Source organism: Microcoleus sp. AS-A8 (assembly GCA_039962225.1).
In the GTDB taxonomy this organism is placed as follows: domain Bacteria; phylum Cyanobacteriota; class Cyanobacteriia; order Cyanobacteriales; family Coleofasciculaceae; genus Allocoleopsis.
Window position 1 is genome coordinate 114,878 of sequence record JAMPKV010000008.1, and the last position, 115,343, is coordinate 230,220.

Annotated in this window: 96 protein-coding genes, 1 tRNA gene and 1 pseudogene (2 of these 98 running past the window's edge); 73 read left to right on the forward strand and 25 right to left on the reverse strand. The window is 47.0% G+C overall.

The window, feature by feature from the left end; translation table 11 throughout:
• Both gcvT and NDI48_14560 read left to right on the forward strand, forming a co-directional pair.
• On the forward strand, positions 1-984 hold the 3' portion of the coding sequence (gene gcvT / locus NDI48_14555; protein MEP0832393.1) for a glycine cleavage system aminomethyltransferase GcvT. Its footprint begins 168 nt before the window's first position; only the last 984 of its 1,152 coding nucleotides appear in the window; its start codon lies off the left edge, out of view; its stop codon occupies positions 982-984.
• A 92-nt stretch (positions 985-1,076) separates the two neighbouring features.
• A complete protein-coding gene (locus NDI48_14560; GenBank protein ID MEP0832394.1) occupies positions 1,077-1,427 on the forward strand; it encodes a cupin domain-containing protein in 351 nt (116 codons plus the stop codon).
• Positions 1,428-1,479: 52 nt separating this feature from the next.
• Here the strand turns inward: NDI48_14560 and NDI48_14565 are convergent, their stop codons facing one another.
• Positions 1,480-1,623: a hypothetical protein gene (locus NDI48_14565; protein ID MEP0832395.1), complete on the reverse strand. Its 144-nt coding sequence runs from the start codon at positions 1,621-1,623 to the stop codon at positions 1,480-1,482.
• A 220-nt stretch (positions 1,624-1,843) separates the two neighbouring features.
• On the opposite strand from NDI48_14565, the gene NDI48_14570 reads away from it, so the two are divergent.
• Positions 1,844-2,695 (forward strand): Mut7-C ubiquitin/RNAse domain-containing protein, encoded by an 852-nt coding sequence (locus NDI48_14570; protein MEP0832396.1) that lies wholly within the window; start codon positions 1,844-1,846, stop codon positions 2,693-2,695.
• Here NDI48_14570 and NDI48_14575 read toward each other — a convergent pair whose 3' ends face one another.
• Both NDI48_14575 and NDI48_14580 read right to left on the reverse strand, forming a co-directional pair.
• Positions 2,696-3,301, reverse strand: coding sequence for a hypothetical protein (locus NDI48_14575; GenBank protein ID MEP0832397.1), 606 nt, complete (start codon positions 3,299-3,301; stop codon positions 2,696-2,698). It lies immediately after the preceding gene.
• A gap of 75 nt (positions 3,302-3,376) precedes the next feature.
• A complete protein-coding gene (locus tag NDI48_14580) occupies positions 3,377-3,553 on the reverse strand; it encodes a hypothetical protein (GenBank protein ID MEP0832398.1) in 177 nt (58 codons plus the stop codon).
• 88 nt (positions 3,554-3,641) lie between these two features.
• Between NDI48_14580 and NDI48_14585 the strand changes: the two are divergent.
• Positions 3,642-4,391, forward strand: a pseudogene (locus NDI48_14585) (PilT/PilU family type 4a pilus ATPase).
• A 72-nt stretch (positions 4,392-4,463) separates the two neighbouring features.
• Here NDI48_14585 and NDI48_14590 read toward each other — a convergent pair.
• Both NDI48_14590 and NDI48_14595 read right to left on the reverse strand, forming a co-directional pair.
• Positions 4,464-7,328, reverse strand: a complete 2,865-nt coding sequence (locus NDI48_14590; GenBank protein MEP0832399.1) for a PAS domain S-box protein — start codon at positions 7,326-7,328, stop codon at positions 4,464-4,466.
• A 197-nt stretch (positions 7,329-7,525) separates the two neighbouring features.
• Entirely contained in the window at positions 7,526-8,359 is an 834-nt protein-coding gene (locus NDI48_14595) for an alpha/beta hydrolase (GenBank protein ID MEP0832400.1), read from the reverse strand.
• 232 nt (positions 8,360-8,591) lie between these two features.
• Between NDI48_14595 and gcvH the strand changes: the two genes are divergently transcribed.
• Positions 8,592-8,984: a glycine cleavage system protein GcvH gene (gcvH, locus tag NDI48_14600; protein ID MEP0832401.1), complete on the forward strand. Its 393-nt coding sequence runs from the start codon at positions 8,592-8,594 to the stop codon at positions 8,982-8,984.
• A 220-nt stretch (positions 8,985-9,204) separates the two neighbouring features.
• On the opposite strand, the gene NDI48_14605 is transcribed toward gcvH, so the two are convergent.
• A tRNA-Leu gene (locus NDI48_14605) sits at positions 9,205-9,285 on the reverse strand.
• A gap of 299 nt (positions 9,286-9,584) precedes the next feature.
• Between NDI48_14605 and accC the strand changes: the two genes are divergently transcribed.
• Positions 9,585-10,940, forward strand: a complete 1,356-nt coding sequence (gene accC, locus NDI48_14610) for an acetyl-CoA carboxylase biotin carboxylase subunit (protein MEP0832402.1) — start codon at positions 9,585-9,587, stop codon at positions 10,938-10,940.
• 141 nt (positions 10,941-11,081) lie between these two features.
• On the opposite strand, the gene NDI48_14615 is transcribed toward accC, so the two are convergent.
• Positions 11,082-11,363, reverse strand: coding sequence for a YggT family protein (locus tag NDI48_14615; GenBank protein MEP0832403.1), 282 nt, complete (start codon positions 11,361-11,363; stop codon positions 11,082-11,084).
• Between the two features lie 334 nt (positions 11,364-11,697).
• On the opposite strand from NDI48_14615, the gene NDI48_14620 reads away from it, so the two are divergent.
• From NDI48_14620 to NDI48_14640, 5 genes are all read left to right on the forward strand, one after another.
• Entirely contained in the window at positions 11,698-11,817 is a 120-nt protein-coding gene (locus tag NDI48_14620; protein ID MEP0832404.1) for a photosystem II reaction center X protein, read from the forward strand.
• Between the two features lie 358 nt (positions 11,818-12,175).
• A complete protein-coding gene (locus tag NDI48_14625) occupies positions 12,176-13,000 on the forward strand; it encodes a Ycf66 family protein (GenBank protein MEP0832405.1) in 825 nt (274 codons plus the stop codon).
• A 4-nt stretch (positions 13,001-13,004) separates the two neighbouring features.
• Entirely contained in the window at positions 13,005-13,562 is a 558-nt protein-coding gene (locus NDI48_14630) for a PD40 domain-containing protein (GenBank protein MEP0832406.1), read from the forward strand.
• A gap of 115 nt (positions 13,563-13,677) precedes the next feature.
• A complete protein-coding gene (locus NDI48_14635) occupies positions 13,678-14,202 on the forward strand; it encodes a PD40 domain-containing protein (protein MEP0832407.1) in 525 nt (174 codons plus the stop codon).
• Positions 14,203-14,547: 345 nt separating this feature from the next.
• Positions 14,548-15,996 carry a trypsin-like peptidase domain-containing protein gene (locus tag NDI48_14640; protein MEP0832408.1) on the forward strand — a complete coding sequence of 483 codons (1,449 nt, stop codon included), beginning with the start codon at positions 14,548-14,550 and terminating at the stop codon, positions 15,994-15,996.
• A gap of 164 nt (positions 15,997-16,160) precedes the next feature.
• On the opposite strand, the gene NDI48_14645 is transcribed toward NDI48_14640, so the two are convergent.
• On the reverse strand, positions 16,161-16,352 hold the full coding sequence (locus tag NDI48_14645) for a chlorophyll a/b-binding protein (protein ID MEP0832409.1): 192 nt from the start codon (positions 16,350-16,352) through the stop codon (positions 16,161-16,163).
• A complete protein-coding gene (locus NDI48_14650; protein ID MEP0832410.1) occupies positions 16,349-17,365 on the reverse strand; it encodes a succinate dehydrogenase/fumarate reductase iron-sulfur subunit in 1,017 nt (338 codons plus the stop codon). The genes NDI48_14645 and NDI48_14650 overlap by 4 nt, the downstream gene beginning before the upstream one ends.
• Positions 17,366-17,769: 404 nt before the next feature.
• On the opposite strand from NDI48_14650, the gene NDI48_14655 reads away from it, so the two are divergent.
• From NDI48_14655 to NDI48_14665, 3 genes are all read left to right on the forward strand, one after another.
• A complete protein-coding gene (locus NDI48_14655) occupies positions 17,770-18,183 on the forward strand; it encodes an AbrB family transcriptional regulator (protein MEP0832411.1) in 414 nt (137 codons plus the stop codon).
• Positions 18,184-18,271: 88 nt separating this feature from the next.
• Positions 18,272-19,171 carry a CPBP family intramembrane metalloprotease gene (locus tag NDI48_14660; protein ID MEP0832412.1) on the forward strand — a complete coding sequence of 300 codons (900 nt, stop codon included), beginning with the start codon at positions 18,272-18,274 and terminating at the stop codon, positions 19,169-19,171.
• 62 nt (positions 19,172-19,233) lie between these two features.
• On the forward strand, positions 19,234-19,764 hold the full coding sequence (locus tag NDI48_14665; GenBank protein ID MEP0832413.1) for a hypothetical protein: 531 nt from the start codon (positions 19,234-19,236) through the stop codon (positions 19,762-19,764).
• Between the two features lie 235 nt (positions 19,765-19,999).
• Here NDI48_14665 and NDI48_14670 read toward each other — a convergent pair whose 3' ends face one another.
• Complete coding sequence (locus NDI48_14670) at positions 20,000-22,144, reverse strand: serine/threonine protein kinase (GenBank protein ID MEP0832414.1); 2,145 nt, start codon at positions 22,142-22,144, stop codon at positions 20,000-20,002.
• 325 nt (positions 22,145-22,469) lie between these two features.
• On the opposite strand from NDI48_14670, the gene NDI48_14675 reads away from it, so the two are divergent.
• The gene (locus tag NDI48_14675) at positions 22,470-23,048 is read left to right on the forward strand and encodes a Uma2 family endonuclease (protein MEP0832415.1); all 579 of its coding nucleotides are present in this window, start codon (positions 22,470-22,472) and stop codon (positions 23,046-23,048) included.
• A gap of 111 nt (positions 23,049-23,159) precedes the next feature.
• Here NDI48_14675 and cbiE read toward each other — a convergent pair whose 3' ends face one another.
• From cbiE to NDI48_14690, 3 genes are all read right to left on the reverse strand, one after another.
• Complete coding sequence (gene cbiE, locus NDI48_14680) at positions 23,160-24,422, reverse strand: precorrin-6y C5,15-methyltransferase (decarboxylating) subunit CbiE (GenBank protein ID MEP0832416.1); 1,263 nt, start codon at positions 24,420-24,422, stop codon at positions 23,160-23,162.
• Positions 24,423-24,477: 55 nt separating this feature from the next.
• Positions 24,478-25,098 (reverse strand): cobalt-precorrin-8X methylmutase, encoded by a 621-nt coding sequence (locus NDI48_14685; protein MEP0832417.1) that lies wholly within the window; start codon positions 25,096-25,098, stop codon positions 24,478-24,480.
• Positions 25,099-25,544: 446 nt separating this feature from the next.
• On the reverse strand, positions 25,545-26,333 hold the full coding sequence (locus tag NDI48_14690) for a DUF1868 domain-containing protein (protein MEP0832418.1): 789 nt from the start codon (positions 26,331-26,333) through the stop codon (positions 25,545-25,547).
• 33 nt (positions 26,334-26,366) lie between these two features.
• On the opposite strand from NDI48_14690, the gene holA reads away from it, so the two are divergent.
• From holA to ureG, 15 genes are all read left to right on the forward strand, one after another.
• On the forward strand, positions 26,367-27,350 hold the full coding sequence (gene holA, locus NDI48_14695) for a DNA polymerase III subunit delta (GenBank protein MEP0832419.1): 984 nt from the start codon (positions 26,367-26,369) through the stop codon (positions 27,348-27,350).
• A 166-nt stretch (positions 27,351-27,516) separates the two neighbouring features.
• Positions 27,517-28,032, forward strand: coding sequence for a DUF4168 domain-containing protein (locus NDI48_14700; protein MEP0832420.1), 516 nt, complete (start codon positions 27,517-27,519; stop codon positions 28,030-28,032).
• A gap of 151 nt (positions 28,033-28,183) precedes the next feature.
• Entirely contained in the window at positions 28,184-28,690 is a 507-nt protein-coding gene (locus NDI48_14705; protein ID MEP0832421.1) for a DUF4168 domain-containing protein, read from the forward strand.
• A 28-nt stretch (positions 28,691-28,718) separates the two neighbouring features.
• Positions 28,719-29,159 carry an urease accessory protein UreE gene (gene ureE, locus NDI48_14710; protein MEP0832422.1) on the forward strand — a complete coding sequence of 147 codons (441 nt, stop codon included), beginning with the start codon at positions 28,719-28,721 and terminating at the stop codon, positions 29,157-29,159.
• 82 nt (positions 29,160-29,241) lie between these two features.
• Positions 29,242-29,952: an urease accessory protein UreF gene (locus NDI48_14715; GenBank protein MEP0832423.1), complete on the forward strand. Its 711-nt coding sequence runs from the start codon at positions 29,242-29,244 to the stop codon at positions 29,950-29,952.
• A 1,239-nt stretch (positions 29,953-31,191) separates the two neighbouring features.
• On the forward strand, positions 31,192-32,499 hold the full coding sequence (locus tag NDI48_14720; GenBank protein MEP0832424.1) for a response regulator: 1,308 nt from the start codon (positions 31,192-31,194) through the stop codon (positions 32,497-32,499).
• Positions 32,500-32,869: 370 nt separating this feature from the next.
• Positions 32,870-33,235 (forward strand): response regulator, encoded by a 366-nt coding sequence (locus tag NDI48_14725; protein MEP0832425.1) that lies wholly within the window; start codon positions 32,870-32,872, stop codon positions 33,233-33,235.
• Between the two features lie 174 nt (positions 33,236-33,409).
• The gene (locus NDI48_14730; GenBank protein ID MEP0832426.1) at positions 33,410-33,949 is read left to right on the forward strand and encodes a chemotaxis protein CheW; all 540 of its coding nucleotides are present in this window, start codon (positions 33,410-33,412) and stop codon (positions 33,947-33,949) included.
• Positions 33,919-40,188 carry a GAF domain-containing protein gene (locus NDI48_14735; protein ID MEP0832427.1) on the forward strand — a complete coding sequence of 2,090 codons (6,270 nt, stop codon included), beginning with the start codon at positions 33,919-33,921 and terminating at the stop codon, positions 40,186-40,188. The genes NDI48_14730 and NDI48_14735 overlap by 31 nt, the downstream gene beginning before the upstream one ends.
• Positions 40,189-40,300: 112 nt before the next feature.
• Positions 40,301-43,723 carry a hybrid sensor histidine kinase/response regulator gene (locus NDI48_14740; GenBank protein MEP0832428.1) on the forward strand — a complete coding sequence of 1,141 codons (3,423 nt, stop codon included), beginning with the start codon at positions 40,301-40,303 and terminating at the stop codon, positions 43,721-43,723.
• 17 nt (positions 43,724-43,740) lie between these two features.
• Positions 43,741-44,187: a chemotaxis protein CheW gene (locus tag NDI48_14745; GenBank protein MEP0832429.1), complete on the forward strand. Its 447-nt coding sequence runs from the start codon at positions 43,741-43,743 to the stop codon at positions 44,185-44,187.
• Between the two features lie 130 nt (positions 44,188-44,317).
• The gene (locus NDI48_14750; GenBank protein MEP0832430.1) at positions 44,318-44,959 is read left to right on the forward strand and encodes a hypothetical protein; all 642 of its coding nucleotides are present in this window, start codon (positions 44,318-44,320) and stop codon (positions 44,957-44,959) included.
• Between the two features lie 57 nt (positions 44,960-45,016).
• Positions 45,017-45,310 (forward strand): methyl-accepting chemotaxis protein, encoded by a 294-nt coding sequence (locus tag NDI48_14755; GenBank protein MEP0832431.1) that lies wholly within the window; start codon positions 45,017-45,019, stop codon positions 45,308-45,310.
• Positions 45,276-45,518, forward strand: coding sequence for a hypothetical protein (locus NDI48_14760; GenBank protein MEP0832432.1), 243 nt, complete (start codon positions 45,276-45,278; stop codon positions 45,516-45,518). Before NDI48_14755 ends, NDI48_14760 begins: the two co-directional genes overlap by 35 nt.
• Before the next feature lie 339 nt (positions 45,519-45,857).
• Positions 45,858-46,454 carry an urease accessory protein UreG gene (gene ureG, locus NDI48_14765; protein MEP0832433.1) on the forward strand — a complete coding sequence of 199 codons (597 nt, stop codon included), beginning with the start codon at positions 45,858-45,860 and terminating at the stop codon, positions 46,452-46,454.
• A 231-nt stretch (positions 46,455-46,685) separates the two neighbouring features.
• On the opposite strand, the gene NDI48_14770 is transcribed toward ureG, so the two are convergent.
• Positions 46,686-47,045 carry a hypothetical protein gene (locus tag NDI48_14770; protein ID MEP0832434.1) on the reverse strand — a complete coding sequence of 120 codons (360 nt, stop codon included), beginning with the start codon at positions 47,043-47,045 and terminating at the stop codon, positions 46,686-46,688.
• Between the two features lie 587 nt (positions 47,046-47,632).
• On the opposite strand from NDI48_14770, the gene NDI48_14775 reads away from it, so the two are divergent.
• The 12 genes from NDI48_14775 to NDI48_14830 all read left to right on the forward strand — a co-directional run bounded on the left by NDI48_14775 (position 47,633) and on the right by NDI48_14830 (position 66,727).
• Positions 47,633-49,288 (forward strand): AarF/ABC1/UbiB kinase family protein, encoded by a 1,656-nt coding sequence (locus tag NDI48_14775; protein MEP0832435.1) that lies wholly within the window; start codon positions 47,633-47,635, stop codon positions 49,286-49,288.
• A 178-nt stretch (positions 49,289-49,466) separates the two neighbouring features.
• A complete protein-coding gene (locus NDI48_14780; protein ID MEP0832436.1) occupies positions 49,467-49,706 on the forward strand; it encodes a helix-turn-helix domain-containing protein in 240 nt (79 codons plus the stop codon).
• A gap of 5 nt (positions 49,707-49,711) precedes the next feature.
• Positions 49,712-54,304 (forward strand): ATP-binding protein, encoded by a 4,593-nt coding sequence (locus NDI48_14785; protein MEP0832437.1) that lies wholly within the window; start codon positions 49,712-49,714, stop codon positions 54,302-54,304.
• 242 nt (positions 54,305-54,546) lie between these two features.
• Positions 54,547-56,046, forward strand: coding sequence for a hypothetical protein (locus NDI48_14790; GenBank protein ID MEP0832438.1), 1,500 nt, complete (start codon positions 54,547-54,549; stop codon positions 56,044-56,046).
• A 15-nt stretch (positions 56,047-56,061) separates the two neighbouring features.
• Entirely contained in the window at positions 56,062-57,444 is a 1,383-nt protein-coding gene (locus NDI48_14795) for a DUF1822 family protein (protein MEP0832439.1), read from the forward strand.
• Between the two features lie 194 nt (positions 57,445-57,638).
• Positions 57,639-60,149, forward strand: a complete 2,511-nt coding sequence (locus NDI48_14800; GenBank protein ID MEP0832440.1) for an ABC transporter substrate-binding protein — start codon at positions 57,639-57,641, stop codon at positions 60,147-60,149.
• 76 nt (positions 60,150-60,225) lie between these two features.
• Positions 60,226-61,680: a serine/threonine protein kinase gene (locus tag NDI48_14805; protein MEP0832441.1), complete on the forward strand. Its 1,455-nt coding sequence runs from the start codon at positions 60,226-60,228 to the stop codon at positions 61,678-61,680.
• Positions 61,681-61,832: 152 nt separating this feature from the next.
• On the forward strand, positions 61,833-63,275 hold the full coding sequence (locus NDI48_14810) for a hypothetical protein (GenBank protein ID MEP0832442.1): 1,443 nt from the start codon (positions 61,833-61,835) through the stop codon (positions 63,273-63,275).
• Positions 63,276-63,407: 132 nt separating this feature from the next.
• On the forward strand, positions 63,408-64,145 hold the full coding sequence (locus NDI48_14815) for a PspA/IM30 family protein (GenBank protein ID MEP0832443.1): 738 nt from the start codon (positions 63,408-63,410) through the stop codon (positions 64,143-64,145).
• Positions 64,146-64,322: 177 nt separating this feature from the next.
• Complete coding sequence (locus NDI48_14820) at positions 64,323-65,684, forward strand: ABC transporter substrate-binding protein (GenBank protein ID MEP0832444.1); 1,362 nt, start codon at positions 64,323-64,325, stop codon at positions 65,682-65,684.
• A gap of 168 nt (positions 65,685-65,852) precedes the next feature.
• Positions 65,853-66,416, forward strand: a complete 564-nt coding sequence (locus NDI48_14825; GenBank protein MEP0832445.1) for a glycine-rich domain-containing protein-like — start codon at positions 65,853-65,855, stop codon at positions 66,414-66,416.
• 26 nt (positions 66,417-66,442) lie between these two features.
• Complete coding sequence (locus tag NDI48_14830; protein MEP0832446.1) at positions 66,443-66,727, forward strand: hypothetical protein; 285 nt, start codon at positions 66,443-66,445, stop codon at positions 66,725-66,727.
• 71 nt (positions 66,728-66,798) lie between these two features.
• Here NDI48_14830 and NDI48_14835 read toward each other — a convergent pair whose 3' ends face one another.
• Positions 66,799-67,347, reverse strand: coding sequence for a hypothetical protein (locus tag NDI48_14835; GenBank protein ID MEP0832447.1), 549 nt, complete (start codon positions 67,345-67,347; stop codon positions 66,799-66,801).
• Between the two features lie 330 nt (positions 67,348-67,677).
• Between NDI48_14835 and NDI48_14840 the strand changes: the two genes are divergently transcribed.
• The 11 genes from NDI48_14840 (at position 67,678) to NDI48_14890 (ending at position 79,452) form a co-directional block, all read left to right on the forward strand.
• Entirely contained in the window at positions 67,678-67,920 is a 243-nt protein-coding gene (locus NDI48_14840) for a helix-turn-helix domain-containing protein (GenBank protein MEP0832448.1), read from the forward strand.
• A 27-nt stretch (positions 67,921-67,947) separates the two neighbouring features.
• Positions 67,948-68,190 carry a helix-turn-helix domain-containing protein gene (locus tag NDI48_14845; protein ID MEP0832449.1) on the forward strand — a complete coding sequence of 81 codons (243 nt, stop codon included), beginning with the start codon at positions 67,948-67,950 and terminating at the stop codon, positions 68,188-68,190.
• 204 nt (positions 68,191-68,394) lie between these two features.
• Positions 68,395-70,098 carry a DUF262 domain-containing HNH endonuclease family protein gene (locus NDI48_14850; GenBank protein ID MEP0832450.1) on the forward strand — a complete coding sequence of 568 codons (1,704 nt, stop codon included), beginning with the start codon at positions 68,395-68,397 and terminating at the stop codon, positions 70,096-70,098.
• A gap of 327 nt (positions 70,099-70,425) precedes the next feature.
• On the forward strand, positions 70,426-70,788 hold the full coding sequence (locus NDI48_14855; protein MEP0832451.1) for a hypothetical protein: 363 nt from the start codon (positions 70,426-70,428) through the stop codon (positions 70,786-70,788).
• Positions 70,785-71,186 carry an HNH endonuclease gene (locus NDI48_14860; GenBank protein MEP0832452.1) on the forward strand — a complete coding sequence of 134 codons (402 nt, stop codon included), beginning with the start codon at positions 70,785-70,787 and terminating at the stop codon, positions 71,184-71,186. The genes NDI48_14855 and NDI48_14860 overlap by 4 nt, the downstream gene beginning before the upstream one ends.
• A gap of 427 nt (positions 71,187-71,613) precedes the next feature.
• A complete protein-coding gene (gene urtA, locus NDI48_14865; protein MEP0832453.1) occupies positions 71,614-72,933 on the forward strand; it encodes an urea ABC transporter substrate-binding protein in 1,320 nt (439 codons plus the stop codon).
• Between the two features lie 89 nt (positions 72,934-73,022).
• Complete coding sequence (urtB, locus tag NDI48_14870; protein MEP0832454.1) at positions 73,023-74,204, forward strand: urea ABC transporter permease subunit UrtB; 1,182 nt, start codon at positions 73,023-73,025, stop codon at positions 74,202-74,204.
• A gap of 99 nt (positions 74,205-74,303) precedes the next feature.
• Positions 74,304-75,479 (forward strand): urea ABC transporter permease subunit UrtC, encoded by a 1,176-nt coding sequence (gene urtC / locus NDI48_14875; GenBank protein ID MEP0832455.1) that lies wholly within the window; start codon positions 74,304-74,306, stop codon positions 75,477-75,479.
• Between the two features lie 99 nt (positions 75,480-75,578).
• Positions 75,579-76,343: an urea ABC transporter ATP-binding protein UrtD gene (urtD, locus tag NDI48_14880; GenBank protein MEP0832456.1), complete on the forward strand. Its 765-nt coding sequence runs from the start codon at positions 75,579-75,581 to the stop codon at positions 76,341-76,343.
• A 120-nt stretch (positions 76,344-76,463) separates the two neighbouring features.
• Positions 76,464-77,165, forward strand: a complete 702-nt coding sequence (urtE, locus tag NDI48_14885; protein MEP0832457.1) for an urea ABC transporter ATP-binding subunit UrtE — start codon at positions 76,464-76,466, stop codon at positions 77,163-77,165.
• 421 nt (positions 77,166-77,586) lie between these two features.
• Positions 77,587-79,452 (forward strand): ATP-binding protein, encoded by a 1,866-nt coding sequence (locus NDI48_14890; GenBank protein MEP0832458.1) that lies wholly within the window; start codon positions 77,587-77,589, stop codon positions 79,450-79,452.
• A 193-nt stretch (positions 79,453-79,645) separates the two neighbouring features.
• Here the strand turns inward: NDI48_14890 and NDI48_14895 are convergent, their stop codons facing one another.
• On the reverse strand, positions 79,646-80,038 hold the full coding sequence (locus tag NDI48_14895; GenBank protein MEP0832459.1) for a hypothetical protein: 393 nt from the start codon (positions 80,036-80,038) through the stop codon (positions 79,646-79,648).
• Positions 80,039-80,271: 233 nt separating this feature from the next.
• Between NDI48_14895 and NDI48_14900 the strand changes: the two genes are divergently transcribed.
• From NDI48_14900 to ureA, 6 genes are all read left to right on the forward strand, one after another.
• Positions 80,272-80,544 (forward strand): hypothetical protein, encoded by a 273-nt coding sequence (locus NDI48_14900; protein ID MEP0832460.1) that lies wholly within the window; start codon positions 80,272-80,274, stop codon positions 80,542-80,544.
• Between the two features lie 162 nt (positions 80,545-80,706).
• A complete protein-coding gene (locus NDI48_14905) occupies positions 80,707-82,782 on the forward strand; it encodes an NAD-binding protein (protein MEP0832461.1) in 2,076 nt (691 codons plus the stop codon).
• A gap of 216 nt (positions 82,783-82,998) precedes the next feature.
• Entirely contained in the window at positions 82,999-83,883 is an 885-nt protein-coding gene (locus NDI48_14910; GenBank protein ID MEP0832462.1) for a hypothetical protein, read from the forward strand.
• Between the two features lie 114 nt (positions 83,884-83,997).
• Entirely contained in the window at positions 83,998-84,501 is a 504-nt protein-coding gene (locus NDI48_14915) for a pentapeptide repeat-containing protein (protein ID MEP0832463.1), read from the forward strand.
• A 16-nt stretch (positions 84,502-84,517) separates the two neighbouring features.
• Positions 84,518-85,396 carry an urease accessory protein UreD gene (locus tag NDI48_14920; protein ID MEP0832464.1) on the forward strand — a complete coding sequence of 293 codons (879 nt, stop codon included), beginning with the start codon at positions 84,518-84,520 and terminating at the stop codon, positions 85,394-85,396.
• Between the two features lie 43 nt (positions 85,397-85,439).
• Positions 85,440-85,742: an urease subunit gamma gene (gene ureA, locus NDI48_14925; protein MEP0832465.1), complete on the forward strand. Its 303-nt coding sequence runs from the start codon at positions 85,440-85,442 to the stop codon at positions 85,740-85,742.
• A gap of 3 nt (positions 85,743-85,745) precedes the next feature.
• Here ureA and NDI48_14930 read toward each other — a convergent pair whose 3' ends face one another.
• Positions 85,746-86,099: a hypothetical protein gene (locus NDI48_14930; GenBank protein ID MEP0832466.1), complete on the reverse strand. Its 354-nt coding sequence runs from the start codon at positions 86,097-86,099 to the stop codon at positions 85,746-85,748.
• Positions 86,100-86,350: 251 nt separating this feature from the next.
• Between NDI48_14930 and NDI48_14935 the strand changes: the two genes are divergently transcribed.
• Complete coding sequence (locus NDI48_14935; protein MEP0832467.1) at positions 86,351-86,662, forward strand: urease subunit beta; 312 nt, start codon at positions 86,351-86,353, stop codon at positions 86,660-86,662.
• 14 nt (positions 86,663-86,676) lie between these two features.
• On the opposite strand, the gene NDI48_14940 is transcribed toward NDI48_14935, so the two are convergent.
• On the reverse strand, positions 86,677-87,369 hold the full coding sequence (locus NDI48_14940) for a lecithin retinol acyltransferase family protein (GenBank protein MEP0832468.1): 693 nt from the start codon (positions 87,367-87,369) through the stop codon (positions 86,677-86,679).
• A 200-nt stretch (positions 87,370-87,569) separates the two neighbouring features.
• Here NDI48_14940 and NDI48_14945 point away from each other — a divergent pair, with 200 nt between their 5' ends.
• From NDI48_14945 to NDI48_14975, 7 genes are all read left to right on the forward strand, one after another.
• Positions 87,570-87,941, forward strand: coding sequence for a DUF1349 domain-containing protein (locus tag NDI48_14945; GenBank protein MEP0832469.1), 372 nt, complete (start codon positions 87,570-87,572; stop codon positions 87,939-87,941).
• A 95-nt stretch (positions 87,942-88,036) separates the two neighbouring features.
• Positions 88,037-89,779, forward strand: a complete 1,743-nt coding sequence (gene ureC, locus NDI48_14950) for an urease subunit alpha (protein MEP0832470.1) — start codon at positions 88,037-88,039, stop codon at positions 89,777-89,779.
• Positions 89,780-90,173: 394 nt separating this feature from the next.
• Positions 90,174-90,842 carry a hypothetical protein gene (locus tag NDI48_14955; GenBank protein ID MEP0832471.1) on the forward strand — a complete coding sequence of 223 codons (669 nt, stop codon included), beginning with the start codon at positions 90,174-90,176 and terminating at the stop codon, positions 90,840-90,842.
• Between the two features lie 700 nt (positions 90,843-91,542).
• Positions 91,543-92,811 carry an ABC transporter substrate-binding protein gene (locus NDI48_14960; GenBank protein ID MEP0832472.1) on the forward strand — a complete coding sequence of 423 codons (1,269 nt, stop codon included), beginning with the start codon at positions 91,543-91,545 and terminating at the stop codon, positions 92,809-92,811.
• A gap of 31 nt (positions 92,812-92,842) precedes the next feature.
• Positions 92,843-93,733 carry a sugar ABC transporter permease gene (locus NDI48_14965; protein MEP0832473.1) on the forward strand — a complete coding sequence of 297 codons (891 nt, stop codon included), beginning with the start codon at positions 92,843-92,845 and terminating at the stop codon, positions 93,731-93,733.
• 18 nt (positions 93,734-93,751) lie between these two features.
• On the forward strand, positions 93,752-94,579 hold the full coding sequence (locus NDI48_14970; protein MEP0832474.1) for a carbohydrate ABC transporter permease: 828 nt from the start codon (positions 93,752-93,754) through the stop codon (positions 94,577-94,579).
• Positions 94,580-95,034: 455 nt separating this feature from the next.
• Positions 95,035-96,726 carry a mechanosensitive ion channel gene (locus tag NDI48_14975; GenBank protein ID MEP0832475.1) on the forward strand — a complete coding sequence of 564 codons (1,692 nt, stop codon included), beginning with the start codon at positions 95,035-95,037 and terminating at the stop codon, positions 96,724-96,726.
• A gap of 122 nt (positions 96,727-96,848) precedes the next feature.
• Here NDI48_14975 and NDI48_14980 read toward each other — a convergent pair whose 3' ends face one another.
• The gene (locus NDI48_14980; GenBank protein ID MEP0832476.1) at positions 96,849-97,901 is read right to left on the reverse strand and encodes an LCP family protein; all 1,053 of its coding nucleotides are present in this window, start codon (positions 97,899-97,901) and stop codon (positions 96,849-96,851) included.
• 519 nt (positions 97,902-98,420) lie between these two features.
• Between NDI48_14980 and NDI48_14985 the strand changes: the two genes are divergently transcribed.
• Positions 98,421-98,684 carry a hypothetical protein gene (locus NDI48_14985; GenBank protein ID MEP0832477.1) on the forward strand — a complete coding sequence of 88 codons (264 nt, stop codon included), beginning with the start codon at positions 98,421-98,423 and terminating at the stop codon, positions 98,682-98,684.
• Between the two features lie 117 nt (positions 98,685-98,801).
• Here NDI48_14985 and thrB read toward each other — a convergent pair whose 3' ends face one another.
• Entirely contained in the window at positions 98,802-99,752 is a 951-nt protein-coding gene (gene thrB, locus NDI48_14990; GenBank protein ID MEP0832478.1) for a homoserine kinase, read from the reverse strand.
• Positions 99,753-99,810: 58 nt separating this feature from the next.
• Positions 99,811-101,073 carry a sodium:proton antiporter gene (locus NDI48_14995; GenBank protein MEP0832479.1) on the reverse strand — a complete coding sequence of 421 codons (1,263 nt, stop codon included), beginning with the start codon at positions 101,071-101,073 and terminating at the stop codon, positions 99,811-99,813.
• 270 nt (positions 101,074-101,343) lie between these two features.
• Between NDI48_14995 and NDI48_15000 the strand changes: the two genes are divergently transcribed.
• Positions 101,344-101,712 (forward strand): hypothetical protein, encoded by a 369-nt coding sequence (locus tag NDI48_15000; GenBank protein ID MEP0832480.1) that lies wholly within the window; start codon positions 101,344-101,346, stop codon positions 101,710-101,712.
• Positions 101,713-101,813: 101 nt separating this feature from the next.
• Here NDI48_15000 and NDI48_15005 read toward each other — a convergent pair whose 3' ends face one another.
• Together NDI48_15005 and NDI48_15010 are read right to left on the reverse strand one after the other, a co-directional pair.
• Positions 101,814-102,149, reverse strand: a complete 336-nt coding sequence (locus NDI48_15005; protein ID MEP0832481.1) for a DUF2973 domain-containing protein — start codon at positions 102,147-102,149, stop codon at positions 101,814-101,816.
• Positions 102,150-102,280: 131 nt separating this feature from the next.
• Positions 102,281-102,634: a DUF2605 domain-containing protein gene (locus NDI48_15010; protein ID MEP0832482.1), complete on the reverse strand. Its 354-nt coding sequence runs from the start codon at positions 102,632-102,634 to the stop codon at positions 102,281-102,283.
• Between the two features lie 168 nt (positions 102,635-102,802).
• Between NDI48_15010 and thrS the strand changes: the two genes are divergently transcribed.
• The gene (thrS, locus tag NDI48_15015) at positions 102,803-104,632 is read left to right on the forward strand and encodes a threonine--tRNA ligase (protein MEP0832483.1); all 1,830 of its coding nucleotides are present in this window, start codon (positions 102,803-102,805) and stop codon (positions 104,630-104,632) included.
• A 519-nt stretch (positions 104,633-105,151) separates the two neighbouring features.
• Positions 105,152-110,908 carry a PAS domain S-box protein gene (locus NDI48_15020; protein MEP0832484.1) on the forward strand — a complete coding sequence of 1,919 codons (5,757 nt, stop codon included), beginning with the start codon at positions 105,152-105,154 and terminating at the stop codon, positions 110,906-110,908.
• 54 nt (positions 110,909-110,962) lie between these two features.
• On the opposite strand, the gene NDI48_15025 is transcribed toward NDI48_15020, so the two are convergent.
• Complete coding sequence (locus tag NDI48_15025) at positions 110,963-112,084, reverse strand: aminotransferase class V-fold PLP-dependent enzyme (protein MEP0832485.1); 1,122 nt, start codon at positions 112,082-112,084, stop codon at positions 110,963-110,965.
• A 251-nt stretch (positions 112,085-112,335) separates the two neighbouring features.
• The gene (locus NDI48_15030; GenBank protein ID MEP0832486.1) at positions 112,336-113,349 is read right to left on the reverse strand and encodes an AraC family transcriptional regulator; all 1,014 of its coding nucleotides are present in this window, start codon (positions 113,347-113,349) and stop codon (positions 112,336-112,338) included.
• Between the two features lie 436 nt (positions 113,350-113,785).
• Here NDI48_15030 and NDI48_15035 point away from each other — a divergent pair, with 436 nt between their 5' ends.
• Positions 113,786-115,015, forward strand: a complete 1,230-nt coding sequence (locus NDI48_15035) for an ABC exporter membrane fusion protein (GenBank protein MEP0832487.1) — start codon at positions 113,786-113,788, stop codon at positions 115,013-115,015.
• Positions 115,015-115,343, forward strand: the beginning of a protein-coding gene (devC, locus tag NDI48_15040; protein ID MEP0832488.1) for an ABC transporter permease DevC. 829 nt of this gene lie beyond the right edge of the window; the window shows 329 of its 1,158 coding nt (coding positions 1-329); its start codon is at positions 115,015-115,017; the stop codon falls past the right edge of the window. Before NDI48_15035 ends, devC begins: the two co-directional genes overlap by 1 nt.

Sequence of the window (115,343 nt, forward strand, 5' to 3'; positions counted from 1 at the left end):
GCGGGGATGTTCGATATCTCGCATATGGGGAAATTTGCCTTTAAGGGTAGGCAAGTGCTGGAATATTTGCAGCCTTTCGTCCCTTCCGACCTAAAACGGTTGCAAGCCGGTGAAGCTCAGTATACGGCTTTGTTGAATCCCCAAGCTGGCATCATTGATGACATCATCGTTTATTACCAAGGTGAAAATGAAGCGGGTGAGCAACGAGGCATCATCATTGTTAACGCCGCAACCCGGACAAGAGACAAAGCATGGTTAGTCGCCAATCTTGAAGAGACTCCCGTGAGTTTAGAAGACCTCTCCAAACAAAAAGTCTTGATTGCTGTGCAGGGGCCGCAAGCTAATTCACATCTTCAGAAATTTGTCAAGGAAGACTTAACCCCCATCAAAGCCTTTGGACATATCGAAGGAACAGTCTTGGGTCAGCCTGCTTTTCTCGCTAGAACAGGCTACACCGGCGAGGATGGCTTTGAAGTGATGGTAGACCCAGAAGTTGGGGTAGAACTGTGGCGCAGCCTCCTGAGTGCCGGTGTCACGCCGTGTGGTTTAGGGGCGAGAGATACTCTACGCTTGGAAGCGGCGATGGCACTCTACGGGCAAGATATTACCGAAACCACTACTCCCTTAGAAGCTGGCTTAGGTTGGGTTGTTCACCTGGATACAAAAGGCGATTTTATCGGACGTTCGGTACTAGAGCAACAAAAAACAAATGGAGTCGAAAAACGCTTAGTCGGGATCGAGATGCAAGGGCGTCACATTGCGCGTCATGGTTACCCGGTCAAGCATGAAGGGCAAGTGGTGGGGGAAGTGACGAGTGGGACGCTATCACCCACAATAGGAAAAGCGATCGCACTGGCTTATGTTCCCACTTCCTTATCGAAGATGGGTCAACCACTCGAAGTCGAAATTCGGGGTAAAACCTATCCCGCCTTAGTCGTCAAAAAACCCTTCTATCGCTCCCAAAATCGTCCCTCCAGCAAATAGAGAAAACCCGTCTTAGTCGCTTCTCCAGTATTGCTCAATACAGTTCGCCAGGGTGAATCTGCTAATGGTTAGTTATGCATCAAAGGTGAGTGATGAATGAAAGAATTTTTGCTCTTGAAGCCTACGCCTGTTTCTCCGATGAAAAAGCAGTCGTCACTGAAGTGGTGATTACCGAAAACTCTAGTATTGCCGTTTGGGCTGTGCGTCCGGGACAAGAGGTTGAAGCTCATTATCATCCCAATGGGCAAGATACATGGTTTATGCTGCGAGGCACACTCACTTACTACTTAGGCAGCAGTCAACGCAAAACGTTGAGTGCGGGTCAATTTGCGATTGCAGACCAAAATCAAGTTCACGGTGCGGTTAATGAAGGGACACAAGACTCTGTCTTTGTTTCTATTTACTCTGCACCTAAGATTGGTTATGCCAAAGCTTCAGCTTAAATGACTCTCTTTTAACTAAGCCAGGTTACCCCTAACCCGACTTAGTTCTACTTTAAATCAGCCGATGGAATTTGCCATTGAGACTTAGCTGCTTCGACCCTTGTTGAGCCTCAGTGTTAGAAGTAGTCTTGAGTTGACGAGCCTCTTGTTTGGCAGCCGTTTCCGCGATCGAGATAAAGCTTTGAACTAATTGCATATCTTTCAACCTCAACTCTTTATACTCCGACGATAGAAAATTCTCATCCGGAAAAAAACGCCACTATGCAACTCCCTCAAGTGACAGTCACTCTTGAGCCGATCTGAGTCAATTTTTAGGGGTTGCCGCCGTCTGAGGATGGACAGTTGCTCAACTGGCTTCCATCATGACCCCAAGAATAATCCTGAAAAAGCTTTCTCTAAATTCTGGAGTGTCGGGAGTGCCTGTTTTTGTAGTTGACGGCTACGGGGGGATAGAAGTTCCTGATGAGTCGCCCAGTCACGTTAAAGTTGATGCAGAGTTTGGTTTAACACTCCCTATGGCTAAAGTAGTGTTTCGCTTTAACGCAGAACTCAACGACTTTTTGCCACCTAGCCAGCGACAGGTCAGCTTTACCCATGTTTTTAAAGAGCGATGCTCGATTAAGGACATAATCGAAGCCTTGGGTGTTCCCCATACGGAAGTGGACTGTATCTTGGTCAACACCGAAGCGGTGGACTTCTCCTATATTGTTCAAGATAGCGATTGCATTGATGTCCACCCGATTTCTACTGCCAAGAACATCACGCCTGTCGTCTCCCTCCGACCTCCACTGCCCAGTATCCTGCGCTTCGTTCTAGATGTCCATTTAGGGAAATTAGCCTCCTCCCTGCGCTTACTGGGCTTCGACACGTTATACCGCAACGACTACGATGACGAAGAATTAGCTGAAATTTCTGCCTCCCAACAACGGGTGCTGTTCACTCGTGACAAAGGTTTATTGATGCGAAGTCGAGTAACCTATGGATACTATGTTAGGGCGACTAACCCAGAGCAACAGATCATCGAGGTAGTACGACGCTTCGACTTGTTTGGGAAAATCCTACCGTTTCAAAGATGTATACGCTGCAATGGGTTGTTAGAACCTGTATCAAAAGAATCGATCCTCGACCAACTCCCCCACCAAACCCGCTTAGAGATTGATGAATTTCATCGCTGCGGAGCATGTAGCCAAATTTATTGGAGAGGTTCGCACTACGAACGGATGCAACAATTTATTGAGGGAGTGCTTGACGCACAAGAGTCTGCTTAATTAAGAAGGCTGGAGCGGATAAAATAAGCCATCGTTGGGATCGTACTCCCACGGTATACCCTGCGGGTCACGCGCCTCTGACCAAAACGGAAAATTCACGCGATCCTTCTGACGACTGATAGCACTTGGGGAGTAAGGATATCCGGTTTTGGGATTAATCAAGCGTTGAGCTAAATCCGAGGGATGGAGTGGCTCAATCAGCAGTTCGGATGACCTCTTTTTCGGGGCAGGTAATCGACCGGATGCCCGGAGAATCTGAAAATACTTGTCTAAGCGCTGCTCAAATTTATCGAAACGCCCACGCGCTTGGAGCAGTTCTGCTTGCATCTGTTGGTGAACGGCCTCGTCAACGAGTCTGTCTACGGCTTCCAGGCGTTCGTTAATCGTTTCATCGATAAAGATTTTGACAGACTTGACTTGTTCTCTTAACTCATTGACTTGAGTTAAGAGACTTGTGAGTTTGTCCGATGGAATGTCTTGGGTTCCTAATAGCTGCCGGATGACTCGTTGAGCAGTCAGACTCGCGTTCTCCTCGGAGCTAGCATACTGCATCAGCAGAGCGACCTCTTCATCTTTGAGACGGAATGAGATTAACTGAGTGCCCATCTGTGTGCGACCACTTGTAGATTGCTGTAGTTTTTTCTTAGTCTAAACTCCAGTTCTGAGCACTCACCTGAAATTTTAGTTACAACAACGGCATAGAGCGCTGGTTTCAATTCTAACCACGCACAAGAGCGATCGCTCTTGTGCTGCCCCAAAGGGGAAATCGCGTAAGAGCATTGCCCAAAAGGCAATTGTCGAGAATGAGTGCGATAGGATATCTCGCCAGACAGATGAGGATGTTAGCAGAAAGTGCATATCCTCCTCAGTCTCCAGAGATACATCACTGTATGTGCCTTCACAAGCAGGTTTCAAAACCCATGATTAAAGTTACTCAAGCTCCAACATGACAATGGAGGATTTGAAATTACCGAAAGTATTCAAAACAATATGCAAATACCACAACGGCTTAATCTTAGTCACAGGGCCAACGGGTTCTGGAAAATCGACAACGTTGGCAGCAATGGTTGATTACCTTAATGAGATGCCAAAGCATATTATTACCATTGAAGACCCCATTGAGTTTGTGCATGAAAGTCGCAAGGCAGTGATTGATCAGCGGGAAGTGGGTCTTCACACGCTGAAATTTGATACAGCGCTTAAAGCATCTTTACGGGAAGACCCGGATGTGATATTAATTGGGGAAATGCGCGACAAGGAAACGGTTAATACCGCCCTGAAAGCAGCGCAAACTGGGCACTTAGTTTTTGGTACGTTGCATACCAATAGTGCCGTCAAAACAATAGAACGAATTCTCAATCTTTATAACCCAGATGAGCAGGCTCCGATGCGAATCCAGGTAGCTGAATCTTTAGTTGGTGTCATTGCTCAAACTTTGGTGCGAACCACGGATGAGAAACGTGCTGCTGCTCATGAAATTATGATCAATACTGAGGCGCTCAAAGACTACATTAAACGCGGTGAAGTCGATGAAATTGAGGCGCTCATTCCCAAATGTGCGATCGATGGTATGTGTACCATGAATCAGTCACTCTATCAGCTTTACAGACATGGTCGCATTACTGAGCAGACAGCGCTTGACGCATCACCGAACCGTGCTGAAATGACTAAAATGCTTAAACAGGTAACAACGTGAAGAAGGCACAGGGCAGGAAGCAAATGGCTCCAGAAAACTCATGCAAATGGCACATCCTTACCCCATCCGTTGTTAAAGTTTCCTGCCCTTAAGCAAATACGTGAGCATATCTCCCTTACCTTTGACAGGAACGACTCCCCGTTCCTCAAAGATAAACTTTTCCTTGCATCGATGGTAAGTGGTAGCTGTAACCTGAATACAACCAGGCAATCCGTGGGATTCCATGCGGCTGGCTGTATTTACCGTGTCTCCCCACAAGTCATAAATAAACTTTTTAATCCCAATCACTCCCGCAACAACGGGACCGGTATTGATGCCAATGCGAAGCTGAACGGGTACACTCAACTGGATGGCTTGGTGAGCAATTTCCCGTTGCATATCGAGCGCCATCTGAGCCACTGCCTCGGCGTGATCCAGGCGAATCATGGGTAAACCCCCGGCTAACATGTAAGCATCCCCGATCGTTTTAATCTTCTCTAAACCGTGTTGCTCTGCTAGCTGGTCAAAAGTAGAAAAGATTTCATTGAGCAAATTGACCAATTTTTCTGGCGAAGTGTGAGCCGATATAGGGGTAAAGCCAACAATGTCGGCAAACAGAACGGTTGCCTCATCGAAGCGTTCAGCTAAAGAACCCGGATTTTGCTTAAGCTGGTCTGCGATCGCCTTGGGTAAAATATTGAGCAATAACTGCTCTGACTTTTCTTGTTCTATCCTGAGTGCCTCTTCTGTAAGCTTGCGCTTTGTAATATCTTCAACAATCCCTTCGTAGTAAAGCAGCTTCCCTTTTTCATCGCGCACCACACGAGCGTTTTCACTAATCCAGATGATGCTGCCATCGGAGCGATACACCTGAGATTCAAAATCAGAAACCTCTTTATGGTGATCTAAAGCCGCAAGAAACTCGGCTCTCCGGTTGGGGTTGACATAAAGTTGTCGTCCAATATTCGTAAGTCGGGCGATGAGTTCTTCCGGGGATTTGTAGCCATACATTCGGGCCAGTGCTGGATTAGCACTCAGGTAGCAGCCATCGGCTGTCGTCTGGAAAATGCCCTCAATCGCGTTCTCAAAGATACTGCGATATTTCTCTTCAGCTTCTCGCAAGGCTGACTCGGCTCGTTTGCGTTCCGTAATATTCCGCGCTACAAAAATTACCTGATCCGTCATGAAGGGTGAAGCCGTCGCAAACAACCATTCTCGTTTGCCGTTAATGGGCAGACTATACTCGACTCGGATTGTAGCTTGAGTAAATAAAGCCCGTTGGATGCCATCGAAAACCAAATCCGCCGCTTGCCTGGGCAGCACCTCATGGACAGTTTTACCAATCCGTTGAGCCGTTGGTTTGTAAACCAAGGCTGGATTCCATTGAATGAACTTTAAATAGCGCCCTTGGGCATCGAAGACCATCACTGTATCACTCATGGCTTCTAAGAGGGCACGGAGTTCAGCCTCTGAGGCTTGGATTTGGCTGTAGAGTTGGGATTGGGTCATGGCGATCGCCAAGGAATCGGTGACACACTGTAACAGTTCCCGCTCTGCGTCATTCCAAAACGAACGGGTAGCCGGGGTGCAAATCAGATAGCCTAGGGTGACACTATCTTGTCGGACGGGTTGAACTAAATAGCTGTGTGGTTCTAATTGTAAGGGTGAGGTATTGAGGCAAGGCGTTGCTCGCTTGCAGAACATCAGTTCACCCTGTTGTAGGCGAGATTCAAACTCCGTCAATGTTGACCCATCAAATGGTGTCAGTTGCGCTATTGTGCCTGGTTTGCAGTATTCCCGCCGAATCTTCAAAGTTTGCTGTTGGGAGTCCACCGTAACGTAAATGACTCGTTCTAGTTGCAACAGAGTGCCTAATTCCTCCACCGTGGTTTGCAAAATTTGGTCGAGGTCGAGAGACGCACGAATCCGCTCAGTCAGTCGATTTAGGAGGGCTTCTCGTTCAGCCAGAGCACGAGTTTGCTCTAAAGAGAAGACTTGCCATAACGCTGTAATAGTAGCAATGGCTAAGAGTCCCCCCAAGACTGACGCTAATAGATTGAGTGCCCGTAACTTGGATTCTATAATCTCGTGCGGAATCACCAATGCGATCGACCAGTCAGCTTGGTGTAGGGGGAAGTAGGCAACATAGACCCATTTTCCCTCCATTTTTACCCGCGAAATCCCGCTATGCTTATATACCATCTGGCGGGCGACTTTTGCCAAGTCAGGGTCTTTTGCCTGTAGAAAACTGGGTGTTGGTTGATCGAGATTGCCCTCTAAACTCTTATTAGGATGGACAATTGGCATTCCTTCAGAACTAAGAGCAAAGGCATAACTCCCAGAGCCATATTTCAGATTCTCCACCACGCGAGTCACTCGCTCTAAACGAATATTGGCATTGATTAGCCCAATGGGCTGTTTGGCAGTGGCATTTGACCGGATGGGGGCAACAATCGGAATGACAACGTGCCTAAGGCTGCGAGAAATGACGGGATCGCCCACATATACTTGCCCAGCCATTCCCTTTTGAAAGTATTTGCGGTCTTTTACATTCACTGTTGCTCGACCCACTTTGGTGGTGTAAAACGAACCATCAGGGTTGACGAGGGAAAAATTGTAGAAGTCCAAGGCATGTTCTACTTCGGATTTTAAATAGGGTTGTACCACCGACCAATTTTTTGTCTGTGCCGTGGGAGTATTGGCGATCGCTTCTACCCTAACCTTCTGGATGGCTAGCCATTCATCGATTTCATCACTCCTTCGCTGAACCTTCAACAGAGCATTTTGCTTTAAATTGTCTAGAATCAGTCCACGCACAACAGAGTAGCTGATTAGGGCAGTTGCGCTCACCACAACAGTTGTTGTGCTGATCACGAGCAGCATAACGAATTTGCGAGGTTGCCATTGTTGCCGAACGCCAAGCCTTCCTAAACGAGTCAACTCCTGCCACTTTGACATCGTCAAGCTCCTTCTGGGCTAAGATTTTGTTGAGCATCAAAGATGTCACACCCGACTTATTTCCTGCACCTATTTGACGGCAATTCTGATATGTGTTAAACCTTTCAACACTCATGCCGTAGCTAAAAGCAAGCCGGACTATATAAAGTCTCTTCTTACTAAAGTAATCGGTTTAAGCGATATAGGGTGAGCAGGGGTTAGGGCTGAGGATGCGACTGTCCAACCAATTGAGCAAATTTCCGCAAGGCTGCTGCATATTGATCACCCGCCACCCACATCAAATCATTGTGACTGGCTTCATCGACCCACAATGAGAATTTAGGTTCATTCGCCGCCGCCAACAGTTTTTGTCCATGCTGGAAGGGAATAATTTCGTCGGCTTTTCCATGCATAATCAGTACCGGACATTTCACTTTTTTGATTTTGTTGAGGTTAGAGAATTTATCAAAAGGCAGGAGGGGAAACGGGATCACCACTCGAAACGCTGAGGTAAAGCTGCTTTCCATAATTAACCCTGCCAATGGTTGGCGTGACGCTAAATCAACCGCTGAGCCACCTCCGACGGAACGTCCAAATGCAATAATCTTTTGTGCGGGTACGCCCAGTTGCTGAATCAAATAATTGTAGACGGTTTCAATATCTCGATAGGCATGGCGTTCTGAGGGCTTACCCTCGCTGGTACCATACCCCCGATAATCGTAAGCAAACACACTAAACCCTATTTTTTGCAGGGATTGCAACACAGGCTGGATATCTCCTAAGTCTTCAGCATTCCCGTGAATATACACAATGGTGTATTGAGATGCCGGATTCGGAAGATAAACTGCTGAAAGCTGGATCTGATCGTGAGTCGTCACCTTGAGAATGTCGCTGGTGTCGGAATAGCTGGAGGGTTGAGGCAAAAAGATCTTGCCGTCGGCAAAGAAAAAGACATAAAGGCAAAAAAACGTGTAAATGAAGATGAGGGAGCGTATCAGTCGTTTGAAGGTAAATTCACCCCATAGCAATCGTTGGAGGGTTTGTTTATCCATAGGTAGGCAGGACGATAGATCACAAGTAAGCGGTCAGTATAACCGGAAGCTTAACCAGGGGGTTGGGGTACTTGCCTCTCGACGGACTAGTTTATGGGGGAAATCTGCAAGCTTTAGCGTATTGCCAATAACGGCTTGGGTTTGTCACAATCCGTTAGCTTAGTTTTGAACTCCCACGGGTGAGAAGTTGTAAACTTAGCTCTGCTGTTCTGCTGTGTAGTGAGGATGTGAGATGACATTGGAATATCCTGAAGATTTGAAATATTTAGAGACTCACGAGTATGTCAGGCTCGATGGGGAAATTGCCACCCTTGGCATTAGTGCTTTTGCCGTTGACCAGTTGGGGGATATCGTGTTTCTGGAACTTCCAGAAATCGGTGATGCGTTAGAAAAAGGCGAAAGCTTTGGCAGTATTGAATCAGTGAAGGCGGTTGAGGATTTGAATGCTCCGATCTCCGGAACGGTGATTGAGCGCAACGAAGCGATGATTGAGTCTCCTGAATTGATCGCAGAAGACCCTTATGGTGAAGGTTGGTTAGTCAAGCTACGCATCAATGATGCGGATGAATTAATCGATTCGTTGTCCGTGAATGAGTATCGCGAACAGGTAGAAGGAGAAGAATAGGACGCTCTATCTGCCAATTCAGCGTATAGGTTCAGGCAACAGGGAAGGAGGAGAGGTTCCCGACTTGGAGTGAGCCACCAAGGCCGATGGGACAAACATCAGTACCGACTATCCCTGCCGCCTTAAGGCTTGGATACCATGTGTTTAACCATAAGCTGTCCCGTAGATCAACTTATGGGTAAAGTCGCAGAATATCCAAGTTTTGCAGAACTAGTTATTATGCGGATGGCGAGACTCGAACTCGCAAGGCAAAGCCACACGCCCCTCAAACGTGCGCGTATACCAATTCCGCCACATCCGCGTATTGCTGATTATAGCAAAAAGAAAGAAATTTTACTGAAAATATTTTTTTCCTGATTAGTACACCACTAAAGGAGTTAAAGAACATCAATGTAGGCGTTCGGCTGACCTCCCGCTTGGGGATGGATGAATGCTTCGTGAAAAAAAGTGAATATCCCAGCGTCAGGGTCTACGGGTAAACGACCTGACTCACTCATGAGGCTTCGCAACCCTAGCCACAACACAACTTTTCACAAAAAGTACAAATAGGGTGCGCGATCGCCTCTATCCTATCTGATACGGGTATAGCAGCGCTGTTCTATGCATTTTTCAAAAATTTTGATTGCCAATCGTGGGGAGATTGCCCTGCGGATTCTCCGAACCTGTGAAGAAATGGGGATTGCCACTGTTGCCGTCCACTCCACCATTGACCGACACGCCCTTCATGTCCAACTCGCCGATGAAGCCGTTTGCATTGGTGATTCCCCCAGTAGCAAAAGTTATCTCAATATTCCCAACATTATTGCCGCCGCCCTGACACGTAACGCCACGGCGATTCATCCCGGTTATGGCTTTTTGGCAGAAAATGCTCGCTTTGCCGAAATTTGTGCCGATCATCAAATTTCCTTCATTGGCCCCACCCCAGACGCCATTCGAGCCATGGGCGATAAATCCACCGCCAAAGAAACGATGATTCGTGCGGGTGTTCCCACCGTGCCAGGAAGTGAGGGACTTCTGATGAGCGAACGAGAAGCCCATGCGATCGCCCAGAAAATTGGCCTGCCCGTGATGATCAAAGCCACGGCGGGAGGAGGGGGACGGGGAATGCGCCTCGTTAGGGAAGAGTGCGACTTAACCAAACTCTTCCTTGCCGCCCAGGGAGAAGCTGAAGCCGCCTTTGGCAATCCCGGCGTCTATCTCGAAAAATTTGTCGAACGTCCCCGCCACATCGAATTTCAAATCTTAGCTGACAGCTACGGTAACGTAATCCATCTCGGTGAGCGCGACTGCTCCATCCAACGGCGACATCAAAAACTCTTAGAAGAAGCGCCCAGTCCAGCCCTCACCCCGGAACTGCGGGAAAAGATGGGGATGGCAGCCGTCATGGCGGCAAAGTCGATCAACTATGTGGGTGCGGGTACCGTCGAGTTTCTCTTAGATGCCTCAGGTGCCTTCTACTTCATGGAAATGAACACCCGCATCCAAGTTGAGCATCCCGTTACCGAGATGATCACTGGTTTAGACTTGATTGCCGAACAAATTCGCATCGCCCAAGGCGAGAGATTACAACTGACCCAAGACCAAGTTGTTCTCAAAGGTCATGCCATTGAATGTCGGATTAATGCCGAAGACCCCGATCATAACTTCCGTCCCCAACCCGGACGCATTAGCGGTTACCTGCCACCGGGAGGCCCTGGCGTTCGCATGGATTCCCACGTTTACACCGATTACGAAATCCCGCCCTACTACGACTCGTTAATTGGCAAGTTAATTGTTTGGGGACCCAACCGTGAGGCAGCCATTCGACGGATGAAACGAGCGCTGCGGGAGTGTGCGGTTACGGGAGTGCCAACCACGATTGGTTTCCATCAAAAAATCTTAGAAACACCCGCATTTCTTAAAGGGGAAGTTTATACCAATTTTGTCGAGCAAATGATGAACGCTGCCAAGGGTTAAGGGTTAGGGGTAGCCACGGGGAAAGAATGAAGGACGAAGTATAAAGTATTGCCACTGCATCTGGGGCGACGCCTTGCTGTGCGGGGAATGGGCATGGTGCGCTCACGCTAACATCCTTTATACTTCTATACTTCAAACTTTTTAATGCATCATCAGTAGTCCTTGCTGACCCAGCAGAATTTCCCTAAGTAAACTTAAAATTCCTACCCATATAATGGGCGTAATGTCAACCCCCCCAATGGGAGGTACCATTTTACGCATGGGTACCAAGAAAGGCTCCGTGGGCCAAGCGACTAAATTAAACGGAAAGCGATTCAGGTCGAGCTGAGGATACCAGGTGAGAATAATCCGAAAGATAAACAAAAAGATCATCAGTCCCAGTAAGAGACCCAGTATCCAAGGAGCCAGCGTAGAAACAGTCATGAGTTGTTCAATCCCAAGGTCAAGTCTTCACCCAAACGCAGGCTTACAAACGTTTTGAAGCCATTTATTTTAATTTTACTCGGTATAACTACATGAATGTTAACGAGGTTTTAAGCGATCTAGAGATTGATAGGGCGAGTTCAGCCGAGCGGGTTTGGGCAGGATTGAGTCACCTAAACACAGGTCTTATATAAGCCTTTTTCAGCTACCCAGGCACAATTACTTCCTAGATACAGGCCAACATCCTTGTCATACTCGTGCCGCATTTGACTTCTCAAGCGGCAAACAGACTATTAGAATTAATATGAAGAATATCAAAAAGGGTTGAAATTCTATGACGCCTTCGTTAGCAAACTTTTTGTGGAGTCTCGTTTTGGGTGCTGTGATTGTTGTGATTCCTATAACAATTGGCCTAGTCTTTATCAGCCAGAGGGATAAAATCCAGCGTTCCTAAGCAGGAGCCGTCCGTTCTAAAAAATTTGACTGAAGGGCAGGGCAGCAAAAGACTTCGCTGCCCTATTTTGCTCTACTCAATTCTTGTCTGCGGCCTAAGGATTTAGCGCCCACTGTGGCAAAAAGTGAGGGAAGCTTGAGCAAATATCACATTCGCCCACAACAGAGCAAGCTAAACTCAAAAGTCTAGCTAAACTAGGAGCTTAGGTTTTATTTAGGTCTTATTGAAAAGAACAAGACTTCTAATCATAAAATGCGTTAACCCTACGATTCATCCCCTGTGTGGAAGTACATGGGATAGATTGCTAGCTTGGTGTAAGGATAACTCGCTACCATAGGACTGACTTAGGAGAGCAGCAATGGTAAATTTTGGGCTGAATTCAGCCAGCATTTTGGGGATTTTTCTGGCCGTTGCAGGAGCAGCGCTCTACTTCATGCGTTCGGTACGTCCAGAGCTATCACGAGACCAGGATATATTTTTTGCGGCAGTGGGACTCTTGTGCGGCTTTATTCTCTTATTCCAGGGATGGCGACTCGATCCAATTCTGCAATTTGGTCAGTTTCTCTTGACCGGTACAACCATCTTTTTCGCCTATGAAGCGATTCGTTTACGGGGCGTTGCGACAAAAGTGGTGAAGGAGAGAACGCCCATTGTGGATGATGATCGACCCGTGAGTAAAGCCTATCGATATGAGCCGGAGACGGACTACTACGATCAACTCGAACCGGAGGAAGAGCGATATGTGAAGCGTCGTCTGAGAGGAACGGAAACGGAAGATTCTTATGGGGGTCGAACCGAAGAAGCCCGTCGTGTAAAAACTCGGACGGACTCGGAAAAAATGGGGCCTACAGATCGTTCGCGCTCACGTCGTCCTCGTCCTAGTGACCGTCCTTCAGAACCCCCTGTAGAGAGATGGGATGCCCAATTAGATTCGAGAGAAAGTAGTGACTGGGAAGACTCGTCGTCTCGCTCACGTCGTCCTCGTTCCACGAACCGCCCGGAAAACCGGGACTCGGAGACGGGTGCTAAACCGAGGAGGCGTCGTCCTCCCCAAGACCGGGGATCGGGTTCACCCTCTAGAGAGGTAGAATCCTCAGCCAAAGGCGAATATGTCGATTATCAACCCATAGATTCTTCCTCAGAAGAAAGCGATAATTCGGGTTCAGGGCGTTTCGACTATTAAGCAGATGAGAAGCTTAGCGACTGGACTCACCCTCCGCCAGTGGCTGAGTTGGGGTATGGGGTTCAGCGTTGCGGGTATAGTGGCAGCCTGTAGCCCAACCAACAGCTACCAGGAACCTGCTGTTCTCAACAGCCGTTATACAAATGAGCAACCCGCGTTGAGCGGGAATGGTCAATTTGTGGCGTTTGTTTCTAACCGGGATGGCGATCGCAAAATTGTAATGTACGACTTGCAAAAACGTTTGTTCGTGGATTTGCCGCGCCTGAATCGACCGGATGCGATCGCAGAAAATCCCAGTCTGAGCCGTACTGGTCGCTATATGGCCTACATTGCTAGCGACCAAGGCCGCCCAGAAATTGAACTGTATGACCGAGCAACCAAACGCATAGAAACCCTCACAATTGGCTATCGTGGCTGGGTGCGAAATCCGAGTATTAGCCCTGATGGTCGCTATGTCGTATTTGAAACCAGTCGTCGGGGTCAGTGGGATGTTGAAGTCTTGGATCGGGGGCCAAATATTGAATTAGATATCGCCGAGGGCAGCCGCTCATCCCGACGATAAAGGTTAAAACCTGAAGGATGTATGATTTGTGATCCAAGCCGGAGTTTCAGATGCACCCTTCATACCACCCAGAAGGCGTTCAGTCTTTTCATACTTCACACTTCATACGTTTTTGGTGAATCGTTATTTTTGGCTATCCGTAACCGCCCTGACGAGCTTGTTAACCAGTTGCACAAGTGCCTCGCGTCTGTTAGATTTTCCGTTCGATCCCGGAGGGCGTAGTTTAAATAGTTTGGCCTCAGAATTAAATCCCCAAGTGTCAGGGCGATACATCGTTTGTGTCTCGGATCGACGCGGCAGTCCGGATGTTTATCTCTACGATGCGAATACCCAAAGTTTAATCGAACTACCCGGACTCAATGCCCTGGATGCGATCGCCTCTCACCCTAGTGTGACTGAAGACGGCAATACCATTGTGTTTGCTGCCATTCGTCAGGGACGTTCCGGAATCTACATTTATAACCGAGCTACACTTCAGTTACGGAATCTTACAGAAAATCTTCGAGCCGAAGTGCGTAATCCAACGATCAGTGCTGACGGCAGTACCATTGCTTTTGAATCGAGCCAGAATGGTCGCTGGGAAATTATGGTGTATGACCGTTCTGGGAAACCCCTGAATTTGCCAACACCCACTCTATAGGTTGATTGATCATCCCACGGGTTTGTGCTAAAGGTTCATTGCTCACTGAACGAAGAGTTCTAATACTCAATCAAGTTGGCTACCTCTTTTTTGGAACAAACCACTCCAGACATAGAGATCGTACACAAAAAAACCAGAAAAATTAAAAGAGCACAGGGGTTATAGATCGGGCTTTGGGGTGAATTCTAGCGATTACCAATTAGGGTTTGAGAAACTAACCTTGGACTCCTAGTGTCTTCTTCTCACAAGAAGCTGGGAGAGATCAACGAATTAACTCACGATTCGCTCATCTCTTCCCGGCTCAATATGCTACAAAAGTTCCACAAGGTTCACCCACATCCACCCATGAGTACCCGACGCCTGCGTATCGCCACACCAGGAATGATTGCTGCCGCAGCGGCTATCGGTGCTACGACCCTAACTGTAATCGCTCCTGTTGACTTCCTCAGTCTATCCTTACAGTCAAACCGTGCCTTTGCTCAAGATGTTGACGAGCAAATCAATATTCGAGTGTATCAAAGGGCAAGCCCAGCCGTCGTTTCCATCGATACCGATGACGGTGCAGGAAGTGGCAGTATTATTAGCCCAGATGGGTTAGTTTTAACCAATGCCCACGTTGTGGACAATGCACCTACTGTCGAGGTGACGTTAACCGACGGTCGAAAGTTTTTAGCTGATGTTGTTGGTTTTGGCGCGAATGGTCTTGACCTGGCTGTTGTGAAAATTCGAGGAGCGAACAATTTACCAACGATTACCTTGGCTGGTAGCGCCGTACAAGTGGGTCAGAGGGCATTTGCGATTGGTAATCCCTTTGGTCGATTTCAGGGAACCTTCACGACGGGGATTGTTAGTCGTATCGATCAAGAACGTGGCTTGATTCAAACCGATGCCGCCATTAATCCCGGTAATTCTGGAGGACCCCTTCTGAATAGCCAGGGTGAATTGATAGGTGTGAATACGGCAATTTTTACTGATAGTCGTAGGGGTGGCAATATTGGGATTGGTTTTGCGATCGCTCTTGAGAGAGTACAACCTTTCCTAGCGGCGGTGCGCTCCGGAAGTGCTCCCCGGACAACTCAACGCCAAGGGCCAGACCCTGGTAGGAATGCTCCTCAACCCCTAGCTCTTAATGGCTCTGTGACTACAGGCTCTCTGGGGCGGGGCAGCAGTGTGTTGCCCGTGGATAATAGCTTCTTTGACCTCTATACCTTTGAAGGGAATGCTGGTCAGCGTATCCAACTTGACATGGCCAGCGAAGAAATCGACTCTTATTTAATTTTGATTGATCCCAATGGGAATGAGGTGGCTCAAGACGATGATAGTGGGGGTGGGTCGAATGCTCGCATCGTCGCCACCTTACCCGTTGATGGTACCTACCTCTTGATGGCAAACTCTTTTGAGGCAGGACAAGCGGGGGCTTATCAATTACGCGCTCAGGGGGCGACTGTCTGGAGTCCCAATGCCGCTAGTCAGGAACGTTTCGTCTTACGGCAACAAGGTATTCTTGGCCCTGGTTCGTTTGTGTTGCCTTCAGATGGCAGTTTGTTCAAAGTCCACACCTTTGAAGGCCGTGCGGGTCAGTCAGTGACAATTAACTTAGCGAGTCCAGATTTTAAAACGTATTTGGCACTGCTTGATCCCAGGGGTGAGTCCATTGGCGAAAATGATCAGGTCAACCAGAACGATAATAATTCCAGGCTGACAGTTACCTTGCCCCAGACTGGCATTTATCGGGTGATTGTTAATGCTTATGACAAGAGGGGGAGCGGTCGCTACCTTTTGACAATCAGGTAGGTGGGAAGGCTGGAGGTTGAAGGTTGAACGTTGAAGGTTCTCTCCGAGTCTTCTAACCTTCAACCTGTTAACGTGCTCTCTTCGAAGCTCTCTTCGAAGCTCTTGAGCGTCACCTTCAACCCTCCCAATAACTTTTAACGTGTTAAGCGAGTAATATTCAACCCTCAATCAAGCAGACCTAACCAAGTCAGTAGACCTTGACCTGTGAGCAATTCCAGTATCAATAAACCGACAAAGGCAATCATGGCAAACCGACCATTGATTTGCTCAGCGTAGGGTGTCCAACCAAAAGCGGGTTCAGGTTGGTTCAAAGATTCTTTTGAAGATTCGGGAGTAGGGGTTATTTCAGAAGTCATGATTTGGATGCCGCTTCCTCCTTAGATGTTTCTGCCTCAAAATTCTGTACCGATTCAATCAGGGATCGCACTTGTTCTGTTCCCTCGGAGCGATCGAACCCTAAGGGGAATTTCCTGCGTGCGATCATCCGTACTCCCAAGGGTCCTAAACTCAGTAAACCCTGAATATCTCGGAACGAATTGCCAACGACTTGAATGCCAAACATCCGCTCATCGACCCAACCTCCTCGTTTCACTAAATCTATTAGTGTCTTACGGTGACGGATCTGGCGGCTAGCTTGGTCGTCTTTACGTTCTAGGATTTCCTGTTTAATTTTACCGATTTGATCCATCGGAGCCACCTCCATCGGGCAAACCGCATTACACATTAAACAGCGGGTGCAACCCCACACCCCTTTAGTTCCTTCGTTGTATTTTTCCAGGCGACTTTCTTTTTGGGCGTCGCGAGAATCTGCCACCATTCGCTGTGCTTTAGCTAAGGCATGAGGCCCAACAAAATCTGAGTTAACTTCGCGGGCATTGCATTCCGAATAACAGGCACCACATAGGATACAGTTGCCCATCTGATCTAAGCGCGATCGCTCTTCAGGGGTCTGCAAAAACTCTCGTTCAGGAATTGCCCTAGCTCCCGTGCTGACGTAGGGATCAACGGCTTCCAAGTTATCCCAGAAGCTACGCATATCTACGACTAAATCCTTAACCACCGGCATATTACCCATGGGAGCAATCGTAATTTCCGGTATCTCAGATGAGCCGTTTGTTGGTAACCTCTTTAGTTCAGCGCCTACATTTTCTTTACAAGCCAAAGCCGAGCGACCATTGATTCGCATACTGCAACTGCCACAAATTGTATTGCGACAATTCTTGCGAAAAGCAAGGCTTCCATCTTGTTCCCACTTGATACGATTCAGACAATCGAGAATCGTATTTCCTTCCTCCACATCCAAGGTATAAGTCTGGAATTCTGGGGAGGAGTTTTGGGTCTGTCGAAGTATTTTAAAACAAACTTGCATATTGACAAGCTCTAGATGCTCGAAAAAGCTACAGAACAACTCGGCTGTTCACGAGCCATGACAACACGACTCGCAATTATCCGATCTGTCCATCCTTATAATAGCTGGAGATTTTTCGAGCGCTGTCTACAGTTTATGGCATAAGTGGCAACCTCTCATACTAAAATGCTTCTATTTTGATCGAACGACCCTAAAAATTGCCCTAGAGAGAATTTTACTCATAGAAGCGTTAATGAGTTGTAGAAAAATCTGCAATTGCTAAAATGCATGAAGATTAGAAGAAATGATCGAAAAACACTTGTCAATGGAGAGAGATTTAACGATATATTTTTTATAGAGCTTTCATAGCTTGACTGGGAAATGACCAATACCATCCTGAAATTTGAAGGATATCTTGCAAAAGTATGACAGAAACCCAAACTGCTCCACTTACAGGGAAAGCCTTGCTTCAAAAAGTAAAAGAGCTTTCTCACTTGCCCCGGCGAGAAACAGCAAAACGCTGTGGCTATTACACCGTAACTAAAAACGACCAAACCCGCGTCAATTTAACAGATTTTTATGATGCGGTGCTTGCGGCTAAGGGTGTTCCTCTTGATCCAGAGGGAACAAAAGATGGTCGTGGTCGGGAGCCGACCTATCGGGTGAGCGTCCATAAAAACGGTCAAATTGTGATTGGTGCCACCTATACTCAGGCAATGGGATTAAAGCCGGGTGATGAGTTTGAAATTAAACTGGGCTACAAGCATATCCATCTAAAACAGGTGGATGGTGATACAAGCCGGGTTGATGATCAAGAACTGGCAACCGCCGATGTGTAATGGGTAACCCTTAAGGATGGGTTGTGGATTTATCCATCCTTGTGTACGCTTTCGATCTGTAGCTCCTCACAATTTGCCGATCTCGCCAATGGCTATATTTGAGCAGGCAGCTAATCACGGGTTGATGTCTCTGGTAACATCATCAGCTCTGGTAAAAGTAGCGGCTTTTTTCATCGCTTGGGTCGCTTTGTGGCTGCCTTTGGCAATTCCTATCGCTACACTCCTAAAATGGCATCCTCTTAAGCCTTTGGCAGCAGAGCAAAAGCTGCCATTACTCGCTGCACTTTACCTAATTGCCCCCCCTCTTTTATGGGGGGCCTGTTGGGTAGAGGGGGTGTCTTTTTCTAATTATGGCTTGGACTGGAAATTAGCTGTTTTAAGTTCACTAGGGAAAGGATTAGGCTTAGCGATTCTAAGCTTAATCATTGTTTTTATGGGGCAGTGGTTACTCGGTTGGATCGAGTGGCATCACCAAAATTGGCAGCGCTTAGGAAAGGTTTTACTACCAATACTGTTTTTGGGATTGTGGATTGGGGTTACAGAAGAGTTAGTCTTTCGTGGCTTGTTACTCAATGAACTACAACAGGATTACTCCATCTGGGTAGCCGCTGCAATTTCTAGCGTAATTTTTGCCTTATTACACCTAATTTGGGAACAGCAAAATACATTGCCTCAACTACCGGGACTGTGGTTTATGGGAATGGTATTAGTACTAGCTCGTTCGGTAGATGGCGGTAGTTTAGGCTTAGCATGGGGGCTTCATGCTGGGTGGATTTGGGGCTTAACATGCCTGGATTCTGCTGAATTAATTTCTTACACAGGTAAAGGCCCAATCTGGATGACCGGTTTGGGGGAAAACCCCTTAGCTGGGGTCGCTGGTTTTCTTTGTTTACTGGGAGTAGGTACCTTACTATTATTTCTCTTGCCTGACGCCTCATGGAATTTTAGATTTTGGATGAGAAATCTCAGCTTGTTAAGCCTAATGTGACGGTTTTTCATGATACAACTATTTCGCCTATTATTCTTCGCTTTTTAGCGTCATGACGACCCATGACTGTCTCCCCGACTGAGCTGAACCTCTTATGGGAAAATCTCATATTCTTGGTACTTGTCACATCTTTTCTCTTATGGGTGGGTTGGGTGTGGCGGGAATCAAAGCCTTTCAGTCTTCCTCAACCCCTTCCAAGTTGGTTTAAGGCTTGGTTGTTAATTGTATTGACGGTAGGGGTGTTGCTTCCCCTGATTGCTTTGGCTTGGTGGGGCTTTGGGTTGGGGAAAACAGGGGTAATGGTTGTGTTCGCACCCTACTTTCTCATGCTAGGATTTCAGATTTTATCCGAAACTGTAACGATTAATCGCTTTCAATCTTGCGTGTGGGTGATGATTCCTTGTTTATACCTGCCTTACCGAATCTGGCAGTTACACAGTGGACTCACACTTTTAAGTAGTGAGAGCGAATTGATGTGGGTACGATATTTGTTGCGGTTAGAGATTGGGCTTTGGATTTTCAACTACGGCGTACACCTGTCACAGTTACCTCGGCTTTTGCGTTGGGATGTACAGGTGGGTGATAAGGAGTAGAGAAGTAAGCTGGAAACTGAGTAGGCGATCGCATTTCCTTGGTAGTCTGTGCAATAGCCAGCGCCCTCTCTAATACATCAGGATTGTATTTTAGTACTCATGTCACAATTGAGAAATTTCGCGAACAGTTGAGAGATTCTCCCGACGCTTTATCTGCGTTTGATGTCATTGAGGAGTGCGAGGGGGATTTATATAACGGTGTAAGCTGCCCAGTCGTAAAAAGTTATTGCCTCAACTAGTTAACACTCCTGCCTTTATTCAAATTAGGTCGATACATCCGCCAAATCTTGATAGTGTTGTCACCACTCCCACTCACCAGAGTTTGTCCATCCGGCGTTATGGCGAGGGAGAAAACCCAGTCAAAATGCCCCGTGAGGGTAGTTTTCAACTCACCCGTTTGCAGATTCCAAATCTTGATAGTGTTGTCACGACTCCCACTCACCAGAGTTCGTCCATCCGGCGTTATGGCTAGGGAACTAACCACGTAGGAATACCCGGTGAGGGTAGTTTTCAACTCACCCGTTTGCAGATTCCAAATCTTGATAGTTGTGTCACCACTCCCACTTACCAGAGTTTGTCCATCTGGCGTTATGGCTAGGGATTCAACTCCGTTGGAATGCCCGGTGAGGGTAGTTTTCAACTCACCCGTTTGCAGATTCCAAATCTTGATAGTGTTGTCACCACTCCCACTCACCAGAGTCCGTCCATCCGGACTAATGGCTAGGGATTCAACTCCGTTGGAATGCCCGGTGAGGGTAGTTTTCAACTCACCCGTTTGCAGATTCCACATCTTGATAGTGCTGTCACGACTCCCACTCACCAGAGTCTGTCCATCCGGCGTTATGGCTAGGGATTCAACCCCATAGGAATGCCCGGTGAGGGTAGTTTTCAACTCACCCGTTTGCAGATTCCACATCTTGATAGTTTTGTCCCGGCTCCCACTCACCAGAGTTTGTCCATCCGGACTAATGGCTAGGCAATTAACGTCGCTGGAATGCCCGGTGAGGGTAGTTTTCAACTCACCCGTTTGCAGATTCCAAATGTTGATAATCTGGCCCCAACCCCCACTCACCAGAGTCTGTCCATCCGGCGTTATGGCTAGGGAACCAACCCAGTTGGGATGCCCAGCGAGGGTTTTGTCTAGCGCCAGGTTCTCATAAGCGAGAGCTTTGGTTGGGTTAGTAGTCGGCTGACTGGAGTCAGGGGAAACACCAATTTTACGAGGGTGAGATTGCCAATACCCATATCCTCCCAACCCCAACAACAGGATAACGCCACCTACTAGCAATGGTTTTTTGACGTTGGCTTGCTGTTTCGTTGAAGCTACAGGCGCTGGTGAGGGTTGACGAGGTGAAACCACTGTGGGAGCTACGGCAGGCGGTGGTGGCGAGGGTTGACGAGGTGAAACCACTGTGGGAGCTACGGGAAGCGGTGGCTGAGGATTCAAGTCTTGTAAAACTTCCTCGGCTGACGGATAACGCTGCTGGTAGTCTTCTTGCAGCAGCTTATCCAGAATACGCCCTAACTCTTGACTCACAGGTTGCCCCAAATGCTGCCGCCAGTTGTTAATCCAGCCGTATCCTTGTTTCTTCCAAAGTTCCCAAGGTTCAATGCCAGTCAGAAGATGAAAGCAAGTTGCACCCAGACTGTATAAGTCACTCGCCGGATACGCCTCACGATCCTCCATCTGTTCCGGCGGCGCATACCCAAACGTGCCGATTTTTGTTCCGGGTTTAGCCGTAACGGTTGCACTCAACTGCTTAGACGCACCAAAATCAATTAACACCCACTGCCCTCCCCTTGCCCCCCCTTGGTAAAGGGAAGATTGAGAGGAATTTGCCCTGCTTTGTAAGGGGAGTTGGGGGGATCGACGAATAATATTGTCTGGCTTGATATCTCGGTGAATCACATTCTGCTGATGGACAGCTTTGAGGATGCCCAACACATCGAGTAACAATTCCCGAATCTTTTGTTCGCTGAATGCTCTCTGCTGTTGTAATTCATCCCGTAAATTTTGCCCCTCGATATACTCCTGCACCAGATACAAGCAATTATCTTGCTCAAAGTAAGCCAACAGTGTCGGAATCTGTGGATGTTGCCCCAGTTGTTGCAGTCGCCTTGCCTCTTGCTCAAATAGTTCCGTTGCCTTCTGGAGTACCCAACTGCCCTGGACATTTGGTGCAAATTGCTTGATGACACCTAGCTCATTAAACTTATCTACATCTTCAGCGAGATAGGTGGTACTAAATCCCCCGCTCCCCAGTCGCCGGAGCGGGCGATAGTGTCCTAGCAGCAGCAGTGGGGTTCCGCAGTTAGAGCAAAACTTTGTGCCATTAGGAGAGGGAGGATTTTGGCAAGCAGGATTGAGGCAGCAGATCATAATCTGAGTGATGCACAAATTGAGGGAAGACTTACTTATAAAGTTCCTGACAATCCAGACAAAGTAACAGTGACTTGGAGGAAGCGTTTTCGTTCATATTCCTTTATCCAGGTAAACGGTTTCACTCATTGGCGATCGCACTTCTAGCTCGATTATGACTCAACCCAAAAAATAGGCGATCGCGAAATACCCGTATTATTGCTCAACCCCAAAAATGAGCGATCGCACTTCTATGCCAACTACCTAAAAACTCAACTACACTTTCCCCTCTGCCCACCTATGACACCATAAAGAAAGTAATCGCTTGTGTGCGAGGCTGCATAGTATGCTCAACCCCACCATTGCCATTCCCCAAACCTTCAAAGTAACTCATGAGCAGTTCCAGCAAATTGCCGCCGTTAACCCTGACTTAAGGCTCGAAAGAACGGCTACAGGAGAATTAATCGTCATGCCCCCGACTGGAAGCGAAACAGGCAAACATAATCAAGACTTATCAGGACAACTCTGGCTATGGAACCGCCAAACTAAGCTAGGGGCAGTATTTGACTCTTCTACCGGATTTCATCTACCCAATGGTGCTGACCGCTCTCCGGATGCCTCCTGGGTTAAATTAGAACGATGGCAAGCTCTCACACCCAAAGAACGAGAAGGGTTTGCTCCCCTATGTCCAGATTTTGTTGTAGAACTTCGTTCCCAGTCTGACAACATGGAACCCTTGCGGGACAAAATGCGGGAATACATGGCAAATGGAGCCAGTTTAGGCTGGTTAATTGACAGAAAGAATCGGAAAGTTGAGATATATAGACTTGGTCTGGATGTGGAAATATTAGATAATCCCACCACCTTATCAGGGGAAGATGTGTTACCGGGATTTGTCTTAGATTTGACCGAAGTTTGGCAGTGATATCATTTCTGCTTAATAACGCATAATATAAAATCCATAGCTGCGCTTTAGCGCGAAAGCTCAACTACGAACCAACAAAAACCAACAAAAATTTTATCACCGGACATGATATCACTCTTCAAGTGGACGAGTTGCTGTCAGAATTGTCACCGGGTTAAGCGGATTAAAACGAGTCAACTCTCCCACCGGTACTGATCGCGATATCTGTACTTGTAATAATCGATACTGCCAGTGACGAGAGTTGAACCAGTCGAGAGCGGTGTTGAGATGTTCCAAGGTGGCTAAAGCGAGTACCACAATGCCGCCGGGAACCAACCGGACGTTACAGGTATCGAGAATGGCAGTTAAGTTGCCGCCACTACCGCCAATAAAAACGCGCTGGGGTGCTGGAAGATGCTGAAAAATCCCCGGTGCATTGCCGTGAATTGAGGTAACATTTTTCACCTGGAGGCGTTGGCAGTTCTGTTCAATTAAAGTACTTCCGATCGCCGTTTTCTCAATCGCATATATCTGAGATGTCCCCGACAAGCGAGCCATCTCAATCGAAACCGAACCCGTACCTGCACCAATATCCCAGATGGTTAACCCTGGTTTTAGTGCCATTTCTCCCAAAATGAGCAGCCGTACTTCACGCTTCGTGATCAAACCGGGGCGATCGCTAAAACTCAGAAATATCTCGTCCGGTAATCCCATCACCGGCAGGGAGTTTACATCGAGGAGTTGTTCCCCTGGCTCTGACTTACGCAGTAATACAACCACATTGAGCGGTGCGAACGTCTTGTGTGATAAATCATCCACCGATAGACACTGAACCCGCTCATCACTACCTTCCAGGTTTTCACACACCCAGAACTCGTAGCGGTTGGATAAATCTAAAGCCACTAACAAACGCGCGATCGCATTAGGCGTATTTGTCCCATCAGTCAGTATGGCAATTTTGTCAACCCCCTGCTGTAGCGCCACCGTCAACGGCTCCATCGAACGTCCGTGAATACTAATGGCACGGGCATCCTGCCAAGGCACTTTAATTCGATTGAAGGCGAGTTGAACTGAACTGGTATGGGGATGAAACGTGAGTTGCTCTCGTGGCAGTTCTTCTAATAACAGTCGTCCTAAGCCAAAAAAAAGTGGATCTCCCGTCGCGAGGATGACAATACAACTGTTGGTGTCAGCTACCGCTAGTTGGGCGCGTATCTCTCGAATCGTCTGGATAAAATCTCCCAGTACCAGGCGTGAAGCGGGGTGGCTGGGGAAATAGCTTAAAAGGCGATCGCTCCCCACTAATAAAGTTGCCTGTTCCACAACCTGCCGCACGGTATCCGTCAATCCCGCTGCCCCATCCAAACCAATACCAACAACGTGTACTTCTGTCATGTTGGATTTTGGCTTTCAGATTTTGGATTCCTATCCAGTCGCGATTTGTCGCACATCACATCTCATCTTTCTGTTCCCAAGCCAAAACCATTAAAGCATTAAGGATGGCAGCCGCAACGGGTGAACCGCCTTTACGTCCCTCAACACGAATCTGAGGCACTGATGTTTGTGCTAAAGCTTCCTTGGATTCGATAACCGAGATGAAGCCAACGGGTACACCAATTACTAAAGCCGGTTGAATCGGTGAACTGGGAAGCTGAGCACACAAGGCGAGGAGGGCAGTAGGGGCATTGCCAATCACATAAATCGCGCCTGGATATTGCTCAAAGCATTGGATTAATCCGGTTTCTGTGCGAGTCTTTCCCGGTAGTGCTTCTGATACCTGTTCCACGGCGGCAATCAGGGGGTTGCCAAAGGTTTTCGCTATCATTCCGGCGACGCCCTGTTTCACCATGCCGACATCGGTGATAATCGGTGTTTGCTGTGGGATAGCCTGGATGGCAGATGCGATCGCACCCTCACTAAATTGAATCAATTGGGCAAATTCAAAATCAGCCGTACTGTGAATAATTCGCCTGACAATGGCATACTCAGCAGGGTTAAAGTTGTGTTTGCCAATTTCTCGGTCAATGACGGCAAAACTTTGCTCCATTATCGGATGGATGGGCAAGTTCATAAATAACTATCCTTAGGGTGTTGCAGATAGTCATTAACAATCGCCATAGCCATCATTGAGTAATCATATGTCGTCTTTTTTGTCACGAAATTGTTGCTTTTTGCTGAGTTGCAAAGACTTAGTTCTTGGGCTGCCCGTACATCAAAAGCAGCCCAAAAACTTTTAGCGAAGGTGTAGTAACTGTCGTTCAACAGTCCTCTGTTTGTATTGGTTCCTGGCTCCAACCCAACGGCAATAGAGCGGCTTAAGAGCTACGGTTTCGTGAAAAACCGATCCTTGAGTGATATGCGTCGTGGTGGGAGCACAGTAGCCAATCAGCGCATCACGCTCTATGGCATGGCGAATTTTACACTCGGATGAAACAATAAGTCATTGAAAAATTGCAACTTTGAAAGATACATCTCATCGATTGTGAATAAATCCCTAATATCTGACGGCTGGCAACTTTAGAACTCTAAAATCGGCCAGTCAGGTTTACGATAGTAGCGCACCATATCGTCAAATTTCCGCAATTCTACCCGCCGAGCACACAGGGGTGCTGATTGCTCTTCAAGCGCTTCCTGACTTAATTTTGATAGCTTATCAGCCAGGCGATCACGATCTAATTCTGGTGAGATTTCACCAAAATATCCCAGAGTAATGTGAGCAGTAAAGTGATATTGCTGCTCAATGCCTAAGGCAATGAGACCTGAATTTTGATAGATAGAACGGCGAAAATCCAACATTCGTTTGTAAGAGTCTTCGTCCTGGGGTGCCAAACATACGGCGATAGCACGAGGGCGAACCATTATTCCTAAAAGCTGCCAACAAATCGGGGTACCGCTACTGAGTAACTTCTGATACTGTTGAAAACTTTCCTCGATGCGAACCTGTAGTTGCTCCTCAAACTTGGGATTTTCACTCTCCCGATGGCGGAAGGCACTATCCCAAATTAAATCCGCCAGAGTTAAATGAAAGCTCTCAGGAGGTACCAGTACGATTAAACCCGGGTCTAGTTCCTGCAACAGCTTTTTTTGCAGCACTTGTAAGGGAGTATAGAATGCAGAACTCTCCGACTCTTCCTCCCAGGGAGGAGTAACCACTGAGTACCCTGGAAAAGGTACCGCCTGTCTGCTGCCGTCTGGGAGAGGCTTAAACTTGGGTGACTCCTGAATATGTTGCAACTGGGACTTATACGTTACTGGCAGCGTCAGCCGTGCCACCCGATTTAAATATGTTTGAAAAGTCTCGTCCAATCTCGATCCCCTCGCTAACCTTGGGTGTTTACTATGCCAATTTACCTCTACTGGGGAGAAGATGACTTTACCCTGACACAAGCTGTAAACCAACTGCGTGAGTCAGTCCTCGACCCCAACTGGGCTAGTTTTAACTATGACAAAATTCCCCCCGATCAACCAGATGCTATTATCCAAGGGCTAAATCAAGCGATGACTCCGCCTTTTGGCATGGGTAAGCGTCTAGTCTGGTTAGTAGAGACAACCGTGTGCCAGCAATGTTCAGAAAATTTGCTGGCAGAACTAGAGCGTACTCTACCTTTGATTCCAGAAGAGTCTATTTTGTTACTGACAACGCACAATCGACCTGATGGGCGTCTTAAATCAACTAAACTGCTGCAAAAGTATAGCGTAATCCAGGAGTTTTCTCTCATCCCCCCTTGGAAAACAGAAGAACTGGTGCAGCGCGTACACTCCTGTTCTAAAGACGTTGGCGTTCAACTGACCCCCGATGCTGCCACACTCTTAGCCGAGTCAGTGGGTAACGACACTCGACAGCTATTCAACGAACTGACAAAATTGCAACTTTATGTCGGCGATTTAGGCCAACCTTTAGATGAAAAAACCGTTGCTAGCTTAGTGACAGCCAATACACAAAACAGCTTGCAACTCGCCACAGCGCTGCTTCACGGAGATGGGGCTAAAGCGTTAGGATTGGTGACTGACTTGATCAATAGAAACGAACCCGCGTTGAAGATTGTCGCTACCTTAATCGGGCAGTTTCGGACTTGGCTATGGGTACGGTTGATGATGAGTGAGGGGGAACGCGACCAAAAAGCGATCGCGACGGCGGCTGAGGTGGGGAACCCTAAACGCATTTATTTTCTCACAAAAGAAGTTCAGTCCCTTTCCCTAAATCAACTGACTTCAACGTTGCGGGTGCTACTGGAGTTAGAGTTCGAGCTTAAAAGAGGTGGCGAACCATTGGCAACCCTGCAAACGAAGGTAATAGAACTTTGCCTAGTTTGTCAAAATTAGTAAAAAGGGATTGGACATGAAGTTATTTGGTAAAATTCATATTTTATTGGCATTTCACAGACCCATGCTTTCCCCATTATCACCACTCCCGACTCCATTTACTTAAATTTCATGGATTTTGAGGAACTTCTGCCCTATAAAATAGTTCAAAAAAAACTAGCCACCCGTGGTATTCGTTCCTTCGTTTCTTTGGTCGCACGCGATCGTCATGATGACTTCTTACTCTTCTCGACCTTCCTTAACTCTAGTTTTCTCCCAGTCCCTACTGATAGGAACTCTCACGACTATTAGCTTGCTTTCGGGACTCACACCTGGGCTGTCTAGAGACTTCCATACCGTTGTCTTTAGTTCTTCAGCCCACGCTCAAGCAGTTAATGATGATGAATTGACAAGATACGTTCGTGCTTCCTTAAAAATTGAAGCTCTGCGCCTAGCCACTTACGACGAGATTAAAAGAGCTAACAATGGGACAGTTCCTGAAATTCGTTCTTGTTCATTACAAGGACTTTCCAGCAATGTCGCTTCTATTTGGAAGCGTTTCTGTACTCAAGCTGAAGATTTAATCGAAAAACAGGGTATCTCGAATGGTCGCTACAACGCGATTACTAAGATGCGGCAAGAAGATCCAGCTTTAGAAAGACGGGTTCTGATGCACAGAGATCAGCAACTCAAGCGTTCTTAGTCTCTCACGGTGGCAATCTTAGAGATGATATCGCCAGATAGAATGTTGCTTTCAGGATTGACCTGCGTCCTGTACCATCTTTAAATGTGTGAACAACCCCTTCACTCAATTGTGCCAACCGTATTCAAGCCAAATTCAGAAGGGTAATAAAGTGGAGCAGAAAGCGACTTCTCTCAAGTCCCTCGGTTTATCTCTGGGGTTTTCCCCTATCTCCCTATCCCCCATCCTCACTAAAGCGGCTATTGGGTGGTTCGCTGGAATCACAGCGATTTTGACTGGATGTGGTTCTAATCCAGCTTCTGAGTCTCCAACGCCTACTCCCATGGTGACATCAGCGAGTTCAGAGGACATAGAAAATTATGCCAGAGCCATTCTCGCGATCGAGCCAATTCGTCAGGTAGCCTATGAAGAAATTCAGAAAATGACGAATAACGAGACGATTCCTGATGTTACCTGCACTAAACCAGAATCCCTCGCTGCTCTCTCGAAAAATATTCAAGGGATTGCTGTCAACTACTGCGAACGCTCCAAAAAATTTATTGACGAAACGGAGGGCTTGACAATGGATAAATTTAATGCAATTACGTCAAGCGCCCAATCCAATCCGGAATTACAACAACGCATTCAAACTGAGTTAATTCGCCTCCAAGACAACTAATTCAAGTGCTATTGTGAATTTCCTGCTAATGCTGACTTTTACACAACGTCTGAGTGCTGATGTAGACATCCCTGTCAGCTTTATCCTCGCGCTTACGGCTGAGGAACGGACTCGAACGCGCCACCGTTTTGAAGCGCCTGAGGGTCAAGTTATCTATTTGCGCTTACCGCGAGGCACTGTCCTCCAGAACGGGGATTTACTGAAAGCTGAGGGGGGTGATGTTGTGGTGCGGATTGTCGCTAAGCCAGAACCTGTGATCACAGTGACATCCCAGACGCAGGTGGATTTACTCAGAGCGTCCTATCATTTGGGTAATCGCCATGTGCCTTTAGAAGTTGCTCCTTGCTATTTACGCTTGTCTCCTGACCCGGTTTTGCAGGCAATGCTGGAACAGCTAGGCGTGGAAGTTAAGGAGGAAGTTCTACCCTTTCAACCTGAAAGCGGAGCTTACGGGCATCATCAGGCTTAAGGAATTGAAAATTAGGGATTGGGGATGGGAGATGAGACTAATAGCTAATAGATTAATAACCTTCAATATTTAGCACTTAGCCATGAATCATCACCAATCTCCCAGTTCTCTATTGAATCTGTTGCAACTGGCTAGCCCAGCCCTACCGGTGGGTGCTTATAGTTATTCGGATGGTTTGGAAACCTTGCTTGAAGCGGGTGTGGTCAATACCCAGAGAAGCTTGTGGCAATGGCTAGAGCAAGAACTGCGGTATGGAGCGATTCGCTTAGAAACAGCGGTGATGATCCGAGCCTATCAGAGCGTTCTGAGTGGGAATGTTGAGGCGTTGGGCTACTGGAATGCTTGGCTGACGGCGACCAAGGAAACGACCGAGTTGCGATCGCAAAGTTGGCAGATGGGTAACTCTCTGATGCGGCTGCTTCTAGATTTGTCGCCTCCACTTCCCACATCCGCTACCCTATCTCTACAGGATTTGGCCTCGGCGGCGGGTACACCGTGTAATTATGCGATCGCGTTTGGTCTTGCTGCTGCCTACTCGCAAATTGACCTCACAGCCTCTGTATTAGGTTATTTACATAGCTGGGCTTCTAATCTGATTAATGCTGGGGTCAAACTCATCCCCTTGGGGCAAACGGCAGGTCAACAGCTCTTGTTTGAACTGAACACAGACTTAATTCGATGCACTCAAGAGGTTTTAGCCTTAGAGGATGAACAATTAAGTAGTTGTGGCTGGGGATTGGCGCTTGCGAGTATGGCACATGAAACCCAGTACACGCGCTTATTTCGGAGCTAGCGGAGAATCAAGTCGAGCGACTGTTGCGGTGTTAAGGATGAATTACGTAAATCTACGGATATTCATACGCCTATAGCAGGACTCCCCTGGCGATCGCTAGCTCTAAGTTAACGCGACTTGATTGCCGATTCTTGATATGATGGGTTTGAGGAGAAGACCGAAAGCTCAATCTGAGTAGACCCATCTCCCTCACCGATCAGTTGCTCTAGCCAATTTCTCAAGGGATTAAGTTGAGCGAACCCGTTAAATCGGCAACTGCTAATTACGCATTTTGGCAGAGAAAAATGATTCCTCTTTACGTAGATCTATCGAATGGGATATGATCTATACTCAGAACTCTGTATAAATCCCCAAAATCTATCTAAGTATATTTACCGACTAAACAAAGAACAAGCGGGAACAGGGTTCATGCACCCAGGGTGTTAGTAGGGGTGTTTTTTATCCGTCAAGTTTAGTGAAAGCACACTTGATCGACTCTCAGGGCTAACCAAATCTATCAATCTACCACGGCTGCAACCTAGCTTACTTTCTAATGCAGTCATTGCAACAGGCTTGATGAAAAGCTGGCTTCAGGGGTTTTTTATCTTTTCTCATCAAGGTTGCTATTGTGCCGTCCTAAGAGTTTAGGTTTTCTACCAAACAGGGTTTCCCCTGACGATTGGGTCTAGGTATTGTGCGGCCCAAAGCGAGATAACTCATATAGTCATTCTCGATTCCCTGAAATACACAAAGGCCATAGCCATTTAGCAGGTACACCATTCAGGTGTATTACACCCAACTGGAATCCACTATATCATGCCAGATTATTACCTGCAACCTATTACTCTGTTTGCGTCTTCCGTCTCCAGATGGAGCTTCAGCCATAACGTGGCGAACATTAGGGTTGGCGCAGCCTGCACGCCGCCCATAACCTTGCCCTGTCCAGAGGTTTGGGAAGTCTTCAATGCGGCATCAGCAAAACCACTTGTATTACGACCAGCCAACCGAAGAAGAAATAGTCCCTGCATGATGTTGTGGACTCCATCTATAACGTTCCAGTTTTGCTGATGGCGTATTACAGGGTTTTATCTGGGGAAACAGGATATGGAGTCAGTAAATCAGCCCCCAATGGACTAACAACTCACTAGGTATGACTTAAACTCCACCGTCCGCTCTTAGGTCAGGAATCCCTTTACCCTTACAGTCGAGGTCTTTGCCACAATGCTTATTCCATCATCTATCAGTTCGCTGAAGCCCCTGATGACAACGAACTATGAAGTCGTTAGCATCGCTGAACTGTCAGAGCAAATACAGGCTTATAGCCAAGAGCGATTTACAGGTTGGTTGGATTTAAAGCTTGAAAATAGCCAAGACCAGCAATGGAGACTGTATTTCTGCCTAGGAAGTTTAATTTGGGGTACGAGTACAGTGCATCCAATTCGCCGTTGGTATCGGCAGTTGTCTCGCCACTGCCCAGGACTAATGGCGGGTAAAGAGTCAAATCCGAGGCAGTGGTCGGACTACGACGCCTTAGCCGACATGGTCAAACAAGGCAAAATTCAACCGGATCAACTCCAAGCGGTCGTGGAAGACCAAATAATGGAGATCCTGTTCGACATCATCCAATGGGGAGAACAACTCCGCTATCGTTCTGGAGGAGAACTTCTTTATCGCAGATGTTTGGGAGACACCCTTAAAGATGCAAAAATAGTCATGATTCCCGCCGTTCAGGCTTGGCGGTACGCCCTGAAATTATGGGAAGCTTGGCAGCGAGCTGGTTTAGAAGATGTTTCACCAAACCTAGCTCCTGTCATCTTGAAGCCTGAAAAATTGCGAGAACAAACCTCCCTGATTGTTTACCGCAACCTCAGCACTCTGGCCGATGGCAATCAAACCTTCCGAGATTTATCCGTCAAGATGAACCGGAACTTGTTAGCTTTGATTCAACCCATCTTGCCTTGCGTTCGTCAAGGCTTGATTGGATTGAGAAAAGTAGAGGACTTCAGCTATTCCCTGAAGAGAGTTACATCCACGACCTCTAAGCCTCAAGAGATGGCAAAGGCTGTCAACCCGGAACAACCTGCAAACCTGGAACGTCAATCCCCTAGCCCCTTAGTGGCCTGTATTGATGACAGCCGGATTGATAGCCTAGCCATGCATAAAATTCTCACTGAGGCTGGCTATCGCTGTATTAATATACACGACCCCGTGCAAGCTTTGCCGATATTACTCGAAAAAAAACCTGACCTGATCTTCTTAGATTTGGTCATGCCCGTTGCTAACGGGTATGAAATTTGTTCCCAAATTCGTCGTATTTCGGCTCTCAAAGAAACACCCGTAATTATTCTCACCAGCAATGACGGAATTGTAGACCGTGTGAGGGCCAAAATGGTGGGTTCCTCAGGCTTTTTAGCCAAGCCCATCAATGCAGAAAAAATGCTGAATATGCTACGGATGCATCTACAAAAATCAATGCAGCCATCAACACCTGTCCCATCCATGAAAGACAACAACGAAGACCCTATGTCTACTCAATTGATAGACAAAAGTTATCCCCAACTTTTGTGAAGGATTTCAGTCCCCCAGGACAAGATGCTGCTACGCCAAAAAGAGTGATCGCTCTCTTGGGACGCCAACCGAACACCAACAGGGAATAGCAAGACAAGCTACGTTGACTCTACTCACCCCTTAACGTCCAAAGACTTTTGATCAATCCGGGCTGAAGCTCGTTACCCACAATAGGTTCAGTCTAACTCCTGTGCTAACGCACAAGCAGCACAGTGCAAGAACCACACACATAAAAACAGGAATAGAGACAACGCAAACAGGATTTCGCTTCTACCAAGGCTGTCCTAATAGAAAGCGGCATACCACGAATCCCGCTTTCCTCTCATCGCAACTTGACAAATATGACAGAGTTTTCTCGCAGGATTTTGAAATGACTACAGTCCTTTTAGTTGAAGATAGCTTGACAGAAACAGAGGTGCTGACCCAATACCTCAGGCAGGCCGGTTTAACAGTGGTCAGTGTCAAAAGTGGTGAGGAGGCTCAGATCAAACTCCAGTTGCAGAAACCGGATTTAGTGATTCTCGATGTCATCTTACCAGGGCAAAGCGGCTTTGAACTGTGCCGAGAACTCAAAGCGAATGCCAAGACCCAAAAAATTCCTGTCGTGATTTGCTCCACCAAAGGCAGCAAAGCAGACAAACTTTGGGGTTCAATGCTCGGAGCAGATGCCTATATTCCCAAGCCCGTGAATCAGCAAGAACTAATGCAAACTATCCGGCAATTAACGACCGTTTAGGCATGAGTGCCAAACAGGGGTTAAAAGAAAGCCGATTGATGCTCTCTAAATCTACCCCTACGGGGAACGCGGCGCGAACAACCTTCAACTTTTAACCGACCCTCATGGGGAACGCGACGCGAACAACCTTCAGCTCCCCAAGGTTTGACTGATGAAATCAACCAGGATTTAGAAATGTTCACCTCCATGTTTGGCGGCTCAACCGCAACAAGTCTTGACCCTCTAACCTTAGAGCCACTGCCTCCAGAAACCCGCCAGCGGCTGCTTCGCTTTCCCTTGAGTCCGCAAGAGAGTGCGCTGCTGCCCTTAGAGCAAATTGCAGAAATTCTCAGATTGAACGTGACGGAAATTCTGCCCGTTCCAGAAATGCCCAGTTGCGTTTTGGGAATTTGCAATTGGCGCGGAGAAATGCTCTGGCTAATAGACCTCAACCATCTGGTTGGCAATCCCCCCGTGTCCTGGGCGTCAGGAGCATCTCCTGTCGCCATGGTGGTTCAGGTCAAGAACCAATCTGTGGGTTTGGTGGTGCAGCAAGTCAACGACATCGAATTACACGACTTGCAGCAACTTCAGCCAGCAGCCATTGGCTTATTTCCGTCCAGACTTCTGCCTTTCATCTTAGGGGCTTTGCCTGGAGACAACGGCACTGTCTTGGATGTCACAGCGATTACGAGGAGTCCCCTGTGGAAGATACACCAAAGAGGAGTTTCCTGAGAACTTTACACTTAGCCTCTCTCTCAACAGCGCGATGGCTGAGGCAACTCAGGAGGAATGTTAGCTCAAAACCTCTAGCCCCTGAGGAGCAGTTAGAAAGCTTACCACGGCTTCCCCCTGCACTAACCCCTGATCATGAGTTAGAAAGCTTATCCCGGCTTCCACCTGCACTAGCCCCTGATCATGAGTTAGAAAGCTTATCCCGGCTTCCCCCGGCATTACCCCCGATTAATTGGTATCCAGAGCGGTATCTCAGCCAAAGTCCGACACTCGTGCCTGTTTCCTCAAATGGTAATTTCTCTGTGCCTTTGCCATTGAGAACCGCTCTTGTGCGTGACTTACTCTGTACCTCAATGGCGACATCCTCTGAGAATCAGTTTTTGCTACCTGGAGGGCAGCCGTATCACGGAACGGGAAACACGGCGATAGAAACCACTCCAGACGATCCAGGAATGCCCTACCCGTCCTGTTCCGATTTAACAGGACATCAAGACGAGGAAAGTACGGAAGGGGAGGAATCCCCACCCAGCCATTCCGAAGCTGACGATCCATCTTTGCCCTCGCCTCACCCCGTCAGCGCACCCTTATGTCTTCCTGAGGTGAGTGGATCGGACAGTGACACCTCATCCCCTTTTCATCCCGACACCGTTCTACCTGAGAACACCGATCTTCCCGACGCATTTACTCAACCCGATCTCGAAACAACTAAAACTTTAACCATGCACACAATTGACCCATCGGAACATATCCTCAGCCCTGAACCCCAGCACAAACTCTCCCAGAGTCATGTCAATGGCGATTGGGCTTCTATCGGAGCCAAGGGTAACCTCACCCTCGACATGGAGGAATACTTAAAGCGCGAACGGCAGTGGTTATTAAATCTTGCCGAACGGATGCGCCAAGCTTCAACTTTTGAGACGATTAACACCCTGCTCGAAATTACGATTACAGAGGTTCGCGACCATTTAAAAGTAGACCGGGTTCTGATTTATCGTTTCCAGAGCGAAACCCACGGAGTCGTGATGGCTGAATCGCTGTTGACTGGGTATACCCCTAGTTCAGGAGCATTTCTGCCAGCTCTGATCTTTGGTGGTAACAATCAGAAAGAGTTCTACCAGCAACAAGCGGTTACTCTGAGTCCTCGCGACTCATCTACGACGACTCCTTACCAAATCCAACTGCTCAAACGCTACCAAGTTGAAGCCAGCCTGAGTTTGCCCATCATTATAGATAAGCGAGTGTGGGGCTTACTGGTTGTGCAACAATGCTCGACTTCAAGGCCTTGGCAGGAAGCTGAAATTAACCTGCTTTATCAGATTGTCACTGAACTAACGCTTCACCTTCAGCTCGGAGAAGTTCGCAGTCAAAAGCAAAGAAAGATTGAGCTGGAAAAAGCCATCGGTAAAGTCTCGGCGAAAATCCTAAAAAACATTCTCCGCTCTTCGGATGTTGCCACCGTTTTTAGCAACGCGACGAAAGAAATTCGGCAGCAACTTCAGTGCGATCGCGTAGCTGTCTATCGCTTCCTTCCGGACTGGAGTGGTGACTTTGTCGCAGAGTCAGTCGGACAAGACTGGGTGCCATTGGTCGGGCCTAATATCCAACAAATCTGGGCTGATACCTATTTGCAAGAGACGCAGGGCGGTCGGTATCGCAATGAAGAAACCACTGCCGTCGATAACATTTACACGGCGGGTGTCACCCAGTGTCACATTGAGTTGTTGGAGCAATTTGAGGCGAAAGCTTATCTAATCGCGCCCATTTTTGAGGGAGAAAAGCTGTGGGGGTTGCTCGCGGCCTTCCAGAACTCTGGAGCGCGTCACTGGGAAGACGTGGAGATCAGTATGTTAGCGCTGATTGGCAGGCAGTTTGGTGTCGCGATACAGCAGGCAGAATACTTGGAAAAACTTCAGACTCGAACAGGGCAACTCTCTAAAATAGCCGAGCAAGAGCGCTCCGCAGCTCGTGTCATTGATAAAATTCGCCAAACCACCGATATTGAGACGATTTTCAAGACGACTACCCTAGAAGTGCGTAAATTCCTCAACGTGGAGCGAGTCACCATCTACAAATTCCGCGAGGACTATTTTGGTGACTTTGTCACGGAATCCGAATCTGGGGGTTGGCCAAAACTGGTGGGCAGTGGTTGGGAAGACCCCTATTTAAGCGAACACCAAGGCGGTCGCTTCCGCAACAACGAGCCGTTAGTGGTGGATGATGTCTACAACGGTGGCTTAACCGATTGCCATGTGGAAGCTTTAGAAGAATTTGGCGTCAAATCTTGCCTGGTGGTTGCCATTTTCCAAGGCTCAAAGCTCTGGGGCTTGCTTTCCGCCTTTCAAAACAGTGGGACTCGCCATTGGCAAGAGAGCGAAGTCAAGCTGATGATGCAGATTGCTGACCACCTAGGGGTGGCTATCCAACAAGCCGAATACCTCAAACAAGTCAAAGCCCAAACTGAGCGGCAGGCGAAAGAAGCACAACGGGAGCAAGCCTTAGCCAAAGTCATTGACAAGATTCGCCAAACCTTAGACATTGAGGCCATTTTCACCACCACCACCCAGGAAGCTCGCAAACTGCTCAACGTGGAGCGAGTCACCATCTACAAGTTCCGCGAGGACTATTTTGGTGACTTTGTCACGGAATCCGAGTCTGGGGGTTGGCCTAAACTGGTGGGCAGTGGTTGGGAAGACCCCTATTTAAGCGAACACCAAGGCGGTCGCTTCCGCAACAACGAAGCGTTAGTGGTGGATGATGTCTACAACGGTGGCTTAACCGATTGCCATGTGGAAGCTTTAGAAGAATTTGGTGTCAAATCTTGCCTGGTAGTTGCCATCTTCCAAGGCACAAAACTCTGGGGCTTGCTTTCCGCCTTTCAAAACAGTGGGACTCGCCATTGGGAAGAAAGCGAAGTCAATTTGATGATGCAAATTTCTGCCCAATTGGGGGTGGCTCTCCAACAAGCCGAATACCTCAAACAAGTTCACACTCAAAATGAGCAACTCGCCAAAGAAGCCCAGCGGGAGCGAGCTCTCGCCCGGGTGATTGACAAGGTTCGCCAGACCTTAGATATCAGCACCATTTTCAAGACAGCGGCGCACGAAATGCGGATGCTACTGGGCGTTGATCGAGTCACCATCTACAAGTTCCGTGACGACTATTTCGGTGACTTTATCTTTGAATCCGAATCTGGGGGTTGGCCTAAACTGGTGGGCAGTGGTTGGGAAGACACCTATATCAAAGAACATCAAGGAGGTCGGTTCCGTAACAATGAAGCCTTAGTGGTGGATGATGTCTACCATGGCGGTTTAAGTGATTGCCATGTGGAAGTCTTAGAAGAATTTGGCATCAAATCCTGCCTCGTCGTGTCGATCTTCCAAGGGCAAAAGCTGTGGGGATTGTTCTCCGCGTTTCAACACACCGGTGCTCGGCATTGGGAAGAGAGTGAAACCAAGTTGCTGATGCAAGTGAGTACCCAACTAGGCGTCGCGCTGCAACAAGCGGAATACCTGACGCAGTTGGAGGAGCAATCCAGCCAGATTGCTAAAACGGCACAGATGGAGCAAGCCACCAACAAAATTGTCACCAAGATCCGCCAGTCCTTTGATTTGGATCAGATTTTCCGGATCACCTGTACAGAAATGCGCCAGCTCCTGAAAGCTGACCGCGTTGGTATATTTCGCTTTGACCCTGACTCCGGTTTTAATACTGGGGCACTCGTGTCCGAAGATGTAGCGGCCGGTTTCACGCCAGCGATGTCTGTCAAAATTGAAGACCACTGCTTTGGTGAAAAGCACGCGGAGAATTATCGCAAGGGTCGGACTTGGGCGGTTACCGATATTTACAAGGCCAACCTCGCTGATTGTTACATTACCACCCTCTCCCAGTTGCAAGTACGGGCGAATCTGGTGGTGCCACTGATGCAAGAAACCGAATTGTGGGGGTTACTCTGCATTCACCAATGCAGTGAGCCGCGTACTTGGCACAAACATGAAATTCAGTTTGCCAAACAAGTCGCCTATCAATGTGGGGTAGCTCTGGAGCAAGTTCAGTACTTGAATAAGTTGCAGGAGCAATCCACCCAGTTGGCCACCATGGCTGAAACCCAAAAAATGGTGGCGAAAATCCTCACCAAGCTCAGTCATGCTCAGGACATAGACTCTATCTATCGCACCACCAACCGAGAAGTGCGGCAACTGATCAAGTGCGATCGCGTCGCCGTCTATCAGTTCTATCCGGACTGGAGTGGTCGGTTTGTCGCTGAGTCGGTAGCCAAAGGCTGGGTGCAACTGGTGGGACCGGAAGATATCCAAACCGTCTGGCCCGATACCTATTTACAAGAAACTCAAGGCGGTCGATATCGCAACCGTGAAACCTTCGTGGTGGATGATGTCTACACGATTGGTCACTCTGAGTGTCACCTGGAAATCTTGGAGCAATTTGAAGTCAAAGCTTATGTGCTTGCGCCGATTTTCGTCGCGGACAAGCTGTGGGGTATCCTAGGCGCTTACCAAAACACAGGACCCCGTCAATGGAATAATGCCGAAGTCACGGCTCTGACTCAAGTCGGTCAGGGGGTCGGTACCGCCTTACAACGGGTGAATTACCTGGAACAACTAGAGCAGCAGTCTAATAAATACGCCAAACTCGCGGAGCGAGAAGCCAACTTTATCAACCTGCTCTACAAAACGGGACAGCGCATTGCTGAACATTTGCAGCAAGGAACCCTCAACCCGATTACCCTGTTGCGTGCGACCAGCCAGGAACTACGATTATTGCTCAAAGCGGATCGGGTGGCAGTCTATCGCTTCAATCCCAATTGGAGTGGAGAATTTGTGATTGAAGATGTCGGTGGCTCCTACATGAGGCTCGTAGGCACTGACATGGCGCAGGTGACTGATTCGCTGTTGAAGGAAACCAAGGGCGGCATTTATCGTAAAAATGAAGTGAGCGTGGTCAACGACATCACCAACAGCAATAGTTTGACCTTTGAGCAGCAGGCACTGGAGCAGTGGGGGGTCAAATCGTATGCGATCGCTCCTCTATTTAATGGCGATCAGCTCTGGGGCTTACTCGCGGTTTACCAAAACGCGGAACTCCGGACTTGGGAGGAAGGTGAGGTTAAGCTCCTCGTACAAATGGCCACACAGCTCGGTATTGCCCTGCAACAGGCCGAATCCCTCGACCAAATCCAGCACCAGTCTCAGCAGCTCGCGGAAGCGGCGCAGCGGGAAAAAGCCGACAAAGAAGCATTGCAGCAGGAAGTGTTGCAGTTACTCTCCGCCGTGCGACCCGCTTTGGAGGGGAATCTCACCGTCCGAGCTCCTGTGACCGAAAGTGAAGTGGGTACGGTAGCAGATGCCTACAACAATACCCTGCAAAGCCTGCGTGCCATTGTCCAACAGGTGCAAGACTCCTCTCGGAAGGTTGCTCACACCTCTCAAGAGAGTGATGTGGCACTCACCAGCCTCACGGAGCAAGCGCAGCAACAATTCCAGGCGCTAGAACAAGCCCTAGAGCAAATCCAGACGATGGTTGAATTTACCCAAGGCGTGGGGAATAGCGCACAACAGGTAGAAGCCTCTGTCCAACAGGCCAACCAAATCGTCCGGACTGGGGATGAAGCCATGAACCGCACCGTGGATGGGATTTTGGCCATCCGGGAGACTGTGGCGGAAACCAGTAAGCGGATTAAGCGCTTGAGTGAATCGTCCCAGAAGGTTTCCCGTGTGGTCAACCTGATTAGTAACTTTACGACTCAAACCCAACTCTTGGCTCTCAATGCTTCGATTGAAGCCACCCGCGCTGGGGAGTATGGACGTGGTTTTGTGGTGGTTGCCGATGAGGTGCGAACTCTGGCGCGTCAGTCGGCTGAGGCGGCGACGGAAATCGAGCAGCTCGTTCAGGAGATTCAGAAGGGCACCGCTGAGGTTTCTACGGTGATGGAAACTGGTATCCAACAGGTGGCTCAAGGGACAAATCTGGTCACAGATGCCCGTCACAATCTCAATGCGATCATTGAAGCCACCAGTCGCATTAGCCAACTGGTGGAGGGTATTACCAATGCCACGCAGCTACAGACTCAAGAGTTTCAATCGGTTACTAAAACCATGACCGAAGTAGCCGGGATCGCAAACAAAACCTCGGAGGATTCCAAAGACATTTCCACCTCCTTTAAGGAGCTTCTAGCCATGGCTCAAAACCTTCAGCGCCACGCTGACCAGTTCAAGGTCAATTAATGGTTAATCGGTAATGGGTAATGGGTAATGGCACACCAAACAATTACCCATTCCCTTTCCTACTTTACTCTGTGCTCTTTTCGCCGCAACGCTTTCACACTTCATACTTCAAATGACTAATGACCCAAGCATTCGCGAACAAAGCTACCGATACTTTCTTCAAGAAGCACCAGAACTCTTGCAAGTTTTAGAACAAGACTTGCTCACTCTCCGAGAAGACTACAGCATCAATAAGGTTCATAACCTGATGCGAACCACCCACACGCTGAAAGGGGCGGCGGCTAGTGTTGGGTTAGAAACCATCAAAACGGTTGCCCACTCGTTGGAGGATATTTTTAAAGCCCTCTTCAACCCCGATTTGTCGATTGATCCAGATATTGAAGCCTTACTGTTTGAAGGTTATGAGTGCCTCCGCCTTCCCCTTAATGCTGAACTGACGGGCGGGAATATCAATCACGCGGAGATTCTTGATCGCACCGCTGCTATTTTTGCCCAACTGCAAGAGAAGTTAGGCGACTGTTTTGCTGCGGAATCCCACATTCCTAGTTCCGTAGAATTGGGCTTTGATGTCACCCAGTCCATTTTTGAAGTGGGGGTGAATCAACGCCTAGAGGAGATTGCCGCTGTCATTGCTAGTGCTGAGCCAGCCGCTATCGCCACCCTGTTGCGAACACAAAGCGAAGTGTTCCAAGGGCTGGCTGAATCCCTCAATTTACCGGGATTTGGCGCGATTGCCCAAGCGGCGACTAGGGCTTTAGATGAGCATCCCGATCAAGTGATACTGATCGCTCAAACGGCGTTGGCAGATTTCCAAACCGGACAAGAAGCAGTGCTCAATGGCGATCGCACCCAAGGTGGTCAACCCTCTGCACTCCTGCAACAACTAAGTGGACTCCAACCCTCTACGCAGACAGAAATTGAAGCGTTAGAAGCACCGGGTGAAGAGTTAACGCTCACGAGTGATTGGACTGAGTCAGTATCGGACTTGGTTGATTACCCCGGTGTAGAAGTAGAGGTATATAGTGAGACATCTCTAGCGAGTAACCTAGAACCCCCAGATTTCTCGGAATTTGAGAGTTTTAGCCTCTTCGACACTGTACCCGAAGTGCCGTTGGAGGTAGAGGAGAGCGATACTTTCCAGACTCCAACATGGACTTCTCAACCCGAAGTGCATTCCCACAGCAGTGCGTATGATTCAGAGTTGAACTTGGATGAATCTCCACAGGAAGAATCCGCCAACTTGCTTTTAGAATCCATCTGGGGGGAGACAGGGGAAACAGACACCGAGCGAGAGCAGGAAATACACCCAGAAGCAGATGAGGTCACCGCCTCATCCCCTCATCGTCTCCCCTCACCCTCGACCTCTGCCACACCACCCCATTCCATATCTCGCACAGTACGGGTCAATGTCGAGCATTTAGAACACCTCAATTATGCGATCGGGGAATTACTGACCAACCAAAATCGCCAAACCCTCGAAAACGAGCAACTGAAAGCTTCCGTTCGCACTCTCCTCGCTCGTCTACAGCAACATCAGCAACAGCTCAATGAGTTACAGGATTGGTCTGACCGTCAGTTTGTTGATGTAGAACAACGGCAGATGGGGAAACGGGTACAGCGTGAGCGATGGACTGTTGCAGGGGGAGCTGTTGGTGTCGCTAACGCCACGCCTGGAAGACCGGCTTGGACGAGCGAACGCCCCGCGCCCCTCGCCCTATCCAACTCAGATGACCGTTTCGATTCCCTGGAATTAGACCGCTATAGCGAAGCCCAACTCCTGGTGCAATCGATTCTGGAAGATGCTGTGCAATTAGGAGAAGCCACCGAGGCGATTGACTTATTCACGAAGCAGTCTCAGCAGACTCTGGAAAAACAACGTCGGCTGTTATCCGGTACTCGTGATGCCTTGATGGAAGCGCGGATGTTGCCCTTGACAGAAATCTTTGGTCGCTTTCCGCGTGTGCTACGGCAATTGGAAGTCTCCCACAACAAGCGAGTTGAACTAGAACTTCAGGGGACGGAAGTCTTGGTGGATAAACTCGTGGCTCAGAAGCTTTATGATCCCTTGCTGCATTTGGTGCGGAATGCTTTTGATCACGGCATTGAATCCCCCAACCTGCGGCAAAAACGCGGCAAGCCCCAAAAAGGTCAGATTGCCATCAGTGCTTCCCATCGAGGCAGGCATTTGGTGATTGAAGTCCGGGATGATGGTCAAGGGTTGGATTTTGATAAGATTCGTCAACGAGCCGTAGAACTACTTTTCTCTCCGGAACGGGTGAGTGCGCTGAATGAGGCTCAGCTAACCGATTTACTCTTTGAGCCTGGATTTTCTACGGCTTCTCAGGTCAACGACCTTTCCGGCAGAGGCGTGGGTTTAGATGTCGTGCGTGCCCAGTTGGATTCCCTCCAGGGTTCAGTTGGGGTTGAATCGGAGGCGGGCAAGGGTACCACCTTTACCCTGCAAATTCCCTTGAACCTGACCATTGCCAAGTTGCTCATCTGTCAATCTGGCGACCACATCTATTCCTTGTTCACGGATGCGATCGTTTCTATTGTGATTCCTCAAGCCAATCAGCTTCGAGCTTGGGAAGGGGGCAAAGTCCTGCGCTGGAATCAAGGGGTTGATGGGTTTAGTAAAGCCGCTGTTTCCGAGTTACAAGGAGCTTCTGGCAACGCACCAACGTCTGAGCGACTGATTCCAATACACTCATTGGCGAAAGTTCTGGATTATTTCTCGTCTCCATCCCCCTTGGCTTTTCAGCCAAAACCTTCCTTTGTCTCTCAAGAACAAACACGACCGGTGATTCTCCTGCGCTGCGTGAAGCAAGGCTATCCCGTCGGGGAAGATACGCTGATGGCATTGGAAGTAGACCAATTAATTGGGGAACAAGAATTAGTGATCCGTCCGTTGGGAGGCATGATGGTGCCACCGAGTTATGTCTATGGCGGCAGTGTTCTCGCGGATGGTCGGCTAACGCTGGTACTGGATGCTGCGGCATTGAGCCAGTATGTATTAGATCAGCAAATCGGTAGCAGTACGGAAGAACATTTTGCAACTTCGACCGCTCATCTGTTGTCCGGCAGTCCCCAACAACGGCTCTTACCCCCCCAGAATCGTGCAGCTTTACCAGCACCCCCTGCGGAAGTTAGGGCAAAACAAAACAATATGGTTCTCCTCGTAGATGACTCCATTACCCTACGCCAAACGTTGACCCTGACCCTACAAAAGGCTGGCTATCAGGTGCTGCAAGCCAAGGATGGTTACGAAGCGCTCGAACAACTTCGCGCTCACACAGGTGTTGAGTTGGTGATTTGCGATATCGAGATGCCTCGTATGAATGGGTTTGAGTTTCTCAAACACCGTCAGCAAGACTCGGCTTTGGGCACAATTCCTGTCATAATTTTGACTTCTCGCAGTGGTGAAAAGCACCGTTTAATTGCTACGGAATTGGGAGCAACATCCTATATTACTAAGCCTTTTCTGGAACATCAGTTGTTAGGAACGGTGAATAATGTCATGGAAACAAAAAGCTGAATCCCCTCTGAACAAAGATGCAAAACGACCCAACAGTAGACAAGTTTATTGTTTTTAGAATTGCGGATTGTCTCCTAGCCCTGCCGATGAACAATGTGCTGAAGGTTATCAACTCTCCTTCTGTTAATAGTGGCGGGCTCAAAGCGATGGGCTTAGTTCAACTAGGTCGCCATACCATTAGGGTTTTGGATTTATATCACGAATTAAGCCCAAAGCAGCCATTGCCGTCACCTGGAAACCAACCTTTTTTAGTGATTACTCGTAGTCCTCAGGGAGAATTGTTTGGAATCTCGGTCGATGAACCCCCGAATTTGATGGAATTACCCAGAGAAAGCCTGCGAAGTGTTCCTCAGTCCGAGCGTCAGTCGGGTGTGAGCAAGCTGATTAGCCATGCCGCTGTTATATCCCAAAAACAAGCTACAACAACAATTTTTCTGCTGGATTTGAAGCGAGCTGGAGAATAGGGCTTTTAAAGCTCTCCAGTTCGTTCAATCACGTCTTATCTCAAGAGTATGGTTATGCCAGCCCAAAAATCTTTTCCCCTTCTTTCGAGGGGCAGCCTTATTGCGGAAAAAAGCTCTTTTTTTCAACAATTTGCAGCAACATCAATTTAGCGGTCAACTGGTGTTGGCTGATGGCAGTGGAAAACAAGGGAGCTTTTATCTCTATCTGGGGGACATCCAATATGCCACAGGGGGAATTCATCCAGTAAGGCGGTGGCAAAGAAACTTGGCAGAAAACTGCCCTCAGCTTTCAGTACAAAAAAGTGAACTTTCTGGTATAGACGCAGAGTCACTGACACTGTGTTGGGAATATCAGTTGTTGTGTTTATGGGTAGCGCACCAAAAAATTACGTACACACAAGCCGCAAAAATTATTCGCTCAGTCATCTTGGAGGTTTTGTTAGAAATAGGACAACTACCGGATTTGACCTATCAAATTAATTCAGAGCGCTTACTATCGACACAATTTGAACTTGTTCCGATCAATTCAGAGTACATTATTACAGAATTTCAAGGGTTTTGGAACCTCTGGAAAATAGCGAAATGGCTGGTTGTTATCCCCATAAAACACCCATCATTAAGCAACCCAAGTCCCTCTCGGAACAAACATCAGCTCAGGTTTATCAAACTCTATCTAACCTGCTCAAAGTGTTCAATTTATTTTTACACGGTTCCTAAGTTACGAAAATTACCTTGGGGAAGAAGGTCGAGGCTTTGCGGTGGTTGCCGATGAAGTGCGATCGCACTTCATCGGCAATCCGCCGATGCCACACGGGAAATTGAAAAGCTCGTGGCAGACATTCAAGGAGAAACCAATGAGGTGGTTTCCGCCATGGAAGAAGGTACTGAGCAGGTGGTCATGGGCACCCAACTGGTTGAAGAAACCCGCCAAAGCCTGAACAAAATTACAGCCGCCAGTGCTGAAATCACTCATTTAGTAGAAGCGATCGCTCAGGCTACCATTATGCAAGCCCAAGCCTCCAAGTCAGTCACCCAAAGCATGGCCAACGTAGCCGCAATTGCCGAAAAAATCTCTCAGGAAGCCAGCGTTGTATCGTCTTCCTTCGAGCAACTGCAATCCTGAGAACTACGAAGTCGCCGGAGAATTACGAGCACAAGCCGAAGTCTTTAACGGGTTTGCCATGCTACTGGATCTGCCAGGATTTGGTGCGATCGCCGAAACGGATCAACGCGCCCTGAACGCTCACCCCGAACAAGCTCTAGAAATTAATTACCCAACTGGCACTAGCGGATTTTTAGGCCGGACGCGAAGCCGTACTCCGGGAAGATGACACCAAAGGCGGAAGCCCCTCCGCCGCTTTATTAGCATTAGCCACAGAACAACCGCAAGCAGACTTAGACGCCAGCATTTCCCTACTCGAAGAGGTTTTCGGTAGCCCAGTTGACTGTTCCAATTCCGATCTTGACAACAGCCTCCCGGTTGCGGAAACGTTTCAAAGCCTAGGTGAGCCGAGTCAGCCAACGGGCTATCCGACGTTAGCAGTAACTTTAATCAGCCCCATAACAGAGGGGGTTAACCCGACCACTATTTCCTCACCAGATGGCAGTCACTCAGTAAGCAAGGAGAAAAACTGATACTGTAAGTCTAAAATCTAAAATCCCAAATCAGTATGAGTGCTTTTCGCGTCGGAATTGCTGGCCCTGTGGGTTCAGGGAAAACGGCTCTACTCGATGTGCTGTGTAAGGCGCTGCGGACATCCCATCAAATCGCCGTTGTCACCAATGATATTTACACTCAGGAAGATGCTCAGTTTTTGGTGCGAAGTCAGGCATTAGAGCGCGATCGCATCCTTGGTGTAGAAACTGGCGGTTGTCCCCATACCGCCATCCGTGAGGATGCCTCCATGAATCTAGCCGCCATTGAACAACTAGAACAGCGCTTCACGAATTTAGACTTGGTGTTCTTAGAAAGTGGCGGCGATAACTTAGCGGCAACGTTCAGTCCAGAACTGGTGGATTTAACCCTCTACGTGATTGATGTCGCAGCGGGAGACAAAATTCCCCGCAAAGGTGGCCCAGGAATTACCAAGTCAGACTTGCTTGTGATTAACAAAATTGACCTGGCTCCGATGGTTGGTGCAGACTTGGGCGTCATGGAACGCGATACCCAAAAGATGCGCGGCAACAAACCCTTTGTTTTTACCAATTTGAAGACCCAAGAAGGACTCCCAGCCGTGATTGACTTTGTTAAGTTGCACATGGGCTAGCTAACCACAAAACACCTAACCTTTCACGGGATGTATAAAACCTCTCTCCCACAAAGAGAGAGGCTTTAATTCTTACTGTCCTTCCAGCTCAAAACATTATTCCGTTTCTCTCTCCACCCCCCTCAATCCCCCCGATGCGGGGGGAGGAGTCAGGCAGAAATTTTATTGATGGAGAGGTGGGAACCGAAGCGAACGGAGATCTTATGTGAGGATGAGGAGTTGGGGGTTAGGTTATTTAGAGCGCTCTTGCTTTTGTGCTTTATCCTCGTCTAAAGCATTAGCACTTTTCTTGGCTGTTTCTGGATACACCGACCCAAATTGTTTGATGGCTTGTGCTGACTCTTCCGCAATATTCTGAAGTCGTTCACCAGGAGCGTCTTCCGTTTCGCGAGCTTCTTCATACCACTCATTGGTGGTTGTGGGTCTTACGGACTCGCCTTCCTTAGCTAAGGCTTTGTTATTGCCCAAAGCAGCAAGATTTGTTGTCAGCACTAAAAAACCGACGATCACCACAGCCAAAAAACGCTGAGTCTGAAGTCCCTGAAGCCAAGAATTGATGTGAACGAACGCACTAGAAATCAAATTTTTCATGCTAATACTCCATGAGTCGATTAAAGATGTTTTCACAGTTTAGGGATATGACTGGCTCACTCTAAATTCAGCTCATCCTAGGAAAACTGAACTTGCTTTTACCTACAATTCACGCTAAATGAGTTATAGGTTAGTGATAAAATCGGCTGAAAAAGATACCGATTTTCCGGCCAGTTAACCTTTGTAAACCTAAATCTAAGATTAACAGCCAAAAAATAATTCCTCCTCTAACAGAAGTGAGAGCTAATTTATCTGTAAATTATCTGGGATTGAGGGAATCAAAAGGCGATCGATGGTCTTGGATAATCCTGACAGGGTAAGCTTTCGCCGTGTTTTGATTTATCTCGATCAGGCCAGTTGGAGCGGTCTGGCAGCGGTGTAGAGACTCATCCTTATGGAATATTTTTGAGGGTTTTGAAATCTCCAACTTTGAGCAGATCCTTTTCCCAAGTCATCTTAATGGTCACTTCGCTTAACCTTATCAGCGTAAAGTTAAAATTGTGAATTGTTTCGCTGTTCGCCGGAGCGAACAGAATGTCTTTCACTCGTTCATTTCGATGAAACCCCCATTCTCCTAAGAGGCGCGTGTGTTTTCAGGTCTTTCCCAAGCCAGCTCTCGTCAAAGAAAAATTGTTAACGTAGTTCTCCGGCACGGTTGGGGTTATATGCGAGTACTTCTGTTGGGAGGGAAAGCACAAGAACCTTCACTGCCACCTCCTAAGGTGCTGTGCAATATTTTGGTGGAACTCGGCCCTGTCTACGTGAAGCTTGGACAACTGCTCAGTACGCGACCTGATTTGTTACCTCCGCCCTATATTGAAGCTTTAACATCCCTGCAAGCGGAAGTTCCGCCCGTGGATTGGCAGGCCGTAGAAGCCGTTATCCGCAAGCAACTGCAAAAACCCATAGAAGAAACCTTTGCCATCATTCATCGCCAGCCTGTTGCCGCTGGCTCAATTGCCCAAACCCATCGCGCCACGCTGATTGATCGACGAGAGGTGGCCTTAAAAATTCAACGACCGGGCATTGACCGAGTGGTCGAGCAGGATATTCGGTTGCTTCGCGGCTTGGCACGGTTAGTCAATCGTACTGAGGTGGGACGGTATTACAATCTGCTCTCTATCGTTGAGGAATTCGCTAGCGCACTGCGGGCGGAACTCAATTTTACGCAAGAAGCCAGTTCCACTGACCTACTGAGGCGCAATCTCTCCAAGAGTTATTGGTTCGATCCCCAACAGTTAGTGCTTCCAGAAATTTACTGGGACTTAACCAGTGAAAAGTTACTCGTCATGGAGTGGCTTTATGGAGTTCCCCTGTTAGCCGGTGATTTTAAGGGGACAAACTATGGTGGAGATGGCAAAGCTGAACGCCGAGCCATTGCCGATTTAATTGTCAGAGCTTATTTTCAACAATTTTATATTGATGGCATCTTTCATGCCGACCCTCACCCCGGAAATTTGTTTTATTTGGATTCAGGGCGTATTGCTTTGATTGATTTTGGCATGATGGGGCGTTTAGACCCTCGCACGCAACAAATTTTGATCGAGCTCATTTTAGCGATCGCCAACTTAGATGGCAAGCGGTGTAGCCAATTAACTTTAGAGTTGGCAGAGTCTACTCAACCCGTAAATCTTTCTCACTTGGAAAATGATTTTGATCGATTGCTGCGACGCTACTACAACCTAAACCTAGCGGCAATTAACTTTAGCCAATTGATCTACCAAGTCTTACAAATTGCCCAGAAACACAAAATTCGTGTTCCGAGCAACATGGGCTTGTATGCTAAAACTCTCGCCAATCTGGAAGGGGTAGCTCGTCAACTCAACCCCGATTTTAATTTGGTCGAGCAGGTTAAACCCCTGATGGCAGATTTATTCCGGCAACGATTAATCGGACATGCTCCCTTACAAGACTTGTTAAGGGCAGCCCTCGACATCAAAACCTTATCCCTCGAGGCTCCTCGCCAATTGGAGATGTTATTAGATCGGGTGACTTCGGAAACATTGCAATGGAACGTTGCCGTGCGCGGGTTAGAACCGTTTCGCCGCACCCTCGATGCTGTGGGTAATCGACTCACGTTCGGGATTGTGACCGCCGCTATCCTGATTGGTGCTGCTATGATTTTTGCCCAAGCTCCTAGTAATCCAATTTTTTATTGGGTTAGTGGGATTCTGTTTGTAGCCGCTAGCCTAATCGGCTTGTGGTTAATTATTAGTATGATTAGAAGCGGACGAGTGAAGTAATTAGAATTAAAGAAAGCATCAAATCGTTCCGGCACCTATTTAGATGGGAACCCCCAAACAGTTAGAGAAACAATGCATCGATGATAGCGCTGCTTATACCCCCTCATAGGGAGCCTTGAATTGAGCGTACATGTTATATATGTATTTCAGGCAGTTCAAACGGAAAGGGTTCAGCTCGGTGGCAGTCGTGGAACAAGCAGAGATGGCGGCGTTGATTCGGGAAACTCGACAGTTGCTGCGTCTTGCACAAACCGAGTTTGCCGCCAAGCTAGGGGTATCATTTCATAGTGTCAATTGTTGGAAAAACGGACGAACCCGGCCGATTTCCTTAACACTAAAGCAGATTGAAACACTGTTGCATCCGATGGGAGAACAGGGTGAAGATCTGTTGACAAAATACTTTAGCAATCAGGACTAACAGCGATGTCATCTGAAGGAGAAGGCATAGCTGCCAAAAGCATTTTTATTGAAGGTGGCGAAATCGGAACCCTGATGCGATCGCTCGATTGGTCGCAGACTCCCTTAGGTGATGTAGCTCATTGGCCCCAGAGCTTGCGGAGTGCCATTAGCATTTTGCTGCCTTCTAAAGCCCAGATTTGCCTCTTCTGGGGACCGGAATTAGTCACGGTTTATAACGATGCCTATCGCCCTGCCCTTGCTTCAAAGCATCCCTGGGCACTCGGTCGCCCTGCCCATGAAGTATGGAACGAAGTCTGGGATGTGATAGAACTCTTGCTGAAGGGAGTTGTGGCGACTGGAGAAGCCTTTTGGGCAAAAGATTATTTATTTTTCCTCAATCGGTATGGTTACATTGAGGAGACTTACTTTGATGTTTCCTATGACCCCGTGCGAGACGAGAGCGGGGAAGTGGGTGGAGTCTTTTGCATTGTTAGTGAAACAACAGGACGGGTACTGGGCGATCGCCGCTTACAAACCTTGAGCTTACTGGCAAGCAAAATGGCTCAAGTCAAGACCGTAGAAGCAGTCTGCTTGGCTGCCATGCAAGCCTTAGCTACCAATTCTCATGACATTCCGTTTGCCCTGCTGTATCGAGTCGATGCAGATGGCAGACAAGCATCCTTAGTTGGAACGGCTGGAATCGATCCAGAAACATTTGCAACTCCAGCCCAAGTGGACTTGACTCAAGAGCGTGAGGGATGGGGACTCAGACGAGTTTATGAGACCGGGGAAGCAGCCATTGTCGATGATTTAGCGGCTCGATTTGAAGCTTTACCGGGAGGAGCTTGGGATAAACCTCCCTCTGCGGCCTGGGTTGTGCCGTTGGCTCAGGCTGGACAAAACCAGGTCGTTAAAGTGCTGGTCTTGGGCATCAACCCACACCGCGCTTTTGAGCAGGAGTACCGCAAGTTCTTTGAGTTAGTGGTTGGTAACGTGACGACCGCGATCGCCAATGCCCGTGCTTATGAAGAAGAACGCCGTCGCGTGGAGGCACTAGCAGAACTCGATCGCGCCAAAACGACCTTCTTCCAAAACGTCAGCCATGAATTTCGCACGCCCCTGACACTGATGCTGTCGCCTCTGGAAGAGACGTTAACTGAATTAAAGGGGATTATCCCGGAAAAAGCGAGATCGCAATTAGAGATGGTGCAGCGCAATGGGACACGCCTGCTGAAGCTCGTCAATACGTTGCTCGATTTCTCGCGCATTGAAGCCGGACGCACTCAAGCCAGTTATGAGCCAATCGATTTAGCCGCCTATACCGCAGAACTGACCAGTATTTTCCGGTCTGCCGTTGAGCAAGCAGGACTACAATTAACCGTGGATTGTCCTCCCCTGCCAGAACCCGTGTACGTTGATCGCGAAATGTGGGAGAAGGTTGTGTTAAATCTCCTCTCAAATGCATTTAAGTTCACCTTTGAGGGAGAGATTGCAGTTTCTTTGCGCCCGGTTGGCAACATGGTGTCATTGGTGGTGCGCGACACGGGGACTGGCATTCCGGCAGACGATCTTCCCCGCTTATTTGAGCGGTTTCATCGAGTTGAAGGTGCCAAAGGACGCACCTTTGAGGGAACGGGCATTGGATTATCCCTAGTGCAAGAATTAGTCCATCTGCATCGTGGGACAATCGCTGTTGAGACCTCGTTAGGTCAAGGCAGTACCTTTACTGTCCAATTGCCAACTGGAACGACTCATGTACCCCTCGATCGCCTCAACGCCGACCAAAGCAGTGTTTCTACCGCTTCTGGAGCAATATCTTATGTTGAGGAAGCTTTAGGGTGGCTCCCTCATGAGAATGCAGAATTGAGCGTGCGGGACAGAGAAAATGAGCAATCCTCAACGCGTTGGGCGCGGATTCTGCTGGTGGATGACAACGCCGATATGCGGGATTATTTGCGCCACATTCTCAGCCAGTACTACACAGTGGACGTGGCTGAGGATGGTGAAACGGCTCTCGCTGCCGCCTACAACAACGCACCCGATTTAATCCTCACTGATGTAATGATGCCAGGAATGGATGGCTTTGAGTTGTTGCGGCAGTTACGGGCTGATTTAAGAACGCGGGAAATTCCAATTTTGCTACTGTCTGCCCGTGCCGGAGAAGAATCGGCAGTCGAAGGATTGGAGGCTGGGGCAGATGATTACTTGGTGAAGCCATTCAGCCGCCGCGAATTGCTGGCGCGGGTTGCCGCTAAATTAGAATTGGGACGATCGCGCCAAGCTGCCAGTGAGCAACGCTTTCGTTTTCTGGCTGAATCCATTCCCCAAATGGTGTGGACGGCTGATGCAATCGGTCTGGTGGATTATTACAGCCCCCGTTGGTTTGACTACACCGGGTTGAAGCTAGAGCAAATCCAGGGATTGGGCTGGCAAGACCTCATCCATCCAGAGGAGCGAGAACACAGTATCCAGGTGTGGACTCAAGCTGTGCAAATGGGCACGAACTACGAGGTTGAACATCGCTTGAGACAGGCCGATGGAACCTATCGTTGGCACCTTACCCGTGCCCTACCGATGCTCAATGAAACCAGCCAAGTTATGCACTGGTATGGCACCTGCACAGATATTACCAATCGCAAACAAACAGAGGAAGCCTTGCGCCGATCTGAGGAACGCTATCGGACTCTGTTTGAATCCATTGAGGAAGGCTTTTGCGTGATCGAAATGCTGTTTGATGAAAACGACACGCCGAACGATTACCGCTTTTTAAAAATTAGTCCGTCGTTTGAGAAACAAACGGGACTTACAGACGCACAAGGCAAAAGGATACGCGAGCTAGCTCCAAATCATGAAAAGCATTGGTTTGAGATTTACGGCAAAGTGGCCCTAACGGGCGAACCCATTCGCTTCGAGGCTCGTGCTGAATCTTTACACCGTTGGTTCGACGTTTATGCGTTCCGCACCGGGCAGCCGGAAGACCGCAAAGTCGCCATCCTTTTCAAGGATATTAGCGATCGCAAAGAAGCTGAAGCGGCTCTGCGAGAAAGTGAAGAGCTAAAGCAACGAATTTTAGACAGCTCTCAAGACTGCATCAAAGTGTTAACACTAGACGGGCGGCTCCAGTACATAAATAAACAGGGGACTCATCTGTTTGAAGTGGATGATCCTTCCTCTTTACTCAATGCTACCTGGGTTAGTTTTTGGCAGGGTGAAGACCACCAGAAGGCAAAGGCAGCGATTGCCGCCGCGTCATCGGGCAATGTTGGTTCATTTCGAGGCTATTGCCCCACGGCAAAAGGCAAGCCGAAATGGTGGGATGTTATCGTCACACCCATTCGAGATGCCTCAGGGCAAGTGGTTCAACTCTTGTCAATCTCGCGAGATATCACGACGCAAAAGCAAGCGGAAGCTGAACGTGAACAACTGCTTAGCCGTGAACAAGCGGCTCGTGAACAAGCTGAGACAGCGAATCGGATTAAAGATGAGTTTTTGGCCGTGCTATCCCATGAATTGCGATCGCCGCTTAACCCGATCTTGGGTTGGACCAGTTTGCTGCGTAACGGTAGGTTGGATGCGGCAAAAACGGCTTATGCGGTGGAAACGATTGATCGCAACGCTAGGCTACAGGTGCAACTAATTGAGGATTTACTTGATGTTTCTCGCATTCTCAGTGGCAAACTTAGTTTGAATATTGTGCCTGTCGATCTCGGTATCGTGATTAGAGCCGCCTTAGAGAACGTTCGTGTAGCAGCAGTTGCCAAGTCATTGCAAATTCAGACGACAATCTCACCTACGGTAAGAAAGATTAAGGGTGATGCTGGGCGGTTGCAGCAGGTGCTATGGAACCTGTTAGCGAATGCCGTCAAATTCACGCCGGAAGGGGGTGAGATTACGGTTGCCTTAACTCAAGTAGGAACTCATGCCCAAATTCAAGTGACTGACACGGGAAAAGGCATTAATCCTGAGTTTCTGCCCTATGTCTTTGAACATTTCCGGCAAGAGGATGGAGCAACAACCCGTAAATTTGGTGGATTGGGGTTGGGGTTGGCGATTGTGCGTCATTTGGTCGAACTACACGGGGGCACGGTTCAAGTTGAGAGTCTAGGTGTTGGACAGGGGGCAACATTCACCGTCAAGTTGCCGTTGCTGAAAAATGAAAATCCCAGGATGAGGGATGAACCGATTCTTGCACCACTTACATCTCCTACCTTACCACTCTCAAATGTTCAGGTGCTTGTGGTTGACGATGAGGTAGACACCCGCGAGTTAATCGTGTTTGTTTTGGAGCAGGCTGGGACGATCGTCACCGCTGTGTCGTCGGCTTTCGCCGCATTGGAAGTTTTAGCTCAGTTTAAACCCGATGTGCTCGTCAGTGATATTGGAATGCCAGAGATGGATGGCTATATGCTGATGCAACACATTCAGGCATTGTCACAAGGTAAGCAAGTTCCAGCCGTTGCCGTCACGGCCTATGCTGGGGAGAGCGATCGGCAGCAGGCCCTGGCAGCCGGATTTCAACGGCATATTTCTAAACCGATCGAGCCAGAGATGCTTGTGCAAACGATTGTCAGCTTAATTGCAAAGGGTCGCATTGCTGAGGAAGCAGAATCAGAATAAGTGAAGCTTTCACAAAACTCAATCCGACAAAAATCTCCTCTTCACCGCTACCGAGATGGCGGGCATTAGAATTTTAACTGCATAATTATTTGACTTCATCCCAACCATAAACCAGTAGACCCAATTACAAGGAGTTAAACCTTTGTAGCTAGTCTAGAGCGTTCAATAGATGTCTTGCATAAGTGGCACAGCTAACAGAGATAAGTACTACTGCTACGTCACAACACTTGAATGAGAGCAACATGTCAGATCGAGTTGCTCCGGTTACCGCCATGCCATTGGAATGCTTTTATACCTTACCCGACAGCCTAGAAGAACATCGCATTATGTGGCGAATTGAGCCACGGTTGCGCGATGGCATTAACAGGTTGCGTCAAAAAATAGACCCTGAAGCAGAACTTGATGAAAAAATACTAGAAGCCAGAATAGCTCGCTATTTATTTGAAACGTTACAGCAGCATCCACATGAACTCGTGCGAACCCATTGGATTGCTTTTCTAGAAAGACGTTGTGAAAAAGTCGCTACCCGACTGGCTCATTTCAACCCTAGTTACTTTCGCGATTTAGTCCTCATAGGAGCTGAAGTCGCGAGTCATCCCGTAAAATTTTTTGAGAATTTTGACCCTCGACGTTCTCACTTTGAATATTGGTATCCCACCTTAAAGCGATTTTCTGATGCTAAAATCAAGTATCTAATAATTCCCAAATTTCGAGAGCTAACAGGGATAGATACGCTGGGTCGAACCAACTTAGGTTTAGCTGCCCGCTCGACGCGAAAACAAGTTAAAGAAGCTTTGCATCATTTAGGTTACGGACAAGCAGAATTATCGAAATATCTTCTAGCTTGGCAGTGCTTCCAAGAAATCAGAAATTCCCTCAAATTGGGAGTTAATCAATTTCAAGCAGAACATTTTCAGGATATTGCCAAGCGGTATTGCGAATTTAGAGAGCAATTGGCGTTACCTGAAGGTCATAATCCAGATATTAATGGAGAGGGTATTAAAACTTGGCTGGAAACTATTGGAATAGCAATCCGAAAACTTTTAAACCCACCTATTGATTCTCTCGATACATTTTCACCTTCAACAACCAATGAAAATATATCTTTACTAGAAAATATCCCTGCTCAACCCAGAGGAGATGAGGAAATGAATCAAACGGTTGTTGCTTTTAGGGAGTTTATCGCTCATTTGCTGGAAGGATTGCCAGAATATCAAGAAAAGCAATTGCTTTTTCTCAGGTATGGCTTAGAACTCAAACAAAGTCAAATTGGTCAGGAATTTAGGGGTCAAGCGCAATACCAAATCAGTCGTCTGCTTCAGCGGTTAAATAATCGGATCTTGACTCAAATTGGGAATTGGGTAAAACAACATTTGGGGCTTGAACCCAGTTCCGAATGCCTGAATGAGATTGAAGCGGTGTTATATCAATACTATTCTGACCAAATTGATGTTTTTTTTGAAAAAACAATTCAGCTTTTTGGAACCCAAAGTCGGGAGATATTAAAACTATTTTACATTCTCAAATTGAAGCCTTCAGGGATTGGAAGGAAGATTCATAAATCTGAGGCGGAAGTAAAGGAGTTGTTAGAGGTGATGAGGCAATGGCTAGGCAGCAGTATAACTGAAAAAATCCAAGCTGGAATTCAACTTGAGTTGCCATCTCAAGGTGCAGCTAAAAAGAGAATTACTGCCTTCACCGAAACCCGGTTAGAAACTATTCTGCAACTTTATTTACACTAATCAAAATACAGAACCATGAAATTAACTCTTCAAACCTTAAGCAGCTTTTATTCCGAGCATCTCTGGTTAGAGTTTTCGGATAGGGATTTGGAGCAAGCTAAATCAGCTTCTCAAGGTTACTCGAATGAAACAGGTCGCAATTATGCCTATCTCAATTCCCTGTGTTTGAATACCTTTTTGAATTGGCTAAAAAACAATTTAAGCTTAGAAGTTTCTCTGAGTGTATTTCCCAATGAGCAAATTTTGCCAAAGCTTTGGGAATTCGTTAGTGGATGTGGGATTAATTGGGGTAGTAAGCGGCTGGTACTTATTCCTAGTGATGCTATTGATTTGGCTGATTTCGCTGTTCCTCAAGAATGGGTCGATATTCCCAACTGGGCAGCAGATTATTATTTACCAATCCGAGTAAATTTAGAGGAGCAATATATTCATATTTGGGGTTTTGTTTCCCGGAACACTTTAAAAGATAAAGCCGATTATGACCCAATTTATCGTCTCTATTATCTGGAGCGAGATTGGGTTGTTCCAAACTTAGACATAATGGAACTTGCGTCTAATCTTTGTCTGGATGAAAAAGGCGAAGTAACAGCGTTGCCAAAATTATCAGAGACGGAAGTAGACAATTTGATAGAGGAGCTGAGCCAACCTTCACCTTATTCTCCTCGCCTAAAGGCAACGTTTGAAAAATGGGGGGCATTATTAAATGAGAGTCATTGGTTACAGAAGTTATATGAACGACGGGTGCAGTCAGTTTCACCCACAATATCGGCTCTCACTCGATGGTTAGATGGTGTTGTGGAAGCCGGGTGGCAAACCTTTGAAGAGTTATTTAATGCTAAAACGTTAGCACCAGCATTTCGAGTGAGACGCGTCAGAGGAATTGAACTAGAAACACCAGAAAAAGCTAGACGAGCGGTGAAACAATTGTATGACAGTCAAAGTGAAGTATCTTTTCCTCCTAATATTGAAGATCGAGATGCCTTAGTTCATCTGTTACAAAATACTCCCGATGAAAGCCTTCGGTGGAAAGCGGCTGAATATTTATGGGCAATTGCTCCAAATTATCCAGGTTCTGCTATCAGAAGGGTAATGGATTTAGGCGTTCAACTCATGGGGCACCCTATCGCTTTGATGGTTGCAGTTTTACGTAAATTGGATGGTAAAGTTGCCGTATTGCTGCGAGCTTATCCCATGCACAATCGCACTAAATTACCGCCAGGTTTACAATTAATTGGGCTAGATGAAAATGGCGCTTTTGTTCCCGGTTTGGAAGCTGTCGCAAGAAGCGAACCGCAAGATGATTATATTTCTTTGTACTTCAGTGCTAATGTTGGCGAGCGCTTCAGTGTGCGTCTGGCTTTAGAAGAAACTAGTATTTGCGAACAATTTGTAGTTTAACTACGAATAAGATAGGTTAATTTGAGATAATTTAACCTACCTGTATGGGCTATTTGGGAGTGCGTGAGCGCTGAATTAAACTTAGTCGTTGAAAATAGATGGATAACTTTTGGATTCAGGTTAAGAGTGACTTTTTTTTATGGGCTTTTTCCAGTATTATATGGCTTAATAAATCCACCTAAAGGAAGCTCGATATGAGCAAGCGAGTCATCTTCAGAATTGACCAAGGTGATTTTGAACAAGGTTTTTCTGTCACCTTAATGATTAAGGAGAATGGGGAGGTTTGCGCTCCCGAAGTCAGGGGTAAGCTTGCGCCAGCAACACAAATTATTGACCGCTATAATGACTGGCAACAAGCTTACTACTCTTGGGGAAAAAGCCACCGCTGGTGGAGACGGAGGTTAGAGGTTCCAGAGCAAATAAATACAAACTATTCGAGTGCTGACAGCGAGGGTAATCCTAACAGTTATGATCACCAGTTTGAAAGGGAACTCAATGAGTGGCTAGATCGTTCTGATTTAGGGGAGTTAAGAGAGGAACTACTACATACAGTTAACAAAAACGATTGTGTAAGTTTCATTGTCCAAACGGATAACAAAGAATTACAGAGGCTACCCTGGGAGCTATGGCGTTTACTTAAAGATCGTTATCATCACCCGGAAGTAGCTATAAGCAGCAGAAGCGCACCCAAAAAAGGAGCTTTCAGAAGTTCAGTTAAAATTCTAGTGATTCTGGGTAGCGATGAAAAAATTGATATTCAAACCGACTGGAATATTCTTAGAGAAAAACTGCCAAATGACGAATTAGTATTGCTGGAAAAACCCAGCGCCGATGAATTTAGAGAAATTCTCATCAATCAAGCTTGGGATATTATCTTTTTTGCCGGACACAGTTCGACTCAAGCCGATGGAAATGATGCAAAAATTTGGCTTAATGACCAAGAATATTTATCACCTAAAAGCCTAAAAAATTCCCTCAAAAAAGCCGTTGAAAATGGCTTAAAACTGGCAATTTTTAACTCCTGCGATGGATTGGGGTTAGCACGACAATTGGAGACTTTGCAAATTCCCCATATCATCGTCATGCGGGAACCCGTTCACGATGAAGTTGCACAAAAATTTCTCAAGGGTTTTCTCACAAGCTTTGCTGAAGGTGCTTCTTTACATGAAGCCGTGCGCGAAGCTCGCGACCAATTAAGATTAATCGAAAGTCGTTCTCCTAATGCCTCTTGGTTACCTGTAATTTTTCAAAATCCTGAAGAACCTCCGCTATTTTATCCCGTAGAAGAGTCAGCACCGGAATTAGGAGAAAAACCGCTAGAAAGTTCGCAAAAGAGAGTAAAACTTAAGAAACTCGCCTGGTGTGGAATGGGTGCGATCGCACTCTGCACTCTTACTTTGGGAATCTATAAACTCATCGAGCTGCGTAACGATTCGACCCTAGCGTCAGGAATTAGCTTGGGAGAAGAAATTCTAAGCGAAAAAAATACCACTCCAGAAAAACAAGCTGGCGTTAAAGCCTTTGCCGATGGAAACTATTCCAAGGCAGTGGCAAATTTTCAATCCTCTCTCCAGAAAAAACCTAACGATCCAGAAGCATTCATTTACTTAAATAATGCTATAGCGGCTAATAGCAAAGAAACCATTAAAATTGCCGTCAGCGTACCGATTGGTATCAACCAACCCATTGCAGAAGAAATTTTGCGAGGTGTCGCGGCAGTTCAAGAGGAGATTAATCGCGACTTCGGGATTCATGGCAAGCCATTACAGGTGGTCATCGCTAATGATAATAATGACAGTACGTCCGCGCAAAAAGTTGCTCGTAAGTTGGTCAAAGATACTGCTATTTTTGCAGTTGTAGGACATAATTCGAGTAATGCTTCTACTGCGGCAGCTCCGCTCTATAAAGATGGCAAATTAGTCATGATTTCCCCAACAAGCTTTGCTAACCAGTTGAAAGAACAGTCGTATGTTTTTCGCATGGTTCCCCAAATTACTTTTTTTGCCGCGCAATTATCTCAAGGTCTAGGCAAAGCAATTCCTAACCCCAAAGTTGCCATTTGTGTAGATAATGTATCACCGGATCAGGAATCCTTTAGAAACGAATTTAAGTACGTTGTTTCAGCTTATCAAGGACAGCATATCGATCTAGGATGTAACCTTGCCGACCCAAATTTTAATCCGATTACTGTGGTCGAGACAATGAGAAAGAACAATGTGAATAGTTTGATGGTGGCACCCTATGTTAATAACCTGCCCAAGGCAATGGAACTCTTCAAGGCGGTTCGAGAAAGTCAGTTACCAATCAAGCTGTTTGGCAGCCCTACTTTGTATAACGATAAAACTATTGAGTGGGGAGGCGAAGCAGTAGAAGGCTTGACATTATCCGTTCCTTACTTTCCTGATGAGAAAGAAAAGAATTCGTTTCGGGAACTCTGGAAGACAGAACTAAACACCTGGCGATCACCAATGGCTAAGGATACAACAAGAGCGATCGCAACGGGTTTACAACAACTTTTACAACAAAAACATCCCACTCGTCAGGATTTAGACAATATACTGAGAAATTCCAATTTTAAAGTGAAGGGTGTCACGGGGGAATTTAAGTTTCACAGCAACACAGGCGAACGCGAATTTCTGTTTCACAAAGAACGTTCTGACGCTTTAATCCGAATTCGAGACGGTAAAGTTGTAAAAATTGAATAGCTAGATCGAGCAGAACTGCATATTTCTCTCACTCTATCCCAATACCTTATTGGATGGGTTAGAAGTGAGAGCAACTATGTTAGGAGAAAAGCAGGTATTACACCAGCGCTATCACATTCAAGGCCAGTTGGGACACAACGCTGGACGACATACCCTACTCGCTCAAGATTTACATACCCAAGAACTCGTTGTCCTCAAAATTCTCAGTTTTAACAGTGACTTTCGTTGGGAAGATTTGAAACTGTTTGAACGAGAAGCCGAAACCCTCAAATCTCTATCCTATCCAGCGATTCCCCACTATCTTGATTATTTTGAAGTGGACTTGCCCGATTGTCGGGGATTCGTACTTGTGCAATCTTATCTTGATGCCACCTCATTGCAGGAATGGATTAAGCGAGGGCGAACATTTAGCGAGGATGAAGTTAAACAAATTGCTAAGGCATTAATCAATGTATTGAGCTACTTGCACGAGCGCAATCCTCCGGTGATTCATCGGGATATCAAGCCCAGCAATATTTTACTAAAAGGCGATCGCTCTGCCCATCAGGTTGGAGATTTATACTTAGTTGATTTTGGTTCTGTGCAAACGGCTGTCCGAGAAATCGGGACGATGACGATTGTTGGAACCTATGGCTATATGCCACCCGAACAATTTAGTGGACGTGCCTTTCAAGCTTCCGATTTGTATAGTTTGGGAGCCACGTTAATCTACTTGGTAACAGGGACGCATCCGGCTGATTTGCTGCAAGAGGATTTGCTTCTTGAATTTGAACCCGTGACGCATCTTTCTCCAAGCTTTGTGCAATGGATCAAGCTTTTGACGCATCCCAACCGCAAGCAACGGTTTAGTTCAGCTACTGTTGCCTTGAAAGCATTGGAGCAGCCTTTTGTTCAATCCCAACCGATTGAGTCATCCGCTACATCAACTCCTTTAACGCTGCAAAAACCTGTTGACAGTAAAATTTCTTTTCGCAAGGATGCAGAAACTCTAGAGATATATCTACCCCCGGAAAATTGTGGTGGTGCGGTAGGTTGTACATTTCTCGTTTACTGGGTTTTGATTTTTATGGGGTTATCCTGTGTGTGTAGCGGTAACGTTTTCATAATCTTGATCGGCTTGCTTTTCTTGTGGAGCGGGATTTCCGGGCAAAGGGAAGCTTTTTTTACAGCCAAAGCAGACAGGCGCATCTATATTGATGGAACGTCGATGACTGTAACTGAAACAGCATTTGGAATACGGCGACGGGTTTTTCAGGCCAGTCGCAATAACCTCTATAAATTAACTTACGTTAAGCGACTCTATCGTCCACATAGTGAAGGGGGCATTGAAGAGGTACCGCCAGTGTTAAGAATTTGGGCGAAACACTTTGCCAATTACGATGCCCTTTACCGAGACATCAGCTATCACATCGGGCAATCGGTGAGTGCGGACAGCAAAACCCGCTTTTATGGTCGTCTAACAACGCCAGAACTCGATTGGTTGGCACAAGAATTAAGTAACTGGTTGGGTTTACCCATTACAAGAGAATAGGGGCAGAGAGCTGGTATTAACCGTTAGGTGAAGATAGATGAACCGTCCCAACATCTTGTGGATTTGCGAAGAAACAATAAATTCTGAATAGACTGCATATTTCTTTCACTCTATCCCAATCCTAGATCGGAGGCGTTAGAAGTGAGAGCAAAATGAAACAACTTATCCATGTCCGCAAGCCGTTTATAAATAGTCCGCAAGCGGAACTGTATCAACGTATTCAAGCATTTTCCCTGGATGCTGCTGATGCACGTTTGCCATTTAGTAAACGACTCGCACGAGATAACGGCTGGACAATTGAATATGCGAACTCGGTTATCGATGAATACAAAAAATTCATATTTCTAGCAGTAGTAGCTGGTCATCCTGTTACTCCTTCCGATCAGATCGATCAAGTCTGGCATTTACACTTGCTCTATACACGCTCCTATTGGGACGAGTTCTGTCTCAATGTTTTACAGATGTCACTCCATCACGGCCCTACCCAAGGAGGCTCGCGGGAGCGGCGTAAGTTCGATGACTGGTACAACAAAACCTTAGCAAGCTACGAACAATTCTTTCAACAGTCACCGCCTGTAGACATCTGGCCTCCATCCCATATTCGTTTCGGACGGGATATTCACTTCGTTCGAGTAAACACGCAAGAAAACTGGATTTTACCCAAGCCGCAGTTAAATTTCTTGTCTGAATTCTGTCTTAGTCAAAGTGCTATCTTTATCTTATCTTTGTTCCTAGCCTTAGGTGTTACAGGTTGTGCGTTATCAGATCTAACGAATCTCCCAAATCCACTAAATTTTTCACTTTCAGAATTTACTGCTTTTTATCTATCAGCAGCCTTAATCGGAGTTTTCGCTATCAGTATGGTCGGGTTGTTTAGACGACGTGGCAAAAACTCGAAAACTAGACTGCGATTACTTTTACTCCTGACTTTTTCTTTGTTTATTCTGGGAATTAGCAAAATTGCCAGGGGACTCTTTGATTTGACAGGACAGGAGTTTCTTGGTTTCTACTTATTAGCAACGGTCACGGGTCTTTTCTTAGATTTTTTCGCACGTTCGTGGTCGGGGTTTATACGATATCCAATACGGTTAACATCCTTTGATAAAGCTGTAAAGTGGTTAACTGTACTCTCAGTTTTTGTTTTGCAGTTTCTTGGAATTAGCAGGATAATCTTAGGAATTTACCGAGATAAACCAGTTGGTTACCTAGTCGTTTTGTGTCTTGTCGTAGGTATACAGGTACTTTTTTTGTTGTTTAGTAGATTCACAGAAGATTTTTCTGGGAGTTGGCGAATCTTGCTCGCTATCCCTGTCTTCCTCTCAAGCCCGTTCTTGTTCTGGCTAGGCTTTAAAAGTCTGGGTGTATGGATGTTTTTTGGTTTGTGCATGGCTATAGCACGTTTACAAGGTAGTAACTCTGGAAGTGGTGGTAGCTACGGGGGTGGCGGTGGTAGCTACAGGAGTGGCGGTGGTAGCTACAGGAGTGGCGGTAGCAGTGACGGTGGCGGTGGTGATAGTGGCGATGGTGATAGTGGCTGCGGTGGTGATAGTGGCGGCGGTGATAGTGGCTGCGGTGGCTGCTGTAGCGGCGATTAAGGCATGAAATAGGCACTGCTTATCGAAATTTGCTCTGCATCAACTCACTCTAAACAATTTGGTCTGAATAGACTGCATATTTTTTTCACTCTATCCCAATACCTAATTGGATACGTTAGAAGTGAGAGCAAAATGAAACAACTAATCTATTGGCTCATTGGTGAAGGCAAATTAAAATTATTTATCTACTGGTTAATTGGTGAAAGAACTGGGCGGACTCTAGTAGGAATTTGGAACTGGCTGTGGGGTATCCCTGTCGAATCTGGGGGCAAAATTGCCGTGGAAGTAGCGCAGGAATCCCTCGAATCAATGCAAATATCCATCTACCAACTGGCAGAATCCGTTGCAACGGTTGTCGCTGCTTATGAGAAAGCTAAAGCTAAGTATGCAACCAAAGAGCGTGAATTTAAACTGGCAGAAAATCAAGCGTTGCTCGCCACTCAGCGGGGTAATGAAGAAGCAGCTAGACTGGCAATGAGTCGGGCGATCGCAATTGAAAGATTACTCCCTAAAATTTCCGAACAAGTTGCCCAAGCTGAACAACTAGTAGTGGCTGCCAAAGAAAAACTTTATCGAGAACGAGAAAAGTTAGAGGCTTATCAGACTGAGATGCAAAATATGAAGGCTTTATCAGAAATCAATGAAGCCTTAGAAACCATTGCCAAAGTTGATACTAGTTTTAACCTCAACTCGGCTCGATCTCAATTTGAATCGGCACAAGCAGCCGTCGAAGGGCGATATCTCAAAGTGAATGCCCAAGCAGAATTATCGGAAAGCCACACTGAAAGAATGCAAGCAGATTTAGACCGCTTGACGCTCAACGATGAAATTTCCCGTCGCCTTGCCAATTTGAAATCCGAACAAAGCTGATTTTAGATTTTAGATTTTGGGTGCAAGGATTTTAGATTAAAAAAGTCCTCTCTTATTCAGTGGCGGAATCGTCAATTCCATTATCGGAAATCCAATCTTAAGTCTCTAATAGGCTTTCTTTATGGCATCAATACCGTTTCTCTGCCAATTGAACTTGAAAAACAATCTAAAACTATTATGGAAACAACACAAACAGTCAAAACTCAACCCCGCAGAATTCCTCCCATTTTCTACATTTTTATAGTAGGATTATGTCTATTTTTATTTCCTCGCCTTCTGGGTATTTTTAAAACAGACTCAGAGTTGGGAAGTATCGGGAATCGTTTGTTAATTCAAGAAAGGTTGACTCCCGACAAACAAAAAGGAATTGAAGCCTTTGCTAAGGGGGATTATCAACAAGCGAGCGCATCTTTTAAAAAATCTCTCCTCCAGCAGCCGAATGACCCGGAAGCGCTCATCTACTTAAATAACACCCAAGCCGGAAACAATGCTCTCAAGATAGCGGTAAGCGTGCCAATTGGTAGTAACTTAAACGTGGCTCAAGAAATCCTTCGGGGAGTGGCTACAGCCCAGACTGAAATTAACCAAAATGGCGGCATTAATGGACAGAAATTGCAAGTCCAGATTGTCAACGATCAAAATGACCCAGAAATTGCCCGAAAAGTTGCTCGCGAGTTAGTCAAAGATCGGCAAGTCCTGGGAGTGGTGGGACACAATGCCAGCAATGCCTCTCTCGCCGCTGCTCCTATCTACCAACAGGGGGGATTAGTGATGATAACCCCTACCTCCTTTGCGAATAACCTCTCTGGATTGGGTAACTATATTTTTCGCATCGTTCCGACTACCAAAGTCATGGCCGAAACGTTAGCCGACTATGCGGTTAAAACTGCCCGCAAAACTAAAATTGCGTTTTGTTACGATTCCCACGCATTCGATACTGTCTCTTTCAAAGATGAATTCTTGGCGGCTTTTGTCAGCAAGGGAGGGCAATTAGTTCCCACCGTTTGCGATTTATCAGCTCCTAACTTTAACCCGACTGCGGCGGTGACTCAAGCTATTAGCAGTGGTGCAGATGGGTTGTTTATCGCTTCCCACATCGATCGCTTAGAATCTGCGATCGCAGTTGCTAGAGCAAATCAGGGCAAATTAGCTTTATTTAGCAGCCCAACAATGTATACCGTCAAAACCTTACAAGCCGGACAGCAAGCCGTCAAGGGGTTAGCCCTCGTCGCACCTTGGCATCCTCAAGTTAATCCGTCTTTTGCAGACAGGATGAGTCAGCGCTGGCATGGCAAAGTTAGCTGGCGCACAGCTACGGCTTATGATGCTACGCAGGCGATGATTGCCGGCTTGCAGCAGAGTCAGCGTCGCGATGGTTTACAGCAAGCGTTGCATAGTGGGGGGTTTACCGTTGAGGGTGCCAGTGGTGCTGTAAGATTTGCCTCCACTGGTGATCGTATCAGTCACTCAGTCATTGTCCAAGTTCAGTCTAAGGGTTTTGATTACGACTTCGTGATGCTACCGACAATAGCGCCATAAAACTCCCAGGAAAATAGTCCTGAGGAAGCAGCGCCATGCGCGGGTTTCCCGACTTGAGGCGACTGGCATTGTGGAGTGGGGAGTAGAGACTTCATGAGACACAGCCAAAATTTATCACAAGCGACCTGTCCGGCGTTTAGATCGTGGTGAGATTAAGGGGTTTAATATATGTCAGTTGGAAACCAAGTTTTGTCTTCGTCAGCTCAAGCCTTCTTGCAAAAGCTAAAACAGCTTGACTTGGAGTCAATCGAAAAGCGACTCATGCAATCCGGGTGGACTCGCCAGCAAGCCACATTGGCAATTAACCGCTACAAAATGTTCTTATCTGTAGTGTATCTGCATCCCCACACTCCGCTAGTCCCGTCTCAGGAAATCGATCGGGTCTGGCATTACCACATCTTGCATACACGCAAGTATTATCAGGATTGCCAGATGCTGTTCGGTCGTTTCATTCACCATGAACCTGATGTAGAGCAGTGGCGTCAGCCAGATCCACTTTCGCTGAATACCGCTTTTGCTCGAACCACTGAACTCTTGGTGCAGTACTTCGGTGACGCAGCGTTAGGAGATACAAGCTTGGAGCAACCCGACAGTATCTTAAGAGCAGAAAACTTGCCTCTACAACAGAAATTATCTGAAAACGGTGACTCGCACCTCCATCCTAGTGCTTGTGGCAGACCGACAAGCTGCCTACTGGAAACATCCTACTTGACCAAGCAGCAGATTGCCTAAGCCTTTGAACCCCATGGATTTTACTAGTGCAGCGCGGCGGAAATAACTATCCAGTTGACAAAGGCAATAAGGCTTACTGTACAAGCAATGTTGCTTCTGCCTTCTGCCTTCTGCCTCCTGCCTTCTGCCTTCTGCCTCCTGCCTTCTGCCTTCTTGCACTAGCTAGTGAAGTACCCACAGACGAGAGCATTCGCTACGTCTGGGGCTTCCAGTTTTATCATTGGCTCATCCGATCAGGTGAATTGATGGATTACGCGATCGCTCAAGCTGGTATCGGATGCGATCGCTCTTACGGTTCATTATCTAATTGAGTGAAACCTTGCCGAATGGGGATGTTGGGTTTCTTGAGGTTAACCTAACTTACGGCAAGGGGCGATCGCACTCAATGATCAGCCGTTACTGTTGTCTCATCAAATACGACCTCGAATTCGGCTGCTGGCATCCACTTTCCCAGAAAGCGCTTATGATTTTCTGCCTCGGCGCGGCTATAAAAGCGACCGACTGTATAGTGTTGAGCGTTTGGCAAGAGCCTCACCAGTGTCCAAGGGTAATTCTGTTGATTCCAGATGCGATCGCCTTCTGTTCGAGACGCTACGCGAACGGCACCAGCGCAAAGCTGATCGCCTTGAGCAGGAGAACTTTGCACAGATGTGCCAGGGTGCGTTTCTACAATCCGACCACAGCCCCGATGCTCCAAGATAGAGTGAATCTGTGATAGAAGTTGCTCTCGCTGTGGGGTGCCATCGTTGGGTAATAGGCTCCAGTCAGCGACAGGCGCGGGTAGCCAAGCCAGGGTATAGGAAACTGTATCTTTGCGAAAGTGCCAAGACAAGCGCTGTGTGTGCTTACGGCACTGGAAACCGTCAGCTCTTAAGGCTGCAACAATCCTGTCCGCCTCTGCTTTGAGGCGAAGCCATTGAGAATGTTTCATTGCTATTATTGGTGTGATTATTAATTAGAGAGGGGCGATCGCATACACTTTGCCAAAGGAGCGATCGCCTGTTTCTCATGAAAGACTTAGAACAGTACGAGCGAGTGATTTCCTGATAATCGTTTAGGCGTCACCTCCTTAGTTCACTTATTTATCCACCAGAATTTCAGTCCACTTAAGTGGACTTGATCTATGAGCCAGGAGTTTTAACTCTTGGCGGACTTGCCTGGTATGAGAAACTACCCATAGAGACACAGGGAAACTTCCTCTAGCCGTTTCCCCGTTATTTTTGTTGTCAGTGAAAGGACAACTTGTCCTTTTCTAGGTAAGATGGTAAACGATCAGGATCGGAATAGCAACCCTAACTTGCCAACTCTTAGACAAGTTCGTGAACGTCTAAATATGACCCAGGAAGAATTTGCTCGTGAACTGAGGACAACACCCAGAACAATAGGGCGTCACGAAAGAGGGGAACACAAACTCAGACTTACCTTAGGACAAATCAAACAATTGAAAGAACTCTTAGAACAAGCTGGAATGTCAATTGATGACTTACCTGATGATATCGATTGAGAAGCCATCAACTGATCGGTAGGTAAGATGGCAAACGATAGAAACTCAAATAGCAACCCCAATTTGGCAAGTCTCAAGCAAGTGCGTGAACGTTTAGGGATGACTCAAGAAGAATTCGCTAGCGAATTGGGAATAACCCGCAAAACGATTGGCAATCATGAAAGAGGCGCACACCAACTGAAGCTTTCTCTAGGGCAAATCAAACGATTGAAAGAACTTCTCGAACAAGTTGGAATGTCGATTGATGACTTACCTGACGACATCGATTGAGAAGCCCAAGCCTTTACCGCAGGTAGTATCAGGATTTCTGCAATAAGCTGCTAGATGCATCAACGCTATTACCTTATGTCTGTCTCACGCTAGGAGGCATACAATAAGGGTCAAGCCTGTTCCAGGTTGGCATCACTAGACTACATAGAGTTAATTCGACTCTATGAAAGTGTAGTTGAATCACTAGGTAGGGAGGAAATCCTAATGAAAATTGAAGCAAATGATAAAGAAATTCAGGATATTTTTTCTCTGGGATATTTCAAGATACCAAGATTTCAAAGACCTTATTCTTGGACTGAAGAAGAAGTAAAAAATTTTTGGGATGATGTTGTTATTGAAGAACATGAGCAATATTTTATTGGCTCGATGGTGGTCTATCAAATAGAAAAGCCATACTTTGGAATAGTAGATGGTCAACAGAGATTAACAACCATTACATTAATGCTCGCTGCCATACGAAATGCTTTTCTTCGGCTTGGTGAAGTAAACCTTTCAAGAGGTGTTCATAACTATATTGAAAAAGCAAACATAGATAATGTCAATGAATTTATTCTCAACACTGAAACTTCATTTCCATATTTACAAGATCATATCCAAAGTTTTGAAGGAGCAAAGGTTGATTGTACAGTAGGACATGAAGAATTGAAACTTAAGAATGCATTTGAATTAATAAACGAAAAGCTTTCTCCTTTAATTCCAAAATACAAAGAAATAGATGCACAACTTGACTTCCCTGATGAAAGTAGGCTTGCTGTAATAGATAGTCTCAAAACTATAAGAAATAAAATTTTATCGCTGAAGCTGGTTTTTATTCAATTAGATAATGAAGATGATGCTTACTTAATTTTTGAAACTCTAAATACTAGAGGGAAAGATCTAACTACCCCTGATTTAGTTAAGAACCTATTACTCAAAAAAGTAAAGTCTTCAAATAAAACGTTAGACAACTCTAAAATCATATGGAATAAAATTTTAGAAAAATTTGATGACTATGGATTAGAAAATGAGATGGAATCTTTTCTGCACCATCATTGGCTTTCAAAATATGGAGATACTACTGAGAAAAAGTTATTCGGTGAAATTAAAGAATATGTTACTACTTCCGAGTTAGCTCTTTTCTTGTTAGTTGAATTTCAAAAAAATGCTGATTACTATGCTTCCATAAGGAACCCAAGTAATTATTCATGGACTCCAGAAGAAAATGAACTGAAAGAATGTTTGCAGTCATTCAATCTATTGAATGTCAAGCAGCAAATGCCAATGGTTCTATCTCTTATTAGAGCGTATAGAGAGCAAAAGCTAACATTGAGAGCTTTATTAAAAATAATATTGAAGATTGAATCATTTCACTTCGTGTTTAATAGAATAACCTCTCAACATTCCTCCGGCTCAATATCCACTCTCTATTATAGACATGCTAGAGATCTTACTAAAACTAATAACCATGACAAAATTCAGTCCATCTTTTCATCTTTAAGTGGAAGCCTTAAATCTAAATTACCGGAGTTTGAAGAATTTGAAATAGAATTTGCAAATCTTATCTATACAAAAAGCAAGACTAGAAATAGAAAGATTATCAATTATATACTAAGTCGCTTCATGGGAAAAAATATTAATGGCTTACCTATAGATTATGAATTAACCAGCATCGAGCATATACTACCACAGTCTAAAGAATGTAATGAAGATGTAGTTGGAAGTATAGGTAATTTAATACTTGTAGACAGAGAAACAAATAGTGAAGTGTTAAAAAATCTAGACTTTACAAAGAAAATCGAAATTTTGGTTAATAAAGGTTATCCTCTTGATTCTGATTTATTAAATGCCAATCAGTGGACTGAAAAAGAAATCAGGGATAGAGCTAAATCAATGGCTCATAAAGCATTTTATGAGCTTTGGCGTATATGACTAGGTATAACTTATTAGTATAAGCCCATTGACTTGATAAATCTGTGGCGAACAGCACGCGATCAAGAACAGACAATTCATCACAATTAAAAATGCACAGAGTGTGCGATCGCTCATACTAGAATTCAAACACCAGCATAGGTTGGAGTACCCCTATGTCCCTGCAAGAACTTCAAGAGCAGGTTCGCCAGTTGTCCGTGAGCGATCGCGTCGGTTGGTTTTAGCTGCATGTAGGCACTGGTGCGATCGCCAGCATTAACCCCAACAATCTCTGTCTAAAATTGAGCCAACTATAATTGGTGAGCAAGAGACTCCAAAGGTTTGGACATGACTACAGTCGCTATCTTGCCCGTATCCGATGCGAGTGGTGAGAGGATTTATCGAGCAGTTGCAGGTGATAAGCAATCAACAGGTAAAACCGCAGGTGAAGCGCTAGATGCGTTAACTGCCCAGTTAGAAGGCGGCGAATTCAGCACCCTACTGATTATCCAGAGTTTTAGTCCTGACTGGTTTTTTAGTGCCTTTGAGCAAAAGCGTTTATCTGACTTGATGAATCTGTGGCGAACAGCACGCGATGAAGGACAAACGCTACCTCCAGAACAACAAGCAGAGCTAGATAGACTAGTTGAAGCTGAATTGAAAGCAGCCACAGCCCGAACCGCAGCTTTGGTGCAGCAACTTAGCCAATGAACCCTTTCTATACTCTAGTCGCCGACCGTGCTACTCATCGCTGTGAATACTGTAATGCTCCAGAACTCGTCTTCAACTTCCCGTTTGAAGTCGAACATATCATACCCCTTTACCGAAGCGGCGCTGATGCCGAATCCAATCTAGCTCTTGCCTGTCGCTCCTGCAATCTTCGTAAGGGAACTCGTATCAGTGGCATCGATCCGGAATCCGATACTGAAGTTCGTCTATTTCACCCAAGGCAAGATGAATGGGACGACCATTTCCAAGTAGACAGCGATTCTGGAACGCTTGCGGCTAAAACACCCATTGGAAGAGTAACGATTGCTTGTTTAGAAATGAACAGCCAAGCACAAGTAACGGCACGGCAGCTATGGATTCGTCTAGGCTTGTTTCCTTAAGATTGTCGATGTTGTTTTCAGCACCAGCGAAGCTAATCGCAAGTGAGAATGCACAGAGCGATCGCGTCGGTTGGTTTTAACTGCACGTAGACAGTGGTGCGATCACCTAGCCCCCATAATCCCTGTCTAACTACCAATCTCTGTCTAAAGTTGAGCCAATTATAATTGACTACTGAGTGGCCTTGCCTTCACAGAGGCTCATTGAAACCCGAAATAAGAAAGCAGATTCATGCCTGTTCGCTAATTCGCCGGAAAGCCCCATGCCATGCCGCGTCAAGACTGGGCACTGGTTAGGATGTCATGTCGAGATCTTGAGTTTCTGTATCATTGGTAACAATTAACAGAGTAACCTCGCTCTAATATCACACCTTATCTGCAAGTGTCTCTCTATCAGTAAGCAGAATTAAGAGGGGGTTATAGATAAAGCATGGTGAGGAGATTTGGACGACGTAAATTTCTGCTCTACGGCTCTGCAACTTTGGGAACCAGCATTCTCCTGAAAGCTTGCGCTAGCAATGAACCCACGACAACGGCAGCAAGTCCAGCGGCTTCTGGATCACCCGTGGCAGCTGCCGGGAGTAGCGGCGATACAATCAAGGTCGGGATTTTACACTCCCTCAGCGGCACGATGGCGATTAGTGAACAAAGCGTCGTGGATGCTGAATTACTAGCGATTGATGAAATCAATGCAGCCGGTGGAGTGCTGGGTAAAAAGATCGAGACCATCAAAGAAGATGGTGCTTCTGACTGGCCCACCTTTGCCGAGAAAGCGAAAAAACTCATTGACCAAGACAAGGTAGTGTCTATCTTCGGCTGCTGGACTTCGGCTAGCCGTAAAGCCGTGCTGCCGGTCTTTGAAGAGAAAAACCACATGCTCTGGTACCCCGTACAGTATGAGGGCCAAGAGTGTTCCAAGACCATTTTCTACACAGGTGCTGCCCCGAACCAGCAAATTGAGCCGTCAGTAGATTGGCTTTTGCAAAATAAGGGTAAAGAGTTCTTCCTCGTAGGTTCAGACTACGTTTTCCCCCGGACTGCCAACACCATTATTAAGGCGCAATTGCAAGCCAAAGGTGGCAAGACAGTCGGTGAAGACTACTTACCCCTAGGGAATACCGAAGTTACACCGATCATCAGTAAAATCAAAGCGGCTTTGCCCAATGGGGGCGTGATTTACAACACCCTAAATGGGGATAGCAATGTAGCCTTCTTTAAACAGCTTAAAGGCGCTGGCTTAACTCCAGACAAATATCCCACCATGTCTGTCAGTATTGCCGAAGAAGAAGTTAAAGCCATCGGCCCAGAGTATCTCAAAGGTCACTATGCGGCTTGGAACTACTTCCAAACCGTCGATAATCCAACCAATAAAAAGTTTGTTGAAGCCTTTAAGAAAAAGTATGGTGAAAGCCGTGTCACCAATGACCCGATGGAGTCTGCCTACATAGCGGTTTACATCTGGAAGCAGGCCGTTGAAAAAGCGAAGACAACGGATATCGAAGCCGTGCGGAAAGCAGCTTTGGGTCAAACCTTTGAGGCTCCACAAGGGAAGGTAACTATGGAAAATAACCATCACCTCGCTAAGTTTGTGCGGATTGGCGAAGTTGGGGAGGATGGTCTATTTAAGATTGTTAATTCCACGGACAAAGCGGTTGCACCCGTGCCCTGGAATCAATTTGTGGCGGAAACGAAAGGCTTTGGCTGCGATTGGTCTGATCCAAACAAAGGCGGCAAATTTAAAGTAAGTTAAGAACTTTAGCTTGTAAAGGATTTGGATTTTAGATGTGAAACCAAATCTAAAATCCAACATCTAAAATCTAAAACTTTTGGAGAAAGGGCGTGATAGCAGCATTGTTTGATAGCCTATTTAATGGCCTTAGTATTGGCGCTGTTTTATTAATTTCAGCGCTAGGATTAGCCATTGTTTTTGGACTGATGGGCGTGATTAACATGGCTCACGGTGAGTTGATGATGCTGGGAGCTTACACGACCTTCGTTGTACAAAATGGCTTCAACTTGCTGGGAAAACCGTGGTTTGAAACCTATATCTTGGTTGCCCTGCCAATGGCTTTTCTCGTCGCGGCGGCGATGGGTTTGATTTTGGAGCGGGGGGTAATTCGATATCTTTATGGACGCCCCTTAGAGACTCTCTTAGCGACTTGGGGAGTCAGCCTCATTTTGCAACAGTTTGTGCGAAGCGTGAACTGGGTATTGGCCATTAGTCTCGCTGTGTTTTGCCTATTCTTCTTTGGCGCGCTCTGGATTCTGTCTCGCCCCCCGCAGCTAGAGAGGATGCGTAACTGGGTGATAGCGGTGATGCTACCGCTATCACTCGGCATTGCCTGGGCTACTGGCACATTGTTGGCTCAAACTTACAAACTTACCGTGACTCAGCCTTGGTTTGGTGCTCAGAATGTCAATGTCACAGCACCTCGTTGGCTACAAGATAATTTGCCCATATTTGGTCTGACGCTGCCTTACACCCGACTGTTTATCATTGGCCTCACGATTCTTTGTGTAGCGGCGATTTACTTGTTTTTGCAACGTTCGGCATGGGGGTTGCGAATTCGGGCGGTGACGCAAAACCGGAGTATGAGTTCTTGCTTGGGGATTCCCACTCAAAAAGTGGATGCCTTGACATTTGCCCTAGGTTCTGGGTTGGCTGGTGTGGCAGGTTGTGCGATTAGTTTGCTGGGTTCTGTGGGGCCGAATACGGGTCAGAACTATGTGGTTGATACCTTCATGGTCGTGGTGGTGGGTGGTGTTGGCAAGTTGGTGGGGAGTATTGTGGCGGCGATCGCGATCGGTACGGCGAATTACCTGATCGGTTCAGGCGTACTGGTTACAAGTATTCCTGCACCCCTGTTGACTATGGAACCGTTCAAATTACTAGCTGATTTGTTAACGTTCTTTTCTTCCACCAGCATGGCTAAAGTCATCGTATTTGCTCTCATTATTGTGTTTCTTCAGGTGCGACCGGGAGGAATTTTTCCTCAAAAAGGGCGCACGGTGGATGCTTAATTAAGGGACTGGGGACGGTGGACTGGAAGCAGGATTTGGCAAAATTTTGCCCATATTTTATCTAACTTATTTCTGCTATTAACTAATAACTAATCAGTAATGATTAATGATTCACTAATGGAAATGCCAGGAATTGACCGACGACATCGGCGTCGTCGGTTACTGCTGATTGAGGTGGGTGCTGTTGCCCTTGTCGCGCTGCTGTTGATCTTCCTCATGCCTGTTGTCCTCACCAGCGTTCGCCTCAACCAAATGGGGCGTTTTTTAGCCTTAGCGATCGCCGCCCTCGGCATTGACCTGATTTGGGGGTATACGGGGCTTTTAAGTCTCGGACATGGCATCTTTTTCGCTTTTGGGGGTTACGCCCTAGCAATGCATCTCCAATTAGCACCGGTAGAAGCTGGGACGTTGCCGGAGTTCATGAATCTCTACGGGGTGGAGAAATTGCCCTGGTTTTGGACTCCGTTTGATTCCTTTGGTTTGGCGGCGATCGCTGTTCTCTTAATTCCCTCGTTATTAGGAGCCGTTTTAGGTTATTTAGTCTTCCGTAATCGCATCCGAGGGGTCTACTTTTCCATCCTCACGCAAGCGGCAACCATTGTATTTTTTAACTTCTTCAATGGTCAGCAAAAACTCTTCAATGGTACCAATGGTCTGACCAACTACAAAACCTTATTGGGAGCAGATGTGAATGCTCCGAAAACACAGTTTGTCTTCTATACACTCACCATATTGTTTCTCGTCGCGGCTTATGCGCTGTGTCGTTGGTTGACTAGAGGACGCTTCGGAAATTTGCTGATTGCGATTCGAGATGATGAAAGTCGAGTGCGGTTTACAGGTTATAACCCCACGAGTTTTAAGGTTTTGGTATTTGCCATTTCTGCGGGTTTAGCGGGTTTGGCAGGGGCGATGTATACACTGCAAACTGGCATTATTTCACCGAAGGCGATGGATATTGCGTTTTCGATTGAAATGGTGATTTGGGTAGCGGTGGGAGGACGTGCGTCTTTAGTGGGAGCGATTTTAGGGGCGTTGGTGGTGAATTTTGCGAAGAGTTTGTTGAGTGAGAAATTTCCGGAAATTTGGCTATTTTTTCAGGGTGGTTTGTTTTTGTTAGTGGTGATGGTACTACCGGATGGGTTTGTGGGGTGGTTGCGTGCTCAAGGGGTTGATTGGTTGGCACGGCTGGGACGCCCAAAGCCTGTTATTACTTATCCGAGTCTGGAAGAAGACCCACAGGTGCAGCGGGAGCGGGAGACTCTGGGGAGGGAGTAGGGATTTAACGTACCACAGAGGGCACAGAGGGCGCTGAGAGAAGAGAGAAAGAGTTATTTGAGTAGGTAATTTTTGCGGGAATAAGGGATTGGATATGACATGAGTGGAAAAATTATTGAAACGGAGAATGTAACAGTTAGTTTTGATGGCTTTAAGGCGCTCAATAACCTGAATTTCAATATGGATGTTGGGGAATTACGGGTGGTAATTGGGCCTAATGGTGCTGGAAAGACGACGTTCTTGGATGTGATTACCGGGAAGGTGCAGCCGACACAGGGGCGCGTGCTATTTAAAGGGCGAAATGTGCGGCGTTTGTCTGAACATCAAATCGCTCTTTTAGGTATTGGTCGTAAGTTCCAGACGCCGCGTGTCTACCTCAATCTGACGGTTCGTGAAAACTTAGAAATCGCTTGTAATCGCCAAAAAAATGTCTTTGCCGCACTGTTTGGTCGTCCTTCATCGGCTGAACGAAATACGGTTAAAGGTTTGCTGGAAACAATTGGATTAACAATTAAAGCTGATTTTGCTGCGGCATTGCTGTCTCATGGGGAAAAGCAACGTTTAGAAATTGGCATGTTAGTGGCTCAATCGCCGGATTTATTGCTGGTGGATGAACCGGTTGCGGGTTTGACGGATGAGGAAACGGAAAATATTGGAAATTTACTCTTAGCACTAGCAGAAAGTCATTCTATTTTGGTGATTGAACACGATATGGAATTTGTGCGCCAGATTGCGCGGAAGGTGACGGTGCTGCACGAGGGTTCAGTGTTATATGAAGGCAGTATTGAGGAAGTGCAAAATGAGCCGCGTGTGATTGAGGTGTATCTGGGAGAACCTCTGGAAACAACGGCCAACATGGGATGAAATCGTGTGCCTAACAGTTGGTATAAAAATGACTACAAGGAATTCAACCGTTAAGTAAAGGTAATGACTCAAATCCATCAGGCGATCGCTTCTGAACTTACTCTATCCCCATCTCAGCTCATGCTGCAAATCTCTGGACTCAATGTCTACTACGGCGAAAGTCACATTCTCCGGGATGTCGATTTAAGTGTTCCATCAGGGCAGATGGTTTGCCTAATTGGACGCAATGGGGTGGGAAAAACAACGTTGCTGAAAACCCTGATGGGATTACTCAAACCTCGCACAGGTACGATTACTTTGGCAGGGGAACCCATTACGAATAAATCACCCGACAAGCGGGCAAGATTGGGCATTGGTTATGTTCCCCAAGGACGGGAGATTATTCCTCGGTTGACAGTGAAGGAAAATTTGTTGCTGGGTTTGGAATCACGTCGCAGTGGAAGAAGCGGTAGAGAGGAAATCCCCGAAGATATTTTTGCTCTGTTTCCGGTTTTAAAAACCATGCTCTCTCGGATGGGGGGTGATTTGAGTGGTGGACAACAACAACAACTGGCGATCGCGCGTGCTTTAATGGGACGTCCCCAATTACTGGTGTTAGATGAACCCACCGAAGGCATTCAACCTTCAATTATTCTAGAAATTGAAGCGGCTGTCCGCCGCATTGTGGAATCAACAGGAATTTCTGTCCTGTTAGTCGAGCAACATCTACATTTTGTGCGGCAAGCGGATAAGTACTATGCCATGCAGAAAGGTGGAATTGTCGCCTCTGGAGCCACCAGCGAACTGAGCAATGAAGTGATTCAACGATTTTTAGCGGTTTGATTCTAGTTGGAGGAAAGTCGTACTAACGTCCTCAGACAATCCGGTACTTCAGTTACAGGTGGATTCGGATATCTGAATCTTGAAATTATTGCTCTCGATTCCTACAATTGAACATTAAATACAGGTCTTGCAGTATTTTTCGTTCATGCCAAAATCCGCCTGGAGTTTAAACTCTGGCGTCCTATGAGCAAGTCCACGTTAGTGGACTGAAGTCCTTGTGTATTCAGCCGAGGTAACAGTATCTTTACATTTGCCTAGTGCTAGATGTTAGTTTAAGCAGTAAACCATGCTGTTGGGTGGCGCTCGTCAATAACCCGGTAGGTATACTCATACTTGACAGGGCTTAGAAACAAGCGGGTTTCTCAAGCAAGAGTTGAGGACGCTAGGGGCAGAAATCCCATCAGTGCCTCGCCAGTTCAAGATGCAAACCTCAACAAGTTTTTCCAGCAAGGTTTTCCTGGTTGGTGTTTGGCATCGGGTAATACAAATGAACCTATTGGATTTACTGTCTTTTATGCACTACTCAGATTCTGGTATCTACCCAGCTCACAAAGGTAAGGCGTTTGAAGCGAATTCAAGATTGAGGTTTTATATTATAGCAAAAACTGGAATCTGGTTCACTCACATCACTCGTCATTGGAGTATTCACAAAAAAATTGGTTCCGGGTATATCTTATCTATTGGTATCGCCATTCTGGGAACCGGAGTGGGGCTAATGGTGGGTGAGCATTATGATGACAAAGGTATAGAGCAATTTAGAATCGCCCAGCAACGATATACGCGAATCGATCATTTAGAAAAAGCGGTTTGGCACGTAAAGTTTAATCAGCAACAACTGATTATTGCTTCTCAAAGAAATGCCCTTAAACCCCAAGAAATTAAGCAATTAAAAGCGAGTATTGCTGAAGCAAATGCACAACTTTTTTTACTTAAAGATAATTTAAAAGATTATCATGTTCTTCCGGAAGACTATGCAACAGACCTAAAAACATTTTTGCAGGTTTGTGGTCGGGAAGTAGATTCGTATACTCAGCTTTTGGAGTCACTCTTAGAAAAAGTAACTATCCCTAAGCCAACGCAGCAAGATATTGCAGCTAGAGATCAGATTTTACAGGAGATTATCAATGGGAAGCAAGGTGCAAGGGTTGAACAACTCTCTCAAACTTTAGAGGCTCTCGTTGATTCTACAGATGTTCAAGAAAAGAAAGCCGGAGCTACTTTTAGAAGAGCTAAGCTTTTACGATTGACCATTATTATTGTGAGCATGGTGCTATCCATGGCGATCGCTATGGCTTTAGCTCTTTATACCAGTCGTGCGATCGCTCGTCCTATCAAAGCCGTCACGAAGGTTGCTAAGCAAGCCACTCAAGAGAGTAATTTTGAGTTACAAGCCCCTGTTACTAGCGACGATGAAATTGGAGTCTTAGCCACTTCTCTCAACCAACTGATTCAGCAGGTAGCCACACAAATTCGGGAGTTGAAGCAAGCGCAAGCCCAACTGATTCAGGGAGAAAAAATGTCCAGTTTGGGGCAGATGGTTGCCGGAATTGCCCATGAAATCAACAACCCCGTTAACTTTATTTACGCAAACCTTAACTACGCCAACGACTATACCCAAGAGTTACTCGAAATTCTACAATTGTATCAGCAGTACTATCCCCAACCGGTGCCTGAAATTAAAAACAGGATAGAAGATGTTGAAATTGATTTTATTGGGGAAGATTTGCCCAAAATTATTTCATCCATGCACACAGGAGCGGAACGCATCCGACAGATTATTCTATCGTTGCGTAACTTTTGCCACCTAGACGAAGCTGAGATGAAATCGGTGCAGATTAACGAAGGTATTAACAATACTTTGTTGCTTTTAAACCACCGATTGAATCCGGGCATTAAAGTCATCCATCAGTATGAAAAATTACCCTTGGTTGAGTGCTATCCAGCTCAACTTAATCAAGTCTTTTGGCATATCATTAGTAATGCTATTGACGAACTGCTTTCTCAGCATCAATTATCCTGCGAACCACAGATTTTGATTCAGACCAAACTTGTCAATGACAAGCAACTAGAGGTGAGAATCCGGGATAATGGAAAGGGAATTAGTCCAAAAATTAAAGAAAAAATATTTGACCCGTTTTTCACCACTAAACCTGTGGGGGAAGGAACGGGAATGGGGCTGGCAATTTGCTACCAGATTGTGGAGAAACATCAAGGTAAAATCCAGGTGATTTCGCAGTTGGGCCAAGGAACAGAATTTGTGGTAACTTTGCCTATACAACATCATTAAAGGATGAAGTAGGAAATAGCAGTTGGAAAGAGCGTTAAATTCTTCCGAAGCTAATACCACCTAATCTAGTTTTGCTGCTTTAGTAAGAAGTAGAGATACCATTCTACGGGCAAAACCGATGGGGAATTAGAAACCCCATCTGCCTAGGCGGTGGGGTCGTTCCTTAACGACTTCAACATCAGCGATATCAACACTACAGATCATCAACCGATGTTGACATTGAACGCTGAAAGCTATTGCGCCATTCATCGTTTAGCTGATCAGGCTCTATCTCTGGTAATGAAGGTGGTGAAGCCACAGGCGGATTACCCGCAATCAGCGGTTGTTCGAGGGAGAGATTGGTTGGGGCAGAACGTATACTGTTGAGCCAGTTATCTCTATTCTTTGGTGTTACTGTATCCGGGACACTGCGCCCCTTATCGAGCAACTGACTCAGATGGTGCAGCCCTTCACACAATTTATGTAAGTGAGCCGCTCTGTAATCGGCCGCTTGCCAATCTCCTGCTTCGAGGGCTTCAGCATATCCCTTTTGTAAAGCTCGGATCAGCCTCAGTTGGGTTTCAATGATTGGATAGTTAATTGCCATTTGTCTTGGTGTTGTTCAATCTGAACTGGTATCTACCCCTGATGCCTCTCCTGGTTTCTTCCGTTCTCAACCTATTCTGGCTCAGGCATCAGGGCGTTGCACACTAATACAACTTACTGACTCAGGGCGAATGCTCTGGAAAATTTGTTCTTTCCGTAAATATACGGTTACATAGCGAGAGCCTGCCCCTTTATAATCCCTTCAGTTCCGCCGTTATTTCAGGAGCTAGGGCGATGTACGACAGTGATTTAGTGCAGGTGAATGAGCGTCACAACAGTGTAGAGCCTGTGTGGCAACAGGTTAAAACCCTATCTAAAGAGGAAAAAGCTGAAATCGTCCAGAGGCTGTTGGGTCAAGAATCCGGTTTGGTGTTGGTGTCTACAAACAGCCACCTCGTCGATTATATCATTGCACAGATGAGCCTTTTGTCTCATGAGGGATTGGCTTACATTTTAAGAGCGATCGCGTCTCGAATGGCAGCGGATGCTCATCGTTCTAACAGTTGACGGAGATACTCCATCGGTTCAGGACTCAATGGTAAATTAGTGTAAGTCCGACGAGCCGCCCGCTCTACCCCAACTCTCCATCCACATTCCCCAAAAATAGCCCTGAAAGCTAGGTTTTGTACCACACCCTCGCCTATAATCGAAGCTAAATTAGCTTGACAAATGGCGGGAAAAATGCAAACGGCTGCGAATTCCCAGCAGCGACCCCATGCCTCTCCAATTAAACTAAACCGTTTTTTGGTCTGTGGGCTAGGCAGTTTGGGTCAGCAATGTGTTGTCGCGCTTAAGGGATTTGGGGTGAGTATCATTGCCATTGAGGAAGTGCAGCCCAAAACCTGGGAGATTCCTGATATACCCAACTTATTAGAAGATTTAATCATCGGCGATTGCCGCCAAGAGAGTGTTTTAAAACAGGCCAAGATACAGCAGTGTCGGGCTGTCCTCCTGGTTACCAGTAGCGAACGCATCAATACAGAAGCCGCCTTTACCGCACGGCTATTGAATCCCCACACGCGCTTAGTGGTGCGTTCCGCCAAAGAAAATCTCAATGAACTGTTGAGTCAACACTTGGGGAATTTTGTGTCCTTCGAGCCGACTCAGCTCCCTGTGACAGCGTTTGCCCTGGCGGCGATGGGCACCATGACCTTGGGATTTTTCAACCTAGAAGGACATCAACTGCGGGTGGTGAAGCGTCACATCCAACCGGGCGACCCGTTTGGCAGACGGTTGATCCATGATCTCAACAGTACCACGCGTCGGGTTTTAAGCCACACACCCAACTCATCCAGAGTGGTGACAGGATTTCATCAGTGGGAACCGAATGCTCGCGTGCAAGGAGGAGACACCCTTGTCTACGTTGAGGTTACCGAAGAATCTTTGAGCCGTTCTGAGAAACCCGTCACGGAGACGAAGCGAGAACGGAGGCTCATTTGGCAAGACATTGTGCAAAGTTGCAATTGGCGCAATCTCAAACGCAGGCTTCATCAATTCTGGCAATCCACCTATCAGCGTCAGGTGCAGCGCGTAGCAATTGTCAGTGGGATTAGCGTGCTGATTCTATGGCTGTTGGGAACACTTTTGTATCTATTAAATTATCCCAAGATGAGCATAGCAAACGCCTTTTACACAACGGCAATCCTACTATTGGGAGGATTTGGAGATTTATATGGCGGATTCGACCTCCAGATTCCGGTTCCTTGGTGGTTGCAGTTGGTCAGTCTGGGACTCGGTTTGGCAGGCACCGCTTTTGTGGGAGTGTTGTATGCACTGCTCACGGAAATGCTCTTAAGTGCTAGATTCCAGTTTTCACAGCGCCGTCCACCCGTGCCGCAACAAGACCATGTGGTGGTGATTGGATTAGGTCGCGTCGGTCAGGGAGTGGCAGCCATGTTGCAAGAATTTAAGCAATCGGTGGTGGGGATTACCAATACCGAGCTTGACCCCAACATTTTACCGGAACTCCCCGTAATTACGCGAAATTTTGCCGAAGCTTTGAAGATGGCAAATCTACCTACGGCAAAAAGCGTTTTGGTGGCAACGGATGATGAGATGCTGAATCTAGAAGTTGGGCTGATGGCACATGCAGCGAATCCGGCAGGGGGTTTAGTCATCCGAACTTTTGAGGAAGGATTGAGTAAGAATTTGGCACAGTTGTTGCCCGATGCCCAAGTTTTGTGTGCTTATGCATTGGCAGCAGAAGCGTTTGCGGGGGCGGCGTTTGGGGAAAATATTGATAACCTGTTTCGCCTAGATGACCAAACCATTCTGGTGACGGAGTACAAAATTGAAAGGGGTGATACACTCAATGGGTTGCTGTTGGCAGAGGTAGCCTATGGCTACGGTGTGGTGCCGGTGCTTTACCAAAGAGGGGAAGACACACCTACGTTTATGCCATCGGATGATATCCGTTTAACGATTGGCGATCGCATGGTGGTTTTAGCCACCAGTATGGGTTTACGACGTGTTGAAGAAGGGTTCAAGAGCATTCTGCCCAAACGCTGGCGAGTATTGGTAGAGAAAGCGATGAACCCAGAGGCGATTTTTGAGGGGGCAAATGCGATCGCCCGAATTTCCGCTTGTGACCTCAGCACCGCTAGATCTTTGATGCACAATTTACCAGGGGTATTGGAAGCCCCTTTATATAAACACCAAGCCCAACGCCTGGTGCGATCGCTCAAGCAGGCTCAGGTGAGATCTCGCCTGATTCCAATTACTGAACAACTGATAACTGATAGCTGATATAGCAAAAAGCACCGGATCAAAGCGTGAGGAGGCAGAAGCCAGAAGGTTTATTCCTGGTACGTGGTTGTTTGAGCCGTTAAATCTGTCCTAACCTGGATGGCGACAGCTATAACTGCTGACTGCTCACTGTTCACTGCTTGAACCCTCCCCAAAGCCGCAAGGAGGACGCTAAATTTGTAATGCTCAACTCGCCAACTCCAGGTAAATAAGCTGATGCAGAAATGGATTCCCCAAGTTATCACAATTCTGGGAGTAACCCTTGCTTTGAGTGCCTTGCCTCCCGTCGCTAAGGCTCAACTCTCACAAACAGTGCAGGTACAATCTCAACCTTCTATTAATAACACAACTGCCCCTGAAGCAAATAGCCAGCTAAGTAATCAACCCGATTTAGCCCTTTTAGCCAAAACAGTTGCCAATTTTGTTAAAAGCGAGCGCTATCAAACGGAGTCTGAACTGCAATTAACAGCTAAATCATCGGGTACAACAGTCACGGTTCCTGTACAAATCAAAACACTTGCTCAATCTCCACAGCAGTTTCGTTCAGAAATTACTTTTGGGACACCAGGCAGTTCTGACAGAAGACAATATATTGTCGTCTCTAATGGCAAACAGGTGTGGATTTATCGCCCTGATTTAAAGCAATATGCTGTCAGCGATTACGCCAGTTTTAATAAGTCGAATGATTCATTTTTAATCGGGATGTCCTCTTCTTTATTTTTAGAAATGGCACCGGAATTTGCATCAATGAAGGGACAAGGTTCAAATTCAGAACAGAATATTCGCGAAGCTTTGGTAGAAATGCTGAGTTCTGAAGAAGCTGCTATTAAGGGTGGTGTACGCACTCTTGAAGGACGAGACTACTATGTTTACGAGTACACAGATCCCAAAAAAGAATATACAATCAACGCTCTGGTTGCACCTGAGCAGGCTACTGTGGAGCAGATACAAATGATTACCCAATCAGAAGATGTAGATGTCGTGATCAACGAAAAAATTTTGCGTCGAGTTGAGAATCCTGTGATCGCATCTGATACCTTCAACTTTTCACCACCTCAAGGCGCTAAACAGGTGAAATCCATTTCTCTGGAAGCGTTTTAAGCGGATGTGCATTTAAATTGGCGATGAGGTTACTCATCCTGGAATTAAGGTAAGCTAAGAAGCTGAAGATTCCTGAAGAATCGTTAAAAAAGTCAAGCAATCGCTAAAATTCAGATGATCATGAGGTACTTTCAGCCATTAGCGGCATTCCTGTTGGCAGTCATTCTGCTGTTCTTCCCTTTATCGGCACAAGCCGCCAGTTCTTCTTCAATTTCTCGCTCCGTTGGCAAGGGGGAACTCACGGGCAAGGATTTCTCCAGTCAAAGCTTGATTGGGCAAGAGTTTACCAGCGTCAATCTGGAGCAAACCAACTTTAATAATGCAGATTTACGGAATGTGGTGTTTAGCAGTTCAACCCTAAAGCAGGCTTCTCTGCATGGGGCAGATTTTACCAGTGGAATTGCTTATTTGTCTGACTTCACAGGAGCCGATTTGAGCGATGCGGTTTTGACAGAAGCAATTATGCTACGTTCTCGCTTTGATGAGGCAGACATTACTGGGGCTGACTTCACAGATGCCGTTTTAGATGGTGTTCAGATCAAAAAACTCTGCGCTAGGGCAACCGGTGTCAATTCCAAAACAAGTGTGGCGACTCGTGAGTCTTTAGGATGTAGATAAGTTAGAGCTGAAGCTGATGAGGGGAGAAGGGGAAGTGTGTTTATCAGGGTGGCATGGCAGCTTGCAGCTAGTCTATGCCCATGATGACAACGGCACTCAGTTGACTCACGCCCAAGGGCAAGCACCGTTGAAGGTGCAGCGATCGTTTTATCCAGAGGGTTCAGCGGTTTGTCATAGTGTGGTGTTGCATACGGCTGGGGGAATGGTAGGAGGCGATCGCCTCTCCCAAACCATCCACCTCTCTCCCCACGCCCATGCCTTAATTACAACCGCTGCGGCGAGTAAAATCTATGGCAGTCAAGGGAAGTCTCCTGCCTGTCCCCAAGGACAACAAGCCAGACAAACGATCCAGATTCACATCGATCAAGCTGCTTGTTTAGAGTGGTTACCTCAGGAAACCATTGTGTTCAATGGTGCCATTTATCAGCAAGATTTGCGGGTAGAATTAGCACCGGGAGCCAGTTGGCTGGGATGGGAGATTACACGCTTTGGGCGCAGTGCCAGGGGGGAACGGTTCTTGCAGGGAGAATGGCGATCGCATACTGAAATCTGGCAGCAAGGACGCCCTTTGTGGATTGATCGGCAATGGCTACCTGCGGGAGAACACATCCTGAATAGTCCTCATGGTTTAGCCGGAAAACCAATTGTGGCAAGTCTGGCTTGGGTGGGGCAAGCGGTTTCTCCAGAGATTGTCGAGAAAGCAAGATTAATTTGGGAAACACAGGAACGTCAAGGAGAAGCCGGTGTGACTCAGCTCATGTCAGGATTATTGTGCCGATATCGGGGTTCTTCGACCTCAGAGGTGAGAAACTGGTTTACGGATGTTTGGCAACTACTTCGCCTGTCTTTTTTAGGACGTCCTAGTTGTCCACCACGAGTCTGGCAAAAGAGTTGAACGTTCAAACTTTTAACTTTTAACCTTAAAACCTTCAATCCCTATGCAACTGACGCCACAAGAAAAAGATAAATTACTCATTTTCACCGCCGCCCTCCTAGCAGAACGACGCAAAAACAGAGGCTTAAAACTCAACTATCCAGAAGCCATTGCCTACATTTCTGCGGCAATTTTAGAAGGCGCGAGGGATGGACGTACTGTTGCGGATTTAATGAGTTATGGAACCACCTTACTGACACGGGATGAGGTGATGGAAGGTGTGCCAGACATGGTGCATGAAGTCCAGGTGGAAGCGACATTTCCGGATGGCACCAAACTGGTGACAGTGCATGACCCGATTCGTTAGATATTATCCATATAACTTTACAGTTAGCATAATTCGTAAGACTAACTGCTCTACTTCTTGTAGTCGCCTACATCGGTCGATAATTTGATGAAGTCGTTCGATCAGAGCGTCAATCTCTTGTATCTGTGCTTGAGATTTTGCCTCCTGCTCTCTGAGAGCCTCCAGGCTGTTGATACAATCCGCCACAGAGTGCTGAAAGGCTTGGATTTCATCAATTGAGAGATTTTCCGGTTTTTCCAAACATTCATCAATCGTATGTAAGAGTCTTTCCAGGTCGCAGGGTCTGTATTTTCTTCCGTTAAGGACTAAATATCTAACGACAGCTAAATTACCGACTAGGCTTTTGAGAATATCCATTGCAATAAAACTTAATGAAGCTGTATACAATTACTAACATATGTTTGAATACTCAATCAGTAGCTAGAAAATAAAGATTGTGTAAATTAAGAGATAAATCCCTAGTGGCCTAACTTGAAGGTGATTGGACAATCTGAAAATTGGCACAACACACTCTTGTTGCTCGGAGTCTTCAGTGAGTTCTGTGATTGAGCAAAAAACTCACCCCTCAAATCGGATGGTGAGAGTAACTTTGTTGAGACGGAAATAGCATGATTCCTGGAGAAATCATCACCCAAAAGGGAGACATTGAACTCAATGCAGGGCGTCCCACCGTGCAATTGCAGGTGGCGAATACAGGCGATCGCCCTATTCAAGTGGGTTCTCATTTTCATTTTTACGAAGCCAATGAAGCACTAAACTTTGACCGAGAACAAGCCAAAGGAATGCGGTTAGACATTCCCGCCGGAACAGCCGTCCGCTTTGAACCGGGAGATGAACGGGACGTGACGTTAGTACCGTTTACGGGGATGCGTCAAGTTTACGGCTTCAACGGCAGAATTAATGGTCGGCTGGATACTTAAGCCTGAAAAAGAATTTAGAGAATCTGTTGCAAAGCCGTCTGATTACGGATGAGCGTTTCCGTCATCGTTGCGAGTTTGTCCAGCTTCGCTTGATCTTCAGTCGCCCGTTTTTTGTAGAAAAGTTTCTTTTTCAAAGCCTCACGCGCCAAGTCTTCCCTGCCTTGTTTCAGTGCTTGCTGGGCGACTCGCTGCCAAGCGTCAATTTCTTGAACAGCTTGCTTATACTCCGGTTGGATATTATCCCAAGTTCCCTTAATCGTGGCTAAAGCTTCATGGAGCGATCGCAGCGCTTCACCCCGATCAGAGTGTTTGAGCGCGAGGAAAATAGGGGCAGACAAACTATCAGTATCAAGGTTTGCAATTACGGGAATAAAGTTTTTCACCTGACGACTTTCGCTCACACCCGTCTTACACCAAGTGGCAAAGTGTTCGCAGTTATTAAATAGCAGATTGTAGTTCTTTTCACCTAATCGACTTTCTGCGCGTTGAACTACCACATCTGGGATAAAACAGGTTCGATAGTTCCTCACATACACCTTAGATTTGGAGTGATTCATAAAGGTAGCAAAAGACGTGCGCTCAATCGTCTCCGTTCGCTTGCGTTGGTGAATCACGGTGCCATCGCCACAGTCAATGCCATGATGCTCGTAGACACCTTCAAGGCTGAGAAACTCTTGCATTAAGTAAATTTGATCGCCTCGCGCCATGGTTGCCTCAACCTCTGCTATTGATTCGTTGTTTAACAGACTCTATTTTCTGCTATCTAAACAGTTGAACAAAAAATTAATAATTATTATTTCTATTTTTTGCTAAAAGATGGACAGGATTAGAACGTTTTAATTTAAAACTGAGAAACAAAGATTTTTAGGATAGTTCTTTAAAAAGAATTTTAAAAGTTGAGGTAAAGGTGAGTGGCGACTATCAGGAGTTGTACGATCAGGCGGGAATCATGGTGCGTTTGGATGAAGCCAATTGGTTAAAGTGTGGTATTGAATATGTGAATGGTGTACAACAAGTCAGTGCTGTAGTAACTAGAGATTACTCGGATTGGTCTGTCTTACCAGTACCCCACCATCCCACTTCTCTTTGGCTGCGTGTTACTCGACGGGGTACGGCGATAGAGGTGCAATACTCCCTAGATGGGCAGCAGTATACTATGCTGCGTCTGGCTTATCTCACCCCGGTTGAGACTGTGAAGGTGGGGGTCATGTGTGCCTCTCCGGATGGGAATGGTTTCTCGATGACGTTTGAGGGATTTGAAATTGTATCCCTAAATTAGGGATTAGGAAGCGTCGGGCGTCGGAGGAGAAGAATTTTTATTCTTTTGTGGCGATCGCGTCTAATCTAAAATCCAAATGGGTGTGAGGGGGATTTATGAGTTACAGAATGGATCGCCGCGCTTATGCGGAAACATTTGGGCCAACGGTAGGCGATCGCATCCGTCTGGCGGATACGGAACTGTTCATCGAAGTGGAACGGGACTACACCACCTACGGCGATGAGGTGAAGTTTGGCGGCGGTAAGGTAATTCGGGATGGTATGGGACAATCCCCGATATCCAACGCCGATGGTGCCGTTGATCTGGTGATTACTAATGCCCTGATTCTCGACTGGTGGGGCATCGTTAAGGCAGATATTGGGATTAAAGACGGCAAGATTTTCAAAATTGGCAAAGCGGGAAATCCCTATATTCAGGACAACGTTGATATCATTATTGGCCCTGGTACGGAAGCGGTGGCGGGGGAAGGGATGATTCTTACGGCTGGGGGAATTGATGCCCACATTCACTTTATTTGCCCCCAGCAAATTGAAGTGGCGATCGCATCCGGTATCACCACAATGATAGGCGGTGGGACTGGCCCTGCCACCGGCACCAATGCCACCACCTGCACCCCTGGTCCCTGGAATATGTATCGAATGCTACAAGCGGCTGATGCGTTTCCCGTGAATCTCGGTTTTTTGGGTAAGGGTAATAGTAGCCAACCTCAAGCCTTGGAGGAACAAGTCAGGGCGGGGGCGATGGGGTTGAAGCTACACGAAGACTGGGGAACGACGCCAGCCGCGATTGATACTTGTCTGACGGTGGCGGATCAATATGATGTGCAGGTGGCAATTCACACCGACACCCTCAACGAAGCGGGGTTTGTCGAAGCGACGATCGCTGCTTTCAAAAACCGTGTGATCCATACCTACCATACAGAAGGTGCAGGCGGGGGTCACGCGCCAGACATTATCAAAGTATGCGGGGAAGCGAATGTATTGCCGTCTTCCACCAACCCGACTCGCCCCTACACCCTCAACACCCTAGAAGAGCACCTGGATATGTTGATGGTGTGTCACCACTTAGATCGGGGAATTCCAGAGGATGTGGCGTTTGCAGAATCGAGAATTCGGCGGGAAACGATTGCGGCGGAAGATATTCTGCATGATTTGGGCGCATTTAGTATGATTTCGTCGGATTCCCAGGCAATGGGACGAGTGGGCGAGGTGATTATTCGCACTTGGCAGACGGCGCACAAGATGAAGGTGCAACGGGGGAACCTAACTCCCCTTAAAACGGGGGACAGGGGGGGTCTAGAGGGGCAGGAGGAGAGGTCAGACAACTTCCGGACGAAGCGGTACATTGCTAAGTACACGATTAATCCGGCGATCGCACACGGTATTGCTGAGTATGTGGGTTCAGTGGAAGAAGGCAAGTTAGCGGATTTATGTTTGTGGCGTCCGGCGTTTTTTGGGGTGAAACCGGAGATTGTGATTAAAGGTGGTGCGATCGCGTGGGCGCAAATGGGCGATGCGAATGCGAGTATTCCCACACCTCAACCTGTGCACATGCGCCCGATGTTTGGTAGTTTTGGCGGTGCGATCGCAGCAACATCTCTTACCTTTGTTTCTCAAGCAGCATTAGAACAGGGAATTCCTCAACAACTTGGATTGCAAAAATCAGCAGTGGCGGTGTCTAATACGCGGCAGTTGAGTAAACGAGATATGAAGCTGAATGATGCCTTGCCTCAGATGGAAGTAGACCCGGAAACTTACGAAGTTAGGGCGGATGGGGAATTACTCACCTGCGAACCCGCGACGGTTTTACCCATGGCGCAGCGATATTTTTTGTTTTAGTTCATGTGATTGAGGATTACTCGCTAGTTTCAAGATTGATTCTAGCTTTGAGCTGAATTTACACGGTTTAATTTTCGCGGTAGAAAAGTTTGGGTCAGTGAGTTAAATCACCCAATTGGGTCACTCAATCGGATGAAGTACCTCTGCCCTATATCCAGTTATCTTAAAAATAACTTCGACCCGAAAGGAACCTTTTTGTCTCCTCTAAGTCAATCAGTGTGAACACTTCTATCAAGTTGCGGTTTATCGGCAATTCTCACCAATTAGTAATTGGCGATCGCTGACCTTACCCAACCTCATTTTCCCTTACGCCTTGTCCAATATTCATGACCCAAGTGACTCTGAAAGGATGTCATTGGGTATCCCCTTTTGCTTGAGTTAGAGAGAATTTCCCATGTTAAATCTTAAGTCTTGGAAAACTGGAACGGCTGCTTTCTTGGCACTATCTATTAGTAGCAGTGCTGTTGCCCCCTTGATCACAACAGCACCTGCTTTTGCTCAGACTCGTTATCCTGGCTCAGAATCTTATAATCGATTCGTTCCCTCTGGCACTGCCATTAAAGTTGAATACGACAAAGACAAAGTTCTGCTCATGCCGGATGAAAAGGTGCCATTGACGTTAACAGTGGCACAGGATGTTATAAGCAATGACCGCAGAGTTTTGATTCCTAGAGGGAGTGAGATTAAGGGCGAACTCAGACCGGCCTCTCGCGGTACCCAGTTTGTGGGTAAAGAGCTGACGCTGTATCGCGATTTGGGTAACACGCAAGTCAGACCTTACTACATTAATGCCACTTCCAATGTGGTGACAAGAATGGAGGAAGTGAAAAAGGGAGCCAACACCACTTCGATTTTGACCGGTACGGCCATTGGTGCGGGTGCTGCGGCGGCACTGGCGGGTCTCACAGGAAATCGCTCGATTTCAGCTTTAGAAGTTCTAGGTGGTGCCGGTTTAGGTAGTATCGGCGGGTGGTTGTTAAACCGGAAAGCTGTCAAGATGGTTGCTGTTTATCCAGAACAAGACTTGGCGGTGAAATTAAGGTCTGATCTGGCTCTGCGTTAAAGCATGTCTCTGGTTTGGGTGAAGTATTTGCTCTAAACATTTGGGCTTAATTCATACATCCCACTGCAAATACTTTGCCCGTGATTCAGTTAGTTTTCCAGGCTCATCTTCTACAACCTTAAAGCTGTAAAAAAAAGTTCATAATTAGCACCTTGTCAAAAATCTTGCTACTATAGTATTGGAATCGCAAAAGTTCTCTATAAGAGATTCAGATTCAGTGGCAACGCCTCTAAATCAAAGGCAACGCCAAACCCCTATAATCGGAAAATTTTGCTCTCAGAGAACTGTAGTAAACCTTGCGAAACCTGTCCACTTAGTTTGGTTGTAGAGGAGACCTTGGAAAATTTAATAGTTGACTTGTAACGGGCTAAATCTGCGATGATGTAGCCCGTTTATTGATCAGAGGTGGATGGCGAAGTTAAGGGCGATCGCCAAGTCTTAAATTAAATTAACTGATATGAAGGTATATGACCGCATCCGAGCTGACAAACATAATTACTAAGAAAAAGGCTAAACTGTTCACTATGAACTAATAAGCCAATGTAATAGGTTTTACTCTTCATATACGTTTCTTTTTGTAAATATTTTTAAAAAAGTTGAATTTTTCTGCTTGAGATAGAGTCCACAGCATGGGCTAATACTAAGCAGAAAATTTGACGTGCCCATAAACTAGGGATTCATCTCGTATTCGCTACCGTTGATGAAGATCAAACGCCTGAAAAAAACCCTCTCATTTTGGGTTTTCTTACTCTTTTGCCTCATCACCTTAACGAGCTGTGGATTGAGGGATGCACAGGAACGTATCACTGTAACGTTAAGTGGTTGGCAAAGCAACCCCAACGAAAAACAGTTACTAGAGAATGTTTTAAATCAATTTGAAATTCAGCATCCCAATATTAAGGTCAAGCATGAAACGATTAATGACCAATATATGGATGTAATTAAAACTCGATTAATTGGTGACGCGGCACCTGATGTTTTTTATCTAGATGCGTTTGAAGCTCCCTTATTAATGAAATATGGGGTTCTTGAGCCGCTCAACTCTTATATTAATCCAGAGTTTAATCTCAATGACTTCGAGCCTAGCTTACTAAAAGCTTTTCAGCTAGAAGATCGAATTTATGGCTTGCCTAAAGATTTCTCCACTCTGGCTTTATTTTATAACAAGAAAGCCTTCCAAGCCGCAGGAGTAAACCAGGCTCCTCAAACCTGGAATGAGTTACGTGATGATGCCCAAAAACTGACTGTCGATCAAAATCAAGATGGTAGAAAAGAACAATACGGGTTTGGCATTGCTCCCGAACTTTCGCGTCAATACTTTATGATGACTGCCTTTGGCGGTCAGTTAATTGATCGACAAGAAAATGCAGCATTTTTTACATCAGAGAATTTAAAAGGTCTGCAATTAATCATTGAGCAGTACCGTAAAGAGCAGTCTTCCGCTCAACCTTCAGATGTGGGTGCTAGCACAGGAAGTGAAATGTTTGGTCAGGGCAAAGCCGCAATGGTGATTGAAGGAACTTGGGCAATTCCTTACTTACAAGAAACATTTTCCCACCTAGAATTTGCCACCGCTGAAGTTCCCACAGTTAACGGCAAAAAAGGAACAATGGCGTATACAGTGGCGTATGTTATGAATAAAAAAGCCAAACATAAAGAGGCCGCTTGGAAACTCATTGCTTATTTAACGAATCAAGAAGGTATGAAAGCTTGGGCAAAAGAAGGACTTGCCCTACCAGCACGTAAATCTGTTTTAGAAGAACTTAGATATCTTAATAATCCTCTCTATGCCCCCTTTGCAAGAGGTGCTGATTATGCAACCATTTGGCAAGCGGGAGAGACATTACCTACCCTTTTAACTCACTTTAATAATCAGTTTATTAGTGCTTTGATTGGTGAACAATCATTACGACAGGCGATGAAAAAAGCGCAACAATCCGCGAATAAAGAAATTCAAGCAGCTAGATAATGTAAGTGCCTAACGTACAGGAGAGCCGCTCATGAAGGGGGTTTGGAAGAAGCAGGGTGTCAGAGAAGCGATCGCAGGCTACTCCTTTATGGCTCCAACGATTATCGTAATGGGTATTTTCGTGATTTTACCCATTACTTATGCCTTGTTTTTGGCCTTTAACAAAGTTCGTATATTAGGAGATTTTAGTTACCGTTTTATTGGCTTAAAAAACTTCATTCGCATGGCCTCAGATGAGCGGGTTTGGATTGCGTTAAAAAATACGGCTGAATATGTAGCTATTGTTGTTCCTATCCAAACCATTTTAGCTCTTATTTTAGCCTTAATTCTTAATTATCCTATCAAAGGCAAGAATTTTTTCCGGATTATCTTCTTTCTTCCTACGGTTACTTCGTCAGCCGTTTTAACTTTGATTTTTATGTGGATTTATAACTCTAATGGCTTACTCAATAACCTGCTTGCCTTTTTCCATCTACCGACTTACAACTGGATAGGCGACCCATCTGTTGCCCTAAAATCCATCATGTTAATGAATATTTGGTCAACGGCACCTTTTTATATGGTGATTTACTTAGCCGCCTTGCAAGATATCCCAGAGTCCCTTTATGAAGCAGCAACCCTTGATGGAGCAAACCGATTTGATCAGTTTGTTTCAATTACACTGCCCTTACTTCGACCTGTAACATTTTTTATTGTTGTGATGGGTGTGATCGGAACCTTTCAATTGTTTGACCAATCTTACATTTTCTCCGCTGGATCGGGGGGGCCGAATAACTCAACGTTAACGGTTGTACTTCTAATCTATCAATATGCTTTTAAGAGCTTGGATATGGGTTATGCCGCGGCCCTAGCTTTAATGCTAGCAGGTGTGATTATGCTCGTAACCCTGATTCAGCGTTATTTCTTTAAAGAAGAGAACTAAATCAGGGAGTCTAATCGAATGAAAATTTTTAACCGGGTCAGAGGATTGCTTTATGCCGGACTAATTTTGTACGCTGTTATTACCTTTTTACCTTTTGCCTGGGCACTCTCTGCTTCGTTCAAACCGCTGTCAGAAATCATGGCTGGCGGTAGTCAGTTTATTCCTCATCATTTTACTTGGGATAATTATAGAACTATCTTTTTTAAAGAGCCGTTATTCGGGCGCTGGTTAATTAATAGTATTATTGTTGCCGCTTTTATTACAGGATTTAATCTATTATTTAACTCCATGGCGGGCTATGCCTTGGCACGGATACGTTTTCCAGGGAATAGTTTTCTATTTTTTTTGATTCTGGCGGTTTTAATGGTTCCGGGTCAAATTACGTTGATTCCTAGCTATCTGATTCTGAAAAATTTGGGATGGCTCAATTCTTACCAAGGCTTAATTATTCCTAATGTTGTCAATGCTACCTTTATCTTTATGATGAGGCAATTTTTTATTAATTTCCCTAAAGAGTTGGAAGAAGCAGCCGCCCTAGATGGATTAAATCGCTGGGAAACTTTCTTATCCATTGTTTTGCCTTTAGCCAAACCCGCTTTAGCTGCACAAGCCATTTTTATTTTTATGGGGGCTTGGAATAATTTTTTAATGCCATTAATTATTTTATCTGACCCAGAAATGTTCTCTCTTCCTTTGGGATTGAACACATTTAAGGGTCAATATATTAGTTATTGGAACTATATTATGGCAGCTTCGATGGTTCTGACGCTGCCTGCATTAGTCATTTATGCATTTTTTAATCGCTATTTTATCCAAGGAGTTACCTTTACAGGAAGTAAAGAGTAGAGATAAGTCAGTGGGCATGATTAAATATTACTTTTAACAGGCTCAAGGTTGTATAAGCCGTTTAAATAAATTGTAAAACTCTTCCTTCTCTTTCTCTGTGTCCTCTGCGTCTCTGTGGTTTATTACTCTTCACCAAACCATTAGAAACCCTGTATAGATTCAGCGTTTAGTCCTTAGACCCCCGTGAACGCTTAAAGAAACTTTACGATCGTGGGGGTTTGGTATAGGATCAAGCTGCACAAGAGTAAAGCTCATTCTAATAGCTGAGGTATCAAGGTAAAGAATCTGCAAAAATTGACCGAACAAAATCCCATTATTAAGAGGCCGTTGAGTTGAACCCCATGCCTAACTCTCCAATTTGATGTTGAGGAATCGCTAATTGCATTCTGGTTCAACAGAGTCTCGTTAAGATTCTACGATTGATGTTCGACATTTAACTTTCACGTTTCTAATTTATGAATCGCTTCTTACGCTTCCCGTCTCTAGTCACTCTAGTTGCCCGGATTGCTGCGGTGGCGATTGCCATCGGGTGTCTACTACTGATCGTCCCTGTTTTAGCTCAAGCTCAGGATCAAGAACCTCCTGCCGCTGCCATTGTTCTAGATGGACGGCGACTTTTGGAAGTGAGTCAATCTGGGCGATATAGCGCCCAAGAACGAGCCGATGATGCCAATCGCGTCCTCCAGCAGAAGGTTAAAAATGCTGAACCGGCAGTCCCGGTGACGATCAATGAAAGTCAAAATTTACCGATTATTAAAATCGATGGCGCTCACTTGCTGACGGTTACCCCTGAAGATGCGCCCCCTGGACGTTCAGCCAAGGAGCAAGCTGCCATTTGGGCGGAGCACTTAGAGCAGGCGATTAAGGAAGCACAAGAACAACGGAGTCCTGCCTATATCCGGACTGCCATCTTGCTTTCAGTGGGGTCAATTTTCTTCGCGATCGCTTGCAGTTATGCCTTGGGTTGGATTTGGCATCGTTGGCTACAGCCAAGGCTTCCTACGGAGATGACCAATTCACAAGATACTCATCCGCGCCTCAATGCAGAGCTTGGCGTGCAAATTATCCTCGCTGGCATCCGGCTGGCTCTGTTGGTCTTTACAGTTCTTTACATCACGGATTTATTTCCCCACACGCGGGACTTGAGCCGCAAGATTACCCAGACCCTGGTTGGAAGTTTAGTCTCGAAGCTGATTCCTCTAGGCAACACATCCTATTCAGTTTTAGATGTATTCATTCTGGTTGGGCTATTTACAGGTGTCGTGCTGGTGGCGGGAACGACCAAAAAGCTACTGCGAACGCGTGTCTTACGGTTTACGGGTTTAAATCGTTCCGCTCAAGAAACCGTCGCCCAAGTCGTCACCTATGGTCTGATTTTCCTCGGCACGATTGTTGTGCTGCAACTATGGGGACTGGACTTAAGTTCTCTCACCATCGTGGCTAGCGTCGTGGGTGTGGGGATTGGCTTGGGATTGCAGGGAATTGCCAAGGAATTTATCAGTGGGTTAGTACTGATTTTTGAGCGTCCCATTCGAGTGGGAGACTTTGTCAATGTGGGCGAATTGATGGGAACGGTGGAACGCATCAGCGTTCGCAGCACTGAACTTCGGACTCTCGATGAACTCTCGATCATCATTCCCAATTCCCGCTTTCTCGAAGCCGAAGTCGTCAACTGGACTCATCACAGTCCTGTATCGCGGTTAAAAGTACCCGTGGGTGTCGCTTATGGCTCGAACCTCACTGTAGTCCGCAGCGCTCTGATTGATGCCGCAAAAGAACATGCGGATGTGCTCGCTGAACCCCTTCCCAGAGTTTTCTTTAAGGGATTTGGTGATAACTCCCTGAATTTTGAGTTGTTAATTTGGATTGCCGAACCCCGTCAGCAGTTCCGGATTAAGAGTGACATCTACTTTCGCATTGAGGCGATTCTGCGCCATCGCAACGTGGAAATGCCCTTTCCTCAGCGAGATTTACATGTCCGTTCTGGCAGCTTGCCGTTAGAAGTCCCTCCCCAAGTAGCAGAATCCTTCGCCCTGCTCTCTCAGAATTTGGCTAAGTGGCTGGAATATCAGTCAACGATGGGAAGTCGGGACAATCATAACCATAACGGTACACCGGATACAGAACAGTTTCGCAACCGTCGGTAGCTGTTTATCCTCAAAGAAGCAAGCACAGCTATCTAGCGCTGACCCTTGCGCTGAGGATCGCTATTAGGGCAATGGGTAAAACTATGGCACGAACGTTCGTCGTGGCTTTGCTACCTTTACTCTTAACTTTGATCAAAATATTGTGACATCATCTCGTGAATGCGACTGTAATCAGGTAGCCAATAACTGATATGATTCCGCCCCACGCTATTAGCCTCACCGGGTACAGTTAACATTTGTACGTTTGAGCGGTCTATTTTTACGGAAAAACCCACCAGCGCCAGTAATTCCTCAACGCTTAAATTGCTGTCTAAATTCGATTGAACCACCGAGAGGATTTGGGGAAATCGCGTCACCGTTGTAGGATTGAGCGCCTGTTCCATCAACGCACCCATCACCATATGCTGTCTCTCAATCCGGCCAATATCTCCCAACCCGTCATGACGAAAGCGCAGCAATTGTAGGGTCTGATCTCCATTCAGGTGCTGTCTTCCTTTCTTCAGGTTGATATACAGGTGCTGAGAGTCGTCTTTGTACTTCATGTCCTTCGGCACATCAACCGTAACGCCCCCCAGTGCATCTAACAGTTTTTGCACACCCTCAACGTTCACGCGCAGATAGCGGTCAATCTGGACGCCATCGAGCAACTGACTCACTAATTTAGCGCTAGCGGCTGGGCCACCGTTAATATTGGACGCATTAATCTTAATCACACCCACCCCATCCATCTCCACACGGGTATCGCGAGGAATTGAAAGAACTGTCATTTTTTCAGTTTTGGGGTCAAACCGGACTAAAAGCATCACATCCGACAACCCGTCGAAAGAGTTAACCTGCGCTTGATAACTCAGATTTTGGACATCTGGAGGAGGATTGCGAACATCGGTTGTCAGAACGCTCATTCCCATCACTAAAACATTGACGGGTCGGGTCAACTCTGGCAATCGTAGATTGCTACGGGTAAGGCTGCCACTTTTACTAAAAATTGCCGCTTCGTCTCGAGTCAAATGCCTTTGCAGCAAAGGTGTGAAGGAAAAGGACACGGCTAACATGGCACCGACTGTCGCCGACAGCATCGCCACTCCACTTAAGCCACATCCGAGCCAGAACCAATTTCGTGAATGAGGGGCTGTTGACACTTTAGAGCTTTTATGGTCAATTTTCTGACTGGTCACTGATTTCCTTTCACAAAAACGAGCGGTTGGGTCTTAATCCTGTACTCCCTGAGTTGGGATAGGGATGCTGACGAATGTTGATGCAGTATGAGTGAGGACGCGACAAGCGTCCTAGTTCACTATTCCATGGCTCCGATAGCTGAGCAGGAAGCAATAGCAGTTCTCTGGTGAGAAAGATGTAATCGTTAGGCTTTGGACGAAATTAGCCTCAGACATTGCACTGATTAATCTTTAGAGGCCGATTGACGCGATCAATTATGACCCTGACCCATCGCATTTATACAATACCAGCCCCAACTTCTGTAAAGTTATTAAACATTTTCTTGCCCCACAAAAGTAAATTTTGTAGTGTTAGATACAGAAATAATATTATCTCTTCTTTTTTTACAGGGCACTTGCCTTAGCCCAGCAAGACGTGACAGCCAGATTGCCCTAGACTTTGTCTCCTCGCTGGCTCGCTGACGTTGCGCTCACGGACAAAGCTGCCCGCCCTAGCAGAAGATAATTTAAGGAAAAAAAATGATGAAGCTCGATTTTTATCAACCCGGAGTGACACTACCGCAGCGCTTGCCTTTACAGCGTTGGTCTAGCAAGCCTGAAGTGAACACCGTGAAGTCAGAATGCTCGTCTTCCACTTGGGTAAAACTTCAAGAATGCCCTAGTCCCTATAGCCATGACGAAGCGTTGTTATTGTGCCAGCACTCAGACAGCGAATGGATGGCTTGGGTTCCAGGCTACGGCGAAATAGTCCTCCATCGGTCTCAATTTAGTGAAATTGAATGAAGTGGCTGTGAGTGAGTCTAAGTGTGAAAACGGTCTTGTGCCACAGACAAGACCGTTCTTTGTGGAGTTAGCGCCCAGAATTGGAGCAAAAGCTTAAAGTTGTTGGGCCAGGTGAAATTAAGCATTGGTGATAATTCTTACACCTTGGGTGTCCAGCGAGAGCGATCGCACTTGGGCGGCAATTCCCTCTTCCTTCCAAGCCGCTGCCATAGCGGTGGCAACCGTTGGGGCAGATTCGATATCGACGACAGCCAAGAGGGTAGGGCCGGCACCACTAATCACCATGCCATAAGCCCCAGCGGCTAAAGCGGCATACTGGACGGCATCATAGCCGGGAATTAACGCTTTACGATAAGGTTGATGGATGCGATCGTGAAGAGCCACTTGCAACCAATCGCCTCGCCCCGTCTCCAATCCCCGCAGCAGTAAACCCAGATGCGCTGTATTAAAAATCGCATCGGCACGGCTGTAATCGGATGGCAATACCCGACGCGCCTGTGCCGTAGAGAGTTCAAAATCTGGAATCGCCACCACCGGCACCAGATTGGAGTGCCAGGGAATGTCACAAATCTCCCATTCCTTCATCGCTTCTTTCCCCTCAGCGGCAAGACAGCATCCTCCGAGGAAGGCAGGGACGGCATTATCTGGGTGTCCTTCCATGGCGATCGCTAATTGCATCACTTCCATTTGTTCCAGAGGTTCCCCAGCCAGTTGGTTAGCCGCGACTAACCCCGCCACAATTGCCGTGGCTGAACTTCCCAATCCCCGCGCCAGTGGAACACCCAGCTCAATTTCGATGGTTACAGGTGGGGGGGTTTGACCCAAGTGCTGATAAAACTGGATCAATGATTGGTAAACCAGGTTATTCTCATCCGTAATGACTCGCTCTTGCTCAGCACCTGTAACGGTAATTCGAGGTGTTGCACCACTCACTTCACCGCCTGCATCGAGGCGGGTGAATTTGAATTGGTTATACAGTGTCAATGCTGCCCCAATACAGTCAAATCCTGGCCCCAGGTTAGAGGTTGTGGCGGGAACGGTAACGGAGACAGAAGAGACAAGGGACATAATGGATTCCAATACCTAGGAGTGAGTCAACAATCCCTGAGAATACCATTATGTGGAGTTAAAGTTGATCAGGAGGAGAGTCTGGACTCACATCTTGGCTAGTGCCCTTGATGTGGCGTTCGTACCAATTGATCAAAGGTGTGGCACTAATACCATGCAAAATTACGGAAATGACGATGGTAATGTAAGTAATCCAAGCAATCCGTTCTCCCAGTTCTCCTTCTAAACCTTTACCAAATACATAGGTCAAATAATACAGAGAACCGACGCCACGAATTCCAAACCATCCAAATAGCCAACGGGTTGGGGGTGGGATGCGACTGCCCAGCATACTAATCCACACACCCACGGGTCGAATCACAAACAGTACTAAGCCAGCCACTAATAGGGCTTCACCCGCATACTTAATCATAGGGGCAATCAGCAGCAGAGAACCCAAAATCAAAATGGTTCCTACCTCTAATAGCTTTTCAACTCGCTCCGTAAATTCCAATTGAGCAATGCGCTTTTTGGGGTTGTGGTAATAACTCGCTTGAACAGTTACTCCGGCTACAAAAACGGCCAGAAATCCATAACCGTTGACTAATTCGGTTAAGGAGTAAGTGAGCAAAATCGTACTGAGGGCAACAAAATCCTCCATCAAATTATCAACTTCTCGGAAGCGTTGGACTTGTTGGTCAATCCAGACAACCGCTTTGGCCACTAGAATTCCCATTACAATACCCGCTGCGATCGCCCAAACCAAATCAATCGCTACCCATTGTTTAAACCAATTGTCCCAGTTGCTATCTTTGAGCCAAAAAACCCCAAAATAGACAAAGGGGAACGCCAACGCATCATTTAAACCCCCTTCCGAAGTCAGCCCAAATCGCAATTCATCTTTATCTTCCACATTGGCAAGCTGTACTTCGGAAGCTAAAACCGGGTCAGTGGGTGCTAGAATCGCTCCCAGCAAAACGGCAGCTCCCCAGTCGAAACCCAACACCCAATGACAGATGGCAGCAAGGGCGAAAATCGAAATCGGCATCAAAAACCCAATCAGCCGCGCTGTAGTCTGCCATGCCCAGAATTTTAGGGGGCGATTCATCTTGAGACCACAGCCAAAGACTGAGATAATCACCACTAATTCTGTCAGACGTTCCAAAAATTCAGCATCAGGGCGTAATTGAATCAGTTTAACGCCGTAGGGGCCGAGGCTAATTCCAACTACCAAGTAGATTAGAGCATAGGACAAAGGTAAACGAGAAATCCAACCAGAGCCTAAAGTGACCCCAAGCAAGAGTAGGCCAATAACCAGCAAATCAAGAATATAAATATTCACAAGTTTGAGATGGGAAATTCAGGGGCCGCAGGGCTGATTGCCTAGGCGCTGATGGGCATTCCCTCGTGAGCTTATCGACTGGGCTGATGACTCTACATCAGCTTACAGTTAGATTTCTTAACAAGGCGTTTTGGTATAAGCGGCAACTTTTTGCTAATGCAGTCGTTTGGACGGTAGGACGAACTGACGGTAATACTTAAATAGTGTATTTCTCTTCCTCAAAACTAAGTTAGCGGCTGCTAGCTTAGAACCATTTCGTGGAGATGCTGAATGTGGGTCGTTAATGTTATTTTAATTTTTACGGCGATCGCTGTTATGGGTTGGCTGCTTTGGAGTTATGGCGGGGAACTGATTAAAGCCCTAGGTATTTTCTTCACGGGAGGCCAATCTGTCCTGTTTGCCCTGGGCGTTCTCCTGGTTGAAGCGGTCAAAGCTGCGGTTATTTCCGCTGTGGTTGGTGCGGCGTTTTATGGAATTTTTTATGTAGCTCGTGCTCCACAAGCTACTACGAAATCAGCAGCAATCAGCGTTGCGGTTTTGGCCTTTGCCTTGCTCATGCTCAAAGCTTTGTGGGAAAACTTGAATAACTTGCGTTGGAGTATCCGCAACGAAATTCGCAATCGCTATCGCAAACGGTAATTTAATTCTTAAAAAGTTTGGAGGTATTCCCTGTTGATTGACGATAGCCCCGTCCTCATTTCAGCCCCAGTCAGCAAGCTCAGGGCGGGGCGGCTGTTCATTCAACCTTCTTCCTGTCTCTCGGTCGGGGTTCCTGGAGACGAATTAAATAAAGCATCTAAGCGTTCACGGGCGTCGTCAACCGACATGGAACGCATCACCAGCAGAGGTTCATTGATGGGATTGCCGGTTTCATCTAATAGTTCCGGATGTGGCACACTCTTATATCGAGAACGAGAAGCCATGAGGGGCGATTGACCCCAATCTGTAGATGACCCTCCTGGAGGTGAATAACGGCGTTGGGAATCCATACTCACGGTGAATAGGCTGCGAAGTAAATTCCCAATCGCCAAAAACGCTATAACTGTAAAGGCTACAAGATAAAGCAGGTGTAACATAGTTTTGTCCTCCAAACTAAATAGTTTTCCTGTAAAGCTCTTGACTAGATAGTGGATAAGAAATGATTTTTTTAATCAGTAGTTAGTTCAGCTTATCACTGGTCAGCTAGATTTTTGCTCAATCCTGGGGATCAAGGTTGGCTCTCATCTGCAATATCCTTGGGGGCTGGGGTGAGGCGGCTAGCGCGCCACTGCGTTCCCACTTGCCAGCACTCACTCACCAACCGATGCCAGGGTAGCAGTGTCGCCGTTTCAATGCCCACTTGACCATCGGTAGCTTGAAAGAGCATCTGAGCTGTACTCACCTCCTGCTGAGCTGTTCTGACTCGTGTCAGCAGATCGGCTTGTTGCTCCTCACTCAAAAAGGGCAAATCTTCAGTTTCTAATAACGAGCGCGATCGCGAAAACCAATATTGGAAATCTTCTAATAGAGGCTGCAATACCGACTTCAGTAATTCCTGTTCGGATGGCTGAGATTGATGCATAAATTTAACAAAGTTTTTCATGTAAATCTTATCTTAACGCTCTTTACATTTCTTCACAACTTAAGACAGATTCCTTGAGACTACCGGTAAGCGCCATTGGAAAAGTAAGCTCTGTATCATAGAGGCAGAGAGAAGTAATCAATTTTTTAAAGACAGAAAAGCTATTCAATGGAACAGTCACCCATGCCCAACTTAGAAGCTCCAGAGCAGCCTGGAAAAATTCATCTGCCCCGCACCAGCGAATCCGACTCCTTAAAAAAGATTCGCCACACAGCCTCCCATATCATGGCGATGGCGGTGCAGAAGCTCTTTCCCAAGGCACAGGTGACGATCGGGCCCTGGATTGAGAATGGCTTTTATTACGACTTCGATATCCCAGAATCGTTTACCGAGCAAGACCTGAAGGCGATCAAAAAAGAGATGATTAAAATCATCAATCGTAAGTTGCCGGTGATTCGGGAAGAAGTCAGTCGCGAGGAGGCTCGACGTCGCATTCAGGAAATTAATGAGCCTTACAAGCTAGAAATCCTCGAAGGACTTGCAGAACCGATTACGATTTATCACTTAGGTGAGCAGTGGTGGGATTTATGTGCTGGCCCCCATTTAGAGAATACCCAAGAGTTGCACCCAAAGGCGATCGACTTAGAAAGTGTGGCGGGAGCTTACTGGCGAGGGGATGCCACCAAAGCCCAGTTGCAGCGAATTTATGGTACCGCTTGGGAAACTCCAGAGCAGTTAACAGAATATAAGCGCCGTAAAGAAGAAGCCCTCAAACGCGATCACCGCAAACTGGGTAAAGAACTGGGACTGTTTATCTTCTCCGATCAGGTGGGGCCGGGATTACCCCTGTGGACGCCCAAAGGAACCGTACTCCGCAGTCTCTTGGAAGACTTCCTGAAGCAAGAACAGCTTAAACGGGGCTATCAGCAAGTCGTGACACCCCATATCGGCAGAGTTGATCTGTTTAAAACCTCTGGACACTGGCAAAAATACAAAGAAGACTTGTTCCCGATGATGGGGGAGTCGGAAGATGAGGGGTTTGTCCTCAAGGCGATGAATTGCCCCTTCCACATCCAAATTTATAAGAATGAGTTGCGCTCTTACCGAGAACTGCCGATGCGCCTCGCTGAATTTGGTACGGTTTATCGCTATGAGCAATCGGGGGAACTGGGGGGCTTAACACGGGTACGAGGATTCACTCAGGATGACTCCCATTTGTTTGTCATGCCAGAACAGTTGGATGCGGAATTTTTGAGTGTGGTGGATTTAACCTTGTCCGTGTTCAGGACATTAAAGCTATCTAATTTTAGAGCGCGTTTAAGTTTCCGCGACCCGAATTCGGATAAGTATATTGGCTCAGATGAGGCGTGGAACAAGGCAGAAAATGCCATCCGCCGTGCTGTAGAAACCTTGGGGATGGAGCACTTTGAAGGCATCGGGGAAGCGGCTTTCTATGGGCCAAAACTCGATTTCATCTTCCGGGATGCTCTCGATCGCGAATGGCAACTGGGTACGGTTCAAGTGGATTACAACCTGCCAGAGCGCTTTGATTTAGAGTATGTTGCCGAAGATGGGACTCGCAAACGTCCGGTGATGATTCACCGTGCACCTTTTGGTTCATTAGAACGACTGATTGGGATTTTAATTGAGGAGTATGCCGGTGATTTCCCCTTCTGGTTAGCGCCGGTGCAGGTGCGAATTGTCCAAGTGAGTGATGCCTACTTGCCCTATGCCAAAGACGTGGTGAGCAAGATGCGAAGCGTGGGGATTCGTGCTGAAGTCGATACAAGTGGCGATCGCTTGCCCAAGCAAATTCGCAATGCAGAGAAGGATAAAATCCCGGTGATGGCTGTCGTGGGTGAGAAGGAAGTCGAGTCGAATACCCTCAGTATTCGTGTCCGTGGCGCAGGGGGGCAATCTAAGGATTTAGGGGCTATCTCTGTTGTTGAGGTGATGCAGAGAATGCAAGAGGCTATGGCTGGGCACAGCAACTTTTAAAGGAACAAGGAAACCTGTGTTGGGCTTGTTTGTTTTGCAGGTTTTGGGACTGTCAACGTTCCAATTACTGAAGTCGAGTACTGACTACAGATAGAGGAGGCAAGAACTGGATATTGAGTATTTTTGTAAAGTACTTATGAATAGTACTATTGCTCCTTCTTGACCCTTCACAAGCTCTAGCTACGCGTGCTAGGGCTTTTTATTTGAGAAGTTAAAATTAAAGATCACACTCAAGACATATACCGAAAGCTATAGGGGGCGTTCTATCCTCTGTTTAATGGCTCAAAATGTGTAACAGCTAAAAACATGCGGGTGGTAGAACAGCCAAAGACCAAAAAGCTGGTGCGTGATCGACGGCAGAAGTTGGCTGTTTCTGTCGGGGTTGGTTTCTAGGTAGAGTGGGAGAAGCCAAGGCTTGGTCTAAGTTTGAGGCGTCAGGATTTGTGAGTCGAGTATTTCCCAGATGAAGAATGAGTGGCTGGCGATCGCTCCTCAGGGGAGGAGCGAGGAGAACAAAAGATGTTGAAAGTAATCCGTTCCCAACAGCATCCCTATGCGATCGCGTTCTTGGCTTGTGCGATCGCACTCGGACTGACTTGGCTGCTCGAACCCCTCATGTCACCGACTTTTTTCGCCCTGTTTTATCCTGCGGTGATGGTTAGCTCCCTATATGGAGGTTTGCAATCAGGACTGCTATCCATCCTGTTGGCGGGATTAGTCACCAAATACTTCTTCCTGCCACCCTTACATTCCCTGACCTTTACCAGCGCCAATACTCTGTTCCGGTTTACTGTCCTCTTACTGGTGGCGCTGATGATCACTTTGTTGAGTACGGCGCTTCGCACGGCAAAGCAACGCATGGAGCAGAGCCTGTCGAGACTACGCCGCAGCGAGGAGCAATACCGCCTGATTGTCGAGACGACCAACGAAGGCGTTTGGTTGGTTGATGCACAAGCACAGACAACTTATGTTAATGCCCAGATGGCTCAACTACTGGGCTACAGTATTGAGGAAATGCTGGGACGTTCCGCCTTCGACTATATATACGAGGAAGACTGGGCGGAAGCGGAACGTTTGATGGAGCGACGTAGGCAGGGGATCTCGGAACAAGTTGACTTTTGTCTACGTTGCAAAGACGGCTCCCCCATCTGGGTTCACTGCAATGTAAACTCCATGATCAGTGATAACGGTGAATGTTTCGGTATGCTGGCGATGGTGACGGATGTGACCGAGCGCAAGCGCACTGAAAAGCGCCAACGAATACAGTCTGCGGTGACTCGTGTCCTCTCCGAAGCCACCATCCTATCCGATGCCGTACCCACAATCCTGCAATCTTTGTGTGAAAGTTTGGGATGGCAAGTGGGTATGATTTGGAGCCTAGACCGTCAGGCAAATGTGCTGCGTTTCGTGGAGAGTTGGCATACACCCACGATCAATGTGGCAGAGTTCACACAAGCCAATCAACAGGCAACATTTGCCCCTGGAATCGGTTTACCCGGTCGCATTTGGGCGACTCGTCAACCCACCTGGATTTCTCATCTCGTTGAAGATAACAACTTTCCTAGGGTCGAATTGGCGGCTAAAGCTGGATTACAGGGGGCATTAGGGTTTCCCATCCGGTTGGAGAACGAAATTTTAGGGGTGATTGAGTGCTTCAGCGACAGTATTCAGGAGCCTGATCCAGAGTTGCTCCAGATGATGATGAGTATTGGTAGCCAGATGGGTCAGTTTATGGAGCGTAAACGTTCCGAGGAGGCACTCGCTGAAAACCAAAAGTTGTTTTTGAGCTTCATGAATAACATCCCTGGAACCGCCTTCATCAAAGATGAGCAAGGGCGTTACCTCTATGCCAACCCAGTCGCAGAGAAACTCGTCAATTGCCAGCGACAGGAACTAATCGGAAAGACCGATTTCGATATTTTGCCCGCCGAAGTGGCACAGCAGATCCGAGAGAACGATAGGGCGGTTATCGCCGCAGACCAACCCAAAGAAATCGTTGAAGCCTTACCCCAGGAGGATGGCATACATTATTTGCTGTCCTTAAAGTTTCCCTTCAAAGATGCCTCTGGGAAGCAGAGGGTTGCAGGCATGTCATTTGATATCAGCGATCGCCAACGAGCGGAGGAAAAAATCGCAGCACTCAACAAAGACTTAAATCGCCGTGTCAATGAGCTGCAAACGTTGCTGGATGTAATCCCGATTGGGATTGGGATTGCCCTAGAGCCGGACTGTCGGGATATTCAAATTAACCCGGCTTTCTCTCGGTGGTTGAATGTACCGCCCCAAGTCAATGCCTCTACCAGCCAACCCAACGCCGAACAACTTCCCCATCGAGTGTATCGCCAGGGTCGAGAACTTCCTCCCCAGGAGCAACCGATCCAATATGCAGCCGCTCATGGTGTAAATGTTCGGAATGTAGAGCTTGAGATTGTGCGTGATGACGGCACAGTCCTACATCTGTTGGCGAATGCGGCTCCCTTATTGGATGAAGAAGGCCAGGTTCGAGGCTGCGTCGGGGCATTTCTCGATATCAGCGAGCGCAAACAAGCGGAAGAATCTCTACGTGCTAGTGAGAATTTGTATCGTACCTTAAGCGAAGCGGTACCGAACTTTATTTGGTCTTGCGATGCTCAAGGTCAACTCGACTTCGTCAACTCGCGCTGGTTAGAGTACGCTGGGGTGACCGTTGAGGAAATGAATGCAGGGGGTTTTGAGCAGGTTTCTCACCCAGAGGATTTATCTGGAGCAATGCAACGATGGAACCTAGCGATACACAAGGGAGAACCCTTTGAAGCCGAGTGTCGATATCGGAGCAAAGATGGCGTGTATCGATGGTTTATGGTTCGTGCCATACCCCTAAAAGATGCACAAGAAAACATACTCAAATGGATTGGCGTCACGACAGACATCCACGAGCGCAAACAGACCGAAGAGGCACTCAGCCAGAGCGAAGAACGACTGCGTGTCGCCCTGAAAAACTCACCCATCAGTGTATTTAACCAAGACCGAGAGTTACGCTATACCTGGAAATATGGCTCCGATTTTGAGGACGAGTCTGAAGATATACTCGGTAAATACGATATCGACTTACTCACTCGCGCTGACGCCGAGATTCTCACCCAAATCAAACGCCAAGTCCTGGAAACGGGCATGGGCACTCGTCAAGAGGTCAAGATTAGCCTACATGGGCAAGACTGGTATTATGACCTGACCGTCGAGCCTTTGCGGGATACCAACAACCAAGTCATCGGTGTAACTTGTGCTGCGTTCGACATTTCAGAGCGCAAGCAGGCGGAGATGGAGCTGCAAAAGAGTGAAACCGTACTCCATGCCTTTCTGGCTAGTTCGCCCATTGGTCTGGCTTTTTTGGATCGCGACCTGCATTACATCCATGCCAATGAGGCGCTTGCCACCATTAACGGTATACCGTTGAGCGGACACTTGGGTCGCACCCTATGGGACGTTCTGCCCGGATGGGCAGCCCAACTCGCACCGATCTTGCAAAGAGTAATGCAGACTCAAGAGCCTTTGTTAAACCAGGAACTCAGTGGCGAAATCAATTTACCTGGAGTTCACCGACATTGCTTAGTGAGCTACTATCCTGTCTGTTTACCCGATGGTCAGGTATTGGGCGTTGGCGTTACCTCCATGGATGTCACTGAACTCAAGCGGGCTGAGCAGGCATTGCGAGAGAGTGAGTCGCTGTTTCGTCGCATGGCAGATGGTGCTCCGGTGTTTATCTGGATGTCCGGCTTAGATGGGCATTGTACCTATTTCAATCAGCCTTGGTTGGACTTTGTGGGGCAAACGTTGGAGGAGGCTTTAACCCTGGGCTGGCTCGATGGTATGCATCCTGACGATAAAGAGTATTGTTTAGAAACTTATCTATCAGCATTTAACGCCCGCCAGCGCTTCCAGGTTGAGTATCGCCACCGACGTCAAGATGGTGAATATCGTTGGCTGTTGGATGAGGGAGTGCCTCTATTTAATGAAGATGGCAGATTTGCGGGTTACATTGGCTCTGGCATTGATATTACGGAGCGCCGACAAACTGAGCAAGCACAGCAATATCTGGCAGAAGCGAGCCGAGTTCTCTCTAGTTCACTCGATTATCAAACAACCCTAGCGAGTATTGCTCAACTGACGGTTCCTGAGTTAGCGGACTGGTGTACTGTCCACTTGATTGAAGAAGATGGCTCCGTACAACCGCTCGTAACGGCTCACGTCAATCCAGCCAAAATAGCATGGGCAAACCAAATCAATCAACAATATCCTTTTGATCCCAATGACGTGCGTGGTGTAGCTCAGGTCTTACGCACAGGGCAATCCGAACTCTACCCTGATATTCCCGACTCTCTTTTGGTGGAAGCCGCCCGTGATCAGGAACACTTGCAAATTCTCCGGGAGGTCGGCTTCAAGTCCGTGATGATCGTGCCCTTGTTAACTCGTGGACGAACCATCGGCACAATCTCTTTTGTGGCGGCTGAATCCGGGCGTCAATATGACTCAACGGATCTGGCGCTAGCCGAGGAACTGGCGCGTCGTGCCGCTCTAGCGGTAGAGAATGCCCGACTCTACCAACAAGCGCAGCAGGCACGCCAGACGGCTGAACAAGCGGCTGATGTCACAGCGCGTCTCCAATCCGTCACCGCTGCTTTCTCGGAAGCCCTCACTCTGGCTCAAGTCGCTGAAGTCGTTATGAATCAAGGCATGGCGGCTCTGGGGGCTAGCTCTGGTTTTGTGGCGCTGCTCACGGACAACGAGACGTCTCTGGAAATTGTGAAAAGTGTGGGCTTGCCTGACAATGTCATTGACGATTGGAAGTATTTTTCGGTTACTGCTCCCGTGCCCATGGCAGAACTGGTGCGGACGGGAAAACCGATTTTCCTGGAGAGTATTGCAGCTTGTGCCAGCCAGTATCCGATTCTGACTCGTGTCGCCAACTGCACAGGATATGAAGCTTTCGCTTGCCTCCCCTTGACCGTGGAGGGACGGATGTTAGGGGGAATGAGTTTTAGTTTTGCCTTGGCGACCTCTTTTAGTCCAGAAGACCGTGCCTTTATGTTGACATTAGGACACTTGTGTGGTCAGGCTATCGCACGGGCGCGCCTCTATGAAGCGGAACAACGAGCCAGGACAGAGGCTGAAGCGGCGAATCGGATTAAGGATGAATTTCTGGCAATCCTCTCTCATGAGTTGCGATCGCCCCTGAACCCCATCCTAGGCTGGACAAGGCTACTGAGGTCACGTAAGTTTGATGAGAAAGCCACGGATCGCGCCTTGGAAATCATTGAGCGCAATGCGAAGTTACAGACCCAACTCATTGAAGATTTGTTGGATGTCTCTCGGATTTTGCGCGGGAAATTGGTCTTGAATGTGAGTCCCGTCAATTTGGTCACCACCATTGAAGCGGCGCTGGAAACGGTGCGATTAGCCGCCCAAACCAAGGAAATTCAAATTCAAACCCTGTTCGAGGCGAATGTGGGGCAGGTTTCCGGGGATGCCAATCGATTACAGCAAGTGGTTTGGAATCTGCTCTCCAACGCGATTAAATTTACACCGTCCGGGGGACGGGTGGAAGTGCGCCTGGAGCAAGTTGGCTCACAGGTGCAAATCCATGTTCGGGATACAGGCAAAGGCATTAGTCCAGAGTTTTTGCCCTATGTATTTGAGTACTTCCGCCAAGAGAATAGCAGCACCACCCGACAGTTTGGCGGACTGGGGTTAGGACTTGCGATCGTTCGCTATCTTACCGAATTACATGGTGGGTCTGTCCATGCCGAAAGTGCAGGAGAGGGGTTAGGGTCAACCTTTACGGTGACGCTACCCTTGATGGGGAAGGCAGTGGAAGTCGATCAGGAACCAATGCCATCACACGATGCGGCTGACCTTGATGGATTGCGGATCTTAGTGGTGGATGATGAAACGGATATCCGAGAATTGGTGGCCTTTATATTACAGCAGTCGGGAGCCGCCGTGACGGTTGCGGCATCTGCCGAAGAGGCTCTCGCTGCCTGGAATCAGTCCGTGCCCGATGTTTTGCTCTCGGATATTGGGATGCCGGATGTCGATGGTTATATGCTGATGCGTCAGGTGAGGACGTTTTCAGTCCAACAGGGAGGGCAAATTCCCGCGATCGCGCTAACGGCCTATGCGGGAGAATATAATCAGCAGCAGGCATTCCAAGCTGGGTTTCAACTTCACATTGCTAAACCTGTGGAACCCGAAGAACTGGTCAGAGCGATCGCACATTTGGTGAGACGTAGTTCACCTTGATTTCATAATTGACAAATAAGTTAAATTGTGATATACCCTAATGCACCGCTCACCTTACTCATTCAGCGCTTGAGCCAAATCTTCGATCAAATCGTCTGGATGTTCAAGACCCACCGAAACACGCAACAAATTCTCTGGGGTTTTTGTGCCCACACCTTCTATCGAGGCCCGATGTTCGATTAAACTTTCTACACCGCCTAAGCTGGTTGCCCTCGTAAACAGCTTCACCTTTGCCACAACGGCGAAAGCCTCCTCCCGTCCTCCTTGCACTTGAAATGACAGCATTCCCCCAAACAGTGGCATCTGTTGCTGAGCAATCTCATGTCCTGGATGATGTTGCAGTCCCGGATAATGCACCGCCTCAACTTGGGGGTGTTCACTCAAAAACCTTGCCACTTTCAGCGCATTTTCCGAGTGGCCTCTCATGCGGTAGGGTAAGGTTTGAATCCCGCGCAAGACGAGCCAAGCATCGAAGGGAGACGCTACCGCACCACCAAGAGTTTGAATGCTCCGAATTCTTTGAAAAAAATCATCTGCCACCTTGGTAATGGCGACACCTCCCATGACATCACTATGCCCACTCAGATATTTGGTCGTAGAATGGACGACTAAGTCGGCACCCCATTTGAACGGATTTAGTCCCATTGGCGTTGCCCAGGTATTATCGCAAACACAACAGGCATTGGCCTGATGAGCGATGTCTGCAATCTTGGCAATGTCGGTTATTTTGAGCATTGGATTAGAGGGGGTTTCGACCCAAATCAGCTTGGTGTTCGGCTCAACCGCTTGCTCCACAGCACTAGGATCGGTCATATCCACAAACGTGACTGACAAATTCCACGGGATAAAAATTTCTCGCAACAGAGAGGTGGTGCCAGAGTAAGCATCTAAGGGTGCAATCACATGGCTTCCAGGTTGTAGCGCTTGGAATACGCTCATCGTGGCAGCAGAACCTGAAGAAAAGGCGGCGGCGGCCACTCCTCCCTCCAATTGACATAAACATTGCTCTAAGGCTTCTCGATTGGGGTTATTCTCTCGAATGTATTGATATCTTTGGGGATAACTGCCATCGACCTGACGCTCGAAGGTGGTTGATAAATAGATGGGGGGTGTAATAGCTCCTGTTGCTGAATCGACGTGATGACCTGCATGGACAGCTAGTGTCTCAATTCTCATGGACTATCCCTTCTATAAGCAAGCGTTTCACGAGCGTGGCTCGCTCGTTTAGTCTACAAGAACTTATGAATATTTTGGCAAAGATAGTACTCGTTGCGGTTAATTTCTGATATTTTGAGGCGTGCGATCGCTAAAGTAAGTAGGTGCAGGTCAATCAAGTGAAAATAACTTAATTACCAAAAAGCAATACTGAACTTGCAAGATATTTATTGAAAGTTGCAAGTTAGCTCTAAAAATCGCAATTTATCCGTCTAAGCCGACTCACTTAAGGTGCGACGGAACTCCCCTGGAGTTGTCCCCGTCCAACGTTTGAAGGCTCGATGAAAAGCGCTGGTTTCCGAAAACCCTAAAAGAAAGGCAACTTCGCACACGGCCATATGGCGTTCTTGCAGATAATGAATCGAAAGTTCTCGCCGCATCTCATCCAAGAGTTCTTGATGAGAAGTACCCGCTTCCTTGAGCTTGCGCTGTAAGGTACGCGGGGCAAACCTCAGCTTTTGTGCGATCGCATCCAACCCCGGATCGCCACCCCGTAAGCCCACACTAATCTCTTGACGCACACTATCTACAATATTTTCAGTTCGAGGCAGCTTTGCTAATAATTCTTCCGCATAGCGGTCTAGCAGCGCACAAAGTCCAGGGTCTGATTTTAACAGGGGTTGATTGAGCCATGCCGCATCAAAAGTAAGATAGTTAACAGCTTGCTCAAACTCCACGGGAGCTTGAAACAACTCACGATAAGAAGAAATATCGTCCGGTTGCTGGTGTTGAAAACCGACCTGAAACGGCACCAAATCCAAACCCGTCATTCTCCGAACGTTCACAATAATGTTTGCCACAACCCACTGGCATAGTACTCCGGGTAGGGGAAGATGAATTCCTGGAACTGAATGAGTGATGCGCGTGACATGGCCCTTAGTCTCCAACGTCCACTTAACCCCTTCGTGAATCAATCGACTGTAGCGTATAAACCGGGACAACGCCTCGCCTAAGTTAGAACTGCTGTAAGCTGCATAGCCCACCACGTCCAAGACTTCAGGCTCAACTAACTGGACTAAACGCAATCCAATCGCCTCATCACAAGAAAGTCGCCTGATTTCCCGCCAGAGGGCATAGGCTTGTTCATGCGGAATTCGCGCATCAGTAGCCTCAAGGATGGAGGAGTCGAGTCCAACCGCACTGAGCAAGGTTTTAGTATCTAAATTGGCCTTGGCGGCAGCATGTAGAACGACTTTGACGTACCTAAACCATACTGTATATGGCATTTGAGTTCTTTTCCACACCTAAGTAATGCCAGTTGTGAAATTGACACTTGGGGTCAATCTTTTGACGCCGTTGGTCACTGTGGAACGCTGCTCAATCGCCTTAAATTACAAGTAAGAGCTAAAAGCGCACAGGAGCGACAGGCTTTCTTACATCAAGTATCTACTAAAGGAAATTAACTTGGGTGGCGCTTGAAGAAGGCAAAAGGCAAAAGAAGGAAGGCAGAAGGGAATAATAGGAAGGGGATTCAAACCCCTCCCAATTGGGAGCCACCAAATATGAAAGATTTGTATATAGGCTTCAAACCCTTGCTCCCGTTATTGCCGCCAGAACGTCGAGGGCAATTGGCATAAAAACAAGCATAAAAGCCTTCTGCCCTCGTCCTTCTGCCTTTCTTGGTGAACGGGAGAGCGCGTCTAAACGAAGGAGCTTAAAACCATGCAACTCACCAATCAAGAAAACCTCTCGAAGGGTGTAAAGCCGAAATTTCAACAGACAACAATTTTAGCGGTGATCGCTGCTCTAGCTGCTGGCGGAACTCTGATCTACGGTTTAAAGACATTTCAATCCACTCAGAAAAGTTCCTTACCCCCTCCCGCCGCTACTGTTCCGGAAATCACCCAAGTTACGGCTTTGGGACGTTTAGAGCCTCGTGGAGAGGTGATTCAACTGTCTGCACCCACTTCAGTCGAAGGGAGTCGAGTTGCTCAAGTGCTGGTGAAACAAGGAGAAAAAGTCCGTTCTGGGCAGGTTGTGGCGATTCTGGATTCGCGCGATCGCCTCCTGGCTTCCTTAGCACAAGCCCAAGAACAGGTTGGTGTTGCCCAAGCGAAACTCGCTCAAGTGAAAGCCGGGGCAAAATCTGGAGAAATTAATGCTCAAAAAGCCGCGATCGCTCGTTTAGAAGCAGAACAGCAGGGAGACACAACGGCTCAACAAGCCACCGTTGCCCGCTTAGAAGCCGAGTTACGCCATGCCCAAACCGAATTTCAACGCTATCAATCCTTATACCAAGCCGGTGCAATTTCTGCCTCGAACCGCGATAGTAAGCGCCTCGTTTTAGACACCGTTCAACAGCAACTTAACGAAGCCAAAGCCAACCTAAATCGAGTCCAACAAGCGAAGCGAGAGCAATTAAAGGAAGCGCAAGCCACCTTGACACAGATTGCCGAAGTGCGTCCGGTGGACGTGCAAGCCGCGCAAGCCGAGGTGAATAATGCGATCGCCGCCGTTAAACGCGCACAAGCTGACCTTGAGCTCGCTTATGTCAAAGCGCCTATAGACGGTCAAATTCTCAAAATTCACACCTCGCCTGGGGAAGTCGTCAAAACAGACGGAATTGCCGATTTGGGGCAAACCGACCAAATGTACGTCGTTGCAGAAGTTTATGAAAGCGATGTGGGTAAAGTGCATCTGGGTCAACACGCCCACATTACCAGCAGTTCATTTAGCAGTGAATTGCCGGGAACAGTAGACGAGGTTGGTTTGCAAGTTGGCAAAAAAGATGTCCTCAATACCGACCCCGTTGCAGACATCGATTCTAGAGTGGTTGAGGTGAAAATCCGTCTCGATGACAGCGCAACGCAAAAAGTTGCTGGTTTAACCAACTCACAAGTCAAGGTGGCGATCACACTCAACAAATCACAAACCAATGGGGGTACTCGCTGATGTTCAACCGCAAAATTCCCCTATCCTGGCTCCAGCTTACTCGCGAAAAACCCCGCCTCATGGTGGCGCTGGCGGGAATTGCCTTTGCGGATATTCTCATGTTTATGCAATTGGGTTTCCAAGCGGCGCTTTACGACAGCACCACCCGATTACATCAGAGTATACGCGCTGACTTGGTATTAATTAGCCCCCAAGGTCGCAACCTGATGAATATGGCAACCTTTCCTCGCCGCCGCCTCTACCAATCCATGAGCTTAACGGGGGTAAAATCGGCAGATGCCCTATACCTCAACATCGCAGATTGGAAAAATCCCCAAACTCGTCACAA

Coding starts and splice junctions, on each gene's coding strand:
- NDI48_14965 (MEP0832473.1), top strand. CDS start 92,843: ATGAAGGGGGTTTGGAAGAAGCAGGGTGTCAGAGAAGCGATCGCAGGC.
- NDI48_14715 (MEP0832423.1), top strand. CDS start 29,242: ATGAATCATCACCAATCTCCCAGTTCTCTATTGAATCTGTTGCAACTG.
- NDI48_14590 (MEP0832399.1), bottom strand. CDS start 7,328: ATGTCAAAGTGGCAGGAGTTGACTCGTTTAGGAAGGCTTGGCGTTCGG.
- gcvH (MEP0832401.1), top strand. CDS start 8,592: ATGACATTGGAATATCCTGAAGATTTGAAATATTTAGAGACTCACGAG.
- NDI48_14960 (MEP0832472.1), top strand. CDS start 91,543: ATGAAGATCAAACGCCTGAAAAAAACCCTCTCATTTTGGGTTTTCTTA.
- NDI48_14565 (MEP0832395.1), bottom strand. CDS start 1,623: ATGCAATTAGTTCAAAGCTTTATCTCGATCGCGGAAACGGCTGCCAAA.
- NDI48_14740 (MEP0832428.1), top strand. CDS start 40,301: ATGACTAATGACCCAAGCATTCGCGAACAAAGCTACCGATACTTTCTT.
- NDI48_14895 (MEP0832459.1), bottom strand. CDS start 80,038: ATGGCAATTAACTATCCAATCATTGAAACCCAACTGAGGCTGATCCGA.
- urtD (MEP0832456.1), top strand. CDS start 75,579: ATGAGTGGAAAAATTATTGAAACGGAGAATGTAACAGTTAGTTTTGAT.
- NDI48_14810 (MEP0832442.1), top strand. CDS start 61,833: ATGAAACAACTTATCCATGTCCGCAAGCCGTTTATAAATAGTCCGCAA.
- NDI48_14920 (MEP0832464.1), top strand. CDS start 84,518: ATGAGGGGAGAAGGGGAAGTGTGTTTATCAGGGTGGCATGGCAGCTTG.
- NDI48_14905 (MEP0832461.1), top strand. CDS start 80,707: ATGGCGGGAAAAATGCAAACGGCTGCGAATTCCCAGCAGCGACCCCAT.
- NDI48_14575 (MEP0832397.1), bottom strand. CDS start 3,301: ATGGGCACTCAGTTAATCTCATTCCGTCTCAAAGATGAAGAGGTCGCT.
- NDI48_14625 (MEP0832405.1), top strand. CDS start 12,176: ATGGTAAATTTTGGGCTGAATTCAGCCAGCATTTTGGGGATTTTTCTG.
- NDI48_14790 (MEP0832438.1), top strand. CDS start 54,547: ATGTCAGATCGAGTTGCTCCGGTTACCGCCATGCCATTGGAATGCTTT.
- NDI48_14910 (MEP0832462.1), top strand. CDS start 82,999: ATGCAGAAATGGATTCCCCAAGTTATCACAATTCTGGGAGTAACCCTT.
- NDI48_14720 (MEP0832424.1), top strand. CDS start 31,192: ATGACAACGAACTATGAAGTCGTTAGCATCGCTGAACTGTCAGAGCAA.
- NDI48_14915 (MEP0832463.1), top strand. CDS start 83,998: ATGATCATGAGGTACTTTCAGCCATTAGCGGCATTCCTGTTGGCAGTC.
- NDI48_14595 (MEP0832400.1), bottom strand. CDS start 8,359: ATGGATAAACAAACCCTCCAACGATTGCTATGGGGTGAATTTACCTTC.
- NDI48_15000 (MEP0832480.1), top strand. CDS start 101,344: ATGTGGGTCGTTAATGTTATTTTAATTTTTACGGCGATCGCTGTTATG.
- NDI48_15025 (MEP0832485.1), bottom strand. CDS start 112,084: ATGAGAATTGAGACACTAGCTGTCCATGCAGGTCATCACGTCGATTCA.
- NDI48_14840 (MEP0832448.1), top strand. CDS start 67,678: ATGGTAAACGATCAGGATCGGAATAGCAACCCTAACTTGCCAACTCTT.
- NDI48_14615 (MEP0832403.1), bottom strand. CDS start 11,363: ATGACTGTTTCTACGCTGGCTCCTTGGATACTGGGTCTCTTACTGGGA.
- accC (MEP0832402.1), top strand. CDS start 9,585: ATGCATTTTTCAAAAATTTTGATTGCCAATCGTGGGGAGATTGCCCTG.
- NDI48_14845 (MEP0832449.1), top strand. CDS start 67,948: ATGGCAAACGATAGAAACTCAAATAGCAACCCCAATTTGGCAAGTCTC.
- NDI48_14670 (MEP0832414.1), bottom strand. CDS start 22,144: ATGATCTGCTGCCTCAATCCTGCTTGCCAAAATCCTCCCTCTCCTAAT.
- ureG (MEP0832433.1), top strand. CDS start 45,858: ATGAGTGCTTTTCGCGTCGGAATTGCTGGCCCTGTGGGTTCAGGGAAA.
- cbiE (MEP0832416.1), bottom strand. CDS start 24,422: ATGACAGAAGTACACGTTGTTGGTATTGGTTTGGATGGGGCAGCGGGA.
- holA (MEP0832419.1), top strand. CDS start 26,367: ATGCCAATTTACCTCTACTGGGGAGAAGATGACTTTACCCTGACACAA.
- NDI48_14850 (MEP0832450.1), top strand. CDS start 68,395: ATGAAAATTGAAGCAAATGATAAAGAAATTCAGGATATTTTTTCTCTG.
- NDI48_14815 (MEP0832443.1), top strand. CDS start 63,408: ATGAAACAACTAATCTATTGGCTCATTGGTGAAGGCAAATTAAAATTA.
- NDI48_14900 (MEP0832460.1), top strand. CDS start 80,272: ATGTACGACAGTGATTTAGTGCAGGTGAATGAGCGTCACAACAGTGTA.
- NDI48_14645 (MEP0832409.1), bottom strand. CDS start 16,352: ATGACTTCTGAAATAACCCCTACTCCCGAATCTTCAAAAGAATCTTTG.
- NDI48_14785 (MEP0832437.1), top strand. CDS start 49,712: ATGTCATCTGAAGGAGAAGGCATAGCTGCCAAAAGCATTTTTATTGAA.
- NDI48_14890 (MEP0832458.1), top strand. CDS start 77,587: ATGCAAACCTCAACAAGTTTTTCCAGCAAGGTTTTCCTGGTTGGTGTT.
- NDI48_15005 (MEP0832481.1), bottom strand. CDS start 102,149: ATGTTACACCTGCTTTATCTTGTAGCCTTTACAGTTATAGCGTTTTTG.
- urtA (MEP0832453.1), top strand. CDS start 71,614: ATGGTGAGGAGATTTGGACGACGTAAATTTCTGCTCTACGGCTCTGCA.
- NDI48_15020 (MEP0832484.1), top strand. CDS start 105,152: ATGTTGAAAGTAATCCGTTCCCAACAGCATCCCTATGCGATCGCGTTC.
- NDI48_14725 (MEP0832425.1), top strand. CDS start 32,870: ATGACTACAGTCCTTTTAGTTGAAGATAGCTTGACAGAAACAGAGGTG.
- NDI48_14800 (MEP0832440.1), top strand. CDS start 57,639: ATGAGCAAGCGAGTCATCTTCAGAATTGACCAAGGTGATTTTGAACAA.
- NDI48_14630 (MEP0832406.1), top strand. CDS start 13,005: ATGAGAAGCTTAGCGACTGGACTCACCCTCCGCCAGTGGCTGAGTTGG.
- NDI48_15035 (MEP0832487.1), top strand. CDS start 113,786: ATGCAACTCACCAATCAAGAAAACCTCTCGAAGGGTGTAAAGCCGAAA.
- thrS (MEP0832483.1), top strand. CDS start 102,803: ATGGAACAGTCACCCATGCCCAACTTAGAAGCTCCAGAGCAGCCTGGA.
- NDI48_14805 (MEP0832441.1), top strand. CDS start 60,226: ATGTTAGGAGAAAAGCAGGTATTACACCAGCGCTATCACATTCAAGGC.
- ureE (MEP0832422.1), top strand. CDS start 28,719: ATGCTGACTTTTACACAACGTCTGAGTGCTGATGTAGACATCCCTGTC.
- NDI48_14685 (MEP0832417.1), bottom strand. CDS start 25,098: ATGAACTTGCCCATCCATCCGATAATGGAGCAAAGTTTTGCCGTCATT.
- NDI48_14650 (MEP0832410.1), bottom strand. CDS start 17,365: ATGCAAGTTTGTTTTAAAATACTTCGACAGACCCAAAACTCCTCCCCA.
- NDI48_14935 (MEP0832467.1), top strand. CDS start 86,351: ATGATTCCTGGAGAAATCATCACCCAAAAGGGAGACATTGAACTCAAT.
- NDI48_15030 (MEP0832486.1), bottom strand. CDS start 113,349: ATGCCATATACAGTATGGTTTAGGTACGTCAAAGTCGTTCTACATGCT.
- NDI48_14795 (MEP0832439.1), top strand. CDS start 56,062: ATGAAATTAACTCTTCAAACCTTAAGCAGCTTTTATTCCGAGCATCTC.
- NDI48_14580 (MEP0832398.1), bottom strand. CDS start 3,553: ATGCACTTTCTGCTAACATCCTCATCTGTCTGGCGAGATATCCTATCG.
- ureC (MEP0832470.1), top strand. CDS start 88,037: ATGAGTTACAGAATGGATCGCCGCGCTTATGCGGAAACATTTGGGCCA.
- NDI48_14860 (MEP0832452.1), top strand. CDS start 70,785: ATGAACCCTTTCTATACTCTAGTCGCCGACCGTGCTACTCATCGCTGT.
- NDI48_14940 (MEP0832468.1), bottom strand. CDS start 87,369: ATGGCGCGAGGCGATCAAATTTACTTAATGCAAGAGTTTCTCAGCCTT.
- thrB (MEP0832478.1), bottom strand. CDS start 99,752: ATGTCCCTTGTCTCTTCTGTCTCCGTTACCGTTCCCGCCACAACCTCT.
- NDI48_14620 (MEP0832404.1), top strand. CDS start 11,698: ATGACGCCTTCGTTAGCAAACTTTTTGTGGAGTCTCGTTTTGGGTGCT.
- NDI48_14820 (MEP0832444.1), top strand. CDS start 64,323: ATGGAAACAACACAAACAGTCAAAACTCAACCCCGCAGAATTCCTCCC.
- NDI48_14955 (MEP0832471.1), top strand. CDS start 90,174: ATGTTAAATCTTAAGTCTTGGAAAACTGGAACGGCTGCTTTCTTGGCA.
- urtE (MEP0832457.1), top strand. CDS start 76,464: ATGCTGCAAATCTCTGGACTCAATGTCTACTACGGCGAAAGTCACATT.
- NDI48_14970 (MEP0832474.1), top strand. CDS start 93,752: ATGAAAATTTTTAACCGGGTCAGAGGATTGCTTTATGCCGGACTAATT.
- NDI48_14665 (MEP0832413.1), top strand. CDS start 19,234: ATGACTGTCTCCCCGACTGAGCTGAACCTCTTATGGGAAAATCTCATA.
- NDI48_14770 (MEP0832434.1), bottom strand. CDS start 47,045: ATGAAAAATTTGATTTCTAGTGCGTTCGTTCACATCAATTCTTGGCTT.
- NDI48_14985 (MEP0832477.1), top strand. CDS start 98,421: ATGATGAAGCTCGATTTTTATCAACCCGGAGTGACACTACCGCAGCGC.
- NDI48_14745 (MEP0832429.1), top strand. CDS start 43,741: ATGCAAAACGACCCAACAGTAGACAAGTTTATTGTTTTTAGAATTGCG.
- NDI48_14930 (MEP0832466.1), bottom strand. CDS start 86,099: ATGGATATTCTCAAAAGCCTAGTCGGTAATTTAGCTGTCGTTAGATAT.
- NDI48_14660 (MEP0832412.1), top strand. CDS start 18,272: ATGGCTATATTTGAGCAGGCAGCTAATCACGGGTTGATGTCTCTGGTA.
- NDI48_14835 (MEP0832447.1), bottom strand. CDS start 67,347: ATGAAACATTCTCAATGGCTTCGCCTCAAAGCAGAGGCGGACAGGATT.
- NDI48_14855 (MEP0832451.1), top strand. CDS start 70,426: ATGACTACAGTCGCTATCTTGCCCGTATCCGATGCGAGTGGTGAGAGG.
- urtC (MEP0832455.1), top strand. CDS start 74,304: ATGATTAATGATTCACTAATGGAAATGCCAGGAATTGACCGACGACAT.
- NDI48_14675 (MEP0832415.1), top strand. CDS start 22,470: ATGCTCAACCCCACCATTGCCATTCCCCAAACCTTCAAAGTAACTCAT.
- NDI48_14640 (MEP0832408.1), top strand. CDS start 14,548: ATGAGTACCCGACGCCTGCGTATCGCCACACCAGGAATGATTGCTGCC.
- NDI48_15010 (MEP0832482.1), bottom strand. CDS start 102,634: ATGCATCAATCTCAGCCATCCGAACAGGAATTACTGAAGTCGGTATTG.
- NDI48_14825 (MEP0832445.1), top strand. CDS start 65,853: ATGTCAGTTGGAAACCAAGTTTTGTCTTCGTCAGCTCAAGCCTTCTTG.
- NDI48_14730 (MEP0832426.1), top strand. CDS start 33,410: ATGTTCACCTCCATGTTTGGCGGCTCAACCGCAACAAGTCTTGACCCT.
- NDI48_14560 (MEP0832394.1), top strand. CDS start 1,077: ATGAATGAAAGAATTTTTGCTCTTGAAGCCTACGCCTGTTTCTCCGAT.
- ureA (MEP0832465.1), top strand. CDS start 85,440: ATGCAACTGACGCCACAAGAAAAAGATAAATTACTCATTTTCACCGCC.
- NDI48_14655 (MEP0832411.1), top strand. CDS start 17,770: ATGACAGAAACCCAAACTGCTCCACTTACAGGGAAAGCCTTGCTTCAA.
- NDI48_14975 (MEP0832475.1), top strand. CDS start 95,035: ATGAATCGCTTCTTACGCTTCCCGTCTCTAGTCACTCTAGTTGCCCGG.